87 protein-coding genes and 2 pseudogenes (2 of these 89 cut by a window edge) are annotated in these 115,343 nt (G+C 66.2%); 31 read left to right on the plus strand and 58 right to left on the minus strand.

The features are described from left to right. The 6 genes from BWQ92_RS21925 to sbnA all read right to left on the minus strand — a co-directional run. Positions 1–934, minus strand: partial view of a LuxE/PaaK family acyltransferase gene (locus tag BWQ92_RS21925; protein ID WP_236783027.1) — the 5' portion only. Its footprint begins 176 nt before the window's first position; only the first 934 of its 1,110 coding nucleotides appear in the window; the start codon lies at positions 932–934; the stop codon falls past the left edge of the window. Positions 935–1,014: 80 nt separating this feature from the next. Further along, positions 1,015–2,082: a 2,3-diaminopropionate biosynthesis protein SbnB gene (gene sbnB, locus BWQ92_RS21930; RefSeq protein ID WP_076803230.1), complete on the minus strand. Its 1,068-nt coding sequence runs from the start codon at positions 2,080–2,082 to the stop codon at positions 1,015–1,017. Then, a complete protein-coding gene (locus BWQ92_RS21935) occupies positions 2,079–3,086 on the minus strand; it encodes a TauD/TfdA family dioxygenase (protein WP_076803232.1) in 1,008 nt (335 codons plus the stop codon). Before BWQ92_RS21935 ends, sbnB begins: the two co-directional genes overlap by 4 nt. Before the next feature lie 16 nt (positions 3,087–3,102). Beyond that, positions 3,103–5,730, minus strand: coding sequence for a non-ribosomal peptide synthetase (locus tag BWQ92_RS21940; protein ID WP_236783028.1), 2,628 nt, complete (start codon positions 5,728–5,730; stop codon positions 3,103–3,105). Beyond that, on the minus strand, positions 5,727–8,693 hold the full coding sequence (locus BWQ92_RS21945) for a Pls/PosA family non-ribosomal peptide synthetase (RefSeq protein ID WP_236783029.1): 2,967 nt from the start codon (positions 8,691–8,693) through the stop codon (positions 5,727–5,729). The genes BWQ92_RS21940 and BWQ92_RS21945 overlap by 4 nt, the downstream gene beginning before the upstream one ends. 152 nt (positions 8,694–8,845) lie before the next feature. Further along, positions 8,846–9,913 (minus strand): 2,3-diaminopropionate biosynthesis protein SbnA, encoded by a 1,068-nt coding sequence (gene sbnA, locus BWQ92_RS21950; protein WP_076803236.1) that lies wholly within the window; start codon positions 9,911–9,913, stop codon positions 8,846–8,848. A 433-nt stretch (positions 9,914–10,346) separates the two neighbouring features. Between sbnA and BWQ92_RS21955 the strand changes: the two genes are divergently transcribed. Further along, the gene (locus BWQ92_RS21955) at positions 10,347–11,456 is read left to right on the plus strand and encodes a M20/M25/M40 family metallo-hydrolase (protein ID WP_236783030.1); all 1,110 of its coding nucleotides are present in this window, start codon (positions 10,347–10,349) and stop codon (positions 11,454–11,456) included. A 15-nt stretch (positions 11,457–11,471) separates the two neighbouring features. Here BWQ92_RS21955 and BWQ92_RS21960 read toward each other — a convergent pair whose 3' ends face one another. Next, entirely contained in the window at positions 11,472–12,176 is a 705-nt protein-coding gene (locus BWQ92_RS21960) for a 4'-phosphopantetheinyl transferase family protein (protein WP_157365238.1), read from the minus strand. A 136-nt stretch (positions 12,177–12,312) separates the two neighbouring features. Here BWQ92_RS21960 and BWQ92_RS21965 point away from each other — a divergent pair, with 136 nt between their 5' ends. Together BWQ92_RS21965 and BWQ92_RS21970 are read left to right on the plus strand one after the other, a co-directional pair. Then, positions 12,313–12,813 (plus strand): GNAT family N-acetyltransferase, encoded by a 501-nt coding sequence (locus BWQ92_RS21965; protein WP_076803239.1) that lies wholly within the window; start codon positions 12,313–12,315, stop codon positions 12,811–12,813. Between the two features lie 124 nt (positions 12,814–12,937). Next, entirely contained in the window at positions 12,938–14,215 is a 1,278-nt protein-coding gene (locus BWQ92_RS21970; protein WP_076803891.1) for an alpha/beta fold hydrolase, read from the plus strand. A gap of 95 nt (positions 14,216–14,310) precedes the next feature. Here BWQ92_RS21970 and BWQ92_RS21975 read toward each other — a convergent pair whose 3' ends face one another. The 3 genes from BWQ92_RS21975 to coaE all read right to left on the minus strand — a co-directional run bounded on the left by BWQ92_RS21975 (position 14,311) and on the right by coaE (position 18,978). Then, positions 14,311–15,336, minus strand: coding sequence for a TerC family protein (locus BWQ92_RS21975; RefSeq protein ID WP_076803240.1), 1,026 nt, complete (start codon positions 15,334–15,336; stop codon positions 14,311–14,313). Between the two features lie 227 nt (positions 15,337–15,563). Continuing rightward, positions 15,564–17,696, minus strand: coding sequence for an excinuclease ABC subunit UvrB (gene uvrB / locus BWQ92_RS21980; protein ID WP_076803241.1), 2,133 nt, complete (start codon positions 17,694–17,696; stop codon positions 15,564–15,566). Between the two features lie 40 nt (positions 17,697–17,736). After that, on the minus strand, positions 17,737–18,978 hold the full coding sequence (gene coaE / locus BWQ92_RS21985) for a dephospho-CoA kinase (protein ID WP_076803242.1): 1,242 nt from the start codon (positions 18,976–18,978) through the stop codon (positions 17,737–17,739). 259 nt (positions 18,979–19,237) lie between these two features. Here coaE and BWQ92_RS21990 point away from each other — a divergent pair, with 259 nt between their 5' ends. Both BWQ92_RS21990 and BWQ92_RS21995 read left to right on the plus strand, forming a co-directional pair. Then, positions 19,238–19,924: an IMPACT family protein gene (locus tag BWQ92_RS21990; protein ID WP_076803243.1), complete on the plus strand. Its 687-nt coding sequence runs from the start codon at positions 19,238–19,240 to the stop codon at positions 19,922–19,924. A 97-nt stretch (positions 19,925–20,021) separates the two neighbouring features. Beyond that, positions 20,022–20,588, plus strand: a complete 567-nt coding sequence (locus BWQ92_RS21995; RefSeq protein WP_076803244.1) for a type 1 glutamine amidotransferase domain-containing protein — start codon at positions 20,022–20,024, stop codon at positions 20,586–20,588. Between the two features lie 136 nt (positions 20,589–20,724). Here BWQ92_RS21995 and rpsA read toward each other — a convergent pair whose 3' ends face one another. The 3 genes from rpsA to polA form a co-directional block, all read right to left on the minus strand. Next, entirely contained in the window at positions 20,725–22,200 is a 1,476-nt protein-coding gene (rpsA, locus tag BWQ92_RS22000) for a 30S ribosomal protein S1 (RefSeq protein ID WP_076803245.1), read from the minus strand. A 191-nt stretch (positions 22,201–22,391) separates the two neighbouring features. Further along, a complete protein-coding gene (locus BWQ92_RS22005) occupies positions 22,392–23,681 on the minus strand; it encodes a GNAT family N-acetyltransferase (RefSeq protein WP_076803246.1) in 1,290 nt (429 codons plus the stop codon). Continuing rightward, a complete protein-coding gene (gene polA / locus BWQ92_RS22010) occupies positions 23,681–26,479 on the minus strand; it encodes a DNA polymerase I (RefSeq protein WP_076803247.1) in 2,799 nt (932 codons plus the stop codon). Before polA ends, BWQ92_RS22005 begins: the two co-directional genes overlap by 1 nt. Positions 26,480–26,498: 19 nt before the next feature. Between polA and BWQ92_RS22015 the strand changes: the two genes are divergently transcribed. Continuing rightward, the gene (locus tag BWQ92_RS22015) at positions 26,499–27,002 is read left to right on the plus strand and encodes a hotdog fold thioesterase (RefSeq protein WP_076803248.1); all 504 of its coding nucleotides are present in this window, start codon (positions 26,499–26,501) and stop codon (positions 27,000–27,002) included. 40 nt (positions 27,003–27,042) lie between these two features. On the opposite strand, the gene BWQ92_RS22020 is transcribed toward BWQ92_RS22015, so the two are convergent. The 6 genes from BWQ92_RS22020 to BWQ92_RS22045 form a co-directional block, all read right to left on the minus strand. Next, positions 27,043–27,591, minus strand: a complete 549-nt coding sequence (locus BWQ92_RS22020) for a dihydrofolate reductase family protein (RefSeq protein ID WP_076803249.1) — start codon at positions 27,589–27,591, stop codon at positions 27,043–27,045. Positions 27,592–27,636: 45 nt separating this feature from the next. Then, a complete protein-coding gene (locus BWQ92_RS22025) occupies positions 27,637–27,858 on the minus strand; it encodes a hypothetical protein (RefSeq protein ID WP_076803250.1) in 222 nt (73 codons plus the stop codon). Next, positions 27,855–29,084, minus strand: a complete 1,230-nt coding sequence (locus BWQ92_RS22030) for an inorganic phosphate transporter (protein WP_076803251.1) — start codon at positions 29,082–29,084, stop codon at positions 27,855–27,857. The genes BWQ92_RS22025 and BWQ92_RS22030 overlap by 4 nt, the downstream gene beginning before the upstream one ends. 188 nt (positions 29,085–29,272) lie before the next feature. Beyond that, a complete protein-coding gene (locus BWQ92_RS22035; protein WP_076803252.1) occupies positions 29,273–29,791 on the minus strand; it encodes an HAD domain-containing protein in 519 nt (172 codons plus the stop codon). A 57-nt stretch (positions 29,792–29,848) separates the two neighbouring features. Next, on the minus strand, positions 29,849–31,099 hold the full coding sequence (locus BWQ92_RS22040; protein WP_076803253.1) for an FAD-dependent oxidoreductase: 1,251 nt from the start codon (positions 31,097–31,099) through the stop codon (positions 29,849–29,851). After that, complete coding sequence (locus BWQ92_RS22045; protein ID WP_076803254.1) at positions 31,092–32,399, minus strand: MFS transporter; 1,308 nt, start codon at positions 32,397–32,399, stop codon at positions 31,092–31,094. Before BWQ92_RS22045 ends, BWQ92_RS22040 begins: the two co-directional genes overlap by 8 nt. Before the next feature lie 49 nt (positions 32,400–32,448). Here BWQ92_RS22045 and BWQ92_RS22050 point away from each other — a divergent pair, with 49 nt between their 5' ends. The 5 genes from BWQ92_RS22050 to BWQ92_RS22070 all read left to right on the plus strand — a co-directional run bounded on the left by BWQ92_RS22050 (position 32,449) and on the right by BWQ92_RS22070 (position 38,653). After that, a complete protein-coding gene (locus BWQ92_RS22050) occupies positions 32,449–33,276 on the plus strand; it encodes an IclR family transcriptional regulator (RefSeq protein WP_076803255.1) in 828 nt (275 codons plus the stop codon). Between the two features lie 142 nt (positions 33,277–33,418). Further along, positions 33,419–34,564, plus strand: a complete 1,146-nt coding sequence (locus BWQ92_RS22055; RefSeq protein WP_076803256.1) for a cupin domain-containing protein — start codon at positions 33,419–33,421, stop codon at positions 34,562–34,564. Beyond that, positions 34,561–35,397 carry a fumarylacetoacetate hydrolase family protein gene (locus BWQ92_RS22060; protein ID WP_076803257.1) on the plus strand — a complete coding sequence of 279 codons (837 nt, stop codon included), beginning with the start codon at positions 34,561–34,563 and terminating at the stop codon, positions 35,395–35,397. The genes BWQ92_RS22055 and BWQ92_RS22060 overlap by 4 nt, the downstream gene beginning before the upstream one ends. After that, complete coding sequence (locus BWQ92_RS22065; RefSeq protein WP_076803258.1) at positions 35,397–36,146, plus strand: maleylpyruvate isomerase family mycothiol-dependent enzyme; 750 nt, start codon at positions 35,397–35,399, stop codon at positions 36,144–36,146. The genes BWQ92_RS22060 and BWQ92_RS22065 overlap by 1 nt, the downstream gene beginning before the upstream one ends. A 74-nt stretch (positions 36,147–36,220) precedes the next feature. Beyond that, a complete protein-coding gene (locus BWQ92_RS22070; protein ID WP_442856738.1) occupies positions 36,221–38,653 on the plus strand; it encodes a phosphoketolase family protein in 2,433 nt (810 codons plus the stop codon). Between the two features lie 11 nt (positions 38,654–38,664). On the opposite strand, the gene BWQ92_RS22075 is transcribed toward BWQ92_RS22070, so the two are convergent. From BWQ92_RS22075 to BWQ92_RS22085, 3 genes are all read right to left on the minus strand, one after another. Then, on the minus strand, positions 38,665–39,096 hold the full coding sequence (locus BWQ92_RS22075) for a VOC family protein (protein ID WP_076803260.1): 432 nt from the start codon (positions 39,094–39,096) through the stop codon (positions 38,665–38,667). A 146-nt stretch (positions 39,097–39,242) separates the two neighbouring features. Then, positions 39,243–39,917, minus strand: coding sequence for a response regulator (locus tag BWQ92_RS22080; RefSeq protein ID WP_076803261.1), 675 nt, complete (start codon positions 39,915–39,917; stop codon positions 39,243–39,245). Further along, on the minus strand, positions 39,914–41,911 hold the full coding sequence (locus BWQ92_RS22085; protein WP_076803262.1) for a DUF4118 domain-containing protein: 1,998 nt from the start codon (positions 41,909–41,911) through the stop codon (positions 39,914–39,916). Before BWQ92_RS22085 ends, BWQ92_RS22080 begins: the two co-directional genes overlap by 4 nt. A gap of 113 nt (positions 41,912–42,024) precedes the next feature. Between BWQ92_RS22085 and BWQ92_RS22090 the strand changes: the two genes are divergently transcribed. Further along, on the plus strand, positions 42,025–42,645 hold the full coding sequence (locus tag BWQ92_RS22090; RefSeq protein ID WP_076803263.1) for an L-threonylcarbamoyladenylate synthase: 621 nt from the start codon (positions 42,025–42,027) through the stop codon (positions 42,643–42,645). 1,066 nt (positions 42,646–43,711) lie between these two features. Here BWQ92_RS22090 and BWQ92_RS23905 read toward each other — a convergent pair. Next, positions 43,712–43,870, minus strand: a complete 159-nt coding sequence (locus BWQ92_RS23905) for a hypothetical protein (RefSeq protein WP_172804326.1) — start codon at positions 43,868–43,870, stop codon at positions 43,712–43,714. 612 nt (positions 43,871–44,482) lie between these two features. On the opposite strand from BWQ92_RS23905, the gene BWQ92_RS23910 reads away from it, so the two are divergent. After that, the gene (locus BWQ92_RS23910) at positions 44,483–45,730 is read left to right on the plus strand and encodes an AfsR/SARP family transcriptional regulator (RefSeq protein WP_172804327.1); all 1,248 of its coding nucleotides are present in this window, start codon (positions 44,483–44,485) and stop codon (positions 45,728–45,730) included. Between the two features lie 5 nt (positions 45,731–45,735). Here BWQ92_RS23910 and BWQ92_RS23715 read toward each other — a convergent pair whose 3' ends face one another. From BWQ92_RS23715 to BWQ92_RS22175, 18 genes and pseudogenes are all read right to left on the minus strand, one after another. Next, a complete protein-coding gene (locus tag BWQ92_RS23715) occupies positions 45,736–46,311 on the minus strand; it encodes a hypothetical protein (protein ID WP_157365239.1) in 576 nt (191 codons plus the stop codon). A 111-nt stretch (positions 46,312–46,422) separates the two neighbouring features. After that, a pseudogene (locus BWQ92_RS24775) lies at positions 46,423–46,698 on the minus strand (hypothetical protein); the annotation flags it as partial. A gap of 251 nt (positions 46,699–46,949) precedes the next feature. Further along, the gene (locus BWQ92_RS22105; protein ID WP_076803266.1) at positions 46,950–47,516 is read right to left on the minus strand and encodes a phage tail protein I; all 567 of its coding nucleotides are present in this window, start codon (positions 47,514–47,516) and stop codon (positions 46,950–46,952) included. A 1-nt stretch (position 47,517) separates the two neighbouring features. Next, positions 47,518–49,467 carry a putative baseplate assembly protein gene (locus BWQ92_RS22110; RefSeq protein WP_076803267.1) on the minus strand — a complete coding sequence of 650 codons (1,950 nt, stop codon included), beginning with the start codon at positions 49,465–49,467 and terminating at the stop codon, positions 47,518–47,520. After that, a complete protein-coding gene (locus tag BWQ92_RS22115; protein WP_076803268.1) occupies positions 49,467–49,880 on the minus strand; it encodes a GPW/gp25 family protein in 414 nt (137 codons plus the stop codon). Before BWQ92_RS22115 ends, BWQ92_RS22110 begins: the two co-directional genes overlap by 1 nt. A gap of 45 nt (positions 49,881–49,925) precedes the next feature. Continuing rightward, positions 49,926–51,746 carry a VgrG-related protein gene (locus tag BWQ92_RS22120; RefSeq protein ID WP_083706399.1) on the minus strand — a complete coding sequence of 607 codons (1,821 nt, stop codon included), beginning with the start codon at positions 51,744–51,746 and terminating at the stop codon, positions 49,926–49,928. Further along, entirely contained in the window at positions 51,736–52,578 is an 843-nt protein-coding gene (locus BWQ92_RS22125) for a CIS tube protein (RefSeq protein WP_076803269.1), read from the minus strand. Before BWQ92_RS22125 ends, BWQ92_RS22120 begins: the two co-directional genes overlap by 11 nt. 15 nt (positions 52,579–52,593) lie before the next feature. After that, a complete protein-coding gene (locus tag BWQ92_RS22130; RefSeq protein ID WP_076803270.1) occupies positions 52,594–53,028 on the minus strand; it encodes a phage tail protein in 435 nt (144 codons plus the stop codon). A gap of 7 nt (positions 53,029–53,035) precedes the next feature. Continuing rightward, positions 53,036–53,791: a hypothetical protein gene (locus tag BWQ92_RS22135; protein WP_076803271.1), complete on the minus strand. Its 756-nt coding sequence runs from the start codon at positions 53,789–53,791 to the stop codon at positions 53,036–53,038. Positions 53,792–56,086: 2,295 nt separating this feature from the next. Next, positions 56,087–56,245 (minus strand): DUF6760 family protein, encoded by a 159-nt coding sequence (locus BWQ92_RS23720; protein ID WP_157365240.1) that lies wholly within the window; start codon positions 56,243–56,245, stop codon positions 56,087–56,089. Next, on the minus strand, positions 56,242–56,709 hold the full coding sequence (locus BWQ92_RS22140; protein WP_216639956.1) for a hypothetical protein: 468 nt from the start codon (positions 56,707–56,709) through the stop codon (positions 56,242–56,244). The genes BWQ92_RS23720 and BWQ92_RS22140 overlap by 4 nt, the downstream gene beginning before the upstream one ends. Further along, positions 56,706–57,149, minus strand: a complete 444-nt coding sequence (locus tag BWQ92_RS22145; RefSeq protein ID WP_076803272.1) for a phage tail protein — start codon at positions 57,147–57,149, stop codon at positions 56,706–56,708. Before BWQ92_RS22145 ends, BWQ92_RS22140 begins: the two co-directional genes overlap by 4 nt. 24 nt (positions 57,150–57,173) lie before the next feature. Then, positions 57,174–58,730 (minus strand): phage tail sheath family protein, encoded by a 1,557-nt coding sequence (locus tag BWQ92_RS22150; RefSeq protein WP_076803273.1) that lies wholly within the window; start codon positions 58,728–58,730, stop codon positions 57,174–57,176. Between the two features lie 237 nt (positions 58,731–58,967). Further along, positions 58,968–63,095 (minus strand): hypothetical protein, encoded by a 4,128-nt coding sequence (locus tag BWQ92_RS22155; protein ID WP_216639957.1) that lies wholly within the window; start codon positions 63,093–63,095, stop codon positions 58,968–58,970. 170 nt (positions 63,096–63,265) lie between these two features. After that, complete coding sequence (locus tag BWQ92_RS22160; protein ID WP_076803274.1) at positions 63,266–64,015, minus strand: eCIS core domain-containing protein; 750 nt, start codon at positions 64,013–64,015, stop codon at positions 63,266–63,268. Between the two features lie 118 nt (positions 64,016–64,133). Then, the gene (locus tag BWQ92_RS22165) at positions 64,134–66,212 is read right to left on the minus strand and encodes an ATP-binding protein (RefSeq protein ID WP_076803275.1); all 2,079 of its coding nucleotides are present in this window, start codon (positions 66,210–66,212) and stop codon (positions 64,134–64,136) included. A 7-nt stretch (positions 66,213–66,219) separates the two neighbouring features. Then, positions 66,220–66,987: a DUF4255 domain-containing protein gene (locus BWQ92_RS22170; protein WP_236783031.1), complete on the minus strand. Its 768-nt coding sequence runs from the start codon at positions 66,985–66,987 to the stop codon at positions 66,220–66,222. 177 nt (positions 66,988–67,164) lie between these two features. Beyond that, entirely contained in the window at positions 67,165–67,785 is a 621-nt protein-coding gene (locus BWQ92_RS22175; RefSeq protein WP_076803277.1) for a response regulator transcription factor, read from the minus strand. Between the two features lie 257 nt (positions 67,786–68,042). Here BWQ92_RS22175 and BWQ92_RS22180 point away from each other — a divergent pair, with 257 nt between their 5' ends. Both BWQ92_RS22180 and BWQ92_RS22185 read left to right on the plus strand, forming a co-directional pair. Further along, complete coding sequence (locus BWQ92_RS22180) at positions 68,043–68,855, plus strand: COG1470 family protein (RefSeq protein WP_076803278.1); 813 nt, start codon at positions 68,043–68,045, stop codon at positions 68,853–68,855. Next, on the plus strand, positions 68,855–69,172 hold the full coding sequence (locus BWQ92_RS22185; RefSeq protein WP_076803279.1) for a PAAR domain-containing protein: 318 nt from the start codon (positions 68,855–68,857) through the stop codon (positions 69,170–69,172). The genes BWQ92_RS22180 and BWQ92_RS22185 overlap by 1 nt, the downstream gene beginning before the upstream one ends. Before the next feature lie 40 nt (positions 69,173–69,212). Here BWQ92_RS22185 and BWQ92_RS22190 read toward each other — a convergent pair whose 3' ends face one another. Together BWQ92_RS22190 and ligD are read right to left on the minus strand one after the other, a co-directional pair. Continuing rightward, positions 69,213–69,755, minus strand: a complete 543-nt coding sequence (locus tag BWQ92_RS22190; protein WP_076803280.1) for a CARDB domain-containing protein — start codon at positions 69,753–69,755, stop codon at positions 69,213–69,215. A gap of 593 nt (positions 69,756–70,348) precedes the next feature. Beyond that, complete coding sequence (gene ligD / locus BWQ92_RS22195; RefSeq protein WP_076803281.1) at positions 70,349–71,371, minus strand: non-homologous end-joining DNA ligase; 1,023 nt, start codon at positions 71,369–71,371, stop codon at positions 70,349–70,351. A 202-nt stretch (positions 71,372–71,573) separates the two neighbouring features. Here ligD and BWQ92_RS22200 point away from each other — a divergent pair, with 202 nt between their 5' ends. The 3 genes from BWQ92_RS22200 (at position 71,574) to BWQ92_RS23725 (ending at position 76,668) form a co-directional block, all read left to right on the plus strand. After that, a complete protein-coding gene (locus tag BWQ92_RS22200) occupies positions 71,574–73,514 on the plus strand; it encodes an alpha-amylase family protein (RefSeq protein WP_076803282.1) in 1,941 nt (646 codons plus the stop codon). A gap of 22 nt (positions 73,515–73,536) precedes the next feature. Next, the gene (locus BWQ92_RS22205; protein ID WP_076803283.1) at positions 73,537–74,220 is read left to right on the plus strand and encodes an alpha/beta hydrolase family protein; all 684 of its coding nucleotides are present in this window, start codon (positions 73,537–73,539) and stop codon (positions 74,218–74,220) included. A gap of 588 nt (positions 74,221–74,808) precedes the next feature. After that, on the plus strand, positions 74,809–76,668 hold the full coding sequence (locus BWQ92_RS23725; protein ID WP_076803284.1) for a M23 family metallopeptidase: 1,860 nt from the start codon (positions 74,809–74,811) through the stop codon (positions 76,666–76,668). Between the two features lie 34 nt (positions 76,669–76,702). Here the strand turns inward: BWQ92_RS23725 and BWQ92_RS22215 are convergent, their stop codons facing one another. After that, positions 76,703–78,883 (minus strand): elongation factor G-like protein EF-G2, encoded by a 2,181-nt coding sequence (locus tag BWQ92_RS22215; protein WP_083706488.1) that lies wholly within the window; start codon positions 78,881–78,883, stop codon positions 76,703–76,705. A 249-nt stretch (positions 78,884–79,132) separates the two neighbouring features. Here BWQ92_RS22215 and BWQ92_RS22220 point away from each other — a divergent pair, with 249 nt between their 5' ends. Both BWQ92_RS22220 and BWQ92_RS22225 read left to right on the plus strand, forming a co-directional pair. Next, positions 79,133–81,262, plus strand: coding sequence for an amylo-alpha-1,6-glucosidase (locus BWQ92_RS22220; RefSeq protein ID WP_076803286.1), 2,130 nt, complete (start codon positions 79,133–79,135; stop codon positions 81,260–81,262). 83 nt (positions 81,263–81,345) lie between these two features. Next, positions 81,346–82,377, plus strand: a complete 1,032-nt coding sequence (locus tag BWQ92_RS22225; protein WP_076803287.1) for a glycosyltransferase family 4 protein — start codon at positions 81,346–81,348, stop codon at positions 82,375–82,377. 17 nt (positions 82,378–82,394) lie between these two features. Here the strand turns inward: BWQ92_RS22225 and BWQ92_RS22230 are convergent, their stop codons facing one another. Both BWQ92_RS22230 and BWQ92_RS22235 read right to left on the minus strand, forming a co-directional pair. Continuing rightward, positions 82,395–85,142: an ATP-dependent RNA helicase gene (locus BWQ92_RS22230; RefSeq protein ID WP_076803288.1), complete on the minus strand. Its 2,748-nt coding sequence runs from the start codon at positions 85,140–85,142 to the stop codon at positions 82,395–82,397. Between the two features lie 102 nt (positions 85,143–85,244). Continuing rightward, positions 85,245–86,984, minus strand: coding sequence for an HNH endonuclease signature motif containing protein (locus BWQ92_RS22235; RefSeq protein WP_076803289.1), 1,740 nt, complete (start codon positions 86,982–86,984; stop codon positions 85,245–85,247). Between the two features lie 155 nt (positions 86,985–87,139). Between BWQ92_RS22235 and BWQ92_RS22240 the strand changes: the two genes are divergently transcribed. Further along, a complete protein-coding gene (locus BWQ92_RS22240) occupies positions 87,140–87,781 on the plus strand; it encodes a hypothetical protein (protein ID WP_076803290.1) in 642 nt (213 codons plus the stop codon). Positions 87,782–87,790: 9 nt separating this feature from the next. On the opposite strand, the gene BWQ92_RS22245 is transcribed toward BWQ92_RS22240, so the two are convergent. Next, a complete protein-coding gene (locus tag BWQ92_RS22245; RefSeq protein ID WP_076803291.1) occupies positions 87,791–88,495 on the minus strand; it encodes an AfsR/SARP family transcriptional regulator in 705 nt (234 codons plus the stop codon). Positions 88,496–88,830: 335 nt separating this feature from the next. Between BWQ92_RS22245 and BWQ92_RS22255 the strand changes: the two genes are divergently transcribed. After that, positions 88,831–92,604 carry a DUF3376 domain-containing protein gene (locus BWQ92_RS22255; RefSeq protein ID WP_157365242.1) on the plus strand — a complete coding sequence of 1,258 codons (3,774 nt, stop codon included), beginning with the start codon at positions 88,831–88,833 and terminating at the stop codon, positions 92,602–92,604. Here the strand turns inward: BWQ92_RS22255 and BWQ92_RS22260 are convergent. After that, positions 92,554–94,410 carry a DNA/RNA non-specific endonuclease gene (locus tag BWQ92_RS22260; RefSeq protein ID WP_076803294.1) on the minus strand — a complete coding sequence of 619 codons (1,857 nt, stop codon included), beginning with the start codon at positions 94,408–94,410 and terminating at the stop codon, positions 92,554–92,556. The genes BWQ92_RS22255 and BWQ92_RS22260 overlap by 51 nt on opposite strands. Next, positions 94,407–95,441, minus strand: a complete 1,035-nt coding sequence (locus tag BWQ92_RS22265; RefSeq protein ID WP_076803295.1) for a hypothetical protein — start codon at positions 95,439–95,441, stop codon at positions 94,407–94,409. The genes BWQ92_RS22260 and BWQ92_RS22265 overlap by 4 nt, the downstream gene beginning before the upstream one ends. Positions 95,442–95,679: 238 nt before the next feature. Here BWQ92_RS22265 and BWQ92_RS22270 point away from each other — a divergent pair, with 238 nt between their 5' ends. Beyond that, positions 95,680–96,312, plus strand: coding sequence for a hypothetical protein (locus tag BWQ92_RS22270; protein WP_076803296.1), 633 nt, complete (start codon positions 95,680–95,682; stop codon positions 96,310–96,312). A gap of 11 nt (positions 96,313–96,323) precedes the next feature. Here BWQ92_RS22270 and ggt read toward each other — a convergent pair whose 3' ends face one another. Next, the gene (ggt, locus tag BWQ92_RS22275) at positions 96,324–98,150 is read right to left on the minus strand and encodes a gamma-glutamyltransferase (protein ID WP_076803297.1); all 1,827 of its coding nucleotides are present in this window, start codon (positions 98,148–98,150) and stop codon (positions 96,324–96,326) included. Between the two features lie 98 nt (positions 98,151–98,248). Beyond that, positions 98,249–99,490, minus strand: coding sequence for an MFS transporter (locus tag BWQ92_RS22280; RefSeq protein WP_076803298.1), 1,242 nt, complete (start codon positions 99,488–99,490; stop codon positions 98,249–98,251). Between the two features lie 195 nt (positions 99,491–99,685). Between BWQ92_RS22280 and BWQ92_RS22285 the strand changes: the two genes are divergently transcribed. After that, positions 99,686–101,839, plus strand: a complete 2,154-nt coding sequence (locus BWQ92_RS22285; protein WP_076803299.1) for an amylo-alpha-1,6-glucosidase — start codon at positions 99,686–99,688, stop codon at positions 101,837–101,839. Positions 101,840–101,897: 58 nt separating this feature from the next. On the opposite strand, the gene BWQ92_RS22290 is transcribed toward BWQ92_RS22285, so the two are convergent. Further along, positions 101,898–102,836 carry a 5'-3' exonuclease gene (locus tag BWQ92_RS22290; RefSeq protein ID WP_172804328.1) on the minus strand — a complete coding sequence of 313 codons (939 nt, stop codon included), beginning with the start codon at positions 102,834–102,836 and terminating at the stop codon, positions 101,898–101,900. 67 nt (positions 102,837–102,903) lie between these two features. Here BWQ92_RS22290 and BWQ92_RS22295 point away from each other — a divergent pair, with 67 nt between their 5' ends. Continuing rightward, positions 102,904–103,491, plus strand: a complete 588-nt coding sequence (locus tag BWQ92_RS22295) for an HhH-GPD-type base excision DNA repair protein (protein ID WP_076803301.1) — start codon at positions 102,904–102,906, stop codon at positions 103,489–103,491. A gap of 84 nt (positions 103,492–103,575) precedes the next feature. Here BWQ92_RS22295 and BWQ92_RS22300 read toward each other — a convergent pair whose 3' ends face one another. The 5 genes from BWQ92_RS22300 to BWQ92_RS22320 form a co-directional block, all read right to left on the minus strand. After that, positions 103,576–104,040, minus strand: coding sequence for a phage tail protein (locus BWQ92_RS22300; protein WP_076803302.1), 465 nt, complete (start codon positions 104,038–104,040; stop codon positions 103,576–103,578). A gap of 115 nt (positions 104,041–104,155) precedes the next feature. Continuing rightward, positions 104,156–105,502 carry a glutamine synthetase gene (locus BWQ92_RS22305; protein ID WP_172804329.1) on the minus strand — a complete coding sequence of 449 codons (1,347 nt, stop codon included), beginning with the start codon at positions 105,500–105,502 and terminating at the stop codon, positions 104,156–104,158. A 53-nt stretch (positions 105,503–105,555) separates the two neighbouring features. Further along, positions 105,556–106,710, minus strand: coding sequence for an amidohydrolase family protein (locus BWQ92_RS22310; RefSeq protein ID WP_076803304.1), 1,155 nt, complete (start codon positions 106,708–106,710; stop codon positions 105,556–105,558). Positions 106,711–106,782: 72 nt separating this feature from the next. Beyond that, the gene (locus tag BWQ92_RS22315; RefSeq protein WP_076803305.1) at positions 106,783–107,358 is read right to left on the minus strand and encodes a dihydrofolate reductase family protein; all 576 of its coding nucleotides are present in this window, start codon (positions 107,356–107,358) and stop codon (positions 106,783–106,785) included. A gap of 18 nt (positions 107,359–107,376) precedes the next feature. Next, on the minus strand, positions 107,377–107,961 hold the full coding sequence (locus BWQ92_RS22320; RefSeq protein ID WP_076803306.1) for a TetR/AcrR family transcriptional regulator: 585 nt from the start codon (positions 107,959–107,961) through the stop codon (positions 107,377–107,379). 115 nt (positions 107,962–108,076) lie between these two features. Between BWQ92_RS22320 and BWQ92_RS22325 the strand changes: the two genes are divergently transcribed. Together BWQ92_RS22325 and BWQ92_RS22330 are read left to right on the plus strand one after the other, a co-directional pair. Then, a complete protein-coding gene (locus tag BWQ92_RS22325) occupies positions 108,077–108,430 on the plus strand; it encodes a cupin domain-containing protein (RefSeq protein ID WP_076803307.1) in 354 nt (117 codons plus the stop codon). A 33-nt stretch (positions 108,431–108,463) separates the two neighbouring features. Further along, a complete protein-coding gene (locus tag BWQ92_RS22330; protein ID WP_076803308.1) occupies positions 108,464–109,768 on the plus strand; it encodes a flavin monoamine oxidase family protein in 1,305 nt (434 codons plus the stop codon). A gap of 19 nt (positions 109,769–109,787) precedes the next feature. Here BWQ92_RS22330 and BWQ92_RS22335 read toward each other — a convergent pair whose 3' ends face one another. After that, entirely contained in the window at positions 109,788–110,381 is a 594-nt protein-coding gene (locus BWQ92_RS22335; protein WP_076803309.1) for a TetR/AcrR family transcriptional regulator, read from the minus strand. 214 nt (positions 110,382–110,595) lie between these two features. Between BWQ92_RS22335 and BWQ92_RS22340 the strand changes: the two genes are divergently transcribed. The 4 genes and pseudogenes from BWQ92_RS22340 to bioB all read left to right on the plus strand — a co-directional run. Then, positions 110,596–112,035: an APC family permease gene (locus tag BWQ92_RS22340; protein WP_076803310.1), complete on the plus strand. Its 1,440-nt coding sequence runs from the start codon at positions 110,596–110,598 to the stop codon at positions 112,033–112,035. Between the two features lie 65 nt (positions 112,036–112,100). Then, entirely contained in the window at positions 112,101–112,904 is an 804-nt protein-coding gene (locus BWQ92_RS22345) for a MoaF C-terminal domain-containing protein (protein ID WP_076803311.1), read from the plus strand. A gap of 10 nt (positions 112,905–112,914) precedes the next feature. After that, positions 112,915–114,316, plus strand: a pseudogene (locus tag BWQ92_RS22350) (aldehyde dehydrogenase family protein). A gap of 193 nt (positions 114,317–114,509) precedes the next feature. Continuing rightward, a protein-coding gene (bioB, locus tag BWQ92_RS22355) for a biotin synthase BioB (protein WP_076803312.1) crosses the window boundary here: on the plus strand, positions 114,510–115,343 show its 5' portion. The gene runs 216 nt beyond the window's last position; the window shows 834 of its 1,050 coding nt (coding positions 1–834); it begins with the start codon at positions 114,510–114,512; its stop codon lies off the right edge, out of view.

Genomic DNA, 115,343 nt, shown 5'->3' on the forward strand with positions numbered 1-115,343 from the left:
TGAGGAGGAAGCCGGGGTAGCTGGTGCTGAGGGCGTCCAGGACGGCGATGGTGCCGGTCTCCCCCGGGGCGAGCTCCTTGCCGTCCTGGCCAGGGCCCCGGATGGAGATGTAGCACCAGGGCGGAACGTGCTTGCGATGCAGGTGGCATTCGACAGCGAGCATGTTCGACTCGATCAGCCCGTACATGTCGCGCACGTTCTCCGCGCGCACGCCGAGCAAGTCGTGGCACCGCTCCCGAAAGCGTTCGTCAGAGATGGCCTCGTCGGTGTGCCGCTTCCAGCCGCCGAGGGTGATGATCATGCTGTACGGGTCCAGGCGCAGATTGATCTCCTCCCGCTCGATGAACCGGAGCAGTTGGCCGATGAGGAACGGCGGACCGACGATGTGGCGTGTCATATGGCTCTTCCACCGGCGTAGTTCCTCCAGGGCCACCCCGGCGTCGAACGCCTCGTCGGCAACGAGATACGTGTGGTGGTCGAAGACGCTGTTCAGGATGTTCAGGTCCTTGAGCAGTCCCATCTCCGAAGCTTCGGGGTCCGACGGATTCAGGAAAAGTCCCGCGCCCCCGGACAGGCTGAAGAACTCCCGGTAGATCCCGATCAGGCCGACCAGCGCCAGGGTCAATGTCTCGCTGTTGCGGGGGGCGACAGACAGGACACCACGGGTTCCACTGGAGCGGGTTTCGGTCTCGACGTCGGCCAGGGAGCAGGTGAGCAGCGCCCTGGCGTCGGGACGTTTGAACAAGCCAACCGGCAACAGTGGCAGGGCTTGCAGGTCGTTGATGTCGTTGATGGCGGCAGGATCGACTCCCAACGCGTCACACTGGGCGCGGTAGTAGCCGTTTCCGGCCTGGTGGTAGATCGCGGCGTCGCGCAGGACGTCGGTGACTGACCGTGCCCAGTCATCAGGCGACTGGGCGTAGGCCTTGGACACATTCCCTAGCATTTGTGGTAACGAGAGCATTGTGTCACTCCTCGGTGGGTGTGTACCGATGGATGGGTTGCGTCGCAGGGTTAGCCATACCGGCGCAACTCGGAAAAGAAGTCCTCGACCGTCCGGAGCTGGCCGCTGCGGGCAAGTTCGTCGTAGACGTACTTGCCCACTGCCAGGTCGAGCACGCCAAGGCCGAAGGGTGAAAACACGATGGGCCGGTCGTCCGGCGGCGAGACCTTGCCGTCCATGACGTCGGCCAGGGTGCCGTCCACGAAGTCCCTCTTGCCGACCATCTGCTCCGCGAGATGGGCCGATGTCCCGGCTTTCAGGCAGTGGTCGACGTCGTCGAGGATGTTGGTCGAGGCCAACAGGATCTCAGGGGCCAGATCGCGCAGGGACACGTGCAGCACCAACGGGTTGTGTGCGAACCACGTCGTATCGTGCACGTGCGGCTGGCCCGCCACCGTGGCGAACACGACCAGGTCGCTGCTCCTGATCAGCTGCTCGGGGCCGTTGTGCACGGTCACCCGTGCTCCGGTCCCGCTGCGCTCGAGGTAGCCCTTGAAACCCTCGGCGCTCTCAGCCGAGAGGTCGAACACCCCGATCTCGTCGAAGGACCAGTCGGTGGCCTTCAGGAAGGTGTGGATGTAGCGGGCAATGAGGCCAACGCCGAAGAACCCGATACGCCGGGGACGCCCGCGTCCCCGGCTGAGCCAGTCCGCAGCCGCGGCGGCCGATGCAGCCGTCCTGGAGGCGCTGATGATGGAGCCCTCCATGCAGGCGAAGGGGTAGCCCGTTTCCCGGTTGTTGAGGATCAACACCGCTGAGGCGCGCGGAATCCCGGACGACACGTTGTCCGGGAAGCTGGAGACCCACTTAATGCCGTCAACCTCCACCTGTCCGCCGATCGAGGCCGGCAGGGCGATGATGCGCGAGGTGGGCCGGTCCGGGAAGCGCAGGAAATAGGACGGCGGGTTCACCGAGTCTCCGGCTGCATGCACCCGGTACGTCTGCTCGACAAGTTCGACGATCTGCTTCTCCCGGCCCTGGAGCACGTGCTGCACTTGGGTCCCTGCAATGACCGCGAAGGGCGGAACCGTCTTTGGTTCTGCGGCCGCTGCGACTGGGGTAGTGGCAAGCTCTGTCATAGTGCACCATCCTCGTTGTGGTTATCGAGATCGAAAATGTTCTGCGGCTCGGCCATGCCGACAAGAATCTCCCGGGGCCCCTCATAGGCCTCGCGGCTGTGGGCCATGCCGATGTTGTCGACCAGCATGAGGTCCCCCGTCTCCCAGGGGGTGCGGAGGGTGTGGGCCTCGTAGACCTCGTTCAGGAGGGCAATGATTTCCTCGCCGATCGGCTCGCCATTGCCGAAGCGGGTGTTGAATGGCAGCCCATCTGGACCGTAGACGTCCACCAGGTACTCCCGCACCTCGGGTGCGATCGTCCATTCGCTCAGGAACGCAACCTGGTTGAACCAACAGCGTTGGCCGGTCGCCGGGTGCCGGACCACGGCAGGGCGCCGTTGCCGGGTGCGCAGCTCCCCGTCGGGCTGCCACTCGAACTCGATCCCGTGCGCCCGGCAGTAGCTCTCGACGTCCGCGCGGTCCGAGACCCCGAACGCCTCCTCATAGGAGGCACCGATGTCCTCGTTGTAGCTTCGGGCGAGCAGCCACCCCTCGCTTTCAAACCGGCGGATGATGTCCGGCGGTATGGCATCGAGCACGGTGCGGGCGTCCGCCACACCGGTCACCCCGCCGGCGCTCGGTGCCTGAAGACAGGCGAAGAGCATCAGGCCGGGGAACTCAAGCGCGTAGCTGAGCTCGTGGTGCATGCACATAGGCTGGTTCACGGGCCACGTCAGGGATGAGTACACGCCGTCCAGGTAGGGCTGCCTGGCGGCGAAAGCCTCCCGGTCCGGCATGAGGCCGCCTGAAATCAGCCGTTGGAAGGTATCGGCCACTTCGGCTGGATCACCGAGGCCCAGGCCGCGGACCAGGACGGCGCCGTGCTCATCAACCGCCGCACGCAGCGCCTCACGGTTCTCTTCGGCCCACTGCACAGGGTCGTGGCCGTGCTCGACGATGAGCAGCGGCGCCCGGCCGGCTTGGCGTTCCACGTCGAACTGGATCCTGGGTGTAGGAGACGACATCAGAGGTCCTTCCGTTTCATGGGTAGCGGGTGGGATTGGCCACCGGTCCTCCAGCCGGGACCATGGAATCGGGTTCCGTGACGGCTCCCGCCATCCGCGGGGCGGGCGGAACGGCTGTGCCCGCGAGGGACGAGGCCTCAAGCAGGGCCGCCAGGTCTGCCAGGATGGGCGTCTGCATGATGTCCTTGATCGACACTGCACGCTTGAGCAGGACCGCGAGCTTCACGGCGGACAGCGAGGTCCCGCCCAGTGCAAAGAACGAGTCCTGCCCGCCGATCCGGCCCACCGGCAGCCCGAGCACCGTCGCCCATGCCTCGGCGAGCCGCTGCTCAGCGGCTGAAAGCGCTTCCGTGGCGGCTCCGGCTTCGGGAACCACCTCGCGCGCCATGCGCGTCAAGGCCTTCCGGTCGATCTTCCCGTTGCCGGTCAGGGGCAGGCTCTCCTGCCACCTGTACGCCGACGGAACCATGTAGCCCGGTACCCGGGCAGCCAGCTCGCTGCGGATATCGTCGACCTCCAGCGGCCGGCTGCCGGAGTAGAACGCCACCAGGAACTTGGACTGACCGGCGCCCTCACCAACGACAGCGCCCTCACCGACGACGACGGCGCCGTCCCGGACGCCGGGAACCCGCAGCAGCGCGTTTTCGATGTCGCCGATTTCGATCCGGAACCCGGAGATCTTGACTTGGTTGTCCCGCCGGCCCAGGTACTCCAGCTTGCCGTCCGGGGACCAGCGGCCGTAGTCGCCGGCCCGGTAGAGCCGCGCGCCGTCCACATAGGGATCGGTGGAGTAGGCCTGTGCAGTGCGCTCCGGGTCGTTGATGTAGCCGCGGCCCACGCACACCCCGGAGAAGGCGATCTCACCCGGAGCTCCAAGCGGAACAAGCCGCTGCCGCTCGTCGAGGATGTGGATCCGGACGTTCGGGATTGGCGGGCCCAGTGGTACGGTGCCGCCGGCGGGCGCTGCACTCATCACTTCGTGGTTCGTGTCATCGGAGGTCTCCGTCAGCCCGTAGGCGTTGACAAGCTTGACGTCCGGCATCACCTCGAACCAGCGGCGGACCAGCTCACGCTTCAGGGCCTCCCCTGTCGCCGAGACGCAGCGAAGGTGCGGTAAGGCATGGGGCTTGCCGCCCAGGTACGCCACCACGGCGTCCAGATACGACGGGACGACCTGGAAAACCGCCACCGCGCCCCGTTCTACCGTGTCGATGAAGCGCTCGACGTCGAGGATGCGGTCCTGGCCGACGATGAGTGTGCGGCCGCCGACGAGCAGCGCCGAAACCAGCTGCCACAGCGAGATGTCGAAGCACTGGGGTGCGCTCTGGGCGACGACGTCCCCGGGGCCAATCCCCAGGTCCTCGATCTTGGCGTACAGGTGGTTCACCATGCCTGCGTGCTCGCACATCGCGCCTTTCGGCTCGCCAGTGGACCCGGAGGTGAAATAGACGTAAGCGAGCTGATCGGGACGAACCTGTATGCCGAGGTCGCCGCCGGGGTGCCCCTCGGCCTCGATGTCCTCGAACAGAAGCTTCGTCACTGCAGGCATTCCCTCCAGTGCCTCATCGAGGGTGGTGGTGCTGCCGCCTTCGGTGACCACTACCCGGGCCCCGGCCCGCGTGAGCGTTCTGGCGATCCGGTCGGCCGGGAAGTGCGGCTCGATCGGCAGGTACGCGCCTCCGGCCTTGAGGATGCCGATCACCGCGGCCATCCACTCCAGGTCCCTTTCGGCGACGACGGCCACGATGTCCTCCGCCCCCAGCCCCCGCATGAGCAGGGCGCGGGCCAGCCGGTTGGCGCGGGCATTCAGCTCCGCGTACGACCACTCCCGCGAGTCCTGGACCGCCGCAATACGATCGGGATGCTGCCGGACACGCTCCTCGAACAACTCGTGGAAGCGCCGCTGGGGCCGGGGCCGCCCCGGCCCGGCCAGCTGCTCAAGCTGGAAGCACCGCTCCTCGGGGCCGACGAGGTCGACGTCGTCGGGGTCCGACCCGGGGTCGGCGACCAGATGCCGGACTGCGCTCAGGTGATAGCCGGCGATCCGGAGGGCTGCGTCCTCGTCGAGGACGTCGCGGCGGTAGTTCAGACGAAGCACCTCGCCGGTGGCTGCGTTCCCGACCGACATCCCGAGCACGATGCCCTCCGGCAGCCCGGTATCGTCATCCCGAAGGCTGCCGAACACCACCTCGTAGCCCGGGGCGGCCGCCTTGTGATTAGCCTGCCTGAAGCTAGCCTGCATGGGCCCGGACTGCTCCGTACGGGCCCGAATTTGGCGGTCGTTCGCATCAGAGACGAGGGCTCGCCAGGACCGGTGGGTCAGATCCAGGTTGCACTGCCAGGTCCCGAACGAATCCAGGCAGCCGGTGGTGATCTCCGTCTCACCGGACAGGGCCTGGAGCACTCTGGCGTGCGCCGCCAGCCAGATCGAGCCGGGAGCCACTTGCAGGCTCTGGGCCAGCGTCCGCACGGCCGTGCCCAGGTCCCCGGGAACCGGCAGTTCGACCTGCTCTTGGCCCGGTTGGGGATCCTGCGTCCACCTGGGGATCGTCGTCGGTGCGGCAGCGGGGAGGGAGTTCCCGCCGCCGGCCGAATCGAGCGATTCGCCGGCCGTGCGGCAGCTGAGCGCGGGGCTGGAGGTCATGACAGTGGCCTTTCCAGGACGTCGGGCAATGTGATGTCGGCTCCGGCCTCTTCGGCCGGGTTGCCACCCCACACGGTTCCCCGGGGGAGCGTCGTCCCCTTCATGACGAAGGAGTCGGTGGTGACGACGGCACCGTCTTCTGCGCTCACGCCGTAGTGGACAACGCAGCCGATGCCAAGCGTGACGCCGTCCCCAAGGATGCTGTGGTCGGTCTTGAACATTCCGTCCTCCTGGGAATGGCACTGCAATGCGGAGCCGGCGTTCAGGGTGCAGCGGGAGCCGATCGTCACCAGGACCCGGTCGGGGAACGCGCAGCCGTCATCGAAGACCCGGGACCCGATCTTCACACCGATCAGACGCCAGAGCAGCGGCTTGAACGGCGTCCCGTCGAGCATGTTCACGTACCGGCTCTGGATCTGCAGCTTCCAGTACCGCTCGTGCCACCAGAAGTAGGGGTTGTAGATCGAGCAGAGCTGGGGCGTAAGTCCCCGCCGCGCCACGATGCGCTCGATGCCAGCGGGAACGAGCAAGCCAACCACGAGCATTACGGCAAACGACGCACTCACGGCAAGGAAACCGAATTGGTCGGACAGCTCGAGGGCGGCGAACATGATGATCATGGCCAGCGAGATGTTCAGCCACCGCACCAGCATCAAGAGGGCCATTGTGCGCAGGTTGTGCCTGTTCTTGGCGGCCAGGTCCCGACGGAAGTGCGCACGGCTCCTGTGTTCCTCAGGGAGGGCGTCCCGGAAGACCGAGCGGGGGATCTCGAACGGCGGCGACCCGAGCAGGCCCACGTCATGGCGCACCGGTCCGTCGATGGGGACCGCCACCATGGTCGCGAGCAGGCAGTTGTCCCCGGTTCTTGCCCCGGCCGGGTAGAAAACGCCGTTGCCAAGGAAGTTGTGCTTGCCGATCGCCGCCCGGCTGACCTTGAACGACGTCGGCGAGTAGTCGGCGTTCATAAACGACACTGCGTCGGCGATCATCGTGCCGGTGCCGATCGAGGATAAGAAAGGATTGTCGTGCTTGAACACCGAACCCATGTTCGAGCCGGTCTGCTGGACTTTCCCGAGGTCGTACCCGATGGCCTGCAGGTAGTTCACAATGTACGAACTGTCGCCGAACAACCCGCCAAGCATGGCATTGTTGGTCAACCTCGTCACCGCCCGCGATGCCGCGTCACGCAGTCCGAACAGCGGATACACCGTGTCAGGCTTTAACGCGAGGTTGAGCAGCCGCGGCACGGTCGTTACCATGACCAACGCCGCGACCGTTCCACCGAAGACGGTCAGGCCGGCGAGGCCAACAGCGTGGGCGTAGAAGGACCAGTCAGTGAACGCCAGCGGCTGCGCCTCCAACAGCGCCGCCACGCGCGGAAACGCCAGCACGGCCAGGGCGATGGTTATGGTCAGCATGACCCGGCCCACCCCGACCGCACTCAAGAACTGGGTGAAGGCAAACCATCCCCGGCGCCAGGGCCGGTAGGGCGTGGCCTCAACCGTGCGGAAGTCCGCATCCGTGCGCCGGCCCGGCGTACCGTGCCAGCGCTCGTCCGCGGGCACAGCCTGGCCAGCGTACAAACTGGCCCGGTGGCCCAACTGCGACCCGTCTCCCATGGACGTGTTAATGTCCAGGATGCTGCCCTCGCCGACGAGCACGTCACGGCCCAGCGTCACCGCGCCGAACTGGATAACGCCGCCGTGGGCCCGGTAGCCGGTTGCGATCACGTCCTTGCGGATCACCGTCCCCTCCCCGATCGTGAGCAGGTCGGTGCAGACCGGCAGGCGCTTGGTCATGATCGTCACGTTGCGGCCCACTTTGGCACCCATGGCCCGCAGGTAGAAAGTTGTCAGCGGGGAACCGACCATCAGCGACAGCGGTGAAGTTCGCATCAGGGTCTTGACCAGCCAGAACCGGAAGTACTGCAGGCTCCAGATACGGATCTCCTGGGGCCGGAAGCGCCCGATAATAATCCACTTCGCGGCCACCGGCAGGATACTCAGCAGCACGAACGTCGCCCCGGCGTACGCGACCGACCGCAGGTAGATCTCCAACAGGCTCGTCTCGTGGCTCAACCAATGGTGGTTACCCGCCCCCGCTTCCGGGAATATGAACAGGTAACCCACCACCGCGAGCCAGCCAGCGAGGAGGCAGTAGCCAAGGTAGACGAGCACCTGCAGGGCGCCACAGGCGACGTACTCCCAGGTCCGCGCGTCCATCGGCGCCGGAACCTCCGGCACCGAAGCCGCGACCGGCGAGGGCTCCTGCAGCCGGTCGTGCTGCAGGGGGACCTGCAGAGCCGCGGCCAGGGCCGAGACGCTCGGATTGCCATAGACATCCTTCATCGACACCGCCGGCAGGTCCGGCTCCTTCCGCATCCGGGCGCAGAACCGCGCCATAACCAGCGAGTCCGCGCCCAGGTCCTGGAAGAAGTCAGCGTCCATCGGGACTTGCTGGATGCCGAGAACTCCGGACAGCACCCCGGCCAGCCGCTCCCGCACCTGCACCGAGGCCGGCGCCGTTTCCGCCGGTGCCAGGGCCGCGGCCAGCCCCGAGATCGTCGGGTTCTGATAGATGTCCTTGATCGACACCGCCGGCAAATCCGGCTGCTTACGCACCCGGGCGCAGAACCGCGCCATGACCAGCGAGTCCGCACCCAAGTCCTGGAAGAAATCAGCCTCCACCGGCACATGCTCAAGGTCCAGCACGCCGGACAGCACCTCCGCCAACCGTTCCTGCACCTGAACCGTCGCCGGCGCCTCTTCCGCCGGTGCCAGGGCAGCGGCCAGCGCCGAGATGGTGGGATTCTGGTAGATGTCCTTGATCGACACGGCGGGCACATCCGGCTGCTTGCGCACGCGGGCGCAAAACTGCGCCATCACCAGTGAGTCCGCGCCTAATTCATAGAAGAAGTTGGCGTCCACGGGGACGTCGTCCTTCTTCACCACTGATGCGAGCACACCCGCCAGCCGGCGCTCCAAGGCAACCGCGGTACCCGTGGCCGGCGTGGCTGGAGAGCCATTCCCGGCCGGAGCCGCGGTTGTCTCAGGAATGGGGGGAATGACGGGAGATGCGGAACGCGGAGCGCCCTGTAGATTGTCGAGTCGCATTTTCACTGCAGGAAATTTCCGAGGGCGGCGACGTAATCGGCCACGGAGATGGGGCCTGAGCGCTGTGGCTCCGGCACCGGGCCGGAGAGCCGCCCATGGGTCCCTGCCAAATCGGCGGTTGCCAGCGCTTCGGCGCCGAAGTGCTCGTGCACCCAGTCAGGGTTGTAGATGGTGTCCAGGTAGGGACGGCCCATGTCCGGGGAGATGGCCACCGCCGTCAGGTCCTGGGCGTCGTGGTCGGCGAGCCAAGACATGGCGCCGTGGACCACGGTCCCGGTGGAACCACCGAGCGTGAAACCGGCAGCCGCGAGGCGGTGGCAGGCGCGCACCGTGTCCAGTTCTTCGACCATCACCACGTCATCGATGAAGGATTCGTCGAGCTGCGGCGGCCGCACGCCCATGCCGAGTCCCGGGATCAGGCGGGTGGCCGGCGGGCCGCCGAACGAGACCGATCCTGCGGCGTCGACGGCGACAATCCGGACGTCGGGCCGGTGTTCACGGAAGTACCGCGCGCAACCCATCAAGGTCCCCGTTGTCCCGGCTCCCACGAACAGCACGTCCAGTTCAGGGAACTGACTGGAGATCTCGGGGGCAGTCCAGCGGTAGTGCGCTCCCCAGTTGCCGGGATTGGTGTACTGGTTGAGCCAGATGTACCGCTCGTCGGACGCGCACAGGTCCTGCACGTGGTTGAGCCGCGCGCCGAGGAAGCCCCCGGTGGGATCCGGTTCGGTGACCAGGTCCACCTGCGCCCCGAGCGACTCCATGAATTGCCGGGTTGCCGGGTTGCAGCGCGGATCGATCACACACACGAAGCGGTATCCCTTGCTGGCGGCGATCATGCTGAGCGCGACGCCGAGGTTGCCCGATGAGGATTCCACGAGGATGGATCCGGGGACGATCAGACCCTCCCGCTCGGCGCGCTCGACCATCTCCCGTGCGGGCTTGAGCTTGATTGAGCCGGCGAAATTGAAGCCCTCGATCTTCAGATAGAGGCGGCAGCCCAGCACCCCTTCCAGGTCGACGAACAGGCTCTGCTCGTTAAACAGGTGCGGGTCCATGATAATCGGCATGTTCTCCCTCGTTCCCTGCCATGCGCTTGGTCAGGGTTGGGGGACTGTTCCTGCCAGCTTGTGCGTGAAGGGTGGCGGACATCTGCGTCCTGACCAGTTCACTTTTCAAGAAGAGCCGCACAGGGCGGCACGAACGGAACACTGCGGTCACCGCTATCTTCCCCAGCAGCGAATACCGGCTTCCCCACCGCAAATACTCCGAGATGCAGTTGAGGCTTCAAACCTGTGGTTCGACAGTAGGCAGGTTCCGTAGCCCGCCGCAACCATTTCGAGTACCTGTATCCAATCCCTTGTGAGTACCTACTTACTCGTACTCGCACCCCCCGCGCGAAGCCATACTCGACTCTTGTCAAAGACCTTCCAAACCCCTCTGAGCAAGCAGTAGCGTTCTCTCATGAACGCGTTCCGATCGACGCGCAGATATCGAATACCCATGGCAGGAACCATCATCGCTGCTGCCGCATTGCTGATGGCGGCATGTTCCTCGCCGGCCGGGAGGGTGCCGCTCGAGGCACCGCCGGCCGTGACAATCCCGGCACAGGAATCCCCGCCGCAACGGCAACCGGCCACCCCGCCGGTGCCCACGGCGGCGCCGGAAACCGTCAAGCCTGGTGCGGAAGCAAAGGCCACCCAGGTCCACGCAGCCTTTGCCAAGCGAAACCTGATGAAGCACCTCCAGGCACTGCAAAAAATTGCCGATGAGGCCGGCGGAAACCGTGCCTCGGGGACCCGCGGGTACGAAGCGTCCGCCCGTTATGTTGAGGAACAGCTGCGTGCGGCCGGGTACAAGCCGGTACGGCAGGTCTTCACCTATTGGGATGAGGACCGCGAGGCGGACACAGAGACCTTCAACATCCTCGCGGACACTGCAGGCAGCGCCGAACACACCATCGTGGTGGGCGGCCATCTCGACTCGGTGCGCCGCGGTCCAGGGATCAACGACAACGGCAGCGGCGTGGCCGCCATGATCGAGACCGCCCGCTGGATGGCCGAGACGGGCGTCCAGCCGAAGAACCGGGTGCGTTTTGCTTTCTGGGGCGCCGAAGAGGTGGACCTGCTGGGCTCCCAATACTACGTAGACTCGCTCAGCAACAAGGAAAACACTGAGACCATGCTGAACCTGAACCTGGATATGGTCGCATCGCCCAACGGCGGACGGTTCGTCCACGACGGTGACGGCTCAAGCTTCGGCGACGCCGCTCCGGCCGGCTCGGACGTAATCGAGCGCACCTTCCTGGACTATTTCGCGGAGAACGGATTGGCGACCGCGCCCGCGGAATTTGAAGAGGGCGACTCCGACTACGACGCATTTATGAAAGCCGGCATCCCCACGGGCGGCCTGTTCACCGGAGACGAAGACGAGAAGACGGCCCAACAGGTCGAGGAGTTCGGCGGCACTGAGAACGGCGAGCACGATCCGTGCTATCACAGGGCCTGCGACGACACTTCAAACATCGACCGGCAGTTGCTGCACGACATGGCGGGTGCCCTGGGCTACGTGACGGTTGCCTTCGCGATGCTGCCGCGCGCTGACTCAGAGTGATGGCCGGGGCTGCAGCTAACTACGAGGCGCCACGACAAGTGCCACTGCTGCAGTGAATGAAAGCGGCAGCCCCACCGAACCCGGATCCACAGCGTCCACCACCCAGCCAGGACGGCCGCCCGTTCCCGCCACGTGATCCGGCAGCAGGGGAACGGAACCGGCAACATCCACCAGGGCCGGGTCGACGACGGCCAGCCCCCTGCCGATCGCCTTCAGTACTGCCTCCTTGCGGGTCCACAGGCGTGTCTGGAAACCCGCCCTCAGCGCCGGCTCTACCTTCTGCAGTTCTTCCTGTTCCCGCGCCGAAAGTGCAACCTGTCCAAATCCCTCAAAACCTGCGGCCCCGCCGCTCTCCAGGTCGACGCCGATCCCCAGCAGCCGCCCGTCCGTGGACGCTGCCAGCAGGCACCAGTCTTCCGCCCTGCTCAGGCTGGCCAGGAGGGTCACCTTCCGTGAGCCAGCCTGATACCGCGGCATCCCGTGCACGTGGTCGTCCCTGGTGCACTCCCGGCAGACGTAATCGGCCTGCAGGTCCGTGGGATCCACTCCGGCGATCTCGGCGGCATGGCGCCGCAACGCGATGCGCCCGGCCAGGAACCTCTCCCGCCGCACCTGCGAAGTGAACGTCCCTGCCAGCCGCCGCTCGCCATCGTCCAGGAATTCGGTCTGGCGAAGGTCGACGCTGGACAGCCGGACGGCTGCCAGACGGATCGGCTGCACGGCTGGCTGGGCCGGCCTATTCACACCGGCCCCGGAAGGGTTGCTGATTCTTGACGCGTCATTGGACTCAACAGCCTATACGCCAGCGGCATCCTGCGGGCGTGCAGCCTCCCCGGTACGCAGTAAGCTCGGATCCATGAGTGTAATCCGTCCCGCCACACCCGCCGATGTTCCCATAATCCTGCAGATGATCCACGAGCTGGCCGTATACGAAAAGGAGCCGGACGCGGTCCGGAACACGCCCGAGCTGCTCACCGAGGTCCTCTTCGGGAACAACCCGCGCGTTTACGCCCATATTGCCGAGAACGAGGACGGGCAGGTGCGCGGCTTCGCACTCTGGTTCCTCAACTACTCAACGTGGGAAGGCGTGCACGGGATCTACCTGGAGGACCTCTACGTCACCCCGGAAGCACGGGGCGAGGGCCACGGGAAGGCCTTGCTGCAGCACTTGGCCGCGACCGCCTTCGAACGCGGCTATGCGCGGGTCGAGTGGAGCGTACTGGACTGGAACGAACCGTCCATCAACTTCTACCGGAAGCTGGGAGCGTTCCCGATGGAGGAATGGTCCACGTTCCGGCTGACGGGAGCCGCGCTGGCCGAGTTCGGGAGCCGCACCGAAGTTGGTGTCCATGGCTGAGGCAGCGCTGGACGCCAGCGTGCAGAAGGGCGCCAGCTCGCAGAAGGGCCACAGCTCACAGAGGGCCGCCAGCTCGCAGAAGGACCCTGTCCATACTGTCCGGGCCCGGCACACGTTCCGTGGCATGCGCACGGTGGAGCACTGCTTCAGGGTGCCGCTGGACCATTTTGCGGACCAGGCCGCCGATGCCGCGGCTGAGACCATCACCGTCTTCGCCCGCGAGTACGTTTCCGCCGAGCACACCGAGGCTGAGGCCGCCGAGCTGCCGTGGCTCCTGTACCTGCAGGGTGGTCCGGGAGGCCGCGGCAACCGCTTCGCGTCGCTCGGGGGCTGGAGCAAGGCGGCCGCGAAGGATTTCCGTATCCTGATGCTGGACCAGCGCGGCACCGGCCTCTCCTCCCCCATTGACCGCAACACGCTGCCGCTGCGGGGAGACGCCCCCGCGCAGGCCAGCTACCTCAAGCACTTCCGGGCTGACTCGATCGTTGCCGACGCCGAACTCATCCGCCAGGCCCTCGGCGCGGAGCCATGGACCGTCTACGGGCAAAGCTACGGCGGCTTCTGCGCCCTGACCTACCTGTCATTCGCGCCCACCGGCCTGCGCGAAGTCCTGATCACCGGCGGGCTGGCCCCGTTGAAAGGTTCCCCGGACCGGGTCTACCGGGAGACATTCAGGCGCGTGGCTGCCCGCAACGCGGAGTACTTCGGCTGGTATCCCGAGGACCGCGAGGCCGTGAACCGCATCGTGGACCACCTCCGCAGCACCCCGGAGTACCTCCCGGACGGCTCCCCGCTGACGGTGGAGAGGTTCCAGATGGTGGGATCCTTCCTCGGCGGGAACACGCGGGTGGACAGCCTGCATAACCTGCTGGAGGACGCCTTTGTGGAGACGCCCTGCGGTGCGCGGCTCTCGGATCCGTTCCTGGAGCAGGTGCGCGCACACGTCTCGCGTGCATCAAACCCCCTGTATGCGCTGATGCACGAGTCCATCTACGCCCAAGGCGCGGCCACCGGCTGGGCGGCCTGGCGTGTCCTTGAGGAGTTCCCGGAATTCGGCCCGGACGCTGCCGAGGTACTCCTGACCGGCGAAATGGTCTACCCCTGGTACTTCGACCAGGATCCGGCCCTCCGCCCGCTGGGAGAAGTGGCGGAACTGCTGGCGGCCGAGACCGGCTGGAAGCCGCTGTACGACACGGCGCAGCTGGCCGCCAATATCGTCCCGGCCGCGGCTGCCGTCTACCGCGACGACATCTATGTGGACCACGGGCTCTCCATGGAGACCGCCGCCGCCGTCCGCAAACTGAAGACGTGGGAAACCGGGGAGTTCCACCACGACGGGATCGCCGACGACGGCGAAGCCATTTTCAGCCGCCTCCTCGGCATGGTGCGCTCGGTCCGGTAGCCAGGCAACCAACAGACCCGGCAACGGACAAAGCAACCCCGGCCACGTGGGGCGGCCGGGGTTGCTTTTCTTTGTGCTGTGGGGGCAGAGGACGCCTAGTCGACGTCGCTCATGCTCTTCCGCGCGTCCTCCTCGAGGCGGGCGTCCAGCTTGGCCTTCTGCGCGCCGGTGCTGACGAGGCTGGCGATCACGGCAATGATGATGGTGCCGATGATAACGGCGAGGGACACGAAGGTGGGGATCTCCGGGGCCCATTCAATGTGGTGCCCGCCGTTGATGAACGGCAGTTCGTTGACGTGCATGGCGTGCAGGATCAGCTTCACGCCGATGAAGGCCAGGATGATGGACAGTGCGTGCTTCAGGTAGACGAGGCGGTTCATCAGGCCGCCGAGCAGGAAGTACAGCTGCCGCAGGCCCATCAGGGCGAAGATGTTCGCCGTGAAGACAATGAAGGCGCTTTGCGTCAGGCCGAAGATGGCGGGGATGGAGTCGACGGCGAACAGCAGGTCGGTCATGCCGATGGTGATGAAGACGATGAGCATCGGGGTGAAGACCTTCTTGCCGTCCACCGTGGTGCGCAGCTTGCCGCCGTCGAACTTCTCGGACATCGGGATCACCTTGCGGAGCTTGGCGATGATGGCGTTCTCCGTGTCCTCTTCGTCTTCGCCTTCGTCCTGCGCCTGCTTCCACGCGGTCCAGAGGAGGAACGCACCGAAGATGTAGAAGACCCAGCTGAACTGTTCAATGACGATGGCGCCGAGCATGATGAAGATGCCGCGCAGGATCAGCGCGATGATGATGCCCACCATCAGCACTTCCTGCTGGTACTTACGGGGCACCGAGAAGCGCGCCATGATGATGATGAAAACGAACAGGTTGTCGATGCTAAGGCTGTACTCTGTCACCCAGCCGGCCACGAACTGGCCACCGTACTCGGGTCCCGTAAACGCGAACATGGCACCGGCAAACACCAGGGCCAGCGCCACATAAAAGGCCACCCAGAGGCCGGCTTCCTTCATGGAGGGCTCGTGCGGGCGGCGCACCACCAGAAGCAGGTCCATAAGGAGGATGATGCCGAGGACGACGAATGAGCCGACCTCGAACCAGACGGGAAGTTCCACAAAAACGCCTTTCGCAGGGTACAAAAAACCGGTGTAAGTCTCTCCGGCGAACCTGTGCACTTGGTGCTGATGTGGCTGCCCGCTACGCCCGGCAAGGCATCTGTGCCTTGCGTGTTGACGTCCGTAGCGCTTGGGATACTCCCCTACGTGACCACAACTTTACCCTAGAGCCGCGGCCGGCCGCGCCACGTGACGCGCCGGGCCCCCTGCGGCCACCCCGGCAGCCGTCAGGCGTGCCCGGCCGACTGCATCTGGCGCAGTTCCTTCTTCAGCTCGGCAACCTCGTCACGGATCCGGGCGGCCACTTCGAACTGCAGTTCGGCGGCCGCGCCGTGCATCTGCTCCGTGAGCTGTTCGATCAGGCCCACCAGGTCCTCGGCGGGCGCCGCAGCGAGACCGTCGGCGCGTACGATGGCCGCACCCTTCTTGGCCCCCTTGCCGGACTTCGCGCCGGGCTTGGCCGCCGAGGTTATGCCGCGCTTGCCCTTGCCGTAGTCGAAGCTGCCCAACAGCGCATCGGTGTCTGCGTCCTCCCGGGCCAGCTGGTCCGTGATGTCGGCGATCTTCTTGCGCAGCGGCTGCGGGTCCACGCCGTTTTCGGTGTTGAAGGCCACCTGGATGGCGCGGCGGCGGTTGGTTTCCTCGATGGCCTGCGCCATGGAGTCAGTGATCTTGTCCGCGTACATGTGCACCTGCCCGGAGACGTTCCTGGCAGCACGGCCGATGGTCTGGATCAGCGACGTGGAGGAGCGCAGGAAGCCTTCCTTGTCGGCATCGAGGATGCTCACCAGCGACACCTCGGGCAGGTCTAGGCCCTCGCGGAGGAGGTTGATGCCCACCAGCACGTCGAAGGTGCCCAGCCGGAGTTCGCGGAGCAGTTCCACGCGCCGCAGGGTGTCCACGTCCGAGTGCAGGTACTCCACCTTGACGCCGTGACCTACGAGGTAATCCGTGAGGTCCTCGGCCATGCGCTTGGTCAGGGTGGTCACCAGGACGCGCTCGTCCCTTTCCACCCGCGTCCGGATCTCGCCCAGGAGGTCGTCGATCTGGCCCTTCGTGGGTTTGACGATGACCTCGGGATCGACGAGGCCGGTGGGGCGGATGATCTGCTGGACGTAGCCGTCCGCCTTGCCGAGCTCGTACTTGCCCGGCGTTGCCGAGAGGTACACGGTCTGGCCGACGCGCTCCAGGAACTCGTCCCATTTGAGCGGCCGGTTGTCCATGGCGGAGGGCAGGCGGAAGCCGTGGTCCACCAGCGTGCGCTTGCGCGACATGTCGCCCTCGTACATCGCCCCGATCTGGGGCACGGTGACGTGGGATTCGTCGATGACCAGCAGGAAGTCGTCCGGGAAGTAGTCAAGGAGGCAGTGCGGCGCGCTGCCCCCGGCGCGCCCGTCGATGTGCCGGGAGTAGTTCTCGATGCCGTTGCAGAAGCCCATCTGCTGCATCATTTCGAGGTCGTACGTGGTCCGCATCTTCAGCCGCTGGGCCTCCACGAGCTTGTTCTGCCCCTCGAGGACGCTGAGCCGTTCAGCGAGCTCGTCCTCGATGGCGGTGATGGCCCGGGACATGCGCTCCGGCCCGGCAACGTAGTGCGACGCCGGGAACACGTACATCTCGGTTTCCTCGCGGAGGACGTCCCCGGTGACCGGGTGCAGCGTGTAGATATTTTCGACCTCGTCGCCAAAGAACTCGATCCGGAGGGCAAGTTCCTCGTACATGGGGATGATCTCCACGGTGTCGCCGCGGACCCGGAACGTTCCGCGGTGGAAGTCCATGTCGTTGCGGACGTACTGCATGGCGACGAACCTCCGCAGGAGATCGTCGCGGTTCATCTGCTGGCCCTGGCGCAGGGTGACCATGCCGGCGATGTACTCCTCGGGCGTGCCCAGGCCGTAGATGCAGGAGACGGTGGCCACCACGATCACGTCGCGCCTGGTCAGGAGGGCGTTGGTGGCGGAGTGCCGGAGGCGTTCCACTTCCTCGTTGATCGAGGAGTCCTTCTCGATGAAGGTGTCCGTCTGCGGGACGTACGCTTCGGGCTGGTAGTAGTCGTAGTAGGAGACGAAGTATTCCACCGCGTTGTTGGGCAGCAGCTCGCGGAACTCGTTGGCCAGCTGCGCGGCGAGGGTCTTGTTCTGGACCATCACCAGCGTGGGCCGCTGCACCTGTTCCACCAGCCAGGCCGTGGTGGCGCTCTTGCCGGTGCCGGTGGCGCCGAGCAGGACCACGTCCTTTTCTCCGTTTTTGATGCGTTCGGTGAGTTCGGCGATGGCCGTCGGCTGGTCACCGGCCGGCTTGAATTCGCTGATGACCTCGAACGGGGCAACGACGCGGTTGATCTCCTGCGCAAGACTCATGCATCTAATCTACCGCCGGGCACTGACAGGAACGCCTGATTCAGCTTTGGGCTGTACGGGCAACACCGGTGGAAACGTACGACGGCGGCTGCCAGCCGCTGCTTTCGGCCCACCGCTGCGCTCCGGGAGCGGCCACCTCGCGGAACCAGTCCTCTTTACCTTCCGCGTAGCCGGCGGTGGTGGCGTCGGAGGCATGCAGCGCGGCCACGCGGCGTTTCTCGGCGCCATACTCCCTGCGGGCGGCAGGGTCGGCGCGCAGCCAGTCGCGGAAGCACAGGGCAAACCACCAGCCCGGCGAGCCTGCCACCCGGACATGGAGGTTCACCGGACGTGCAGGATCGGCGTTGCCGTGCAGGCGCTTGGACCAGGCGGCGGGGTCGGGACGTCCGGGCAGCGGGCTGTCCATGAGGATGCCCGGCCAGCGGGGAAACCCCGCGGCACCAAGCAGGGGCGCAATGCGGTCTGCCGTGGCAAGATCAGCCACTGAGAGCTGCAGGTCGATGACGTCCTTGGCTTCGAGGCCGGGAACCGCCGTTGACCCGATGTGGTCCACGGCCAGGACGTCCTCCGGTGCGGCGGCCTTCAGCCGCTCAGCCAGGTTGGAAGCCTGGCGCGGCCAGTCGGAGTCAGGGGCGGCCAGGACGGCGGCACCGCTGCGGGCCGCCACCGTGCCCTGGCTAATGTTCCGCGCGAATGGCAGCAGCCGTTCGTTCCACAGCCGGTCCACCGAGGCCAGCAGCTCCGCGCGGGTGCCCGAGTTGGTAAGAACCGCGTCCGCTGCGGCGAGCCGGTCCTGCCGCGATGCCTGGGCTGCGATCCGCGAACGGGCATCCGCTTCGGTCATGCCGCGGTGCTCGGTCATGCGCCGCAGCCGGACATCCTCCGGAGCGTCCACCACCAGCACAAGGTGGAAGTTCTTCTGCTGTCCGGTTTCCACCAGGAGGGGGATGTCCTGCACCACCACCGTGTCGGCCGGGGCAGCCGCAATCACCGCCGCGGCGCGTTCGCGCACCAGCGGATGGATGATGCCATTGAGCTCCGCGCGCCGTTCCGGCTCCTGGAACACGATCGCCCCGAGGCGCGGCCGGTCGAGCCGCCCCGCAGCATCCAGAATCTCCGGGCCGAATGCGGCCACGACGGCGGCAAGGCCGGGAGTGCCTGGTTCCACGACTTCACGGGCGATCGCGTCGGCGTCGACGAGCACGGCCCCCAGCTCCTCCAGGCGTGTTGCCACCAGTGACTTCCCCGAGGCGATCCCGCCCGTCAACCCAATCTTCAGCACCCCCCAAGACTAATCCCCGCTGCCTCCCCAATCTCGCAAGCTCGATTGGGGCCCCTCGGCAGCGTGGGCCCATCCACCGCCCCCTAACCTCGCTCCGCTCGGCCAGGGAACCCGGCCGGCGTGGGCCCATCCGCCGCATCCCCACTCCGGCAAGCTCGATTGGGGCCCCTCGGCAGCGTGGGCCCATCCACCGCCCGTAACCTCGCTCCGCTCGGCCAGGGAACCCGGCCGGCGTGGGCCCATGTCCTAGACTTGGGCGGTGCAACAGCAAGAGAGCAGGTCATCCGCGTACACCACGCTGGCTGCCGGTGACGGCTTCCGTCACGAGATCGAGATTAAGCGGTCCCGGTTCATCGCCGTGCTGCGGCGGGCGGACAGCGAAGAGGATGCCCGTGCCCTGGTGTCCGAGCTCCGACGCGAGTTTCACGACGCCCGGCACCACTGCTCTGCGTTCGTGCTCGGGCCGGACCGGGACGTCCAGCGTTCCAGCGACGACGGCGAACCCTCTGGCACCGCCGGAATCCCGATGCTGGAGGCCCTCCTGCGGAGGGAGACCGCGCCCGGGGTGACAGACCTCAGCGACGTAAGTGCCGTCGTCGTACGTTATTTCGGCGGGATCCTGCTCGGTGCCGGCGGGCTGGTGCGCGCCTACTCCGATTCTGTCTCGACGGCTCTGGAACTGGCTCCGCTGGTGCAGCGCCGGCGGCTGCGCATCTGCGCCGTGCGAGTACCGCACGCCGCGGCCGGGCGCCTGGAAAATGACCTGCGCAGCGCAGGCTATGCGATGGCCGGGACCGGCTACGAGGCCCAGTCCACGGTCCTGCGGCTCGCCCTGCCGGATGCGCCGGATGACCTGGCTGCGGCAGCCGACCGGCTGGCCGCAATGACCGCCGGAAGCGCCGCCCTCCATCCCGAGGGCACGGAGTGGATCGACATCGCCCGCTGACCGGCAAGGTGGCAGGCCGAAGAAAATCATCAGCTTGCTTATGAGTTTCCGCTTTTCTAGGGTGGACCTGTAAGGCATCACAGGAAAAGGAGGACTCATGTCAGAGCACAACATCAACGGCAAGAGGGTCGCATTTCTGCTGACGGACGGCGTGGAGCAGGTGGAACTGACCAGCCCCTGGGACGCCGTCAAGAACGCCGGCGGTGAACCCGTCCTGGTGGCCCCGAAGAGCGGCAAGCTGCAAGGCTTTAAGGGCGTTGAGAAGGGCGACACCTTCGACGTGGACCTGGTCCTGAAGGACGCCAACGCCTCGGACTTCCATGCCCTGGTGATTCCGGGCGGCGTGGTGAACGCCGACCACCTTCGAGTCGACAAGGATGCGCAGGCGTTTGCGCGGAGCTTCTTCGAACAGCACAAGCCGGTGGCCGCCATCTGCCATGGCCCGTGGCTGCTCATTGACGCGGACGTCGTCAAGGGCCGGAACCTCACGTCGTACCACACGCTGGCCACGGACCTGCGGAACGCCGGCGCCAACTGGAGCGACCAGGAAGTGGTGGTGGACCAGGGCTTCGTGACCAGCCGGAAGCCCGACGACCTCCCCGCGTTTAACGACAAGGTGCTGGAGGAAATCGCCGAGGGCGAGCACGCCGGGCAGACTGCCTGACGCTACCCATCGCCAGCCGGCACCGCAGATTGCCGGATACCAAAAAGGTGGCCGCCCCCTTTCGGGGACGGCCACCTTTTTACTGGCGTTCAGCCCTGCCGGTGTTCAGCCGGCGCGGACCAAAAGCACCTGGCAATTAGTTGCCGGTCAGCTTCTCGCGCAGGGCGGCAAGAGCCTCGTCCGAAGCAAGCGTGCCTGCACCGGAGTCGGTGGCAGCCGGCTCGGAGGAGTAGCTGGTGGCGCCGGAGTCGCTGTCGCCGGACGTTGCAGCTGCAGCGTCGTCGGCAGCGTGCTGGGCAACCTGCTTCTTGTGTGCTTCCCAGCGGGTCTGGGCGTCAGCGTACTGCTGCTCCCAGGCGGCGCGCTGTGCCTCGTAGCCCTCGAGCCATTCGTTGGACTCGGGGTCGAAGCCCTCGGGGTACTTGTAGTTGCCCTCTTCGTCGTACTCAGCGGCCATGCCGTACAGAGCGGGATCGAATTCGGTGCTGTCGGCGTCAACGCCCTCGTTAGCCTGCTTGAGGGAGAGGGAGATGCGGCGGCGCTCGAGGTCGATGTCGATGACCTTGACGAACAGTTCGTCGCCAACAGAGACAACCTGCTCAGCCAGCTCAACGTGGCGGACGGCCAGTTCGGAGATGTGAACGAGGCCTTCGATGCCGTCTTCGACGCGGACGAACGCACCGAACGGAACGAGCTTGGTGACCTTACCCGGAACAACCTGGCCGAGGGCGTGGGTGCGGGCGAAGGTCTGCCACGGGTCCTCCTGCGTAGCCTTGAGGGACAGGGAGACACGCTCGCGGTCCAGATCCACTTCGAGGACCTCGACGGTGACTTCCTGACCAACCTCGACAACCTCGGACGGGTGGTCGATGTGCTTCCAGGACAGCTCGGAAACGTGAACCAGGCCGTCTACGCCGCCCAGGTCCACGAAGGCACCGAAGTTGACGATGGAGGAAACGACGCCGGGACGGACCTGGCCCTTTTCCAGCTTGTTGAGGAAGGTGGAGCGGACCTCGGACTGGGTCTGCTCGAGCCAGGCACGGCGGGACAGCACAACGTTGTTGCGGTTCTTGTCCAGTTCGATGATCTTGGCTTCGATCTGCTGACCGATGTACGGAGCCAGGTCGCGCACGCGGCGCATCTCGACGAGGGATGCGGGCAGGAAGCCGCGCAGACCGATGTCGAGGATAAGACCACCCTTGACAACCTCGATGACGGTACCGGTAACAACACCGTCTTCTTCCTTGACCTTCTCGATGTCGCCCCAGGCGCGCTCGTACTGAGCACGCTTCTTGGAGAGGATCAGGCGGCCTTCTTTGTCTTCCTTGGTGAGCACCAGGGCCTCGACCTGATCGCCGACGGAGACAACTTCTCCGGGATCAACGTCGTGCTTGATGGAAAGCTCGCGGGAGGGGATGACACCTTCGGTCTTGTAACCGATGTCGAGCAGAACTTCGTCGCGGTCGACCTTGACGACGGTACCTTCGACGAGGTCCCCGTCGTTGAAGTACTTGATGGTGGCGTCGACTGCTGCGAGGAAGTCCTCAGCGGTACCGATGTCGTTAATGGCGACCTGCGGGGTACCGGGCTTCTCGGTGGAGGTGATGGTCATGTAGTAGGGGCTCCGTTGTGGATAGTTAGTCGGTCAGGCAAACCGCCGCGCCCGCGTTATGGAACGCAGGCGCAGTGCGGGCACTCCGCAAGGAAGTGCCTGGTCATCCTGATTTTGTGGATTGAAGAAAATGCGGGCACGTAGTATCCGCCCGTTTATTCTAGCGGTCAGCGCCAACCAGGGTCAAAGCGCTAGAAATGCGTCAGGCAGTGCGGCGGGCGTTCGACGGCGAACATCCGGCGCGCCGTCAGCGCGGCCCCGGGAGTGTGCTCGGTGATCCGGCCGGCCGCTGCCAGCGTGACGGGGCAGACGGCGCCCAGGTAGATGGATCCGAGTTCGGCAACGTCCAGCGACAGGTCAGGCATGGTGCCCGGCGGCGCCTCCGTGACCCGGGCATCTCCCCCCCTGACGTTCAGGACGTACGTGCCGCCCGCGAACTCCAGGCTGTCAGCCACGTCCAGCACCAGAGTGCCGTCGGCGGAGAAACGCCGCGCGGCCAGGGCCCGGCCGGTGTCCAGGATCCGCAGCCAGAGCATGTCCCGCTGGTCTGCCGACTCAATGCACCGGGGATCCTCGAGCGCCCACGCCAGGGGGTCATCCACCGGAGCCGACTCCCAGCTCACGCGCTCGGAGAGGTCGATGGCACCCAGGAACTGCCACAGCTCCAGGTATGCCGGGCCCGTGGCCGCCACGAGATCGACGAGTTCGATGGTGTACGGCCTGGCGTCCCAGCCGGCGAACTTGTAGGAGGCGTACCCGTCCACCCGGCCGGATGCGTCGTAGTGCAGGGCGCACCTGATGGCTTCATCCTCCTTACCGTCACGGCTGAAGGCCCCTGACACGGTGTGCCGGTAGGCCTCCTGCCGCACGATGGATCCCGGGGTAAGCCGGTGGACCTGGTCGAAGATGCCGGGCGCCAGGTCAAGGAGCCCCTTGCGGTCGGCCATTTCCACGGTGCCGGTGGGCGCGTGGCGGATCCTGAACCTCGGCCCGGTGTCCACCTTGATGCTCCGCTCGAACGTGGCAACACCGAAGCCGAAGCGCCCGTAGATGGAACCTTCAGAGGCGTTGAGGGCGGCCAGCGCGAGGCCGGCGGCCTTGGCGGCGCCCAGGTCTTCGGTCATCATCCGGCGAAGGAGCCCCTGCCGCCGGTGCGTTCCGCGGACCGTCACCGAGGTGACGAGCTGCGCTTCCAGCTGCCGCCCGTACCCGATGTTCAGGTCCTTGCGGAGCGTGGCGAAGGTGGCCACCGGCACGTCCGGCCCCAGGGAGTGGGGAGCCACCGGTGCCGCCTGGTAGACCCCGGTAAGTTCCCTGTTGTCTGTCCGGTACATGGCCAGGACCTTGTCCACGAACGTGTCGTTCCGGTTGCTGTCGTGGAAGCCGAAGCCCACCGCCTTGACCCAGGTGCGGGCCAGGTCGGTGTCGGGGGAACCGTTGGCAGCCGTGCGGAAGCGCCTGGTCTCGTACCGGTCGGGCATCAGTGGCCTGCGTCGTACCAGCTGGTGCCGACGCCGATCTGGACTTCCAGCGGAACGCTGAGTTCCGCGGCGGCAGCCATCTGTTCCGTGACGAGCTTCTCGACGGCCTCCCGCTCGCCCTTGGCCACTTCCAGGACCAGTTCGTCGTGGACCTGCAGCAGCATGCGTGACTTGAGCCCCTGCGCGGCCAGCTCGGAATGCACGCCCAGCATGGCCCGCTTGATGATGTCGGCCGCCGATCCCTGGATGGGCGAGTTCAGGGCGATGCGTTCGGCGTTTTCCCGCAGCTGCCGGTTGGTGCTGGTGAGGTCCGGCAGGTAGCGGCGCCGGCCTTCGATCGTGGCGGTGTAGCCGTCAACGCGGGCCTGGTCCACCACGCCACGGAGGTAGTCGCGCACGGCACCGAAGCGGTCGAAGTAGTTCTTCATCAGCGTCCTGGCCTCATCGACCGAAATTTCCAGCTGCTTGGACAGCCCGAAGGACGTGAGCCCGTAGGCGAGGCCGTAGGACATGGCCTTGACCTTGGAGCGCATGGCGCTGGTCACCTCAGCCGGCGGCACATGGAAGATGGACGAACCCACGAAGCGGTGCAGGTCCTCGCCCTGCCGGTAGGCCTCGATCAGGCCGGCGTCGCCGGACAGGTGGGCCATAATGCGCATTTCGATCTGTGAGTAGTCGGCGGACAGCAGGCACTCGTAGCCGTCGCTGACCACGAAGATGCCACGGACCCGGCGGCCTTCCTCGCTGCGGATGGGGATGTTCTGCAGGTTGGGGTTGTTCGACGAGATGCGTCCTGTCGCCGCCACGTTCTGCGCATATGTGGTGTGGATGCGCCCGTCCTCGGCCACGGACTTCTTAAGCGTTTCCACCATCTGCCGCAGCTTGGCCGATTCGCGGTGCGCCATGAGCTGGACCAGGAATTCATGCCCGGTCTTCTCCAGCAGGTTCTTCAGGGAGGCCGCGTCCGTGGTGTAACCGGACTTGATCTTCTTGGTCTTGGGCAGCTGGAGTTCCTCGAACAGGACGGTCTGCAGCTGCTTGGGCGAGCCCAGGTTCACCTCGTGGCCGATCGCGGCAAACGCGCGTTCCTGGGCGTCGTCGATCACCCGGGCGAGGTCCGCGAGCTGCTCGTCCATCAGCTCCATGGAGACGGCGATGCCGGCCTGTTCCATGTCGGCCAGGACGCGGCTTACGGGCAGTTCCAGCGTGGCCAGCAGCTCCTCGGCCTTGCGTTCCTGCAGTTCCGCTTCGAAGAACCGGCTCAGTTTATGGACGACGGCGGCCACCTGCACCAGGGCGCCGGACGCCGCGGCAGCGTCGTCGTCGAACTCCAGCTCCAGCTGGCCCGCCTTCGCGGCCTCCGCGGAGACATGGATGTTCAGGTGGTGCTGGGCCAGCTCCCCGAGTTCGTAGGTGCGGCGGTCAGGCTCAATGAGGTACGCGGAAATGGAGGTGTCGTCCACGACCCCTTCCAGGCCGAGGCCGCGGTTGGCCAGGGCCTTCAGGGCCGCTTTGTAGCCGTGCACGACCTTCGGGGACTCCCCGTCCCGGAGCCACTGCGCCAGCACGTTCTCGGCGTCGGCGTCCAGCCCCGTGAGGTTCACGTAGGCGGCAGCGTCGTCGCGGACGATGGCGACGGCTTCAGCATCTTCGCCGATCCGGCCGGCCAGCACGTCCACGGCGAGGGCCGACCGCTGCCCGGCACCTGCCTCGAGGAAGGCCCGCAGCGCGTCCGCATCCTGCAGCGTTGCGAAGTCCCGGCTTTCCAGGGTCTCGCGTTCGGCTTCGGGGACCTCACCGGCATACAGCTCGAAGAGCCGGGTGCGGATGGTCTTGAATTCGAGCTCATCGAAGAGCTCCTCGAGCGCCTGCTGGTCCGGCCGCGGATCGGCCAGCTGGTCGAGGGTCACCGGGAGGTCGAGGTCGGTGTGGAGCTGGTTCAGCTTGCGGTTGCGCTTGACGGCGTCCACGTTGGCGCGGAGCGCGTCGCCCACCTTCCCGCCGATGGCGTCGAGGTGTTCCAGCACGCCCTCGAGGCCGCCGTAGAGATTGATCCACTTGGCTGCCGTCTTGGGCCCGACGCCGGGAACGCCCGGCAGGTTGTCCGCAGTTTCACCCACCAGGGCGGCGAGGTCCGAGTACCGGGAGGGGCTGACGAAGTACTTTTCCTCGACGGCGGCGGCGTCCATGCGCGGGATGTCGCTGACGCCCTTCCGCGGGTACAGCACGAAAACGTTGTCGGTGATGAGCTGGAAGGCGTCGCGGTCGCCCGAGACGAGCAGGACCTCGTAGCCGGCCTTTTCACCCATGGCCGCGAGGGTGGCCAGGATGTCGTCCGCCTCGTAGCCGGGCATCTTGATGGTCTTGATGCCCCAGGCGCCCATGACTTTGTCGATGAGGTCGATCTGGCCGCTCATTTCCCGGGGCGTTTCGTTGCGGCCGCCCTTGTACTCGCTGTATTCGGCTTTGCGGTGAGTGGTGTCATCCGAGACGTCGAAAGCGACCGCGACGTGGGTGGGCTTCTGTTCCTTGATCAGGTTGATGAGCATGGAGGCGAAGCCGTGGATCGCGTTGGTGTGCTGGCCCCGGGCGGTGGAGAACTTGTCCGCCGGGAGTGCGAAGAAGGCCCGGAAGGCCATGGAGTGCCCGTCCAGCACCAGAAGCCGGGGCTGCTCCGTCAGGGGAATGACGGGGGCATCGGTGGCCGACACCGAAGTGACGGCAGGATCGGTCACTGTGGTGTCCTGAAGGGTCTGGGTTGCGGACGGGATTGGGGCCGGTTTGGTTGTTTCACTCACAGGTGCCAGCCTAGTTGCCATGATGGACAATTTCACGCCCGGCCCGGCCGGTGAGGCCAGCCCCACACAGGCTGTTGAAGCACAGTTCAGGGAAGAATTGTTTGCCGCGGGCGTTCCCGAGCACCTCCACGACTGGCTTGCCGGGTACGGCATCGGTGCCCTGGTGGTGAAGATGGGAATCCGGTTCCTGGAGATGAGCCCGGAGCGGTGCGTGGCCACGATGCCGGTGGAGGGGAACACCCAGGTGGCGGGGATCCTGCACGGCGGGGCGCATGTGGTGCTGGCCGAAACGCTGGGATCGTTTGCCGCCGGGATGCATGCCGGCCCGGACCGCCAGGCGCTGGGCATCGAGGTCGGCGCCACGCACCACCGGGCCGTTGCCGCCGGCACGGTGACCGGAACCTGCACGGCCATCCACCTGGGCCGAACGCTGACCACTCACGAGATCGTGATGACCGACGAACAGGGACGGCGGCTGTCCACGGCGCGCATCACCAACCTCATCCGGGACATCGGCCGCTAGCGGCCGTCCGCGGGAAACCTAACGGCCGCCGCCCTGAACCCTAACGGCGGGGCCAGCGGTAGCGCAGCTCCACGATCCCCCGCCCCTGGGTACGTGCCTCCTGCAACTCGAGCGGCGGCGTCGGACCTTCTTCAAGGGGAAGCAGCCGCTTTCCGCCGCCAAGCACCACGGGGATGACGGAGACGATCAGCTCGTCGAGCAGGCCGGCAGCGGCGAACTCGGCGGCCAGCTCTCCGCCGCCCACCACCCAGATGTTCCTGCCGGCGGCGTCACGCCAGAGGTCGTCGATGAATTCGGTCACCTCGCCGCGCACAAAAGCGACGTCTGCCCCCGGCGGGGCGCTGAACTCGTGGTGGGTGAAGACCCAGCAGGGCGTCCCGGGGTAGGGCCAGTTTCCTGGCTCGTGGTCCATCAGCCACTGGTAGGTGGTCCCGCCCATGACGATGCAGCCGATGCCGGAGATGAAGGCGTCGTAGCTTTCCTTGCCGCCTTCGAAACCGTCGAACTGCAGCAGCCAGGCAAGGTCGTCGTCCGCGGTGGCGATGAAGCCGTCGAGGGAGGATGCAACGTAATACTGGACACTCGGCATGCGCCCAGCCTAGCCACTCCCGTTCCCTCTTCCCAGAGGGGAAGGCTAGCCGCTGAAGTACGGAATGATCAGGTAGAGACCGAACAGCACGGCGACGCCGCAGAGCCCGAAACAGGCATAGGAGAGGTACTTCAGCCACGCCGGCGCGGCGGGCTGGCGGTCACCGGCAATGGCAGTCAACCGGACGCCCAGGGAATAGAGGACCACGACGGTCACGGCGGCAACCAGCGTGGCGCCGCCTACGGTGAGGAGTTCCAGCCACTTCATCGCTGCGTGCCCTTCGGGTTGTTGTTCTTTGCGCGCTCGGCGGCGCGTGCCCTGGCGAGGGCCTTCTTCTTGGCGAAGCGGACAGCCTGCCCGGCCTCTTCGACTTCCACGGCGTTGTGGTGGCCCACCTGGGACTTGCGGGACACCAGGAACATGTACAGCACTGCCCCGGTTCCGGCCACGGCCGCGATGACCACGCCGACGGTGCCGGTCTTGACCAGCAGTGCCGTCAGGGCGCCAACGATGCCCGCCGCCGGGAGGGTGAAGAGCCAGCCGACGATGATGCGGCCCACCATGGCCCAGCGGACGCTGGTGCCCCGGCGGCCCATTCCCGAACCGATGACGGAACCGGAGGCCACCTGCGTGGTGGAAAGGGCGAAGCCCAGGTGCGAGGAGGCCAGGATGGCGGAGGCGGTGCTCGACTCGGCCGCGAAGCCCTGCGCGGGCTTGACCTCGGTAAGGCCGGCGCCCATGGTCCTGATGATGCGCCAGCCGCCGGCGTAGGTGCCGATCGCGATGGCGAACGCGCAGGCCGCGATGACCCAGAACACCGGGCCTGATCCTGGCTCCTGCGTTCCGGCGGCGATCAGCACCAGGGTGATGATGCCCATGGTCTTCTGGGCGTCGTTGGTGCCGTGCGCCAGCGCCACGAGGCTGGAGGTGAAGATCTGGCCGGTCCGGAAGCCGCCGCGTTTCTGCGTCAGCTTGCTGCCCGTCTCCGGATCGTGCCGGGCGGTGAGGGCGTAGGCGATGCGGGTGCAGACGTAGGCAACGATGCCGGCAATGAGGGGCGCGAAGATGGCCGGCAGGATGACCTTCTGCAGCAGCGTCTCAAGGTTGATGGTGTGGAACCCGATGCCCGCGATCGCCGCTCCGATGAGTCCGCCGAAGAGTGCATGCGACGAACTGGACGGCAGGCCCTTGAGCCAGGTGATCATGTTCCACAGGATGGCGCCCATGAGGCCGGCGAAAATAATGTCCGGGGTGATTTGTACCCCGCCGTCCCCCTCGCGGATGATGCCGCCCGAGACCGTCTTGGCCACTTCCGTGGACAGGAATGCGCCTATCAGGTTCAGGACTGCCGCGAGTGCAACCGCAGTCTTGGGCTTGATGGCACCGGTGGCAATGGGCGTGGCCATCGCATTCGCGGTGTCATGGAAACCGTTCGTGAAGTCGAAAAATAATGCCAGCGCAATGACCAGCGCCACCATGAAGGTGATGTCCACCTGTTGCCCAATCTGCAGAGTCTACGTTCAGCAGTTCCACTTCCCCTGCCCGCACTGCACAGCATAGTTCACCCAGTGTTAAAGAAGAGTTCAGCGGGCGGGAGTTGCAAAGCTGCGGAGCGGGCTTGAAACCCTATAGATCGTACGCGCCCTGCAGGTGAGGTCAAACCTGCGGACCGAGGCGGCGGTCACACCTGCCGTTCCGCGTGTCCGGCGAATGCGCGGATGGTCTCCATCTCGCCCGGCGACACTCCGGTCCGGGGGTCCGGCGAGACCAGCAGGGCACGGCGGCCAAGAATCCGTGCCCAGGCCTGCGCCCGTCCCTCGAAGGCCAGCTGGTCGTCCACCCAGATGATGCGCTCCGGCGTGTTGCTGCCCACATCCGCCTGGATGGCCTCCAGCTTCCACCAGTCGGCGCCGCCTCCTGCCCCCTCGGCGGTCAGCACGGACCACGACCCGCCCTCCAGTCCCGTGACCGGGCAGAGGACCGCGGGAGCCAGCTCCTCCCAGCTGGTGAGCCAGACGCAGCGGAGCCCGGGCTGCAGCGAGAGCCGGTTGAGCGCCGTCACCAGCTCCGCCGCGTAGGCCACTTCCAGCATCCCGGCATAGGCGTAGTGCCACGGCGAGCCCCACGGGCTGGTGCCCGTGGGGCCAAACGGGCATACCACCCCGTCGACGTCGAGGTACAGGGTGACTGTATGTTCCACAGCGTTCCTCCAGCGTCAACGCTACGGACAGCGTGCCTGAGGGGGCAAGGGATCCCGCTAGGCAGGGACCCCCACCCGGGCCGGGGGCAGCGACGCGGAAGGAACGCCGTCGCCGTCCTGGCCGTACAGCCAGTCGTTGTACTGGTAGTCGCCGTCCTTCCGGCTCCTGAAGAGCAGGTTCCGCAGGGTGCGGGCCAGCCCCGAGACGTGCCAGGATTCGCCCCAGACGCGCGCTGTCCGCTGCACGCGGGCAGTGCGCGCGGCGCGTGCGGAGTTGAAGTTCCTGATGGCGGCGTCCCAGGCGGCGGGATCGGCGCCCTCCTCCGTGAAGACGGTCCCGAGGCTGGCCTCCTGCAGCACCGCAGCGTCCTCGAGTGCCTGGCAGGCGCCCTGCGCGAGGTACTGGAGCATCGGGTGCGCGGCGTCGCCCATCAGGACCATCCTGCCGGCCACCCAGTTTTCGATGGGGTCGCGGTCGTACATGGGCCAGCGGATGCCCGTGGCGAGGTTTTTCAGGGCCTCCCTGACGGCGGGCACACAATCCCTGCACGCTGCCTCGAGCTCGTCCACTCCCCCGTACTGCTCCTCGCCGCGCTCGAAGGAGGCGGACTTGAAGACTGCAACGGTGTTGAGCAGCTCCCCCTTCCGCAGCGGGTACTGCACGAGGTGGCAGTCCGGGCCCAGGTAGACAATCACGTCCTCGAGGTCACCCTGGGGCGTGGCCGCCGTGATGGGAACAGTTCCGCGGTAGGCAACGTACGACGACGACACCGGGCCGTCCTGCGCCACCTCGCTCCGGAGGACCGACTTGAGTCCGTCAGCTCCGAGGACGACATCGGCCTCGTAGGTGGACCCGTCCGATGCCCGCGCGGTTGCCCGGCCGTCCACGGTCCTGACAGCCTCGACCGTGACGTCGTTGACAAGCCGGACGCCGGCATCCCGGCAGGCGTCGAGCAGGATGCGGTGCAGGTCGCTGCGGTGAATGACCACATAGGGGGCGCCGTACCGTTCCTCGAAGCTGCCGCCCAGGGACTGCCGGGTGAGCTCCTCGCCCGTCACGGCGTCCCGGAAGACAAGGTGCCTGGGCCGGACTCCGATCTCAAGCGCCTTCTCGAGCAGGCCCCAGCGCTTGAGCACGCGGGAGGCATTGGGTGCCATCTGCAGCCCAGCCCCAACTTCGCCGAACTCCGGCGCCCGCTCCAGCAGCGTGACCTCGGCACCGTTCTCGCGGAGGGCAAGGGCGCCGGCCAGGCCGGCCATGCCGCCGCCGATCACCAGGACATCGGTGGACGGTTTCGGGTTAGACATTATTAACTCCTACAGGGGTTGTAGTTGTGCGGATGGTTTTTGCGCCGACGGCCAGGAGCAGGAGGGCTGCAGCCGCGGCGGCCCCGGCGAATGCCAGGAAGTTGGAGTTGACGCCCAGCCCGGCTGCCAGCAGCAGGCCGCCGGCCTGGGGTGCGGCCACCGCGCCGATCCGGCCCACGCCGAGGGCCCAGCCAAGGGCGGTCCCCCGCAGGTGGGCAGGGTAGTGGCTGGCGACGGCGGCGATCACCAGGCACTGCGTCCCGTGCGTTCCGACGCCGGCCAGCACCAGCATCAGGTACACCACGGTGACCGGGGGTCCGGTTACGAGCACCAGGAGCGCGAGGGCGGCGACGGTGGCCGCGGCAACCGCCGTCGGGACAGGGCCGAAGCGGGTCCCGGCCCAGGCCGTGGCCACGGACCCGACGACGGCCCCAAGATTCAGTGCCAGTGCGAACGTCAGCGCCGAACCGAGGTTGTAGCCGGCCAGCTGCATCAGGTTGGGCAGCCAGGTGCCCAGCCCGTACCAGGCAAAGAGGGTCACGAGGGTGGCCACCGCATAAAGCACGCTCACGCCCAGGTAGGGTGCCCGGAGCAGCGAACCGAAACCTGCGCGCCCGCTTTCCGGCGCTGTGGGTCCGGTGCGTGTACCGGCGGCCGGCGGCAGGGTCTCCGGCAGGTAGCGCAGCCCCAGCGGAATCACCACTGCCAACGCCAGCACCGCGACGAGGAACATGACGGGCCAGCCGAAGGCCGGGATCAGCGGTATGCCAACCAGTGCGGCCAGTGATCCGCCAATCGGCACGCCGGACATCATCAGGGTGGCGATGGTGGACCGCCACTTGGCGGGCACGAGTTCGGCCACGAGGGCGTTGGCCGAGGGCACCAGCCCACCGAGGCCGATGCCGGCCAGCAGCCGCAGGGCACCGAAGACGTAGGCATTCGGGGCAAAGGCGCACAGGATGGTGAAGACCGAAAACAGCACGGAGCAGCCGAGGATGGTCCGGCGGCGGCCCCAGGTGTCGGCCATCCGGCCCGCGAAGACGGCGCCGATCATCATGCCGGCGAAGGCCATGGATCCGACCGTTCCGGCGGTGGCCTTCGTCAGGCCCCAGCCGGTCTCGCTGATAAGGGCGGACTGGACGGTCCCGTAGACGATGAGGTCGTAGCCGTCGAAGACCACCAGCAGCCAGCAGACGAGCACGGCCATGGCGGACTTCCTGGAAAACTTGGGCGGCGGTGGCACGGACGCTGCTCCGGGCGTGGACCGCTCCGGCGCTGCAGCGGAAGGTGTGTGATTCATGCCACCAACTTTCACTGGCGACGCGTCTGCCTTCCAATAGAATTCTGTCATGCAGAACTTGCCGCTCCGGAAGAAGCCCACGTACTCCATCGAGGCGGTGGACAATGCGCTGCAGCTGCTGCAGCTGTTGCGGGACGGCGGCAGCCTGCGGCTCAAGGACGCGGCGGACGAGCTGGGGGTCGCCCCGTCCACCGCCCACCGGCTGCTGGCCATGCTGGTGTATCGGGGCTTCGCGGTGCAGGACGAAACCCGCCGCTACGTTCCGGGGCCGGCGATGGGGGCGGGTCCGGCCGGCGTTCCGTGGACCCGCCTGCTGCGGAATGTGGCCCGGCCGCACATGGAACTGCTGAGTTCGCGCCTCAATGAGACCGTGAACCTCATGATCCGGGTGGGCACCAAGGTCCGGTTCCTGGAGACTGTGGAGGGCACCAGCACCCTGCGCGTCGGCGACAGGCAGGGCACCGTGCTGCCGGCGAACAAGGCGTCGGGCGGCAAGGCGATGCTGGCCGAGCTGGAGCCTGCGATGGTTGAGCAGCTGTTCCGGAGCCAGAACGCGGAGATCGGCGGCGACAGCATTCCCGACGCCGAGTACCCGGCCTTCCTGCGGGAACTGGAATCGGTCCGCAGCAATGGCTTCGCCGCCAACTTCGAGGGAACAGAGGAAGGCATCAGCGCGCTGGGCATGGCCCTGCACAACGGGAAGGGTGAGGTGGTGGGTGCCATCAGCGTGGCCACGCCGGTCACCAGGTTCCGTGCGGTGTTCGACGCCGGACTGGTGCAGGCAATGGTCGAAATGCGCCGGCAGCTGGAGATCGACATCGCCGCCAACCCCGCGGAGCCAACTGGCGCAGATCACGCAAGTAGCTCGCAGTTGTAGTCGTTTTGGGCCCTCATAACGACTACAACTGCGAGTCAGTTGGGCCAAAACGTTCTGGAGAGCAGAATAGTCTGGGGGTGGAAGCGGCGCTATCCCTAATCTCGGTTCTACGCCAGACGCACCAGAACCCGAGGAGGCCGCCGTGTCCATCAGCGCCGAGACCACGACCCACGCATCAGTTGCCGCCGCCCATGCGGCCCCGGAGCCCACGCCCGAGGAAGCCGCGCAGCTGGAGCAGCTGTACCGGGACTTCAACAGGGAGAACCTGATCCCGCTCTGGACGGAGATCGGTGACCTCATGCCGATGGTTCCCTCGCCGAAGGCGGTGCCGCATGTGTGGCGCTGGAACGACCTCTACCCCCTGGCTGCCCGCGCCGGGGACCTGGTCCCCGTGGGGCGGGGCGGCGAGCGGCGGGCCATCGCCCTCGCCAACCCGGGGCTGGGTGGCACGCCCTATGCGACGCCGACGCTGTGGGCCGCCATCCAGTACCTGGGCGCCCGCGAGACCGCGCCCGAGCACCGGCACTCGCAGAACGCGTTCCGGTTCGTCGTCGAGGGTGAAGGGGTCTGGACCGTGGTGAACGGCGACCCGGTGGCCATGCGCCGGGGAGATTTCCTGTTGACGCCGGGCTGGAATTTCCACGGCCACCACAACGACACCGACCAGCCGATGGCCTGGATCGACGGCCTGGACATCCCCTTCGTGCACTACGCCGACGCCGGGTTCTTCGAGTTCGGCACGGAGCGCGTCACCGACGAGGCCACCCCGGATATCTCCCGCTCCGAACGGCTCTGGGCCCACCCCGGCCTCCGCCCCCTCTCCGGCCTGGACAACACCACCAACTCCCCCATTGCCGCGTACCGCTGGGAGCACACCGACCGGGCGCTGCGCGAGCAGCTGCTGCTGGAGGACGAGGGCCACCCGGCCACGGTCAGCCAGGGCCATGCCGCGATCCGCTACTCCAACCCGACGACCGGCGGGGATGTCATGCCCACCATCCGCGCCGAGTTCCACCGGCTCCGCGCCGGCGCCGCGACCCAGGGCCTCCGGGAGGTGGGTTCCAGCGTATGGCAGGTCTTCGAGGGCACCGGCAGCGTGGTGCTCAACGGCGAACACAGGGAGCTCGCCAAGGGCGACCTGTTCGTCGTCCCGTCGTGGCAGGAATGGTCCCTGCAGGCAGACGCCGATTCCCAAACTTCGTTTGACCTGTTCCGATTCAGCGACGCCCCGATCTTTGAACGGCTGAACTTCAACCGCACCTACACCGAAGGACGCAAGAACGCATGAGACTCCTCACCCTCCGAATTCCCGCTGGCGGGAAGACAGTACATAAGGCCGTCCGCCAGGACGGCGATACCCTCACCGAGATTCCCGGCTTCGCCGACGTCGGCGAACTGCTCCGCAGCGAAAACTGGGAAGCCACAGCTAAAGCGGCCAACGGCGCAACGCACGCGCTCGACGGCGCCGACCTTGCCGCCGTCGTACCCGCCCCCGGCAAGATCATCTGCGTGGGCCACAACTACCGGAACCACATCAGGGAGATGGGCCGGGACATCCCGGACCACCCCACCCTGTTCGCCAAGTACCAGGAATCCCTGATCGGACCCAACGACGACCTGGCGCTGCCGCAGGAATCGGACACCGTGGACTGGGAGGCCGAACTCGCCGTCGTCATCGGTAAAAAGGGCCGCCGGATCAGCGAGGCGGACGCCGCGGACCACATCGCCGGGTATTCCGTGCTCAACGACATCAGCATGCGCGACTACCAGTTCCGCACGGTGCAGTGGCTGCAGGGCAAGACGTGGGAAAACTCCACCCCCTTCGGCCCCGCCCTGGTGACCAAGGACGAGTTCACCGTTGGGCCGCTGATGACCTCGGCCGTGGACGGCGAAATCCAGCAGCAGACCCCCACCGGCGACCTGGTGTTCACACCCGAATACCTGGTCTCCTACATCTCCACCACCATCACGCTGAACCCCGGCGACGTGATCGCCACCGGCACCCCCGGCGGGGTGGGCCACGCCCAGGACCCCAAGCGGTACCTGCAGGAAGGCCAGGTCCTGGTGACCACCATCGAGGGCCTGGGCCAGCTGACCAACCGCGTGGTCAAGGAAGCCTGATGGTCGCCCGGCACGACCTCGCCACCGACCCGGGCCTGCAGGAGGAGCTCCTGCAGGCCCGGCGGGGCACCGCGTTCTTCGCCCGCAAGCTCAACGAACTCACCGATGACGAGCTCGACGGCGGCTCCCTCCTTCCGGGCTGGACGCGCCGCCACGTTGTGGCGCACGTCGGCTACAACGCCAGGGCCATCGCGCGGCTGGTCGAGTGGGCTGCCACCGGTGTGGAAACGCCCATGTACCCGTCCGTCGAGGTGCGGAACCACGAGATCTCGTTCGGGGCGACGCTGTCACCGACCGCGCTGCGGAACCTCTTTGACCACTCCGCCGTGCACCTCAGCGTCGAATGGCGCGATCTGCCGGACCGGGGCTGGTCCAACGAGGTGAAGACTGTCCAGGGCCGGACCGTGCCGGCGTCCGAAACCGTGTGGATGCGCACCCGTGAAGTCTGGATCCACGCCGTCGACCTCGGAAACGGGGCAACCTTCGCCGACATCCCGGAGCCCGTCCTGGCACGGCTGCTCCGCGACATCACCGGCGCCTGGCACGCCCGCGGCACCGATGCCGGGCTGGTTGTCCGGGTGACGGGCATGGACGGGGCGTTCGGCGACATCGATGCCCCTAATCCGACGATCATCTCCGGCCCCCTGCCCGCCGTCGTCGAATGGGCGGCAGGCCGTGGCACCGACGGCGTCACCGCGAGCGAACGGGGCGCCACGGGCGAGGTTCCCGCCGCCCCGAAGTGGATCTGAGGGCACCCAAATGCCCGGGGTAGACTGTGCCCGTCAGCGCGGGAACCGAACCGACGGAAGGCACACGAATGGGCATGGCCGAGACAAGCGGGACGATATCGGATGACGAGCTGGATCTCTTCCAGCGCTATTGGAGCGCAGCGAACTACCTGACGGTGGCGCAGATCTACCTCCAGGAAAATCCGCTGCTCAGGGAGCCGCTGAAGCCGGAGCACATCAAACCGAGGCTGCTGGGGCACTGGGGCACCGGCCCCGGGCTGTCCCTGATCTACGCCCACCTGAACCGGCTGATCAGGAATACGTCCGCCGAGGTCCTGTTCATCGCCGGACCCGGCCACGGCGGACCGTCCGTGGTGGCGAACGTCTATCTCGAAGGCACCTACTCGGAGATCTATCCGGACATCAGCCGCGACGCCGAAGGTCTGCGGAAGCTGGCGCGGCAGTTCTCGACGCCGGGCGGCGTGGGCAGCCATGTTGGCCCCGCCACCCCCGGTTCCATCCACGAGGGCGGCGAGCTGGGCTATTCGCTGATGCACGCCACCGGAGCCGTGATGGACAACCCGGACCTCATCGCCGCCTGCGTGGTGGGCGACGGCGAAGCCGAGACCGGGCCCCTCGCAGCCTCCTGGGCTGCGCCGTTCTTCCTCAACCCGGCACGGGACGGCGCCGTCCTGCCCATCCTGCACCTCAACGGGGCAAAGATTTCCGGGCCTACCGTCCTGGGACGCCGGCAGGACGAGGACGTCGAGGCACTGCTGCATGCCAACGGCTGGGACCCTGTAACCGTCTCCGGCGACCAGCCCGAGAAGGTCCACCACGCCCTGGCCGCCGCCCTCGACGATGCGTATGCCAGCATCCGGAACATACAGCAGGGTGCCCGGGGTGCCGGTTCCAGTGCCGACGCTGGCTCTGGCGCTGGCGCTGGCTCTGGCGGTAAACGGACGACGGCGGCCCGCTGGCCGGCGATCATCCTCCGTACACCGAAGGGCTGGACCGGCCCGGAAAGCGTGGACGGCAGCCCGGTGGAGGGAACGTTCCGTTCGCACCAGGTTCCGCTGTCCGGGGTCCGGGACAACCCGGAGCACCTGGCGCTGCTGGAGCAGTGGATGCGCTCCTACCAGCCTGAAACACTGTTCGACGGCGACGGCCGGCTGCTGCCCGAACTTGCGGCACTGGCGCCGGAAGGCAAGCTCCGGATGGGGGCGGCGCCCTGGGCCAACGGCCAGCCGTCTGTCCCATTGGAGATTCCCGACCTCGCGCAGTACGCGGTGGACCCCGGCCAGCCTGGCTCCACCAGCATCGAAACCACGAAGCCCCTGGGCGAGCTGTTCCGCGACCTCTACAACGGCACGGAGGACAATCCCCGGTTCAGGCTTTTCTGCCCGGACGAGACCAACAGCAACAGGCTGGGCGCCGTGTTCGAGGCCACCGACCGTTGCCTCCTGCTGCCGGGACGCGACGGCGACGACCACATTTCGGCGGACGGCCGCGTCATGGAAGTGCTCTCCGAGCATCTGTGCCAGGGCTGGCTGGAAGGCTACCTGCTCACCGGCCGGCACGGGTTTTTCGCCAGCTATGAAGCGTTCGCCATGGTCAGCGCCTCGATGACCGTCCAGCACGCCAAGTGGCTGCAGCATGCCCGTGAACTGGAATGGCGGTCGCCCGTACCAAGCCTGAACATCCTGCTCACCTCCACGTGCTGGCGCAACGACCACAACGGCTTCAGCCACCAGGGCCCGGGCCTAATCGACACCGTGCTGTCCCTGTCCGGTGAGGTGACCCGGATCTACCTGCCGCCGGACACTAACACGCTCCTGGCCGCCGCAGCACACACCCTCCAGAGCACCGACTACGTGAACCTCGTCGTCGTCGACAAGCAGTCCCACCCGCAGTACCTCACGCTCGAGGAGGCCCGCGCGCACGCCGAGGCCGGGGCCTCCCGCTGGGAGTGGGCCGGCAACGAGGACGGCAACAGCAGTACCGAGCCGGACGTCGTGATCGCCTGCGCCGGGGACATTCCCACCGAGGAGGCACTGGCAGCCGCCTGGCTGCTGCAGCGCCACGTCCCCGACGCCACAGTGCGCGTGGTGAACGTCATGGATGCCATGGTGCTCCCGCCGCAGGACGTGCACCCGCACGGGCTCGACGACAGGACGTTCAGTTCGCTGTTCACGGACACGTGTGAAGTGGTGGTGGCATGGCACGGCTACGCCCGCTCCTTCCACCAGCTCCTGCACGGCCGGCCCAACCCGGAACGGTTCCACGTCCGCGGCTACAGCCAGCAGGGAACCACCACCACGCCGTTCGACATGGTGGTGGTCAACCGCATGAGCCGCTACCACCTCGCGCTGGAGGCGCTCCGCCGGATGCCGCGGCAGTTTGACGGCGCGGAGGCGCTGGCCGAGCACTGCCACCGGCAACTGGACGCCCACGCCGGGTACATCCGGGAGCATTTCGAGGACCTGCCCGAAATCCGAGAGTGGGTCTGGTCCCCACCACGTCCCTAAACCCGGGACGGTTAGGGAGCAGTAGCTGCCGAGGCTCCGTTGACGTTGACGAGCCAGGCGATGCCGAACTTGTCGGTGCACATGCCGAAGATGTCGCCCCACGGTGCCTTGTCCATCGGGACGGTGACGGTGCCGCCGTCGCCGGACAGTTTGTCGTAGTAGCCGCGCAGTTCGGCCTCGTCGTCGCCGCTGAGCGACACGGAGATGTTGTTTCCCGGCGAGTAGTCCATGGAGTTGGGGGTGTCGGCCCCCATGAGCACGAGCCCCTTCTCCGTGGTCAGCATCCCGTGCATGATCTTGTCGGTTTCGGCCGGATCGTCACTGGCGTGGAAATCTCCGAACGTGCTGAGCGCCAGGTCGCCGCCGAAGACGGACTGGTAGAAGGTCAGGGCGTCGCGGGCGTTGTCACGGAAGCTGATGTACGGGTTGAGCAGGGTGGACACGGTAGGTTCTCCTTCGGCTGTACGTGTGGCGCCCGGTGTGCGGCGCCCGGCATTAGACATGTTGCCCGAATCCGGCTGCCCTTCATAGGGGTTCACGGAAGTTCACACGACGTTCATAACCGCAGGTCAGGGCTCATAAGAGTAGGTCAGGGCCGGAACCGGTATCCGATTCCGGCCTCGGTCAGCAGATGGCGCGGATTGCCCGTGTCCGCTTCCAGTTTGCGCCGGAGCTGGGCCATGTACACGCGCAGGTAGTTGGCTTCCTTCTCGTAGGCCGGCCCCCACACACTGGCCAGGATCTCCTGCTGCGTGATCAGCTTCCCCGGATTCCGCACCAGCAGCTCCAGGATGCTCCACTCGGTGGGCGTGAGCCTGACCGGCTCCCCGTTCCGGGTGACCATCCGCCGGCCCAGGTCCACGCTGAACTCCGGGGTGTCCACCGTGGACTGGTCGGGACCTTCCGGTGCGCGGCGCAGGAGTGCGCGCAGCCGGGCCAGGAGTTCTTCCAGCCCGAACGGCTTGGTGATGTAGTCGTCGGCTCCGGCGTCGAGGGCGTCCACCTTGTCCGATGAGCCATGCCGGGCTGAGAGGACCAGGACCGGGGCTGCGCTCCAGCGGCGGAGCTCGCGGAGGACCGCGGCGCCGTCCATGTCCGGCAGTCCAAGGTCCAGGACAACGAGCTGGGGCGGGTTGCGGGAGGCGGCGAGCAGCGCTTCCTCACCGTCCGCGGCGGTCTCCACCGTGTAGCCGTGCGCCTGCAGCGTGATCCGCAGGGCCTTCAGCAGGTGCTGGTCGTCGTCGACTACGAGGACGCTGCTCACTGGGCCGCCTTCTGTTGGGAAGCGGCTGGTGAAGCGCCGCGCCGCAATGAATCGGGTCCCATAGAGTCAGGCCCCGTGGAAAGGGGAAGCCGGATCACCATGGTCAGTCCCCCGCCCGGCGTTTCCTCGGCCGCCAGGCTTCCGCCCATGGCCGAGACGAACCCCCGGGCGACGGCTAGGCCCAAACCCACACCGGTTGACTGGGAAAGGTCGTCGAGGCGCTGGAAGGGACGGAACATCGCCGGCACGTTCCGGTCCGGCACGCCGCGTCCGTGGTCGATGATGCGCAGTTCACCGGCCGGGTGGCCATTGAGGACGGCGCTGCTGAGACCGCCCGCCGCGGAGGTCACGATGATGTCGGAAGCGGGGGCGTACTTGACCGCGTTTTCCGCGATGTTGGCGATGACCCGTTCCAGCAGGACCGCGTCGGCATCGACGGCGGGAAGGTTCGGCGGCAGGACCACCCGCACCCTGCCCGGGGGAAGTCCGTTCAGCGCCGGCGGCACAACATCGAGCCACCGGACGGGCTTCAGGAGGGGGCGTACCGAGTCGGCAGTGATCCTGGACATGTCGAGGAGGTTCCCCACCAGGCCGTCCAGGCGGTCCGAACATTCGTCGATGGTTTCCAACAGCTCCTGTTTCTCCTTGGGGGTGTACCTGACGGCGGTCTGCAGCAGACCGCCGACGGCGAGCTTAATGCCGGCCAGCGGCGTGCGGAGATCGTGCGAGACGGCCCGCAGAATGGCGGTCCGCATGGTGTTCCCTTCGGCAAGCCGCAGCACCTCCAGGCGGCTCGCGGCGAGCTGCCCGCGCTCCAGCTGGGCGAGCACGTGGGCGGCGAAGGCGCCGAGCAGGCTGCTGTCGGCTGCCGGCACAGCCTTGCCGAACAGCACCAGCCAGGTGCCGTCGTCGAGCGGTTCCACGGTGTGTTCACCAAACTCCGTGCCGCCCCGTTCAGATTCGGTCAGCTCACCGGCGCTGGCCAGCAGCCTCCGCCCGGTTTCACCGTCCGCCTTCCGGGGCGCCTGCCGCTCCCCCGAAGCAGGCCGGTCACCCGGAGCAGGCCAGTCACCTGAAGCAGCGCCGTTCCGAATTGCCGGTCCGCTGAAGACAGCCGCACCGCGGACACCGAAGACGTCCAGTGCCTGTTCCAGGAGGCTGCCCACCGTGTCCTCCGCGCGGGTGGCTGCGCGGGCGAGTTCTCCGAGTGTGGCTGCCTCGGCGCGGGCCCGGGCGGCTTCCTTGGAGCGCCGGGCGGACCTGTCCACCACACCGGCCACAGCCACCGAGACGCCCACGAACACCGCCAGCGAAAAGAGGTCCTGCGGGTCGTGGATGGCCAGGTCACCAACGGGCGGCGTCGAGAAGTAGTTGACCAGCAGGCTGCTCCAGAGGGCACCCACGACGGCCGGCCACAGACCGCCAACGAGCGCCACGGCCACCGCCCCGGCGAGCTGGACCAGGACTGCGGTGGCCACGCTGTGCTCGGTGACGGCGAGCGCCAGCTGCAGCAGGACGGGAACGGCGGCTGCCAGCACGAACCCGACGGCGACGCGCACGCGGCCAAGGTTCCGCTGCCGGCGGCGGCCTGTGCCCCGTCCGGCGAGGGGATGCGGCACCACCTGTACGTCGAGGTCGCCGGCACCGCGGATGATCCTCGCTTCTGTGCCACCGGTAAGGATCCTGGCCAGTGGGCGGGCACGTGACTGGCCGATGACCAGGCGGGTGGCGCCAACATGGCCCGCGAACTCCAGGAGCGCTTCGACTGTGTCATGGGCAGCCACGGTGTGGTAGCTCCCGCCGAGCTCCACTACGAGCCTTCGCTGGGATTCGAGGGCGCTGGTTGATTCAACTGAGGCGCCCTCCGCTGAACGGATGTGGACGGCGAGCAGTTCGCCGCCGCCGGCACCGTCCAGTGCCTTCATGGCGCGGCGGATCAGGGTCTCCCCCTCAAGGCCTCCCGACAGGCCAATGACGATCCGTTCCCCTGCCATGACGCCATTCTTTCACCTGGGCACCACCTTTCCATGGCACATGCTGCCCTGCAGAGGCGGCTCGCATGGGGCTGGTGCGTGCACTGAACGCCGGCCCGCCGTAGGCTCAACGCATGGCGAAATTCTTTGATGTGCACCCCGAGGACCCCCAGCCGCGCGCGATCTCACAGATCGTGGAGCTCCTTCATTCAGGCGGGCTGATTGCCTACCCGACGGACTCCTGCTACGCCCTCGGTGCCCAGCTGGGCAACAAGGAGGCGCTGGACAGGATCCGGTCCATCCGCCAGCTGGACGACAAGCACCATTTCACGCTCGTGTGCCGGGACTTCGCCCAGCTGGGCCAGTTCGTGAACATCGGCAACGACGTGTTCCGCAGCATCAAGTCCGTCACTCCGGGCAGCTACACGTTCATCCTGCCGGCCACCAAGGAGGTTCCGCGCCGGCTGCTGCACCCGAAGAAGAAGACCGTGGGCGTGCGCATTCCCCGGCACAACTTCGTCCAGGCGCTGCTGGCCGAGCTCGGCGAACCGCTGCTGTCCAGCACCCTGCTGCTGCCGGACGAGGAGGAGCCGCTGACCCAGGGCTGGGAAATCAAGGAGCGGCTGGACCATGCGGTGGACGCCGTCATCGACTCCGGCGACACGGGCTCAGAGCCAACCACCGTCGTCGACTTCTCCAGCGGCACCGCTGAGGTGGTGCGCCGCGGAACCGGCGACCCGTCCCGGTTTGAGTAGCGCCGGCGCCTCTTTGTAGTGGCGGCGTCACGAATTCATTAGCGCGTAATACTGGTTCCCCTTGAAGAGGGACGCTCTACACTGAAGTCCACGCTGGGGGTGTGACCTTCTGGGGAAGCAGGACAGCATGGCAATGACGCCACTGGGGCTCTTCGCCCCCGCACCGCCCGTGACGGGGCTCATGCGTCCACGACTGATCCATGCGCTGCACGGGTCGGCAGAAGCCCGCCTCGGGCTCGTCGTCGCTCCGCCCGGCGCGGGAAAAACTACACTGCTCTCGCAGTGGGCGGCGCGGAATTTCGAATCAGTGGCCTGGCACAGGGCGCGCCCGGCTGACGCTCAACCCGGGCGGATGCTGGCAAAGTTTGCCGCAGCTGTGGCAGCCGCCGTTGGCAAGGAAGGTCCCCGTTCCCTTCCCGAACTCGGGGCTATGGCCCAGGCGCTTACGACCACGTTCTGCTTTGTTGTGGACGATTTCCATCTGGTGACCGGCACCTGTGCTGAGGAGGAACTTGAGCATTTACTTTCGTTGAACTGCCAACAAGTTCATTTCCTCGTAGGAAGCAGACGACCGCTATCCCTCAATCTTGCCCGCTCCGAACTACCGTCATTCGTAAAAGTGGACTCGAACGATCTGCGTTTCAGGGAACCGGAAGTGGAACAGCTCTTCCGGACCACCTACAAGCAGCCCTTGAGCGCAAGCGGCGTCTACAACCTGACGCAAAGAACCGACGGGTGGGCGGCCGCGCTACATCTTTTCCATCTCGCAACTACGACCCGCTCGGCAGTTGAGCGTCGGCGCGCAGCGGAGTCACTTGATTCCGTCCCCCGCTATGCACACGACTATCTGCGGAACCACTACTTCGCGGATGTCCCGCATAGATTGGTACGGTTGCTGAGGCATACGTGTCTGTTAGACAAGCTAACGCCTTCGCGGTGCAACACTCTGCTCGGCGCCCTCGACAGCGCCTCCCTTCTCCACGAGGCTGCACATCTTGGGATTGTCACGAGCGAGGATGGTGGGGCCGCGTTCAGACTGCCGGAAGCAGTAAGAAGATACTTGGTATCAACCCTTGGCGATGAGGGCACCGACGCACCAAAAGATATCGCTCACCGCACAGCCCTGCTCCTTGAGCAGGAGCGTGATTACCGCGGAGCCCTTCAGATACTGGCGGATGCCGGGGACTGGGACCTTGTTCGGGCAGCGATGGAACGTGCTGGCCATCAGGCATTCCGGGCCGGCACCTGTGGGTGGGTGAGGGGCGCCCCTGCGGCGTTGCTCCGGAAAGACCCCCTCCTAAATTTGGCGGAGGCGCGGCGGCTCTTGGATGACGGCTACCCAAGGAAAGCGTGGATGGCTGTGGCAGAATTCCCGCAAACTTCAGCAGGGGAGATCTGGTACGAGGCGGCCGCAGACCTTCAACGAGCCGCTGCGGACTGGACGGGAGATCAGCGCGGCTCATCAGGTGGGCCATTCAGCACTCTTCGTGCAGCTCTGCGTGGCAGTCCTGCGTTGGCAGCGCGGTCGTCGAACGGGCGCGACAGCGCGGAGGACACGTTGGCGTGCGGCATAGCGCTGCTTATTGCCGGGGACCAGCGGAGCGCTTTGCCACTACTCCGGCGTTTTGCCGAGCAACAGGGCGAAGATTCGCTGGCCGGCTTGGGCGCACAACTAGCCCTGGCCGTTTTTGCGCAAGTACCCGCAGCCCCCGGGCTCGACGTGCTGTCTGAAGAGATAGATGCGGTTCAGCGCCGTGCGGAGCGTTTGGGGTTTAGCTGGCTGGCCCGCGTTGCGCGGGGAGTTCTGTCTGCGCAGTCGGGGAAGGCAGGCTGCCAATTGGCTGTTCGGTCAGCGATCCAGGACTGCGAGCAGAAGGGGGACGACTGGGGTGCTGCGCTAATCGCGGCCGCCGCCGCTCTCGGGCGCCTTCGCACCGGAAGGTCCGACTACGCGGCCCTTGAAGCCCTCACGGACGGATTCCGCAAGCTTGAAGCTAGCAGCCTTGAGGCATGGGCTCTGTCTGCGCGGGCCCTTGTGGCTGCCGCGCAGGATCTGCCTGATGCCCTTGAGGAGGCAAGCGCGGCCGAGGCCTTTGCACGCACCGCAGACGTGCCCGGTGCCCGAGCCGTTGCCTACGCTGCCATCGCCCGGCTGAAGCCCGATCAGTTTGGGGAACTGATGGAGACCGCTGCCGAAACGGCCACTTCTGCGGGTTTCGTGTGCCGCCCGTGGACGTGGGCAGCTTTGGGACCGGGGATGGAAGCCGCCCCAGCCACACCGGCGCAGCAGGCAGCCCCGATACTTAGCCAGTCGACTGCCCCGAGTGCCGGCTCTGCCCCTCGACCGGCGTTGGACGTCCGATGTTTTGGGGAATTCTCCCTCCGTGCCGACGGCGTCGACATCGACTTGTCACGCGTACGCCCACGGGCCCGCACTGTCCTGAGGATTCTTTCGCTCAATGCCGGACGCCCCGTCCATCGCGACCGCTTGGCCGCGACGCTCTGGCCAGACCTGGATGCTCCATCCGCACTGCACAACCTGCAGGTGAGCGTATCGAGTCTTCGCCGCGCTCTGCAGCCGGCCGGGATGGCAGGCGATTGTCAGCTTCTCGCACGCCGCGGTGAGGCTTACGTGCTGGTTCTGGATGTCAGGTCCAGGGTTGATCTCCTGGAGTTTGACCAGGCTGTACGCCAAGCCGCACTTGCCAGGTCGGCGCGTGACTTGGAGACTGCGGCCGCGATTCTGCACCGCGCCGTCGGCTTGTACGCCGGGGAAGTCCTGCCGGAGGATGGCCCGGCAGAGTGGCTGGCTGACACGCGCGAAAGGTACCGGCTGCACGCGGCCGAGGCGGCTACCGCGCTCGCGGTCCTCGAACTCGCCCTCGGCAACCCGGCCAATGCCGCTGCCGCCGCAGCGCGAAGTGTCGAGATCGACCCTTGGCGGGACGAGTCCTGGCGGACACTCATCAATGTGTACCGGTCCTCCGGCGACGTGGCTGCAGCCGAGCGGGCTGAGCGCCGCTACCAGGGCATGCTGAATGCGTTGGGTGTGCCTTCCGACCTTCGGCGTGAATCGGGCGGGTAAGAGTGCTACCGGCCGGTGAACTGTAAACCTGCGATGAATACCGCTTTGGCGGTGGTACTCGTAGGCTCCAGGATCGTAAGCCGAACAGTTTCAACGTGGTCGGCGCCCACATAAAAGCCATGCCTTTTCCCGTTATTCGGCAATTCGATTGCGGGGTAAATCTCTTGATACAACCCGGCCTTGGCCCCCTTATGATGCACGGAAATCAGAATCTTCGACGGCTGCTGTTCCCCGGCTGGGGGGACGTACGTGGACGGTTGGCCCGTGATGAAGACGTAAACCAGGCGAATGTCCTCCCTAAACTTGGCCTCGAGGAAGTTCGCGTTCTTTCCTCTCTTAAGCTGTGCTGCCCAGTAGGTGTCCACAAAGGAGTCGGTCGCGAGTTCAGGCCTTCGGCTGTCATCAATTCTCCCTGACGCTACCGTAGATAGGGGTTTCTTGTGATCATTGAGAATTTCATCAAGGATCCTCTGCGGCGCACCGCTAATCGCCTCCCTATTGGCACTCGCCGCGCCGCCTGTAAGCCCGAGTACCGCCAGGAAGACTACGAATCGGACTGGGAATCGCCGGGACTTCGACAAGGGCCGGGTGCCCGCTGGCAACACCTTTTGGCTTTGCCGTCCAAACAGTAGGGTCCACCACGACTGACTCGGGTCGGCTTCGACAACGGGTTCGGGTGGCACCAGGCTGGCAACACACCGCCGGCAGAAGTTTTGATCGGCCTTATTTCGTGTACCGCATGTCGGGCAAACCAGCGGACCAGCGTCAGGGGAAGGCCCGTGGTTTCCGCGACGCCTTGGCGGGCCATTCGCGATCCGCTCGCCTGGCTGTACTGGGGCTGGCTCCTCGCCGACGGTTGATACGGGCTCCGTAGGTGCAGCTCCGGCGGGAGCCCTACGTTGCCCGATGACGACGTCTTTGTCGCCGCTCTGATGGGCAACTCCCCCGCCGGACTTACCACTGCCCATGACCCACCTTGGTCCACTTTCCGGTCCGCCTGGATGGTCATTCTTACCGCCACCTGAAGGGACAGGAATCTGCGGAAGCCTCTCAGTCTGCGGAGAAGTTGGGGACCCACGATGAGGTTCGATGGTCGACGGCTTGTTCCCGGGGCCTTCCTGCTTTGCCTGCCAGCCGAGATAGGCGCCGCAGGAACCGCAAAAGCTTTCATCGTCAGCATTGCGCGCGCTGCATTCGCCACAGATCAGCACTGCATCTCCTAGTCTTCCTTGGAGGAACTGGCCGATGAAAGCACTTCAACGGTGTGGGGAACGTGGGCTGGCTTCACAGAACTGATGATGCGCTCGAGCCGGGGCACGCTGACGTCCTTGGCGGCGTCGGCGTAAACCTTTACGTGCAGCTTCGCTGTGGCCTGGCCCGGGAGGTCTGCGCCGGGCGTCTGGGACCAGGCCGCACCGCCGCTGTCCTCGATGACGACGTCCCGGACTCCGCCGACGGCGAGCCGGACGGCATCGGCCAGGCCCGGGACCGTTCCGCGGCGCCGATGGATTTCTGCTGCATGGGCGACGACGTCCCGCCGTTGGTCCGTGGACCAGGAATCATGAACCCTGACCCCCACCCAGTCGGCCAGCCAGTCCAGGAAGTCCTCGGGCGCCAGTCGTGGATCCAGATAACATGCCAGCCCGTCCAGCGTGGTGAAGACCGGGGCGAGCGCATCGTCGAAAGCCAGCAGAAACCGCTGCAGGAAGGCGTCCTCCTGCAGTACCGCCGGAAGGCGGGAGGCCAGCGGTACTGCGCTGCCCAAGCCGGGCACCATGCCACGCATCTCAGGTTCCTTCCGAAACGCGGACCCTGTGATCAAACGAAAAGACCAGGGCATTGCGGTTGACTTCAATGCGCTGCTGCGGCTCTCCCCGCTTCCCCGTCAGGGGATCGGCGGCAAAGACGTAGACCTCGTCGACGATCTCCGTACCTGCAAGGCTCTGGAGGACAGCATGCACTTCGCCCGCATGGACGGGCCGGCCGAACGGCCAGCCTTCTCCGTCAGGCCCTCCACGGATCGGGTCGAAATAGCTGTAAAGGGCCCGCAGGGCGTCCACGCGCAGGCGTTCTGCGGAAACCCGGGGACGGGCGGTCAACTGCGCAACCACGGTCACACCGCGGTAAAACGGCGGTTCGACTAGCAGCCGGGCACCAACGGGACGGCGCTCATCCAAGTACCCGGCAACTTCGGCCAGCAACCCGGAATCAGGAACGAGGTCACGGAAGGTGAGCCGTCCATCCTTGTCCGGAACGGCCCCCGGCACCACGAGGATCCTCACCCCACCTGCCTCGTCAGCGCCGTCGGCTGGTATGCACCGCACCCTGGCAATGTCCGGGGCGGCACGCTTGGCGAGCTGTTCGTAGTCCTCTGCGGTAATGGCGCGGTCCCGGGTTCGCAGTGCGAGAGGGCCGCGTTCCTTTGCCTGCTCGATCGTTTCCCCCGCGACGCCGCCGTGAGCGCCGCGGCGGTTTTCCACGCTGTTGACAAAGGGGATGGAGGAACGCAGCACGGAGAGCGCCCGCGCGGCAACGTTCCCCCGTGGACCGCCTCCGGTGCTGTAGCACGGAATGCGAATAGGGCTGCCCGCCGGCGGCACGGCGCCATAGCTGCGGAGGGATCCATCAGGCTCCCGGACGGCCGGTGGAAAATGCACTACGCCCGTTGTCCGGTCGAGCACCATCACGCGGTCACCGGGTTCCGATCCGGCAAAGGAGTCGACTTCAGTCCACGTCTCCCAGCCGGAGCCGGCGGCGACTTCAACTACGAAGCCGTCACCGCCAGGCAGCACAGGGTGCCGGCCCAGTTCGAAGGACTGCCCGGGCACGCCTTCAGACATCCCGATCACCTCGTCGTAGATCGCCTCGGCGTGGACGGCGGGAACGGAACCGCCAATTGTAAACGCGGCGGCGGAATGCACAGTAGGGGAAGCGCTGTAGGACGGATAGCCGGCAAGAGGTTCCACCACACGGCACCTCAGCCATCCCGCCCGGGTGCCTCCCTGCACAGAGGCCGCATGTCGGTGTGGCAAATGGACCACCACGTCACCGGGACGGTTCAGCCCGCCCGTTCCGTCGCTGTCCAGGTCACACGGCACCCATGAGTCGCCGTCCCAGGCCTCCCAGACCAGTGGCGGATTGTTTGGGTTAACACCCACGCCCCTGACCTCGCACTCAAACCGCAGCACAACCGCACAGGAGGGTGCAGCGTCGTTCAATCCGAGCAGCAAGGCGTCGCCGGGCACCGGCGGCGAGCCGAAGCACGGGAAGCTGCTGTCTCCATGCAAGGCCTCAGTCCGGGCCACCGTTACTGCGCCGTCCGTCTGGGTCAGGACGTGTGCCAGCCGGCGCGGCGGTACGGTAAGCTCGCGGGTCGTGGCAAAAACGACTGCTTCCTCTTCCTCGGTGCGCCGTGTGGAAGCCTCAGTCCCCTTGGGTATGACGACGGCGTCGGGCTGCGGCGCCGATAGCCTCATCAGGAGCTCAACTGATGCAGCGGTGGGCGGATGGAGTGTGACGCCGAGCAATTCCAGGAACGCGATGTACAGGCGGTCGGGCACCCGGTTTAGCCGGTAAAAGAGCTCGTCCACCATGAAGGCGAACGTTTCGATAAGGGTTACGCCGGGGTCCGAGACGTTGTGGTCCGTCCATTCAGGGCAATAGTGCGCCACCATGCGCTTGGCATCATCCACCAGGTCCTGGAAACGGCGGTCATCAAGATTGGGTGAAGGGAGCATTAGGAAGCGGCCTCCTCGCCGTTGCGCGGAATGACATAGAAGGGGAAGACCAGGTTGCGTGGATCATTGGTGCCCCTGATGGTGTACTGCACGTCGATGAGGAGCAGGCCGGCGTCCACGCCCTCGAAGTTGACGGCTACATTCTCCAGGGTGATCCGCGGCTCCCAGCGGTCCAGGGCCACCCGCACGGCATAGGCGATGTCCCCGGCGGTTGCAGCGTTCGCGGGCGCGAAGACGTAGTCGTGGACGGAGCAGCCAAACTCCGGCCGCATGGGCCGCTCGCCGGGAGATGTCGCCAGGATGAGGTGGATGCTCTCCTCGATTTCACGCTGATCACGGACCAGCGCAATGCTGCCGGTGCGGTCCGTACGCAGCGGAAATGCCCATCCGGCACCGATGAACTCCTGCCCCACCTTGTTGCCCTCCTGCCGTTTTCCTGGCGCAGCTGGCGGCCAGACTCAGTTGATGCGGACCAAGCCGCCCTTGACGGTGGTGGTTGCGCCTCCGGAAAGTTCCGCCGTCGCATCCCCCGCCACCTTTACGCCCGGGGCTTTCAGCTCGGCCGTTGCGGTGCCCGAGATCTTCACCGCCGCGCCCTTCAGCTCAAGATCTGATAGGGCTTCCACGATGACCTTCTTGCCCTTAATCGTCACCTGGCCCGTCGTCGTCGTTACGGCAACGTCCTTCCTGGCTGTGACGTTGACCGGTCCTTCAGAGACGATCTCGATGGCCGCATCCGGTTTCTGGACGAGTGCAATCTTCTGTTTGCCGCCGCTGGTGCTCACCAGAACCTGTTCGCCGTCCGGAGATTCGAGGAACTCCACTAGCATCCCGGTGCGCGAGACGAAGGCCCGGCGGGTAACAGAGCCGTCGGTTGAGCCCACGTGGTCTGCCCACGGTTTGTCCGGCTGATCCTTGCCGTTGTACAGGCCGCCGAGCACGAACGGCTGTTGAAAACTGCCGTGGCCAAAGGCCACCAGGACCTCATCCCCCACTTCAGGGAGGACGACGGCGCCCCGCGAGGTCCCGGCCCCGGCCTGGATGGTGCGGGCCCACCAGCTCTCATAGTTGTCAGACAGGACGGGGAATTTCACCTTGACCCTGCCTTGGTTTTCCGGGTCCTTGGCCGCTGTGACGACCGCATTGACCACAGTCGGCACGGCGTCGCGGCCGTTGCCGCCAGCGGCTACCCCGTAGAGGGAACGCTCTGATTCGTGGCTGACGGTGAAGGTTGTGAGGTAGCCGGTATCAGGGCTGAATTCGTGGCGGGATGAGCTGAGTGTGTACTGGCCGTCGAAGGGCTTACCGGCGCCCTTGAGCACAACGGCAGTGCCGGCCCGTAGCTTGGGGTTGCCCCTGGCCAGGCCCTCGACTTCCGCGAAGGCTCCGCCGAGCCGGGAAGCGATGGAGGCTGCGGCAGCGTCGCATTGTGCGGCCTGGTCAAAAGCGGTCGGAGGCGCAACGTACCTGGGGCTTCCGAATTTCTTGGCGAGGGCGGCCGGGTCCACTTCAGGGAGCCTGGCACTGCGGGTCTGCGCCTGCGCGACGGCCACAATGGCCTTCTTTGCGGCGACATCCCAGCCCCGGACCTCCACGTCGGGGACCTGGTCGGCGGAGGTGACAGTGCCGCGCAGCGCTACAAGGTTCACCCCGCGCTCCAGGACCAAGGGGTCCTCCTTGGCCCCGCCGGTTCCTGCCGGGGCAGTGGCTGAGTCTGTCGACGGCGTGAAGTGCAGCTCACCGCCGGACACGGAAAGGACCACGCCGGATTCGACGGCGAGCCGGTGCAGGAAGTCCCAATCGCTGATGCCGTCCTGCGCCACATGCTGCAGGACAGGCCCCTTCGCAGCGATGGTTCCCGCCTTGATTCCGGCACGCTGGGCCACCTTCCGGACAATGTCCGCCGCCGTACTCTGCAAGTACGCCTCAACGCGCCGTCCGCGGAACAGTCTGTGCGAGTGGTCCAGGCCACGGACGATTGTGTATAGGCCCTCGTGGTCCATTTCTGTTTCCAGCGCGGTCACCTCGCCGGAAAGCAGCGGGACCGGACCGCCGGGCCCGCTCTGCTGCACGGACAGTTTCACGGGTGCACCGATAGCGAAGCCGGCCTTTTCCAGGACGAGGGAGAATTCATCGGTGAACCGGAGCAGGAACAGGTCCGGGACGTTGCTGCTGTCGTCGACATAGCCGGCAACGAGCCGTGCGGCCACATCGGGCGGGAGCGGCCGGCCGGCCACCTCCACCAGCAGCATGTTGCTGAACTCCTCGTTATGCGCCACGGACCACCTCCGGCATCCGGCTGCCGTTCGCCGGTGTCCCGGACGCGAGCTCGTCGACGGCGGGCAGCAACAGGGAACTGCCGGGACGGAGCCGCATGGGGTCATCGATCCCGTTCGCAGCTGCCACCGCCCGCCACAGGGATGGATCGCCGTATTCGCGGTAAGCAATTCCTGCCAGGGTGTCCCCTTCCACCAGCGTGTGGACCCGCCGCGGCACGAGTCCGCCGGAACTGGGGTTCTGCTTGGGCGGGTCTCCCGATATTTCCTCCAGCGTGACGGTGCAGATGGCCCGGACCGGCAGTCCAGCGGCCGTGAAGAGCGTGTACTTGGCCTGCACGCTGGATACGTACGCATGGAATTCCGTGAGCTTGCCCCATCGGAACATTACCCATGGCGGGGAAGCTTTTTTCTGCTTCAGTGAAGCTTCGGTGGGTGTGCAGCACGCAAACAGCGCCTTGACCCGCTGGACCACGGCGTCATCCTGCTTCCCGGAGGCGTCAAAGAACATCTCCAAGGACAGTTTGGAGGGCATGGGTCCCGTGTACTGCGGCGGACCCGCCTTGCCGTTGCCCTTGGCCTTTTCCCGGGCCCAGGAAGCTGACTTGCCCATGGTGAGTTCCTTAGGGTTGAACTGGAAATCAATCTGTCCGAGCCGCGGGCCCGGTTTGTCCAGTGATCCGTCTAGGGACGGTTCAAAGAGCTCCAGGTATGCGTGCGAAAGCTCGAGCGCCTTTTCCCCGCCGCGTCCGCCTGAGCCCCCGGCAGCGGTGGCAGCCGGATTGGTGGACCCAACCGCGCCCTTGGCCGGTGCCGGGGCTGCAACTGTGGCCACGTCTTCCTCCTCTCGTTAGCCGAGTTTGGCGACAAAGCCGTGGTGGGCGATTTCCAGGGTTTCCATGATCACTTTCGGCTGGTCGGGGTTGAAGGAGGGCCCTTTCCAACGGACGGGAACGACGTCGTAAAGTTCCCATCCGGCAATCTTGGTGCCGTTGGCGGTCATTGCTTCGATGGTGCCGGTGCAGCGGGTGTAGCCGGAGGCCATGCCTGCGAACCACTTGGCAATCTTCTCCGTGTCCTTCCCCAGAGGCCGGGTCAGGGTGATGTTCGGGTACTTGAGGCGGGTGGGCAGCTGCCAGATGAAGGCGTTGTTGCCGCCCTCTTCCCGCGTTTCAAGGACCACTTCGCAGCCGAGGCCCTCGCACGTGGAAAAGGTGCCCAAGTCCGCGTTGTCCAGCGCTACCGTGTAGCGGACACTGACGGCGGTGGCGACGTCCTCCAGCATGGCTTCCTCAATTCGAATCGGTACGCAGTCCGCGGCGCTCGCGGTCCAGCAGCATTTCGGCTTTGATACGACGGATGAGGGGCCCGGCCAGCCGTTTGGCCAGTTCCTCCAGCTGATCCGGGGTGACGGCTAGCGCCGACCCTGGCTTACCCGCCGTCGAGTGTTCCGTTGCCGGAGAGGCTGTGCCCACCTGGGGCGCCTGGCTGGCCTCTTCGGGTAACGAGGCAGCGGAGATCCCGGGCTCCGTGCTGCCCTGCCCGGTTGCTGCCCGGGCTGCATGGTCAGGGCCTTCCGGCAGGCTGAGCCGCTGGATGGTGCCGCTCGAGTCCTCTGCAGGACCGGTCGCTTCACCAGCCCGCGGTTCCGCTGCAGGTGCGGCCAGCGTCAGGGCAACTGGGTTCGGGGCGATTGGGTTCGGGGCGGGAGCATAAACGACGCCGTCGCCGTTGGTTTCGCGGGAATTAGAACGCGAGGGTGAATGGCCTGCGCCGGCCGGAACGGCTCCGCCGAAGTCCACCGTGCGTTGCAGGGACTGCACGGCCAGAGGCCGGATGCTCTGAAAAACACTTCCGACTGCGGCACTTGGCTTGGGCTCATCGGTCACCTCACCCAACGGCATCAATTCGTTGTAGCCGGGGGCGGCAGGACCACTTTCCCCTTGCTGGTAGCCGCTGTCTGAGTCGGCGCGGTAGGCAGCGGGCATCCGTTCGGGCCCGCTCATGCCCTTCGCCATGACACCGGCAGCACTTGAGCCGGGTGCCACGTCCCCGCCTTGGCCCGCAAAAGCACCCTGAATTGTGTGCGCGGAAGGGGTCAGCGGAACAGTCGATGCCGCAGGCTGCCGGACAGTCGGAGGGTTTGCCGCCATGCGCTGCCAGACCTCGGCCGTTGAACCACTGAGCGCTGGGCGGGAGGCACGTGGGATTGGCGCAGCACTTGGGATTGGCATAGCGCGTGGGATTGGCAGAGAAGGGGCAGGGCCAGAGGCCTGCGCTACGCGCTGCACCGTCCCGGCCGACGCCACCGCAGGCGCCGCCGATACCCAGGAGGCAGGAGATTGTGAAGCTCCGGCCGGCGCTCGCTGGCTGCCGTAAACGGCCACCGGCCCCGGCAGGTATGTCCTTGCCCCCCAATCGGGTGAATTCACCTGCCCGTACTCCGCCCGTTGAACAGGGTCCCCCTTTTGAACTGAGATCCCGTTTTGAACAGGGATCCCGTTGCCGGAGGGAATGCTGCCGTACTGAGGCTGCTCAGGTGGCCCGGTTTCACTGAGGAGATGACCGCTGCCGCCGAGGAGCTGACCGCTGACCACGGACGAAGCGGTTTCACCCGTTGAGATGAGGCTCGGCGCTGGCTCCGGGGCGTCGGGCACGTCGCCGAGATGGTCATCGGGCTGGAGCATCGAGGCAGCAACTTCCCTTGCCTCAGGTCCGCTCGTCTCCGGGCCGCCGTTCAGGCTGAGGTGCTGTGCCGGTTCGGCGGGAGTCAGCCGGGCGATGACAGGAAGGTCAGCAGTACGTTCTCCGGGAGACCGCTGGACGGGATGCCCCTGCAGGCCCGTTCCTTCTGCCGACGCAGTTGACGGCGCGGGCGTGGCTTCCGAAATCAGCGGCGCTGACGGCTCTTCTGCGGTCACCGGCTGCGAAGGTTGCAGGAGCCCGGTGGCCCCAGTCCCAGTGCCCTCGCCAGACCGGGAGACTCCGTCGCCAATCTGGTCCATGGCCTGAGCCGGGGCCGCGGCAGCTGCATCCGCCGGCGTGGCGGCAACGGCAACGTCGCCTGACTCCGCACCGTCATCCACGCTCCCGACGCCAGACGCCGATGACCGGCTGTCAGGGGCATTCCATGATTCAGAAACACTGACGCCAGGCGCGGCGGTTGCCCCCACCGCTGAAGCGGCGCCCGGCCTTGAGCGGGACTCCCCCGGATCCATCCGCTGTACGGGCGCCGCCTCAGGCGACACGTGCGTCCGCTGCACCGGCGAGACGTCGTCGTGCCCGTGCCGGGTGGGGGTGGTGGACAGGTCACGGGATTCGCACTGCGAGAACGACAGGGGGCGCCCGAGCCCTAACCGGCTGGGATACGGGGATATTGACACGGGCGGCAGGGCCGCCGGAGCCTGGACCCTGTCAGTGGTCCTGTCTTCAGCTGCGCGTTGAACGGCAGCAGGACCCGGCAGCGACACGTACGTGGCACTTCCGTCCGAGGCGCCGTCGGTCAAGTTCAGCCGGGATGCAAGCGCGATGTCCCAGCCGGTAGTGGCAGCTGATGGCGTGTCTGGTTCAGTGATTCGTTGTTCGGCGCTAAGTTCCGAACCGGGTTTGATCGCCTCCGGCGCCGCGAGGGGAAACGCGGGGGCTATGGAACCGGCCACTCGAGTTTGCGCGGCCCGGAGAGGCTGAGCCTGGCTAGGGGCTGCGGTTCTCTGTACGGCTGCCGCCGGTTGAACGGGGGCCGGCAGTTCCCCAGCCAGCTTTCCGCCGTCGTCAACCGCCGTTTCCGGTGCTGGACTGGCACCGGCCTCCGGCATCGTCGTGGGACGCTCTTCTGCGTCCCACACCCCCAACTCGCCCACGTCAGCTTCTTCCGGTGCCGGGGTCGGCGGCGAAGCCGGCGCGGCCCCCGGTGGGGCGTCCGCCGTGACTGTGCTGCGCTGCACCGCCGTCGGACGTTCCGTCTCGGCCGCAAATCCGCCCGTCCGGTGTGAGCGGGAGGGGGGAACGCGCAGCGTCATCTCGGGCGGCTCCGAACTGTGCGCTTCCCCGGTAACCGTGCCGCCGCCGTCGACGTCTATCACCCCCGGCGGCGCGTCATCGGACACAAAATGGCTCATGGCTGAGGTGAAGGACGGGTTGGTCCATGCGGCAAGGGAGGCGGCAAAGCGGCCCGGGCCGTGCGTCAGTTCCATAGGGCCGATGGTGCGCTGGAGCGGTGGCAGGAAGGCCCAGCCGGCGGGCGGTACCGGCAGCGGCTGCGCTACCGGTGGTGCCACCGCGTCGGGCGCAGATGTGGGGGCCCCGGGTTTGGGGCGCTCGCGTTGCCAGGGCCACCGCACGGTTCAGCGCTCCTGTGAAAGCCGCGTGTTGATCCCCGCGATCTCCCGGACATAGCGGAGCCGCTGGCCGTGTTCGAGGTCGAGGATGTCGTCGAGGGGCCAGTGGAAGTGATATGCCACGTACGCGACCTCCTCGTAGATCCTGTCGGCCGCGTACGTCATGATTCCCCCAGGCGACCACCGGCAAGATCCGCTGTGAAGCGGTGTGAGCACTCCGGGCAGGTAACGGCGATGCGGGTGTGGCCTTCGGCGTTGATCCTCCGGTAGAAATCCTGGAGGAAGGCGACGTCGGAGGCGAACATGTTTTCGACGACGGCGGAGGTCACGGCTGCCAGCGTGCCGAGTGAGGTGATGACCCTGCCCAGGAGCACTACCGTTGTGTAGGCCGCATTTTCTTGGACGCGGGCGTCGTAGAGCGGCAGCAGTTCGTCCCTGGCAGTGGCCAGTCGCATCACACCCGTCTTGTGGACGGTGCCGTCCTGGTCAACGTAGCCTCTGGGAAGCTCAAAGCTAAATTCGGTGCGAAGCGGCTGTCTTTCTGCCGCGCCGGTGGCCGCCCTTGGCGCGCCGGGACTGTCAGCCTCCAGGTCCGGCAGCACAGCGGCTCCGTGTGTGCGTTGCATCATGAGATGGTGGATTCGTCGTAGCAGATGACGAACTTCTCGGTGGCCTGCTCGGTGGCCCCCGCCTTGAGCGAATTCAACTCAACGCTTTTCACCCAGCAGTTGACGAAGTTGTACGTCTTCAGGGTTTCGCCTTTGTAATCGAGCAGGGCGACGGCGGCTGTCTTGCGGGCGCCGGCGACGTCGCCTTCCATGACTGTCTTGAGCCAGTCGGTGATGGTCTTGCTTTGCGTCAGACCACGCGTGACGGTCAACTCCCCTGCCTTGGGCCGGCCGATCAGCTGGCGGACAACATACTTGCCGTCCTTCGTCTGCTGCTTCAGCTCGATCTTGTCGACCTCGGTCTTGAGGCCGCTCACCTCGATCACCCTTGGCACTTCGATTCCGTCAATGGTGACCGTGAATCCATTTGCTGCTGAGTTGTCAAAATCGCCGAGGGCCATGGTCTTGCTCCTTTTGAACTGGAATTACTCGCTCACGAGGCTGGTGCCGCCGGAGAACTGGGAAAGCTGGAAAATAACAAACTCCGCCGGTTTCACCGGAGCAACACCGATCTGGCAGACCACCTGGCCGGCGTCGATGCCCTCCGCCGGGTTAGTTTCGGCGTCACACTTGACGAAGAATGCCTGCTCAGGGGTGACACCGAAGAGAGCGCCCTTGCGCCATTCGTTGGTCAGGAAAGCGCTGATGGTCCTCCGGATCCGTGCCCAGAGGGCGGGATCGTTGGGTTCGAAGACGGCCCACTGCGTGCCCTGCAGGATGGACTCTTCAAGGTAGTTGAAGAGCCGCCGGACGTTCAGGTAGCGCCATTCGGCGTCGCTGGAGAGGGTACGTGCGCCCCAGACGCGGATGCCGCGGCCCGGGAACGTGCGGATGCAGTTGACGCCGATGGGGTTGAGCAGTTCCTGCTCCGTCTTGGTGATCTGCGTCTGCAGGCTGGTGACGCCGCGGACCACCTCATTTGCGGGCGCCTTGTGCACGCCGCGGGTGTCGTCGTTGCGGGCCCAGACCCCTGCCATGTGGCCCGACGGAGGGACGAACCTGTTGGTACCGGTGGCGGGATCGAACACCTTGACCCATGGCCAGTAGAGCGCCGCGAACTTGGAGTCGAAGCCTCCGCCGTCCATCCGCCAGTCCTTGATCTGCTGCGCGTTGAGGTTGGGCGGCGGGTCGATGATCGCGACGCGGTCCCCCATCAGCTCGCAGTGGGCGATCGCCGCGAGCTGGACGGCCTTGAGGGTTTCCGCATCAATGGAGCCCTGCTCATAGGCGGCCATCAGGTCCGGAACAGCGACCATGGTCACCTCGTCCACCGCCTCCAGGCCGCTGAATCCGGTGCGGTCGGCGGCGTCGCCGACGTAGTCGTCGGCGTTCAGTTCGTCAGCGGTCGGGGGCTCTGGTTCGGGCTCGGGCTGGACCAGCTGGATGGTGCCCTTGTCCGGCTTGACCAAGGCGCCGCCGGTGGCGATTTCCTCGAGGGTGACGATCTTCGATTCCGCGCTGACCTTCGTGGCTGCGTTGTTTGGGCCCCGCTTGGTGGTGACGTTGTCCCAGACCTCGGGTGGCTTGCCCTCGACCGTGATGACGATCTTGAACTGGTCCTCTGACGGGTTCTCGCCGCCGGCGTCGGCTATCTCCACGGAGACGGGCTTCGGGTTGGCCGCGTTGGATTTGGCGGTCAGCCGGTAGCCGCCTATTTCGGCGGTCGGCGCGGCTGTCACGGCCTTGGGCGCCTGCTTCGGTTTTTCGTCACGTGCTCCGTCGGCCCCGATGCGCACGACGTAGCAGTTTCCTCCCCCGTTGAGGAAGTAACCGTAGACAGCGTGGGCAAGATACGAGCCGGGGATGAAGTCCCCAAAGGTTTCGGCGAACTGCGTCCAGTTGGATACCAGGGTTGGTTGGTTGTCGGGCCCTTTCGAGGCGAGCCCGACGAACGCGGCGACCGCGGTGCCTACCCCTTCGATCGGCCGAGTGCCTGCCTCAACCTCGTTCACGTACACACCGGGCGAAAGATAGTTCGGCATTTTGTCTCCTCGTTGAACCCAAAACGTGGTTCAAGGGTCACGCCGAGACGGGGTGCGGCGGTACGGCTATGCGGATGCGCTCACGGGAAGGATGGGGTGCACGAAGGGGCAGAGAGCATTCGGATTCGAGGGCGCGTTCACAGTGAATTAGCAGCAGCTGCAGGTGAAGAGGGCACACCTTCCGATCAGAGCTTTCGCTCTGCGACGGTTCCACGGCAGGGACGCTTGAGGTGGATTCTAAATCCCTCTGCGTGCTTCACCATAAAAGTCTCGTAGCAGCTTGAGCATCGACTCTTTGGTGGGAACTAGGTGTGGAGTTGCCATGCCGTGCGCCCGCAACTCCTGCGCTATGTGTGTCTGTGTTTGGAGGACCCAGGCAGACCAACGTTGCCTCACTTGGTCAACGAGCATGGTGACCCTCACCTGACTGCGGGCGATCGACTCTGACTTCAGTCGCCCGGAGTCTCCAAGGGGCAGATGGGTAGCTGGTCCGAGCGCTGACCCACTCGCCATCACCTCGCCGAGATTTGCGGCACCGGATTGAACCAGCGCATGAGACATTGCTGTTGTCGTCGCGATCGGTTGCTGTACAAGTCCAAACCCTCTGTCTAGGAATCGAAGGGGCTCGATCACGTGCGTCAATTGCGTCACTGCTCGCAGCGCGGCACCAGGTGGCAGAGAACTTCGACCCGTTCGCATAGGCGCGTTCGGATCGCCATGGAACCCATGGGCCACCAGCAACTCGGGCGTAGGAGTGCGACCTTCTCGGGAAATCAACTGCATTAAGCGACTGATCTGCGCATCTGTCATCCCGTTGTCCCGGAGGTTTCGGACCACCCCCATGACCTTGCCTGTCTCAGCGGTCGCCGACGTCGATCCGTAGGCGCCAACTTCGTTCAGCTTGACGTTATGTGGCTGGCTACGGTTCGGGTTCAGCATCTCGGTCAACTGGCCGCCTGCCGAGGAGGACGTGGCAATGGCGAAACGTGGAACGTCGCTCGAACCTGACTGACGGTGGGCCTCCAAGGCGCCACGTCTCGCCACAATCTGTTCAGCGCTTGAAAGGCCTTCGACCGAAGCTGGGACGTGGGTGGTCGCTCCCATGGCCGGGACCCCACGCCTGGCCACGGAACCCGCATACGCTTGCTCGTGCGGCCCCCGCACCACCAGTGCCGACGATCCCTCAAGCCCCGTTGCGAAAAACTGACGCTCCACCTCCGCCGCAGTTCGGGCAAATTCCACCGCAGCAATCGACTCGTCTTCGTACGCAATCACGTCTGTCAGCCGGACTGCAGTTGGGTTGATAGCACCAGATATAGCCCAATGCGTTCCCTGCTTGATGGGTTTGAGCTCGGTTAGACCGTACCTGAGCTTGACTACAGACAAGAGAGGCGCCAGTAGGCGGTTGGCAACCTTTCGCCCAGCGAATCGACGGACCGCCGACTCCGCGGCGGCCATGCCCATATCCAGACGCTTCTGCTTGCCCTCAGGCGAGTCGTCCCCGCCGCGGATCTTCGCCAGCGCCTTCTGCCCGAGCTTCTTCCCACCGGCCTTCACCTTGCCGGCAATCCCCTTAAGCCCCCGAATGATCGGGCCGGCCAGCTTCAGGCCGGAACTGATCACGAAGTCGAGGGCCTGGTTGACCGGCTTCTGGAGCTTCTGGATGATCTCGCGGATCTTCTGGCCGATGCCGCCCAGGCCGATAGCGCTGGCCAGGAAGCCGATGAGGATCGGAACCATCTGGCCCAGGACGTCCTCGATCTTGTTCACCACGGCGCTGACGTTGCCGCGCACGACGTCGGCGACCGAGTCGATGACGGTGTTGACGAACTTCATGATCCGCTCGGCGTTGTTGACGAAGAACATCACGACGTCGTAGATCAGCTTGCAGGCCTTGATGAATGCCGCGGCCGGGTTGAGCAGGCCGATCAGCCACGTGATGCCCGCGGTGATGATCTTGGTGATGACGAAGTCCTTGACCTGCTCCAGGATCATGTTCTTGACGTTGCCGAGCTTTTCTAGGAGCATCTGCCACAGTCCCGCCAGGCCCTGGCTCGCGATGACCTGGAAGATCTCCACGCCCTTCTCCACGGCGGCCATGGCCGGCTCACCGATCTGCTTGACGAGCCGGTTGCGGATGTTGGTCCACGTGAGTCCGAAGATGGAGGCCAGCAGCTTGATGATGCCCTTGACGTCGAACGTGTCCGGAAGCTCGATCCCGCCCTCGGCCAGCGCGCCGAACAGCCAGCCCATGAGGCCCTTCTTCAGGTGGCTCAGGATGTTGTCCTTGAACCTGAGGATGCCGCCCTTGACGCCCTCGATCAGATGGCCCAGGAAGGCAACCGGGTTCTTGATGATGTCCCCGACCACTCCTGCCGCGCGGGATAGGACGTTCCGAAGCATCGAAGCCAGTTCGCGGATGGTGTTGACGATGGCCTTGATCGCTCCGATGGCCTTGTCGACGAGGCCCTTGTTCTCCGCCTGCAGCGCCTCGATGCGCTCGTCCAGGCCCTTGCGTGCCTCGACGTACTTCGTCGCCAGGGCGTCCACCACGGACTCCTGCTTCGCATTGACATCGGATTCGAGCTGCGAAAACTTGTCGCCGATCTCCTTGGTCGCCTCGGCACCGACTTTCTGCAGGCCAGCGGGCAGGCTCTTGACGTAGGCAGCAATCTCGGCCCGGCCCTTGGCAATGCGCTGCTTGGCCGCGGCGAGGTCACCACCGACGATGTCCGCAACGTGTGAAATCACGGTGTCCATCTGCTGCAGGTAAAGCTCCCGGCCGGCCTCGTAGAATTCGTTGACCTTGGCGGGCATGCCGGCGATCTTGTCCTTAAGCCACCGGTACCCGCCCAGCCAGCCTCCATACCGGTCCTTCTTATAGGCAGACATCTTGGCGTCGACATAGGCCTCGAAGGAGGCCCGCGCGCCGGCCTCGCCTTTCTCAAAGGCGGCCTCCACCTTGGGGTCAATCCCGTCCAGGATCTTCTTCACATCGGCTTCAGTGGCGGCAAAGATCCCCTGGACTCTCGCCGTGACCTCCGCGCGCCTGGCCTCATCCTTCGATTTGGTCTTCCCCTTGTCCGCCACGAGGTTGGCCAGCGCTGCCGCGCGGGCCCCCTGCATTCCCGTGACGCCTGCCGCCGTCTCCGCCGATGCCTCCGCCTTGCCCTGCTGCAGCACCTGCTGCTCCTGCTGGCGGAACTCGGCGGGGGCAGTTTGGGCATGCTCCGCGGCCGCCTGCTTGTCGGCCAGGCCCTGCTGGAACTCCGGTTCATTGGACTGGGCCAGCTGCTGGTCACTGACGCCGGCGTCGGCCATCTCCTGGTTGGCCTGGTGGGTGCCGGCGGCGAGGTTGAGCTGTTCCGGCGGCGCCGGCTTGGGGACAGCACCGGCTGCGGGGACGGGGGCGGCCTGGCCGGGCTGTTCCTGGGCCATCGGTGTGACTGGTTTCGGGACGGCCTTGGACTGGTCGGGCGGGGCTGCCGTGGCGGCCTCGATATCCTTGGCCTGGCCCTCCTCGCCCTGTGTGACGAGGCCCTTGACCTGTCCTTTTGCTTCCCCCGCCTTGCCAGACTTCTTGTACTCGTCGGCCTCCTGGAGCGTCTTCGGCGACTTCGCCTCAATGGCGGCTTTGACCGCGGCAATGAACGCTTTCTTGTCGAAGGACCCCGCCTGCTGGGCGTCCATCTGGTCGACTTTGGCCGCCTTGGCCTGGCCGGCCACGTCGTCGGATGGGGGAAGCGCGGCAGCCTGGGCCTCCTTGGCCTTGGAAGCGGCAGGAGGATGCGCCCTTCGCGACTGCGCCACTCCCTTGATAGTGCCGGTGACCTGGCTGAAGGCAGGATCCTCCTCGGGCCTGACCTGGGCCGGTGCCACGGGCGGCTGCAGGAGCTTGTCGGCGGACAGTGCGGCCGGGGCAACCGGCGCGACGCCCCCGCCGCCGGACACGGCCGCGGCCGGCGCCGGCGCAGGACTCTTCCCTCCTGCCGGTACCTTGCCCGGGCCGCCCGTTTTGGCCCGTGCGGCTTTTCCAAGCGGGCTGACCGCAGGCACCGGCTTCGGCGGCGGCACCGGCTTCTTCCCTGCGACCTGCCCTGGATCGAATCCAGTCCGAGTCACCGCCAGGGCCGCGGCAGGCGGCTTGGGTCCTTCCAGGTCCACAGGGATGCCGGCGGTGCTGGCGGCCTTAAGGCCCTTCTCGACCGTGGGGACGGCGGGCTCGCTTTTTCGGATCTCCGTCAGCGCTGCGTCGATCTCGGCGACAGCCTGCTCCCCCGGCGATTTCTGCTTCGCTGCCATGAGTGCGCCCACAGCCGCATTCCCGGCCTGACGTTGCAGCGCCAGCACGCCACGGGGATCCATGCCAGCCGCCGTCGGGCCGCCTGCCCGCCGCCTGCCCAAACTCAGGGCGCTACTAATTTCGCTTCTTGCGGCGCCGCTGGCAGGGCGCGAGGCGGCAGGTCCGGCGCGCTGCGCCGAAACCTTCCCCGCCTGGCTCTGGAACCCAGTCGACATGGCCTTCCCCGGCCGAACTAACCGGATTCTTCCTCTTCAGCCTCGTCGCGCTGGACTGCCGCGCCGGCCATGAAGGAACCTTGCGCCGTCTCTTTCTCCTCGTCCTCGTCCTCGCGCTGGACCGCCGCATCCTCCGCCTGGCGCTGTACGACGGCGGAACCCCCCTCGACGCGCTGGGCCGCCGGAGCGGCAGGCGCCGACATGGCCCGCTCCGCGGTTGCTGCCGCCTCCCGTTCGAACCGGTCCGACGGATCGCTGACCCGGACACCCGTGCCTGTGGCGGTCCCGTCCACCGGGCCGCTCCGCTGCTGGACCACGTGGGTAAGTTCATGGGCGAGCATCGTCCGGCCGGTGTCCGAGCCCGGATCGTATTTGTCCCGCTGGAAGACGATGTTGGATCCGACGGTGTAGGCGTGCGCGTTCACGGACGCCGCCGAATCGTGTGCCGCATCTCCGGTATGGACACGGACGTCCGAGAAACTGTGGCCCAGCCGGCCCTCCATGTCCGCCCGCACCGGCTCTTCCAGGGGCTGCCCGCCCCCGGAGGAAACGACGTCGAGCACGGGCGAGCGTTCCTCCTCCGCCACCCCGCGGACGCCGCTGTTGCCGACGGCGCGCTGAAGCGCCAGAATGCCCCGGGACCCGACGACGTCGGTCCGGCCGGCGGCCGCCGCCTTGTACAGCAGCGCCGGATCCGGCGCCTCGGCCCGTGGTGATTTGGCCCGTAAGCTGTCCGCGTCGGGCTGGTCGTAGTCGTGGCTGTGCATCGTGCGCCCCTTTCGTCGGACCTACACCGACGATCCCCCCTCCAGTCCGGCCCTACAAGCGCCGCCACGGCGCCGGAAGAGGCAGCCGTTTCTGCCCCTACGGGCAAGGCCGCGTGTCTCAGCCCATGGAGTTCTTCGCCGTCGACAGCATTCCCCAGTACGGGCCGAATTCGCTCTCCAGCATCAGCCGTCCCAGTTTGCGGTACTCCCGCTGCACGGCGGTGACGAGGTGCCTCATGGTGACGGTCCCGCCGTCGTCGGCTGCCAGGTAGGCGGCCGTAATGGCGGAAGAGCGGATGGAGCCGCCCGCCAGCTCAAACGCCTTCCCCAGGAAGGCGAGGTCGAGGTCCGCGGAACGGTCCAGCGTCCGAAGGCACCGGTCCCACAGCACAGTGCGGTGGGCGGCGTCCGGCAGCGGGAAGTCCACCAGGACATCCAGCCTGCGGGTGAACGCCTCGTCAATGTTGGCGCGCAGGTTCGTTGCCAGGATGGCCAGTCCGTCGAAGGTCTCCATGCGCTGGAGCAGGTAGGCGCTTTCAATGTTGGCGTACCGGTCGTGGGCGTCCTTTACCTCGGAGCGGCGGCCAAAGACGGCATCTGCCTCGTCAAACAGCAGCACGCCGTTGACTCCCGCCGCGGCAGCAAAGATCCGCTCCAGGTTCTTCTCTGTCTCTCCCACATATTTGTCGACGACGGTGGCCAGGTCCACCACGTAAAGGTCCAGTCCCAGCTCCCCGGCCACCACTTCGGCGGACATAGTCTTGCCGGTTCCCGAATCTCCCGCGAACAGTGCCGCTACCCCGTGCCCGCGGCCGGCTCCAGGACGCATGGACCAGTCGCCCAGCACCCTTTCACGGTGCCTGGCCCGCAGCGCGACCTCCTGAAGTGCCTGAAGTACCGCATCCGGCAGAACCAGGTCACCCCAGCCGACCGCCGGCTCGATCCGCCGGGCCAGCCGGTCCAGGGCCGAACCGTTCTCTCCCCGTGCCCCGGCCCGCAGCTGCGCCGCAGTGGCCCGCCCGTCCTCTGCTAAAGCCGCCTGCACAAGCGCCGATCCGGCCGCACGGACAACCTGCTCCGGCCGCAACCTGAAAGCCGATGTTGCAGCCTCCACGTCAAGCCCGTCATGTGACCCAAGGGCCGCCCGCCACAACTCCAGCCGCTCGTTCGAAGAACTTGCGGCAACGTCGACCAGCAGCGGCGGCCGGCTGGTCCACGCTGGATCCCATACCGCGTCACCGACGAACAGCACCGGCTGCGGTTCGGCGTGGAGCACTTCCAGTACCTGGGGGTGATCAGATATTGCGGCAAGGGGAGCTGCGACCAGGCCGGCGCCCCTGAGCCTTGCCTCCCGCACTGCGGCGTCCACCAGCGCAAGGGGTTCCCGCTCATTCGCCAGCCGTCCCAGGTCCAAGTGGATCGCCGGGTAACCGCTGGAACTGAGTGCCTCCGCCGCGAGAATCCGCCCGGATCCTGTTGCGGGTTCCCGCAGATAAGCCAACCGGATACCCGCGTCGAGCGCCCTTGCCAGGGGGCCCGGATCACCCCACGTGACCTCGGGGGGTGACGCCAGGACTGCGGCGAGCGCAGGATCGGGGGCATCATCTCCCAGCAGATGCCCGACGACGCGGTCCGGCACCCGCAGCGCCCTTCCAGGCAGAGGGCGGTCCGGATCCTCAACGGCCAGCAGGCCGCCCCAAATGAGTGGCCCGGACAGCAGGCGTGCGCGGGCGCCGGCGGCATAGAGCGGTTCGCCACACAGGGCCAATGCAACAGCCACTGACGGGCGGCGGCGCGTGACGTCATCGTTCAAGTACCCGAAGAACTGTTCGAAACGTGGATCCAGGTCGGCGGCGAGCGCCACCAGCAAGAGGTCTACGTCGAGACCTGACAGTCCGAATTTATCTGCGAGGTTCCGCAGCCTCAGCGGGTGACCCGCCGCCTGGGCCGTTTCAGCCAGTTCCTCGCATTCGCGGTACCGTGCTGACGCCGCACCCAGCCCGCCATTGCTGTTCCGCAGAGCGGGCTGTTCTCCCTCAAGCAGCCGGTCCACTGCCTCGTCACTGAGATACAGCCCCCGGAACGGGTCGTCAGGCTGCGGGTCCTCGGCGCGGCGCATCGCAACGAGGAGACGGATGCGCTCCTCGACTACGCTGATTCTTCCCAGCAGGTGCGCCAGGCTCGGATTCTGCCCCATACGGGAATCACCGGGCCTGCCGCTTGCCGTTGTCCCGGGCTGGTGCTGGCGGGGCAACGTGCTGGTGACGGCCGACGTCGGCTCCGCCATCCAGGAGGTCCGACATGTCAAGGTGCGTTCCCTGCGAGGCCGGCGGTCCGGCCTGGTAAACGATGCCCGTGTCGACGGGCGCGATAACCACGATGTCGAGCGACGGCTTCAGCTCGCCGCCCAGAGCGGACCAGACGTCAGCAAAAGCCCGGTCCTCCGGCGGGGGAAGCCCCACGGTCAGCGGCACCACGAGCCCGGTTTCCGCCAACTGGCCGACCACGAGCTCGTCAGGCAGGGCCTCGTACTTGAGGAAGCAGCGAAGCAGCTGGTCAAGGAGGCGGTGCTCGTCCTCCGGCCGTTGGGTCCACGCTGTCACGAGGTAGGACAGCTTGTAATGACGGGGGGCCGGACGCCGGGTCCGGACATGGCCGTCATCGCCGCGCTGCTCCGACAGGCCCCGTTCCCGGCGCCGGACGTCCTCGCGGATGTCGTACAAGTAGAGGTTAACCGTCGGTGCATTGCGGCGTGCAGCCCAGTCCTTCGTCGGAGCGTCAAAGACGACGTCGACTTCCGACCCGTTCAGCGCGTCAGTCCGGATGAGCGTGCGCAGCGCCTCGTCCACCTGGGCAATCACATGACCACCGCCGTCGGGCTGGCGTGCGGCAGCTGCGACCGCGCCGCCAAGGCACGGCCCGCCGTCGGGCAGGTGTGCGGCAGCTGTGATCGCACCGCCAAGGTACGGCACGCCGTCGGAATCGCAACTGCCAATCCTGGTGTGGACAACTCGTAACTCTCCCGCTTGCCGGAACTTACGGTCCGCCGCCGGACGGACCGTAAGTCCACGGTGCTCGACACGGTCAACCGCCGGAACCCCGAGGGGGGCAGGCGGCCGGGAAGCGCCTCATACCCCTTCGGGCAATCCCTAAATCAGCCCCTCGCGCAAGGCGTAAGCCACGGCATGGGACCGGTTGCGCAGCTGGAGCTTGGTGGTCACGTCGTGCACAACGTTCTTGACGGTGCGTTCCGAATACGCGAGCTTCCGGGCAATCTCACACGTATCCAGTCCGTCTGCCAGCAGTCGCAGGACCTCCACCTCGCGTGGGGCTAGGCCGGTAAACATGATCCCGCGGGGACCAAGGACGTGGCGCTGCAGCTTCCCGACCTGGTCCAGCAGGCGGCCCAGCAGATCGGGCGGCACGCTTCCTTCACCTGCAGCAGCGGCCAGGATGACAGAGATGAGGCGGTCCGGTGTCGCTTCGCTGCGGCGCACTATCCCCACTACCCCCGTTTCCACTGCTTTGACGAGGTCGCCGTCGTCCAGGCGGCCTGCCACGAGGACTGCCCGGGCGGCGCCTTTACGCTGCACGATGCGGAGCAGAGTCAGGGCGTCTTCGTCGACTGAATCTGCAACCACGACGACGACCCTCGCCTCCGCGTTCGGCGCCCGCACCACGCGGACTTCGGGACGGGCCCGCAACTCGCTGGCGACCCCGGCTTCGGAAATCGGATCGCGTGCGTGGACTTTCACTGTTATTGGTTCCATGAATCCTCCCCTGCTACCTGTAACGGCCGCGGATAAGACCGGTAGCCCCCACCAGCTTCACGTACCCGAATGTGGCAATCCGCTGCCCTGAATTTAGCGGATGCTTCTCTTCGTGCAGTCAACAAGGGCTCAACGGGCAACCGTAGTGCCCCGAAGTCCGGCCCGGTGTCATGCTGCGCGCATCCCCCAGCGCCCTAGCCTCTGAGTACCTGCGAGCGTCTCTGCCCAGGCGCTTGCTGGCCTTCGAAGGAGAGGGTATGACCACCACCGCATCGTTTGACACGCCTCGCCTCAGCATAGAGGGGGGTGCAGAAGGGACGACCGGTATAACCTTCCGCAATGACAGCGAAGTCGTGGAGGAATACTCGCTTCGGGTTGTTGGCCCGGCAGAGTCCTGGGCTGAAGTGGCACCGGCCCGCGTTTCGCTCTATCCAGGACATGACACCACGGCTGACGTCACATTCAGGCCTCCCCGGTCTGCTTCCGTGCACGCTGGCGAGTACCTGTTCGGGGTTCAGGTATTACCCACCGAGCACCCGGAGGACGCCGCTCTGCCGGAAGGGGTTGTAGAGGTGCGCCCCTTCCTTGAGACGACGGGTGAGCTCATGCCAAGAATGTCCCAGGGCAAGCGCGGGGCCAAGCACAATGTTGCCTTGGATAACTGGGGTAATGTCCCCATCACAGTGGAACTGGCTGGATCCGACCCCGGCGACCTGCTGGAATTCGAACTGCAGCCTCCGGAACTGACAATAGGACCTGGCGAAGTTCAGTTCACGGCTGTCCATGTTCGACCCGCAGAGAAGATTTGGAGCGGCACGCCTACCACTCGCGTTTTCGTGGTAACCGCGACACCGGAGGACGGGGTTCCCGTTCTACTCGACGGGAGCCATGTTCAGTACCCAATACTGCCGTGGAGGACCATCAAAACCGTATTTTGTCTCCTGCTTCTGGCGGCGGCACTGACGGTGGCGTGGCACTTCTCGGTCGAGTCAGTCAGGGTGAGCGAACCCACGAGCACGAACACGTCGCAGGGGGTCGCCCCGAACGGCGTGCCGAACGGGACTCAGTGATGCCTACTGGTCCCGCACTCCGGGTCGGGGATACGGCTTTATGCTCCTTGTCCGACGGCCCCAAGCCGCATGTGGGAGGGCCTGTCACCCCGGCCGCCGGCGTGCCAACCGTGTTGATTGGCGGGATGCCTGCTGCAGTAGCGAACGCCCTTCCCGGCGGGATTGTGTGTGTTTCTCCGGCGCCAAACGGGATCGCAGCGGGCAGCCTGACGGTGCTCATAGGCGGCTTTCCTGCCGCCCGGGTGGGTGACCTGAGCCTTCACGGCACTCCCGTGGGCCCAGGCCCCGGCTGTCCCACCGTCATTATCGGGGGGTAGAGCGGGGACGTAATACGTGGCTGGCGGCTCTGCTTGGGCTTCACTGTCCCTCGGCCGCGGGAACCGTTTCCGTCGAGCCCGCCGGCGAGGAAGAACCGTCGGAACCGCCTCCCTCCGGAAGCTGGCCTCCCTCCGGAAGCTGGCCTCCCTCCGCAGCAGGCGAGGAGGGACCGTCTGTGCTGTCCATTGTTTCTGGGGGGCAGACGGCCGTAGCGGGCAGGGTGTCTGCGGTGGGCAGGGTGATCTTCACGGTGATTAGGTTGTTGTCCTCGTCGGCTTCTTCAATGGTTTTCAGCGGGTCGGCCATGAAGGTCACTTCGTGCGTTTGCCCAAGGTCATCGGGCTGGATGTTGACGCGTACCTCCGTAAGCTTCGGTTCCTCCCCCGCCTCCAATGTTTTCTTCTCACTCAGCCCCACTTTTGCCGCTAACGACTTACTTTCGATTCCCAACTCAACCGCGTGGACCCCCTGCCCCTGGTTGCGCAAATCCACGGTGACGAACAGGCAGGCAGGCGTGTCGGGCGGGTCACCCCGGGCCACGGTGCATGCTTCTGGAGGAACCACGATGAAGTCCGGCTTCACCTGCGCGGCGTCAGTCTGCGACGGCGGTGCAGTGGTCGCTTGGGGCCGGGCCGTGGGAGGAGCATACGGCTCGCACACGATCGGGTCCGCCTCTTTGCCGCCGGCACGCCCACCACCAGTGCCACCTCCAGAAACTCCGCCACCGGAACCCCCACCACCAGTTTCACCGCCGCCTGAGCCTCCACCATCAGTGCCACCCCCACCGGTTTCACCGCCACTACCAGTGGACGGCGTCGTCGACTCTGTGGACGGAGCAGTCGTTTGATTGGGCGCAACCGTTCCGCTTCCCGTAGCGCCACCCGCGGTCCCAACTGGGGTTGGGCGGGTAGTCAAGTCCGGTACGTGAGGACCACAAGCAGTCAGGGCAAACGCGATGAGCAGAACTAACGCAAATGGCCTACGCATTCCGTAAACTCTCATGTGCTCACAATCCGCTCCGACCGAAGCCCAGTCGTCTGGGGGTCTACTGGGGCGGTCCTTTCGTCAGACCGCAGCCAGTTGGCATCCATCGTGCGTCGCTTGTCCCATGCATCCGTGCCCAAAGAGGCAATAAATCGGGCAGCTTTACCGCCTCGTATACGATGGGGCGGCGCCTACTCAGGCTTCTTCGCCCGGCTGGGCTGAACGCGGGGCGGCTCGCCCGGCATCTTTGGGTAGTCGGGCGGGAACGGCAGCTCCCCCAGCCCGTTGCCGATGTCGCGCTCCCACCACTCCAGGAGTGTATCGATCGTGCCCGGCTTCGCGTGCATGTCCGCCCACGGGTCCCCGATGGTTTTCAGCCGGTCCGGCACGGTGAGGATGGTAAAGTCCTTCGGCCTGACATCCGCCAGCTCATCCCAGGTGATGGGGCAGGACACGGACGCATGCGGAAGGGCCCGCGGGCTATAGGCGCCGGCGATGGTGCGGTCCCGGTTGGCCTGATTGAAGTCGACGAAGATACGTTCACCGCGTTCCTCCTTCCACCAGTTCGTGGTGACCCTGTCGGGCATGCGGCGCTCAAGCTCCCTGGCGGCAGCGATCACGGCGTGGCGGACGTCGAGGAATTCGCGGGTCGGTTCAATGGGGGCGTAGACGTGCAGGCCCCGGTTGCCCGAGGTCTTCAGGAAGGCGTCCAGCCCTGCCTCTGCGAGCACCTTCCGCAGTTCCAGGGCCGCGGGGATGGCGTCGTCGTAGTCGGTGCCGGGCTGGGGGTCCAGGTCGATGCGCAGCTGGTCGGGGTTGTCCGAGTTGACTGCATGGGACGGCCAGGGGTGAAAAACCACCGTGTTCATTTGCGCTGCCCACACCACGGCGGCCGGCTCGTCGAAGACCAGCATCGGGTGCGAGCGCGCGCTGGGAAAGACCACCTTCACCGTGCGGATAAAGTCGGGAGCGCCTTTGGGCGGGTTCTTCGAGAAAAACATCTCGCCGTCCACGTCGCCCGAAAAGCGCTGCAAAGCCACCGGCCGGTCGCCGTTTGCCCGGATGAAGGCCTCCCCGACATCCACGAAGTAGCGCGCCAGGTCCAGCTTGGTCAGCCCGAGCTCGGGCCACAGCACCCGACTGGGACTTGAGATGCGCATTTCCCTTGGGCCGTTGGGCCCGTCGACACTGAGGGTGGTCTGTTCACTGGCCATGGGGACAACCTACCCCGCCCGGCGGGCGGCGTCAGCAGTTTCCCATTCACGGCTCCTGCTGAGCAGCCCCTGCCAAGACGGGTTCCGCCGTCGGACATCGCCAAAACATCCAGCCGCTCTATGGGCAGCAGCGGGACCATCTGTAAGGATGAAAGCCACGGGCGCCGCCAGGCGCAGAGCATCCTCGAAGGAGACCCATTCCATGGTTGAATCCGCCAGTCTGGACGCTACCCAAGGACCTTCCGACGCCCGGGAACCGGGTGAACAGCAGCTGTTCCGGACGACGGCCGCGGAGGCCGGCCTGGTTCCCGGCAGCAGGGACTGGAACGCGCTTGAGGAACGCTACGACCGGCACTTTCCCGACCTGTCCAGGCTGTTCCGTTCGCTGTACGGATCGCGTCCGGACGTTGAGGAACAGCTGGCCGCCCTGGTGGCGGAGATGGCCCGCTCCTGGCAGGACCGGCCCGCCGACCTGAAACAGCTCGACGACGGCCGGGAAGACAACAGCGACTGGTTCCAGTCCAACCGCATGCTCGGCGGCGTCTGCTATGTGGACCGCTACGCAGCCGACCTGGAAGGTGTGCGTGCCCGCATCCCCTATTTCAAGGAACTCGGCCTCACCTACCTCCACCTGATGCCGCTGTTCCTTGCCCCGGAACCGCTGTCCGACGGCGGCTATGCGGTCTCCAGCTACCGGAAGGTCAATCCGAAGCTTGGCACGATGGACCAGTTGCGCGCCCTCGCCGCGGAATTGCGCGCCAACGGGATCAGCCTGGTGGTCGACTTCATCTTCAACCACACCTCGAACGAGCACGAGTGGGCGCAGCGGGCCGCCGCGGGCGAGCCCCGCTACAGCGACTACTACTGGATCTTCCCGGACCGCACTATGCCTGACGCGTTCGAACAGAACGTCCGCGAAATCTTCCCCGAAGACCACCCCGGCTCCTTCGTGCAGCTGCCGGACGGCCGGTGGGTGTGGGCCACGTTCCACACTTTCCAGTGGGACCTGAACTACTCCAACCCGGAGGTGTTCCGGGCCATGGCCGGCGAGATGCTGTTCCTGGCCAACCTCGGCGTGGACATCCTTCGCATGGACGCGGTGGCCTTCATCTGGAAGCAGCTGGGCACGCCGTGCGAGAGCCTGCCCGAGGCGCACACTCTGCTGCAGGCCTTCAACGCCGTCTGCCGGCTTGCGGCGCCGTCGCTGCTATTCAAGTCCGAGGCGATCGTGCACCCGGACGAGGTGGCCCTGTACATTGACCCGGCTGAGTGCCAGCTTTCCTACAACCCGCTGCAGATGGCGCTGACCTGGGAGGCGCTGGCCACGCGGAACGTGTCGCTGCTGGCCCAGGCCCTCGAACGGCGGCACAACATTGCTCCCGGGACTTCCTGGGTGAACTACGTGCGGAGCCACGACGACATCGGCTGGACGTTTGCGGACGAGGACGCCGCCGAGTTCGGCATCAACGGCTTCGACCACCGCCGGTTCCTGAACTCGTTCTACGTCAACCGGTTCCCCGGCAGCTTCGCCCATGGCGTGCCGTTTCAGGACAACCCGCGCACCGGTGACTGCCGCATCTCCGGCACCACGGGGTCGCTGTGCGGCCTGGAGGAGGGTTCGGCGGAGGCGATCCGCCGCGTACTGCTGACACACTCGGTGGCCTTCAGCACCGGCGGCATCCCGCTGCTCTATCTCGGTGACGAGGTGGGTCAGCTCAATGACTACGGCTATGCCCAGGAGGACGGCCACGAGGCGGACAGCCGGTGGGTGCACCGACCGCAGTTCCCCGCGGAAAAGTACGCCAAACGCCTGGATCCCGCTACTCCTGAGGGGGCTGTGTATGCGGGGCTGCGTCGGCTGATTGAGGTCCGTGCCGCGACTCCAGAACTGGGCGGCACACGCCTCGTTCCCTTCACCACGAACAATCACGCCGTCCTGGGCTACCAGCGCCCCGGCGTGGGAACCGCAGTACTGGCCCTGGCCAACTTCAGCGATGGCCCGCAGGTGGTGTCGGCCGAGACGCTATCCGGGTTCGCGGCCGAAGCGCTGGACCTGTTTTCCGATGTGCCGGTCCGGATCGACGAGGGGCTCGTGCTGCGGCCGCAGGACTACGCCTGGCTCCGGGTGGTCCCGGCCGACTGAAGCGATCGGGCATGATGAACTCATGCCCACAGCTGATACTCCCGTCACCATTGCCGTCGGTGACGGCCACGTGTCCGGTGCCTACGCACGGCCGGCCAATCCGTTCGCAACCCTGGTGCTTGCCCACGGGGCCGGGGCGGGCATGGAACATCCGTTCATGCGCGGCTTCACTGGCGCCTTGAACGACGACGGCGTGGCCACCTTGCGCTTCAACTTCCCCTACCGCGAGGCGGGCCGGAAGTTCCCCGACCGTCCGCCGGCAGCCATTGCCACCTGGCGGGCGGCGATGGCTGACGCTGCAGCCCGGTCCGCAGGGAAAAGCGAGCCGGTGTGGGCTGCCGGGAAGTCGTTCGGCGGCCGCATGGCCTCCATGGCGGTGGCCGAGGGCATGCCTGCCGCAGGCCTCGTCTACCTCGGCTACCCGCTGCACCCGCCGGGCAAGCCGGAAAAGCTCCGCGACGAGCATCTCTATGGGCTAACAACGCCCATGCTCTTCCTCCAGGGGACACGCGACACTTTCGCCACCCGGGAACTGCTGGAAGGCGTGGTTTCACGGATCGGACCTACCGCCACGCTGCAGTGGTGCGAGGGCGGCGACCATTCATTCGCTGTTGCCGGCAACAAGCGAAGCGCCGAAGAGATCGGCGCCTCGCTCGCGGCGCCGGTCGCCGCATATATTCGGGCCAACAACCCTGCCGGCCACTAAGTCGCACGGTCTGGGCACAATTGAATGCCCAATAGGGCAGCCCATCGGAGCCCCGCGACTCCCATGCTTCAATTCTTCCCCGCTCACTAGGGAAATTGCTGCTGTTCCAGCACTCAACGTGGATCTAAAGGGCAAAGCTCGGACACAGGAGCAGTGACTGCGGGTTTCCCTGTCAACGAGGTGAAGCCACAATGAGGTCCATGCCTGCCGCGTGCCCAGTTCGGCGGGTCAAACTCGGGAGCATTTGTGGCAGCTCGAAGTACGCGACATACAAACAAGGAACGGCCCTCCGCCAAGAGGAATATCGTTGGCAGCCTGACATTGCGAACTCTTGCGGCAGCACTGATCCTAGGTTTTGCCGTCTTCGCCTTCAGCCAAGGCCCAATCAGGAACAATCGCCATTCTGCTGGCGAGGTCGAATTGCCAATGGCTCCGACCGGCAGCGAAGACGCACCACTCCTGGACCCCAACAACACCCCGCGAGTGAAAGTGCCTTTTCGCCCGGTAATCTCCAATGCTGCCCTCAAGGGAGCCTCGACGCCGGGCGTTGCATCAGCACTACTAAAAAGACCCCCGCGCGGCTCCCTTATGGCTCCTCTTGAATTCTTGGTCAAAACTTCTCAGTTCGGGTCGCGTAGAAATCCAATCACGGGGCAATTGGGTGAGTTCCACTATGGGCAGGATTTCGGTGCAGCCTGTGGAACGCGGGTATACGCTGCCGACGCAGGCGTGGTCCGCGCAGCGGGTTGGCACCCTTGGGGAGGGGGCAACAGATTAGAGATTGACCATGGCAACGGCCTGATTACGACCTATAACCATCTGCTGAAGTTAGGTGCCGAAAAGGGCAGCAAGATCAGAGTCGGCGAGGTTGTTGCCAAAGTGGGCACTTCAGGATCATCGACCGGCTGCCACCTGCACTTTGAAGTCATCGAAAACGGACAGCATAAGGACCCTAATCGGTGGACGTTACTGGGCATCCGTCAGATTGACCGCTTAGCCCTGGACGATAGGATGATCAGCTTTGATCCGAGTTCAGTAAAGACGCTGACCTGGACGATTCCCACCATAGCTGGAAAGACCTTCAGTACGAAGGAGCCTGCTCCACCACCTCAACCGCCGCATTGCAGCACCAAACCGCTGCCTTCGGACTGCCCTGCGCCAGACAAGTGCAGGTTCGACCCGCAGGCACCCGGCTGCACACCCACAGACAAGTGCAAGACCAACCCACAAGCACCCGGCTGCACACCCACAGACAAGTGCAAGACCAACCCACAAGCACCCGGCTGCACACCCACAGACAAGTGCAAGACCAACCCACAAGCACCCGGCTGCACACCCACAGACACGTGCAAGACCAACCCACAAGCACCCGGCTGCACACCATCGCCAGAGTGCACGGTCACGGCCGGCATTCCGATGGCGCCGGGATGCGCCCTCCCACCGGGCTGCGCGGTCCAAGCCGACGGAACCATGCCGGCTAACTGCCCGCTCCCGGCAGGCTGTGGTGTCAAAGCCGGGGTTGCCATGTCTGCAAACTGCCCTCTCCCGGCAGGATGTGTCGTCCAAGCCGACGGGACTATGCCCGCCAACTGCCCCCTTCCCGCGGGCTGCGTCGTCCAGGCCGACGGGACTATGCCCGCCAATTGCCCCCTCCCGGCAGGCTGCGTCGTCCAGGCCGACGGGACTATGCCCGCCAACTGCCCCCTCCCGGCAGGCTGCGTCGTCCAGGCCGACGGGACTATGCCCGCCAACTGCCCCCTTCCCGCGGGCTGCGTAGTCCAGGCCGACGGGACTATGCCCGCCAATTGCCCCCTCCCGGCAGGCTGCGTCGTCCAGGCCGACGGGACTATGCCCGCCAATTGCCCCCTCCCGGCAGGCTGCACCGCCCAGGCAGGGGTCGCCATGCCGAACGGATGCCCACTCCCGGCAGGCTGCGTCGTCCAGGCAGACGGGACCATGCCCGCCAACTGCCCCCTCCCGGCAGGCTGCACCGTCCAGGCAGGGGTCGCCATGCCGAACGGATGCCCACTCCCAGCAGGCTGCGTCATTCAAGCAGACGGCACCATGCCTCCCAACTGCCCCCTCCCCGCAGGCTGCGCCTACCAGTCCAACCAGCCTGTCACGCCGAACTGCCCCCTCCCGGCAGCCTGTGCCACTCAGGCGAACACGCCAGTCCCCGACGGATGCCCCCTTCCGGCCAATTGCGCCTACCAAGCCGGAGTAGCCATGCCGGCCAACTGTCCCCTCCCCACAGGATGCGGGGTTCAGCCACAATTGCCAGCCACGTGTCCGCTGCCGCTTGAGTGCCAACTACCGCCGGAGCAGTTGCCGGCCTGGTGTTCTCAGCCACCTGCGCCGGGCCAAGAGCTTGAGCCTTCGGCATCTCACCCGTCCTGGACGAAATCAGCCGCCGGCGAGTCACCAAAGTTCCAGGAGCTGCTGAACTAAGGCTGGTTCTGCACCATGGGCGTCTGCCCTGCAATCAGGCGTTCGCCGCCGCAGGCGCCACGTTGCCCGGGACGGGTTCGTGCCGCAGGTAACTGCGGCGGAAGCGGCCGGTGCCGGCAGTCAGCGCCCGCAGCTGGACCGCGTACCGCAGGAGCTCCCCGTCCGGGACCTCGGCGGTGACTTCCGTGACGTCGCCGCCGGACGACGTCGTACCCGTGAGCCGGCCACGGCGGGCCGACAGGTCGCTCATGACAGACCCCACGTACTCGTCGGGGATGCTGATGGTGACAGAAGAGACTGGCTCCAGCAGCTGGATCCGCCCGGCGGCCGCGGCCTCCCGCAGCGCGAGTGCACCGGCGGACTGGAACGCCGCGTCGGAGGAGTCGACGCTGTGCGCCTTGCCGCCCACCAGGGTCACCCGGATGTCCACCACCGGAAAGCCCGCCGACACGCCCTTCTGCATCTGGGCCCGCACGCCCTTCTCGACCGAGCCGATGAACTGGTTCGGCACCACCCCGCCCACGGTCTTGTCCACGAACTCGAAGCCGGCCCCGCGTTCCAACGCCTCCACCTCGATGTCGCAGATCGCGTACTGGCCGTGGCCGCCCGACTGCTTGACGTAGCGCCCGTGTCCGGCCGCGGGGGCGGCGAACGTTTCCCGCAGCGGCGTCACCACCGGCACGGTCTGCAGCTTCACGCCCTGGTCACGCAGCCGGTCCAGGACCACCTCGCCGTGGGCCTCACCCATGCACCACAGGATCAGCTGGTGGGTTTCCGAATTGCGCTCCACCCTTAGGGTCGGGTCTCCGGCGGCCACCTTGCCCAGGCTCTTGGCGAGGGCATCCTCATCACTGCGGGTGGCGGCCTCGACGGCGAGCGGCATCAGCGGCTCGGGCATGTCCCACGCGGTGATCAGCAGCGGGGCATCCTTCGCTGACACGGTATCGCCGGTCTCCGCGCTGCCAATCTTGGTGATGGCGCAGATGTCCCCTGCCACGCAGTACGGGATGGGCCGCAGGTTCGCCCCCAGCGGCGAATACAGGTGGGCCAGCCGCTCGTCACTGTCGTGGTCCTCATGGCCGCGTTCGGCCAGCCCGCGGCCGCTCACGTGCACTGCCGAATCCTCGCGCAGCGTGCCGGAGAAGACGCGCACCAGGCACACCCGTCCCAGGAACGGGTCGATGGTGGTGCGCACCACCTCACCCGCCAGAGGTCCGTCCGGGTCGCACGTCAGCGGCCCCGCAGGCTCGCCGGCAAGATCGGTCACGTCCGGCACGGCACGCTCCAGAGGCGTGGGAAATGCCCGGGTCAGCATCTCCAGCAGTTCCGTCATGCCGAGGCCGGTCTCGGCCGATGCCGCCAGAACAGGGAAGAACGATCCCCGTGCCACAGCTTTTTCGAGGTCCCCCACCAGGACATCGGCGTCGATATCCTCACCGCCGAGGTAGCGATCCATCAGGGACTCATCCTCGCTCTCGGAGATGATCCCCTCGATCAGCGTGCCGCGTTCGGACTCGGCAGCGGCACGCTCATCGGCACTGGCGTCCCGGACGGCGGGCTCCGGGGATTCGCCGTCGTACTCCGACACCTGGCCGGACAGCAGGCCGAGCAGCCCCGTGACACTCCCGTCCGTTCGCACCGGGAGGTAGGCAGGCACCACGGACTGCCCGAACGCGCGCTGGCAGGCGGCCAGGGCGGCCTCGAAATTTGCCCGTGGATGATCAAGCCGCGTGATCACCACGGCCCGCGGTGTGTCCAGCTGGGCGCACTCCGCCCAGAGCGCGGTGGTGGCGGCATCGACGCCGTCCACGGCCGACACCACGAACAGCGCCGCGTCCGCAGCGCGCAGCCCGGCCCGCAGCTCGCCGGTGAAGTCCCCATAACCGGGCGTGTCCAGCAGGTTCACCTTCACGCCGTCGTAAACCAGCGGCGCCACGGAAAGCACCACGGAGCGCTGCTGGTGGATCTCCGACGGCTCCGCATCGCTGACCGTGTTGCCGTCAACGATCGAGCCCATCCGTGGAATTGTCCCGGCGGCGGCGAGCAGGGCCTCGAGCAGCATGGTTTTGCCGGCTCCGGAGTGTCCCACCAGTGCGACATTGCGGATGCCCTCCGGCTTGTCCACCGGCGCTCCGGCGGACGCGTCCGCCCGCCGGAGATCGGAGCTGCCGCGGCCCGGACCCTTGCCCCGGCCGTTAGTGCCTTTTACCGACATGACCATCTCCCGGCGTGCTAGTCGTGAGCCGCCAAGCGGCCTTAGTAAGACGATTCGACACCTAAAGCTGCTGTTCAGCAAGGGGTCAGGGCCCCTCAGCAGGAGTCCGACGGCGCGGCGGCGCGGCTCTCCGCGCCAGCCCACCGAAAGCGAATAACCCGTTGCGGTGCCATCCCGGTAGGGGCACGATGGATAACGTGGCCGCACGGGCCGGCCCATGCCAACCGACCAGTCGCCAGGGAGCAGTCGATGAGTGCGTGGAATGAAAATATCGGTGCAGGATCAGCCGGACTGACAGCGGTGACCGTGGTGGAGGGCTCCTCCTTCTGCATCTCCGCCGAGAGTGGGGACGTGTTTCCCGGCCAGCCGCAGGGTGCGTTTTACCAGGACACCCGGATTCTGTCCCGCTGGCAGCTGACGGTCGACGGCGTTCCGCTGGAGCCGCTGTCCGGCCAGACCCGCGAACCGTACCGGGCTGTGTTCATCGGCAGGCCGCGCGGAGCCAGCGGCGCTGTGGAGAGCCCGCTGGTGGTGGAGCACAACCGGACGGTCGGGCCCGGGCTTCGGGACGACATCAAGGTCCACAACTACTCCGAAAAGCCGCTGACCTGCCGGATCCAAATCAGGGTGGATGCGGACCTGAGCGACCTGTTCGACGTCAAGGGCGGAAAGGTCGTCCCGTCCGCCGAGCACAGCCGGAAGGTCCGGGCCGAGGCCCTGCAGATTGACGCCATACGCAACGGAATCCACCGCGGCGTGGTGATCAGCGCCCAGGGTGCCATGGTCACCGAGGATGCCCTGACGTTCGACGCCGACCTGGCCGCCCGGGGCACCTGGACCGCCAGCGTGTTCACCACTCCCCTGGTGGACGGCGCCTTCCCTGAGCAGCCATTCACCCACGAGACTGCCCCGCACGTGGGCGCGCAACGCTACGCCGCCTGGGAGGAGCATGTTCCCCGGCTCACCGTAACTGACAAGAACGTGGAAAAAGTCCTCACCCGGAGCCAGGAGGACCTGGGTGCCCTCCGGATCTTCGACCCGGAGCATCCCGAGCGGGCCGCCGTCGCCGCCGGTGCCCCGTGGTTCATGGCGCTGTTCGGCAGGGACTCGATCCTGTCCTCCTACATGGCCCTGGCGGTGGATCCGAAGCTGGCCACAGGAACCCTGCAGACCCTGGCAGCATTGCAGGGCAAAAAAGTGGATCCGGACACCGAGGAGGAACCGGGCAGGATCCTGCACGAGGTGCGGCTGGGCGTCACCGCCGGGCTGGCCCTCGGCGGCAGCCAGGCGTACTACGGCACAGCCGATGCAACTCCGCTGTTCGTGGCACTGCTGGCGGAGCTGGGACGCTGGGGCCTGGCGGGCGACCTGCTGGACTCGCTGCTGCCGCACGCCGACCGGGCCCTGGACTGGATAGAGAACTACGGCGACCGGGACGGCGACGGCTTCGTGGAGTACCAGCGCGCCAACGAACACGGACTGCTGAACCAGGGCTGGAAAGACTCCTGGGACGGCATCAACTTCGCCGACGGAAGCATGGCGGAGGCCCCAATAGCGCTGTGCGAGGTGCAGGGCTACGTCTACGGCGCCTACCTCGGACGGGCACTGCTCGCCCAGCAGCTGGGCGATACGGACATGGCGTCAAAGTGGAACCGCAAGGCCGCTGACATCAAGGCCGAGTTCAACGACAGATTCTGGCTCCCCAAAAAGGGGTACTTTGCCGTGGCCCTGGACAAGGACAAGCGTCCGGTGGATGCCTGCGCGTCCAACATGGGCCACTGCCTGTGGTCAGCCATCGTCGACGCGGACAAGGCGCCCCTCGTGGCGGAGCGGCTCATGTCGCCGGAGATGTTCACCGGCTGGGGTATCCGTACTCTCGCCTCCGACATGGGCGCCTACAACCCCGTCAGCTACCACAACGGTTCGGTGTGGCCGCACGACACAGCCCTCATAGCCGGCGGACTGATGCGGTACGGGTTTGTCGAGGAGGCCACGCGCATTGCCATGGGCCTGTTTGATGCGGCGGAAAAGTTCGACGGGCGGCTGCCGGAACTTTTCTGCGGGTTCTCGCGGGACGATTTCCCCGACCCCGTCCCCTTCCCCACGTCCTGCTCGCCGCAGGCCTGGGCCTCGGCCGCGCCGGTGCACCTGATGCGGATCCTGCTGCGCTTCGATCCGCTGCTTCCCCGCGAGGAGGTCTGCCTGGCCCCCGTGCTTCCGGCTGCGTTCGGCAGCTTCCGGGCGGACCACGTACAGATGGACTCGGCCCGTATCACCGTCCAAGCCACCGGCACCGAAGGGTCAATCGATGGCCTGCGCCAGGGCCTGACCTTGCTGCACGAGCCCCGTCCGCCGCTGGCACGGCTGATGAGGCACTAGCCAGGGCACCGGTCCCACCCATAACTGAATGGTCTCAGTAGTTAAAACGGTCTCAGAACATCCGGACAACAAGGGAGCTGCGGATGCGTATCGTTTTAATTGCGGGGCCTTGGTATCCGATTCCCCCCACCGGGTACGGAGGCATCGAACTGGTGGTCGACGCCCTTGCCAGGGGATTTTCCAGGGCCGGCCATGAGGTTCTGCTCGCATGCGCGGCGGACAGCACCTGCCCTGTGCCGCAGCTCCCCGGCATGCGCCCCTCCGAACCTGACTTCGTGGGGTTCACCTCCTCCGAACTCAGCCACGTCGTCAACGCGTATGCCGGGATGGACGGCATGGTTGACCTGGTCCACGACCACACCCTCGCCGGCCCGCTCTACCGCGGGCGTCCCGAGGGGCTGCCGGTGGTGACCACGCTCCACAGCGACCTGAACCCCTCCTTTACCGCCGTTTATGGCGCAGCCGCCCGGGACACAACCCTGATCGCCATTTCCAGGAGCCAGGTCAGCAGCGCGCTGGCCGACCGGGTCGCGGCAATCATCCCGCACGGCATGGAACTGTCAGCCGTTCCGGTGGGTCAGGGGCAGGGCGGCTATGCGTGTTTCCTCGGGCGGATGTGCCCGGACAAGGGCGTGGTGGAGGCCATCGAAGTGGCCCGGCTGGCAGGGATTCCGCTTCGCATCGCGGCGAAGATGCGGGAACCGGCTGAGGTGCAGTACTTCCACGACGTCGTGGAGCCGATGCTGCGGCCGGACGTGGAATTCCTCGGCGAAGTGGGCGGCGCGGACAAGTACAAGCTGCTGGGTGAAGCCGTCGCCCTGCTCAACCCGATCCAATGGATGGAGCCGTTCGGCCTGGTGATGATTGAGGCGATGGCCACCGGCACTCCGGTCGTCGCCACCCCAATAGGGTCAGCCCCCGAGGTCATAGACGACGGCGTCACCGGTTATCTGGCCTCGGCCCCAGAGGAACTGGCGCGTCTCCTGCTGCGCGCGCCGGACCTGGACCGGGCGACAGTCCGGGCTCAGGCCGAGGACCGCTTCAGCACCGAGCGCATGGTCGAGGACCATTTGGCCCTCTACACCCGGCTGATCGGGGTCACTTCAGCACGGTAACCATTTCCGGGAGCTAATTACTTTCGGGCGTTGGTCCGTGCGGTAGCCGTCGCGGTCCAGGGGTCCTCTGGCCACGGGTGTTTGGGATAACGGCCACGCATCTCGGCGCGGACCTGTGCATACGGCCCTGACCAGAACGAGGCGAGGTCGTCCGTGACGGCCAGCGGCCGCCTGGCCGGTGACAGCAGGTGAAACTGCACCGCCACCTTTCCATCCGCCAGCCGCGGTGTCCTGTCCCAGCCGAAGCATTCCTGGAGTTTGACTGCGACCACCGGCCTGCCGCCGTCGTCCTCTGCCTGCGGGTAATCAATCCTGACGCGGGAACCGCTGGGCACCTCCAGGAACTCCGGGGCGAGCTCACCCAACCGGGCGGCGTCGGGCCAGGGAAGCAGTCGTCGAATCGGGTCCGCCAGGTCGATGCCGGAGGTTGACACCCCTCCGGCCAGCGCCTCGAGCTCGGGACCAAGCCAATCGTCGAGCCGTGCCAGCAACGCCTGCTCGGACATGTCAGGCCACGGATCACCCAGCTCCCGGTGCAGCAGAGCGAGACGGCGTCGCAGTCCATCGGCCGACGTCGACCATCCGATAACTCCGAGTCCCTGCTCCTCCACTGCCCGGGCGACGGCGGCGTGGCCATCCGCCGCGGATGCCGGCACCGGCGTGGAGGACAGGACGATGGCGCCCAGCCGACGCTCCCTGCGGGCCGTCACCTTCCCTTGACTGAAGGCCGCCTCCACCGAGTCGCGCAGCAGGTGCGCTGCGGCGGCCTCGGCCGCGTCCGCCGTGAGCGGTGCGGCGGAGCGGATGACCGCGCCGGTCCCGGCGGCGTCCCGCCCGTCCGCCCGGGCAACTTCGGCGACGGCCAGCCATTCGTGTCCGGCCAGAGGGCTGCCGGCGGGCAGCCCGGCCCGGGTACCGGAGGTCAGCAGGTAGCGTTCCGGCCCATCTCCGGGCACGCGGCGTGCCACCCGGCCCGGGAAGGCGAGAGCCACAACCATGCCGACCTGTTCGGCACTTCCTGCCGGCAGTTCCACGGAGGGAACCTCCACCAAAGGAAGCCCGACGCCGGTCGCTGCCTGGCGTGCAAGCGTGTCCAGCCGCCGGGCCTCCTCAGCCCAGCGCCTGGCGGCGGGATCCTTGCCGGAGCGTAGCGTCGACACCAGGCGGGGAAGGTCGGCTCCGTTGGCGCGCTGGTCACCTGCCACGGCGGCAACCACCTCGGCTGCCGTTCCAAAACCAGCATGTGCGGGGGACGCCGAACCGCTGCCAGCCTGCCGTTCCTCGAGCAGCGCCGACCCCACCAGCAGGGCGCGTCCCAACCGGGGATCGGCGGGTATGCGTGCCAGTGCCTTGCCCAGCTCCATGGCGTGGCCGTCGTCCCCCACCGCGCCAAGCTCGCGCAGCACTTCAGTGGCGTCCGCCATCGCCAGCGGGGGCGGCGTGTCCGGCAGGGCAAGCCCGCGTCCGCCCGGTGCGCCCCAGCATGCCAGGATCAGGGCCGCTCCGGTGAGGTCGGACACTGCGATCTCGGGAGTCTGGTGTGCAGGTGCCGCCCCGAGTGTCTTCTGGTCGTAGCAGCGGACCACCTTCCCCGGACCCTGCCGTGCCGCCCGTCCGGCTCGCTGTTCCGCGGAGGCCCGGGAACAGGAGACGGTGACGAGGCCCGTCATGCCCCTGCCGGCATCGCGGCGCGGTTCGCGGGACAGCCCGGAGTCGACCACCAGCCGGACCCCGGGCACGGTCAGGGACGATTCGGCCAGCGCTGTGGATACGATGATCCGTGACGGCTCCCCCGGTTGGCGGCCGGACACGGCACGGTCCTGGGCGGCTGGGCTGGCTTGTCCATGGAGTTCCAGGATTTCAACGCCGGGACCCACCCGGGTGCGCAGCTGACCAGCCACGTGTGACACTTCCCAAACACCCGGCAGGAACACCAGGGCGTCAGTGCCGGGATCGGCGGCGAGAGCTTCGGCGTGCGACGCCGCGGCGGTGTCCGCCACGTGGTCAAGGAAGGCGCGCGTCACGCCGCGCCCGTCCAGGCGCGCCGCGGGAGCGGGCGCCCACGCCGTCTCCAGCGGGTGAAGCGCAGAAGGGCAGTCGACGACGGGAGCCGGCCCGCCGCCGTCGGCCTCCCCGCCGTGCTCTCCGCCCATGTTCCCGTCCTCGTTCCCTTCCTCGTTCCCACCGAGCAGGGCGGCGAACCGCGGCGCGTCCAGGGTCGCCGACATGGCGACGACCATGAGGTCACCACGCAGCTGGCGCACCTCGGCGAGCAGGCCCACCAGCAGGTCGGTTTCCAGGCCGCGTTCGTGCACTTCATCGAGGATTACGGCAGCGGTACCCTCCAGGCCAGGGTCGGCCAGCAGGCGCCGCAGCAGAATTCCCGGCGTCACAAATTCGATGAGGGTGGCGGGGCCGGCCTGCCGTTCGCCGCGGACGGTGTAGCCCACCCTGTCCCCCAGCTTCGTTCCGTCCAGGGCCGCCAGCCGCCGCGCAGCCGAACGCGCCGCAACGCGGCGCGGCTGGGTGACCACGATGCGCGGTTGCCCCTCCGCTGTGGAACCCTGCGCAAGGTTGGCAACCAGCGGAGGCACCAAAGTTGTTTTTCCGGTGCCCGGCGGTGCCTGGACCACAGCTGCTCCGCCGGCGCCCTGCTTTTGGAGCACGCCGGCCAGCTCTCCCAGCGACTCCGCAAAGACCAGCCCGGAGCCGATGGAGTCCAGGTTGAAGGGGGCGGAGGATGCCAGAGGGAGCGCGGAAGTCACCCTTCCATTGTGCCGGTCGGCAGCGGTGGGACCTGACGAAGACAGGCATGGACAGGAGCAGGCAGTCTAATGGCGGCCGCACTTCCGCCGGCAGTGACTTCTCTACGCAGCTGTGACTGATGACCAGTTGGGCCAAGGGTCCAAGGGCAGGGGTGGCTCAGGGTCGTCCCGCTCATCGATCTCGTCGAAATCCTGGGGATCGTGTGGCTGGTCCGGAGGATCAGGCCAGTCGGACGGTTCCGGCTCGGCGTGGCCGGATGGCGCGCCGAACCAGTCGGGTGGTTCCGGCAAGGCGCGGCCTGGTGGCAGTTCCGGGCAGTCTTGGCTGGGGGACGCGTCGGACCAGCCCGGCTGAAAGTTGTCCGGCGCAAAGTTGTCCGGCGCAAAGTTGCCTGGCGCAAAGTTGTCTGGCCAGGTGGGTGGTTCCCAGTCCTGGTGTTCGGCGGGGTAATGGCGCCCGGATGGTGAGATCCAGCCGGGCGGGCTTTCCAGGGTGGCGCCGACCGGTCTCCACGCCGTGGCGTGTTTCAGTCTGTGGTGTTTGGGGCAGGGCTGGCCGAGATTGGTCACGCCGGTGCCGCCGCCGTCGGCCCAGGCGAGGATGTGGTCGGCGTCGTTGTCCAGGGAGTGGTTGGTGCAGTTGGGGAAGGTGCATTTGGCGTCGCGGAGGCGCAGCCATTGCCGCATCGGTTTGGTGAGCCGGTAGCTGGTGCGCCCGATCTCCAGCGGCGCCCCGTCGCGGGGGTCGGTCAGGACCCGGAAGAACGACGTTGCGCCGTTGGCGACAAGCCGGCGGGCCATGGAGGCCGGGATCGGCCCGTACCCGTCGAGCGTGGCGGGCTCGTCGGTATGGCCGAGCAGCGAGAACACCGGAACCGTGACCAGCACCTGCGCCTGCGGGGACGGCACCTCACCGGCCGTCATCTCACCGGCAGGGGCGGAGCCTCCGGGGAAGGAGCCTCCTTGGCCGGCACCAGCTGCCCCACCGGTAATCCCCGGGGCTGGACGGAGCAGCGAGGTGGAAAAGACGTCGGCCCGGAGCTGGGTGAGGGTGCGGATTTCGGTCGGCCCTTGAAGACCACGCGCTATGGCGGTGGTGCGGTTCCAGATCCCGGCGGCCTGGTCCGCGGGCAGGAACGCCGAGATCCAGGCCATGCCGTCCCGGTCCGGGGAGTACTCCAGCCGCCGGTCCTTCACGCTCCTGGAATGCCGGGTTTCAATACTGTCCGGGTGGTGCCGTTCCCGCCAATACCGGGCCTTCGCCCGGAACCTGCCCGGTGCCAGCTCCCCGGCAAAGCAGCCCCGCGCCGCGTTCGGAGCATCAGGATCCAGGAAGTGGGCCTCGAACGCTGCGGCCGCTTCAGGTGACAGCCCTTCGGTCTCATCGCACATGATCCGCGCGTGCTGCCACGAAATACGGCCCAGCTGCAGCGCGGCAAGTGTCATCGGCCGTTCCCTGGTCAGCATGTCCGATTCAACCAGCAGCCGTTCGGCAGCGCCTTCGCTAATGGTCAGCGCGCCGGCCACCTCCGCCCTCACGGCCATCTGCCGAACGGCCGCGTCCTGCGGGCTGCCAACCGGGACTGCCATCGCCGCGTCCGCCGTGACGTACCCGGCAGCAAGCTCCACCTTCACAGCCGCAAGCCGCGCCTCCATCCCGCCCACCACCCTCAGGCCGTCCAGGCATGCAGTCGCCTGCTCCCCAAGAGGATCAACCGGATCCGGCTGGAAATCCCCGCCGGCCGCACCCGGATCAGCAGCCCCCCTCAGCTCGGCCGCCAGCGCCAAAGCAGAGGCACCAAGAGCCTCCAACACCTCCGCAGCAGCCACGCTGTTATCCATACCCCCAGTATGAGAAGGGGCACTGACAAAAACGCCCGGCCGGAGGATCGGGCGGCCCCGGAAGCGCATAATGGCATGATCTACAGGCGACAATTGCGACGGCAGCCCACGCCAGCGGATCAAAGGGCAAGGCTGCCCAGGACAAGGAGGTCCGGATGCTGAGGCTTCCGCGCATCACGGTTGAGGTTCCCGTGCTTGGCGTCGGTGACCGGCCCGCGGACTATGAACAGCTGGCAGCGTACGCCGACGGGCTGCGCAAGCCGGAGGGCCTCCACATGACACTGCTTCACATCGGCATTCTCGACGACTTTGCCGCCGATGTTGTGGCCTGGACCAAGGGGGCCACAGATCCCGCCGCGGCCGCCGTCAAAACCGCCGACTGGCTCCGTGCGCTGCCCGTGCTGGAGGGGTTCACCGGAACGGCGGAGAGGCTTGTTCTGTTCGGCGGCGGCAGGGTATCCGGCCTCGATGTGGAGGTGCCACAGCACGTACGCGATTTTCAGGTCTCTCTCGTCGCAGCCCTCCGGGAACTGCTGGAGGACCTGCTGGTGGACAACCCCGACGACTTCATCCTCAGCTCCCCGGCTCTGGGTTACAGGTACCCGCGGTGGCACCCCCACGTGGCCATAGGCAAGCCGAAGTCGCGTGACCATTCTGGAGAGGGCCGGTCCGGAGAAGGCCGATCGCGGGAGCGGAGCGGCTCGTGGGAAATCCGTCCGCTGAAGGTGGAGTTCGGACCGTCGCAGATCAGGAACCGGCAGCTGCTGCCGGGCCCCGGCGACGGCGGCCATCAATAGCCGTTGCTCTCACCCCTCGGCGACCATCTTCTGAAGCGCCTCCGAAGGAACGAGGCCCATTTCCGCCATCAGGCGCGCTTTGTAGTTTTCGAAGGCACGAAGCGCCGCCACCCTGTTCCCCTGCAGCTGTTCGACTTCAACGACGACTCGTACAGCCTGCTCGTACAGCGGCTCCAGGTCCAGAGCCGCCTCAGATGCCTCCAGCGCCAGCCGGTACTCCGCACGCCCGAACAGCTCACCTGCCAGGCCGACCAGGGCGTGCAGGCGCGCACGACGAAACTCTGCCTGCTCGGCCATGACCCAGTCTTCGTACCACCCGGGCAGCAGATCAGCACGGCGCAGGTCGGAAAGGAATGCGGCGGCGTGGCCATCCCCGCACCCCAGGCCCGGCTGCAAAATCTCTTGGTGGAGGCGGTGAAGATCAACCTCCACTGTGTCGTTCAATGACAGCACTGCACCACCGTTGGCCAGCAAGCCCGGCACCTGCCGGGCGATGAGATGGACGCTCACCCGGAGGCTGTCCAGGGCTTTGGGCTCCGAGTGCGCCGGCCACAGAAGACCGACCAGATAGCTCCGGGACCGCGGTCCCTTCAGAGCCAAAGCCGTGATCAGCCGTTGCTGGCGCAGGGGGACGTGCAAGGCCTCGCCGCCCTGCCGAAGTTGCCACGATTGAAACAGGCTAAGTTGAAAACCACCAGCATCATCACCGGACATGCCCGCCCCCAAATCCTGCAGATTAGAGATCCGGGATAGATCTAGGAACGAGAATGCGCAGTCGCGCGGCCTCTGTCAATCATCATCAGGGGCCGCAGCAAGCATGACTGCCAGCTATTACTTTTCACGCCGTTCCGCCAGCTATAGGTACTTGGACGGGCGCGGCGCCATACTGGGACGACAATCGTTCAGTTGCAGGGGTTTCCTTGGCTTACTCAACATTGGGACAAGCGGCTGCATCACATCTGGGGCAAGCTGCCGGGAGAACGCGGGACCAGTCCGCCGCTGCGTCACGGCCCGGTCCGTTCGGTCCGGACCTGCCCCAGTCCGTGGCCGTGGCGCTCGCCCGCATGCGCCAGAACCCCGCTGATCCGGAGCTCCTCCACGACGTCGCGGCAGCCATCGATGCCGCTGCCGGCAAAGATCCGGATTTCCGTCAGGCCGTGGAGGAATTCGTCAGGGGGAGGCAACGCCCGCCACGAGTACAACTGCGGGTCCTCGGCCCGGACCAGACACCGGAGGCCTCGGGGCTCCAACCGGCGTTCGGGCGGACGCTGAGAATTGCGCTTGCGATGCGCGGAGGGGTCAGCCTCGCAGTCTGGATCGGCGGTTGCGTGGCCGAACTGGACATTCTCCGGCGCCTGCGGATCTGCATTCCGGATCGCGCCGACGCGCGGGACAGGCCGGATCTCACCGCGTTCTACTTCAGTGGCACCGAGGGACTCGCAGAAAATCCCGCAGCCGCCCACATTCTCCGTCGGGCCACGGCCTATTCGACGCTGCTCGCGGAGACCCGCTACGACAGGGTGGAAATCGACATCCTGGCAGGCGCCAGCGCCGGCGGGCTGAACTGCATCCTCTATTCGGTGGCACAGATGGTCGGGGCTGCACCCGACGAAGACATATTGGAGACCTGGCAACGTGACGGCGGACTCCAGGAGCTCATGCGGCCGCCCGGTCTCCGAAAGGTCAACTCCATCCTGCAAGGCGACGAGTACTTTTTCCCGGGAATCCTGCGCGCGCTGGAACGGATCCATGCCACCGACCGCCGTCACCAGGCCCTGATTCCAGAGCACCTCACGATTGACCTGTCGGCCACTATTCTGGACAGCGAGGTCTCACGAAACCCTGACGTGCAGGAGGGGCGGGGAAGCTTCCACTTTGAAGGTCGCCATGCGGCGTCGGCCGCATCCGGCAACGGCCCGGTCCTCGAAAACAGGATCCCGGTACGGAACGACTTCGCCGGTGGCAGCGGACCGGGCGCCGCGGGCACGGGCCGTGCGGCCGCGCTGCCTCCCGAAGTCTCCGCGGACCTGGCGCGGCTCGCCTATGCCGCGCGGTCGACGTCGTCGTTTCCCGGCGCCTTTGAACCGGCAACGATCTTTTCCATGGAAGGCCCTCAAACCCTGCAGCCTTCGCGGGGGAAACCCAACATGCGGCATGCCTTCGGATCACACCGGTCATCGTCCGACCTCCCTGGGGAAGCCGTCTTCCATGTGGTGGACGGCGGCGTGTTTGACAACATTCCCATAGGCAGGGCGCTGACCGCAGCAAGGGGCCGGGTGTCCCAGCGCCCGGCGCACAGGGCGCTTCTGTATCTTGACCCTGACAGCGTCGGAGATTCCTTGCCCACAAGCCGCAGCGAGAACCTGTCACGCTTCCTCAACGCCGTCGGGGCGTCCGCCCTGCGGCTAAAGCGCAGGGAGTCCCTTGACTCCGAGGTCAAGGAATACGTCGACTACGTGAACGCCTTATCTTTGAACCTCGGCCGGTCGGAAGCCCTGGCCGCCGTGCTGTCCGACCGGTGGTCCACGGAGATCGCCGTGGACAGGCGCCGGGCCTACGTCCGCTACCGTGCCTCGGCGGACGTGGATCTGCTCACCCAGGTGCTGACCAGGCCTGACGAGTGGCAGGTTGCCTCCACGGTCACCGACCGGCGCAACTTCCGTGCACTCGGCAGCGACGAGCTCAGCGGGCTGGATTCGAGGATCATCCAAAAGTACCGGGATATTTCCAGGCAGGACGAGGAGGGGACAGCATTCCGACTGCTCACAAGTGACGCCCAGGCGTTGCTCGATGCCGCACAATGCTCCTTCTCGTGGCTCCGGCGCATGGAATCGGAATCATTTCCGAAGGAGTTGACGGACAGCATCGCATCCTTCGATGCACTTCGCACCGGCATATACGGAGTGATCAACAGTGCCGTGATCTTGCGGGACCAAGCCATCTGGGCAGTCCTCGAAAAATCAACGGACTGCGCCGAAAGTGTTCGTCATGAAAACATCATGGCGGCATGGTTGTCTGCGGCGGAAACGAACCAGCCGAGCCGCATGCAATGTTGGGCTGCGTTGCAGTCGCATTTCGAAGTGCTGGTCCGCTACAGCGCAGACCTCACCGACAGGGCCGCGGACGCCGGCAGCCATCCGGAGCTGCGCGAATGGACGGAATCGCCCTGGCCCGACCTGACCCGGATCGCCCTCTTAAGTGCACCCGATTGCGGGTTCACAATCCACGACCTGGCCCCTTGCCTCGCCGCCGCCGGCATCCCGCCGGTGGTTGCGAGGATACGGTACTGGCGGATAGGGAGCGACGAACGGCCCGCCCATGCCTGCGATTACTCGTTGCTGAAAGACGGCGAGCGCCGAGGCGCGGTGGCATTCGCCCTCAAGAACCCAAGCCTGTCACCCTGTGACCTGAAGGACTTGCTAAACCCGGATGCCGCCAGCCTTTCCTCCCGTTTCAAGCTTGCTGGCAACACGATGGCCAATTTCAGCGGGTTCCTGTCCAGGGACTGGCGCGAAAACGACTGGTGGTGGGGACGCTTGGACGCAGCCGCCGGCATTTCGCGTTTTCTGGAAACGGTGGCCGTGGACCAGAACCCACGAATCCCGGAACTGGACGGGGACCAGGAATTATTCGACGAGTCCACGGCAGAAGCGCCCAGAGGTTCCCGGAACCGCGTCACCTGGCTCCAGGACCAGCTCACGGACCAATGGTTTGGCCTGCAGGCCGCAGCTCCCGAAGATCGGCGGAAGGCGCGGCAGTCCATCCGCGCCGGCGCCGATAGCCCGTCAGACCTTGGCGCCGCCTACCGGATGATGCTCATGTCGCGGGGGCTGCGCGTACTCTGGCGGGCGCGCCCGGACGGCAACCTTCCCACCGCCTTGGGCAGCTGGCTGCTCCATGTCCTGCTGGTTCCCTTGTTCGCGGTCCTGCCGGCGATCGTCCACCCGGCCCGGCTGGCGTTCATTCTGGGTTTTGGTGATGCTTCCCTCTGGGTTCTGGCACGTCCGGAGAACGCGGTCTTTGGCGCACAGCCGTTCCTTCTCTATCTGGGGCTGGTCCTGCCTGGCCTGATTTTCCTGGCACTCGCTTTCGTGGCGCTCGCCGATGGGCACCGCCGCTGGCGTCCCGTCCTTGAGGTCCTCTCCGGTGACCGGCTTTTAGCCACGGAGTACCGCAGTCACCAGCGTTCCGCGGCTCGAAAAGCCATGGCGGGTCCGGTGGCCGTCATCCTGCTGCTGGTGCCCCTGGGGCTGGCGGCCAGCCAGGCGAGGCAATTGATGGTGGTTGTCTGCCTGGTCTTCATGGGCATACTCACGGTCGCGACGCGGAAGTGGGCCATGTCGGTGCCGGCACCCGTGCACGGAAAGCATCCCGCACTGGACTGGGGACTGGCGTGCACCGGTCTCCTGCTGGCCGTTGCCGTGCCGCTCGTCACGGAACTGCTGCATTGGTCCGCGGCACGGAACTGGCAGTCCCTGGCGGTCCTGGCTTGCAGCCTGCTGGTTCTGGCCCTGGTGCTCACCTGTGACTGGCTGACTGCAGTGGGCACCCTGCTGACCGGCCTCGCCGCCTCGGCCGGCGGAATTCTTGCCGCTTGGGGCGTCTGGGTTCTGCTCGCTACCCTCCGCCAGTCCGAACGCACCATCCTCTGCCTTTTCGCCGCATTCGTGGCCTGGGGACTGGCGGTCTGGTGGATGCCCGAGATCACGCGGATGCTCAGGCACCGGTCGGATGCCGTGGTTACGGTCCCCCGACGCAAAGGCGCCGAGGTGTCACCACCGGATGTCCCCGGGCCGGTCCAGCGGGTCCCTGGCCTGCAGTGACTCCGGTGCCGTGAATGTGTCGGCGTTGCGCAGGTTTTCCGGGAATACCAACCGCGTACGCTCCTGAATTTCCCTGACAGCGACCTGAAATACCCGGAATTCATCAAGCTCCAGTGCTTCGAGCTGATTGAGGTTCTGGGTCAGCAGGAAGGCGCGTCCCTGCAACTGGCCATCCTCTACGAAGGCGACGATCTTCCAGTACTCCCTCGGCAAGGGGACACCCCGGTATATGCGGTCATTCGCCTGGAACACCGGACCGCCAAAGACGCTGACCCTCAGATCCTGGACGTCGACGTCGGCGAATACGGCGTCTTCAATGCGCCCCCACACCCCTTTTCTGGCGCTCTGGTTGAAGTCCTCCAATTGCGGCGTGATGTTGGTGAAGAAGAACGAGTCCTTGTTGGCCTGTTCTGCCTCCGTGAGATCGCCCCACAGCAGGTCTGCACGGCGCGCCAGGTGGCCCCGGTCCAGGCGGTTGTCGCTGTAAAGTTCATCCCCGCACTGGAACCTGCCCGGGATCCTCGGGTCCTTCGTGAAACTAAGCGACTTTCGTGGGATCCTCTTCAATGCCCCGCCGTCTATGTTCCAGCCGACCCACCGGGCGAACCGGCGGCCCGCACTCATGACAAGCGAGAAGTGGGTGTAGGGAATTATGTCCGAGCCGTCCAGCGGCACCGCGTCCCCCTGAAGCGAGGCATCGAGGGTTGGCGGGTCGAGCCGGACGCCCAGGAAGGAGGGGTCATAACCCACGGCCACCGCGTCGGCGATTGCCCCGGAATCCGGCCGCACCAGCGTAATTCCGAGTTTCTCGAAGACGGATTGCGGCAGGCAGGCAAGGGCGTGCTCGTCCACGCTGGTCCCGGTTTCTCCCGCGAAGTGCAGCCCCGCAAGGACATTTCCGGGGGTTCCGTCGGCGTTCTTGAAGAGCCAGGCCGCACCGGAGTCACCGCCCCGGCTGATCTCCCCGTCCTCCGGCAGGTTCTGCTCATCCAGGCCAATCTCAAAGCCGCCTATCGCCTGCTCACCCGCGGCCCCATAGTGCAGTTTCGCGATCACGTCGACACGGCGGACCACGCCATGCGTCAGGCCGGTGGTGCGGCCGCTCTTCAAGACCTTGTCGCCGATTTCCGGTTCTCCCAGTTCCCGCGGTGTGGCGCCGACACCGAGGATTTCCGGATTGACGGTACGGCCCTCGATCGTGGCTACCGCGCAATCCCCCGCCACACCGAGGTGCGAGCGCTTGAGAACCCCGAGCCGGTTCCGGTCGACTCTGTTGTCATCGTATGGTCCGGGCTGCACCACCACGTCCCCCAATGCCCCACAGGTCCCGTGCAGCACATGCCAGTTGCTCAGCACGAGCGGTTCACCGTCAGTCTTGTCGTAGACAATGCAACCGATCGTTCCTGCTGTGCCCTGATAATGGGCGACGCTGACCCCGGGCAGCACGGGGTCAACCCGCACCTTCGCGGCAGGCGGCTCGGCTTCGGCCACAATGCGGAAACCCGGCCGGTAGCTGCGCTCGATCACATCGGTGGGAACGGCTACCCCGTCGATGATGATCTCACCGGGAATCGGCACCGTACCGAGTGCCTCAAGCTCATCAGGTGCCGCTTTCCGGTCGACAGTGAACTGCAAGGCGAGCTCACCGGTTGGACTGCCCTCACTCATCTTGTACCCGACCCCGATGGAAGAGATATTGGGGTCTTTGAGATACTCCGCTCCCCGGGTCCTGATGAACTGCCGCAGCGACTTCCTGGTCTCTTCCTCCGCCCCGCTTTTCCTGCTGGCAGACTCCTGGCCGGTCATCGCCCCACTCCCTCACCTTTTCCCGAAAGGGCGTGCAGCAGTTCCAGCGCGCGGTCCCGGTACTCCCCGCCGGCCGCTTCTACTGTCTCCGGAGAACTTCCTGTACCATCCATGGCCGCCAGGGCTGCTTCGGCACGCTCCTGAAGGTCTCCCAGCCGTTCGGCAGCGTGCGGGTACAGCAGCGCCAGGCCCCGGCGGTCCCCGGCCGAGAGATCCTTGCCGTTCCCGGTGGGCGCGCAACTGCTCGGACTGGACTTGTAGAAAAAGTCAGGAAAGCTGTACAGCATCACCGAATCGGAGTCGAACGGCCCTGCAACCACAGCGGGATCCTCCACGGTTCGCAGATTGTGGTCCACCTTCGCCCGGGGCCAGTTGTTTGGCGGGCCTGCAAGGTAGGTGTAAATGCCGGGGCGGCGTCCGGCCGCGTCCGGAATGAAAACCCCTTTGGCGTTCGTGGTGGGCGCGTAGTCCTGATCGTCATCCCACCTGAACTCCGCCTCGCAGGAGCCCCGCATGTTCTGGTGGGAGTGGTGGAACGCCAGCGCATGCAGGAATTCGTGCCTGACGGTGCCTTCCCACCTTTCGGGCCGCTCCGTCGTGAATCCGCCAAGATTCAGGCTGCGCTGGTTCGGCCGTCCGCCCACCGGCCCTGCCGGAGGGCCGATGGTGCTGTCGGTGCTGTCGGTGCCGACCAGGGAAAAGTAGCCGCCCATGTTGAACCCGACCCGGATCTCCGCCGCATGGAAAGTGTCGTTCTCGTGCCAGCGCCGGTAGTTTCCGGCGGCGTCCACGCCGAAGTCCAGTTCCAGGTTGCAGGCGTCACTAATCTGCCTGGTGGCCCCTGCCACATCTGCATGGAGTGCGGTGTCTCCGTCAAGGAAAGCTACCCGCACGGCGGAGCCTGGTTGCCAGCGGGCCAGGTCGGAGACGAGAAATTCCAGGGCAGTGTCGCTGCCCGCCATCTGGCTCCGCCATGCGTTCCGGTCCGCGATGGAGGCAAGTACCTCGTCGGGAAGTGATTCAAGTTCCATGGCCAACCTTCCACTGCACTGCTTCCAGCCGCTCCCGGGGACGTGACGGGTGGGCACGCACAGGAGCAGGACAATAACTTAGGCCCGCAACCATTACTGCAGCGTTACAGTCCTGCCGGCGGCAGCCGCAGACACCCCGGACCGGCGAGCGTCGTTGATCTGGCGCGGGTGGCTTTTTGGCTGGAGTATTGGGATTAATCACCTTCGTGCCTGGTGCTGGATTCGAGGGGAGACCGACATGAGCGAGGAAAAACCCAACAGCTGGTGGGGCACGCTGCCGGGGCTGATGACTGCCGCCGCTGCTGTGATCACCGCGCTGACCGGACTTCTTATCGGGCTGGGCCAGCTAGGCGTGTTCGACGCCGGGAGGTCTGGCAGCGTGTCGGGTCCGCCGACCGCCGTCGGGCCTTCACAGCCAGGGGCTGCAACCCAAACCGGCAATTCGCCCCGGAACGGCAATTCACAACAGAGCGGCAGCCCGGCTGCAGACCCCGGCATTTCACCCGACGGAAGCCCCGGATGGACAGTTACCCTGCCGGACCAGCGCAAATACCGCTCTGGCGACGTAGAGTATGAGCTGCTTCGGGCGCAGGCCCGGCCTGATGCCGACGGGAAGATCACCCTGACGTTCTCCGTGCGGTGCACCAATTACGGCCGGTATGACCTCAACTTCTGGGATTCCACGTTCCGCCTCAACGTGGCAGGGATCAGCACCGCCCCCGACTCCGGACTGAACGAACTGGTCGCGGGCGACGCAAGCAAGGCGGGTGATGTCACCTTCACGGTTCCGGCCTCCACGCGTGAAGCGGCACTGCGCATCAAGTTCCTGGGGGGCGAGAGCACAGTCAAGGTGCTTGTGGCCTCGCCCTGACAGGAACGGCCTTACCTTGAGGGTGTCACCACCATGGCGGAGCCTCCGCCGCGCCTGACCGGCTCGGCTGCGGCGACCATGCGTCCGTCGGACTTGAACTCGATGGCCGTGGCTGCGCCGATCTCGGCTGCCGAGGTGAACGCATCTCCGGACGGTGTGAACACGTGGCCGAACGGCATCAGCCGCTTCTCGTACTTCGCGATGAAGCCAGGCTCCGCGGTGACCTTGGCCGAGTTCCGCTGCGCCGCCCGCGGAGCCGCAATGGCATCGGGGATGCTCATGCCCAGGTCCACCCTGTTCAGGATCGTCTGGAGAACGGTGGTGATAATCGTCGAACCGCCGGGGGAACCGAGTGCCAGGAACGGCTCGCCGTCTTCGAGGACAATCGTCGGCGACATCGAGGACCGCGGGCGCTTGTTGGGCTCAATCCGGTTCGGGTCCTTGGGGTCGTACACCGTGGAGAAGTCCGTCAGCTCGTTGTTGAGCAGGAACCCGCGGTCGGGGACTACAATGCCTGAGCCGCCGGTCTGCTCGATCGTGAGGGTGTACTCGACGACGTTGCCCCACTTGTCCGCGACCGTCAGGTTGGTAGTGGAGATGTTCTCGGTGTCCTTCTCACTGGCGGGGGCCGCCGCAATGGCCGGGCACGCGCCGTCGTAATTGGCCACGTCGCCGGGAGCCACCGGCTTCACGGCTGCAACCTTCGGGTTGATCTCGCACGAGCGTTCCTTGCCGAACAGCGGGTCGGTCAGGGCATCGGTGGGAACATCGACGAACGCCGGATCGCCGACGTACTTGCCGCGGTCCGCAAAGGCGAGCGCGCTCGCCTCAAGGTAATGGTGCAGCGCGCTCGGCGTGGACATCCCGGAAAGGTCGAACGGCTCAAGAATGTTCAGCGCCTCGCCCACCGTGGTGCCGCCGCTGCTCGACGGCGCCATGCCGTAGACGTCCAGGCCGCGGTATTCCACATGGGTGGGCGCCTGGTCCAGGGCGACGTATTTGGCGAGGTCAGCCGTGGTCAGGTGCCCCGCCGGGACGGGCAGCTTGGTGGTTGCGGTCTTCGGCGGAGCCTGGACAGTATCTGCCATCTCCTTCGCGAGGTCCCCGTGATAGAAGGCGCGGGTTCCCTTCTCAGCGAGCAGCCGGTAGGTGGCCGCAAGGTCCGGGTTCCGGAAGATGCTGTCGACGGCGGGTGCGTCACCACCGGGGAGGAATAGCTCGCTGGTGGAGGTGAACGCCTCGAAGCGGAGCTTGTTGTCGAGGGTCTGCTGGCGGAACGTCTCGTCCACTACAAAACCGCGGTCCGCCACTTCGATGGCAGGCTCGAGGACGTCATCGAGGTCCTTGGTTCCCCAGCGGTCCAGCGCGCGCTCCCAGGTGGCCGGTGTGCCGGGCACGCCCACGGAGACGCCGCTGGTGACGAGCTCCGGGGTGAAGTTGTAGGGCTTGCCGGTCTTCGGATCGATGAAGGCGTCGCGCGGCATGGCGGCGGGCGCTGTCTCGCGGCCGTCGATGGTGCTCACGTGGCCGGTGTGTGCGCTGTAGAACAGGAAGTAGCCTCCGCCGCCGATGCCGGCGCTGTACGGCTCGGTCACGCCGAGGGTGGCTGCAGCGGCCACGGCTGCGTCTGCAGCGTTGCCTCCGCTGCGGAGGATGTCGATGGCCGCGGCGGATGCCTCCGGGTCAACGGTGCTCACTGCCCCGCCGTACCCGGTGGCGGTCGCGGTCTTTTCTGTGACCCGCTCATCAGCGAACGCGGGAGTGGCGGCGGCCCCCGCCGTCACACTCAACGCCAGTGCAGTGGTGACGGCAGCTGTTCGGCTTCTCAGGTATGACATGGTCGCTCCCGGGTTCGTGTAATGCGGGTGGACGGTAATGTCACGCTACTCCGCCGCGGAAGGACACTCAACGGCGAAAACATTCGCCGGAAGCGGACTCAGCGGGCGTGCGATTCATCCGCGGCGGCACCCTGCCGGCGGCTGGCATACAGGAACGGCACGGCGAGTATCTGGAGCACGCCGCTGACCGCCAGCGACGCCGGGTAGCCGGACACGTCGGCGGTCCGCCCCAGCAGCGGCTGCACCACCACGCCGCCGCTCGACCCCATGAGGGACGCGAAACTGAGCACCGTCGCCCGCTGCCTGGACTCGATCATGTCATTGAGGTAAGCCTGCCCCACGGGAGTCCCCACCTCGGCCACGAGGGCCCACAGAGCCAGCAGCACCAGGGCCACCCAGAACTCCCGGGTGAAGCCGAGCGCCACCAGGATCACCGCGCTCCCCGCTCCGCTGAGGATCAGTACCGTGGTGCGCTTGCGGACCAGGCGCCGGACGCGCGGTGCCAGCCAGCCGCCAAGAATCTCCGCCCCGGCAACGATGGCCGCCGCAAGGCCCGCGATGGCGTACGCGCCGCGGTCGCCGAACAGCTCAAGCAGGAACGGCTGCAGGGCATAGAAAACATAAATCCCGACTCCGGCCGTAAACGGCGCGGACAGCATCACGTAGCGCACGGGCGGATTTTTCAGGCCCTTCTCAATGGAGGCCGCCAGCACGGCCCGCGTCGCCCGAAGGGGATGTGCTGAGCGTTCGGGGGTGAAGCCGACGTCGTGCATCAGCCACAGGGCCACCGTGAACATCGCCATCAGCACGCCTACCCGCAGCAGGAAAGGCACACCCAGGTCCGTGGCCTGGGCGATCACGCCGCCGGCGACAGACCCGATGAGCATGGCGGTGCCGGACACCATCTGGCCGCGCCCGAGCACCGTCTCCAGCGCGCCGTCGTACCCGGAGAAGTGCAGCGCATCCACCAGCCAGGCCTCCACCGCGCCGGAGAAGAAAGTGAAGCCCAGGCCCAGCAGCACGGACACCACCGCCCACGACCAGAACGGCGCGGAGAGTTGCCACAGAAAATAGTAGAGGAGCGTCGAGACGGACAGCGTGGCGGTGCCGAGCAGGAAGGAAACCCGGCGGCCCCAGCCGTCGGCCACCACTCCGGTGGGCACCTCGAAAATGACCATCCCGGCGGTGAAGAACGCGTTCGCGGCAAAGGCTTCGAGGTTGGAGAGCCCGGCATCGAGCAGGAAGAGCGTGTTGATGCCCCAGATGAAGGAGGCCGCAAGGGTATTTCCCAGCGTCAACGTCAGGTAGATGCGCTGCACCTTGCGGGCTGCCGGGTTCATCGCCCCGCTGTCCGTCCCGGCGCGAAGTTGGGGCACGCACCCATTCTCTCCGTGTTTACGGAGGGCCGCCAGAGACCCTTTTATCGCCGCCCGTTCGGGCGTAGCGTCGTGCCCAAGGGAGTTGGCGGCAGCCTGGTAGTGCGGCTCCGGTCCGCACGGCGCCGCTTTCTTCTTGAGCCGTCGAAGGAGGCGGGAATGGCTGCTGGCTGGAATGCTGATACGGCTGCCGGCCCTGTAGGAACGGGCACGGTCACCCTGGTGGAAGGCTCGTCCTTCTGCATTTCCTTGGCGAACGGGGATATCCATCCGGAGCATCCGCACGGGGTCTTTCATGAGGACACCCGGATCCTGTCCCGCTGGAACCTGTCCGTGAACGGCCAGCCCCTGGAGCCGCTGACGGCGGAGACCAAGGAGCCTTACCGGGCACTGTTCATCGGCCGTGTCCCCCGCTCCGATGGGTACGCGGACAGCCCCCTGATCGTCGAACGGCTGCGGGAGGTGGGCGCCGGCATCCTCGAGGAGATCACCATCCGGAACTACTCCGCGGAGGCCACCGAATGCGTCGTTTCCCTCACCGTTGAATCTGATTTCGCGGACCTTTTCGAGGTGAAGGAAGCACGTGTCCAGCGGCGCTGGGAGGAGTCCCGCCAGCCCGAGGGCGACTCCCTGGTGATCAGGGCCAGTTGGCAGAATCTGGTGAAGGGCGTCGTCGTTGATGCCCGCGGCGCCGAGGTCACCTCAGATTCCGTCACTTACCGGACAGTGGTCCCTGCCCGCGGCGAATGGAGCTCGCGGGTAAGCGTGGCGCCTGCCGCCGACGGCGGCGGGGTCCCGCCGTCGTCCTTGGTCCGCCCGGTCGGCGAGGTGTCATCGAGCGACCGCCGCCGGCAGGAATGGGTGGCCAAAATTCCCAAGCTGCACATGGGCAACCGCTCCATAGAAAGGACCTTGCGCCGCAGCTATGATGACCTGGGCGCGCTCCGGATCGAGGACCCGGCGCATCCCGAGCGGATTGTCGTGGCTGCGGGGGCGCCCTGGTTCATGACGCTGTTTGGCCGGGACTCGTTGTGGGCGTCGGAAATGGCGCTGCCGGTGGATCCCTCCCTGGCGCTGGGCACCCTGCAGACGCTGGCCGACCGGCAGGGCAAAGTGGTGGACCCCATGAGCGAGGAGGAGCCCGGGAAGATCCTGCACGAGGTCAGGCTGGGTGTCTCCAGCGGGCTGGCGCTGGGCGGCAAGTCCGCGTACTACGGGAGCGTCGACGCCACCCCGCAGTTCGTCATGGCGCTCGGTTCGGTCAGCCGCTGGGGATTCGGCCGGGACACCATCGCCGCGCTGCTGCCCCACGCAGACCGGGCGCTGGACTGGGTGCGGAACTACGGCGACAAGGACGGCGACGGATTCGTCGAGTATGAGCGACTCAACGACCAGGGCCTGATCAACCAGGGCTGGAAGGACTCGTGGGACGGCATCAACTTTGCCGACGGGACGCTGGCGAAGCCGCCGATCGCGCTCTGCGAAGTCCAGGCCCTGGTGTACTCGGCGTTTATGTCCCGGGCGTGGATGGCGTACGACGCCGGCGACGCAGCTTTGGCGGCAAAGCTTACGGAGGAAGCGGCGCAGCTGAAGAAGAAATTCAACGAACAGTTCTGGCTGCCCGACCGCGGCTACTACGCTGTGGCGCTCGACCGGGACAAGCGGCCCGTTGACGCGTGCACGTCCAACATGGGGCAGTGCCTGTGGCACGGCATTGTGGATGACGACAAGCTGCCGCTGGTGGCCGAGCGCCTGATGTCGCCGGAGATGTTCAGCGGCTGGGGCGTCCGGACGCTGGGCACCGACATGGGCGCCTATAATCCCGCCAGCTACCACAACGGCTCGGTCTGGCCGCACGACAATGCCATCATCGCCGTTGGCCTGCTGCGCTACGGCTTCGTGGAGGAGGCGCAGCGGATCTCCACCGCCCTGCTGGAGGCAGCCGATTACACGGACGGCCGGCTCCCGGAACTGTTCTGCGGCTTCAGCCGGGACCAGGTCACGGAGCCGGTGCCGTATCCGACGGCGTGCTCCCCGCAGGCGTGGGCGGCCACCACACCGATCATGCTGGTGACCAGCCTCATGCGGTACGACGCGCACGTGTCCCGAGGCGGCGTGTGGATGGACCCGGTCCTGCCGGAATCCTACGGAGACCTGCATATTACGAACGCCCCCATGGGCGGCGGCCGGATCACCATCAAGGTCACGGATTCCGAACCCTCCGTGCTGGGACTCCCGGAAGGACTGACCTTCCACCGCGAGCACCGGCCCTGGCTGACGGAGCTGATGGCGGAGGCCGGGCTGGGAAAGTAGGGGCCGCCGTCGTTCCTTGGGAGCCGTTCTTCGGGAGCTGTTCTTCGGGTGCGGCGGGCTAGGGGCGGCGGTCCAGCGCCTCCAGGAGCCGCCGGACCGAACCGCCAAGGTTCCAATCAGCGGTGAGCTGCTCGAGTTCCGCACGTGCCTCGCCGGCTACCGGCTGCAGTTCGGCGCCCGCCTCCTCAAGGGAGGGCAGTTCCAGGTTGCGCACAACATTGACGACGTCGGGAGCCACCTTGAGGTAGCCGGCGGCGGCCGCAAGCTTGGACCGCACCGAGGCAGACACGCCGCCTGCCGGATCCGCCGCCGCCGCGAGCAGCCCCTCGAGGGTGCCGTGTTCCAGGAGCAGGGCGGCGGCGGTCTTCTCGCCGATGCCGGCGACGCCCGGCAGCCCGTCCGAGGCGTCACCGCGGAGGGTTGCGTAGTCGGCATACTGCTGGGGCAGCACCCGGTACTTCCCGACGACCGCGGCGTCAGTCATGATCTCAAGGTTCTTCATGCCGCGGGCGGTGTAGATCACGCGGACCTGCCGGGCGTCGTCGACCAGCTGGAAGAGGTCCCGATCCCCCGTCACCACGTCCACGGGAAGGTCCGCGTGGCTGGCGTAGGTGCCCACGACGTCGTCGGCCTCATGTTCGGGTGCGCCCACAACGGCAATGCCGGCGAGATCCAGGACGTGGCGGATCAGCGGGAGCTGCGCCTCCAGCCCGTCCGGCACCACCTCCACATCAGCCGCGCCGGCCACTGCTTCCGCCACCCGGTGCGACTTGTAGGTCGGAATGAGGTCCACCCGCCACTGCGGACGCCAGTCGTCGTCCCAGCACGCCACCAGATGCGTGGCGCCGTAGTCGGTGGTGAGCCGCGCGATCATGTCGAGCAGGCCGCGCACGGCATTGACCGGGGTGCCGTCAGCGCGGCGGATGGTGTCCGGCAGCCCGTAGAAGGCACGGAAGTACAGGGAGGCGGTGTCGAGCAGCATCAGGCGGTTGACCATGACTGATCCTGACACGGATTCACCGCACCGTGCCCGTAACACGGGGCGAAAGTGGGAGGATGGGCCCATGGAATTGCACATCACCGGCGACGACGCCGCCGACAAACTGCTCAGCGATGACGCCTTCGCCCTGCTCACCGGCATGCTGCTGGACCAGCAGGTGACCATGGAGTCCGCGTTTGCCGGCCCCGAGAAAATCCGTACGCGCATCGGCTCCATCAGTCCGGCCGCCGTCGCCGAATATGACCCGGCAGGCTTCGTTGAAGTCTTCAAGGAACGCCCGGCAGTGCACCGCTTCCCCGGCTCCATGGCCGCCCGCGTCCAGGCGCTCGCCGAGGCTGTGCAGAGCGACTGGGATGGCGAAACGACCGCCATCTGGACCCGGGATGAGCCGGATGGCAAGGAAGTGCTCCGCCGGCTGAAGGCCCTGCCGGGGTTCGGTGATCAGAAGGCCAGGATTTTCCTGGCGCTGCTCGGCAAGCAGTGCGGGCTCCAGGCGCCGGGCTGGCGCGAGGCCGCCGGCCATTACGGCGAGGAGGGTTCGTACCTCTCTGTTGCGGACATCGTGGACCCCGAGTCGCTGACCAAGGTGCGCGCCAGCAAGCAGGCTGCCAAGGCCGCCGCTAAGGCCGCCAAGGCGCCCGCCGCGGGTTAGTGATTCGAAGTACGACGGCGGGCGGTTGCCTTGGACTGCCGGGTGCTTGGCTGCCTGACACTCGCCTATTAAGTACTCGCCACCTCAGTACTCGCCCTTGATCACGAAGTAGGAGCCGCGGATCACCCCGGCCAGCTTCGACTTCTGGCGCGCGAACTTGAAGTTTGATGCCAGTTCCTCGGGGACTTCCATGCCCTCTGAGAGCTTGAATCCCACTGCCCGCTTGCTTCCCTCCTCAAGGCCGTACATCACGTTGATGGAAAGCCCGGATTCGTAGAACACGTAGGCCATCCGGAACCCGTCCACCTCGAAGGACGTCACCTCCAGCGGACGGGATGAGATGACGATGTTGCGCTCCTCGGCGAGGATGCGGTTCACCCACTCAAGGGTGTCCGGTGCGTCGCCTGCCGGCTGGACGGTGAAGACGTGGCCGTACTTGTTCATGTAGTAGCGCGCCTCGTTGGCGCGCAGTCCGGCCAGGGTTTCCGCCACCGGGGACGGCTCCAGACCCACGGTGGATACGTTCTGGAAGTCTACGGTGTATGGCATGCGCCCTCCTGGTGCCTGGTTCTTCACATGATGACTGATCGCACTCCAAACCCTACGTGCAGGGTGGCGGACGGGCTTCTCGATTCCTGATTGATCACCACAAATACAACCAGCGCTAATACCGCCAGCGCAGCGCGTCGATCACGGCGTCACGGTCAAGCTTGGCGAACCTCTCGGCTTCGCCGCGCCGCACTGCCACATAAGCCTCCAGAAGTTCATGCCCCAATGCTGTGCGGAGGAGACTGCTGCCCTCCAGATCATCCAAGGCCGTGAACATGTCCGGAGCAAACGCCCGGATGTCCAGGCGCTCCCGCTCGGCCTCGTTCAAGGTTCCGGGGTCCACGGTGACCTCGGCCGGCAGTTTGAGCTGTCGTTTGAACCCGTCCAATGCCGCCGCCAGAATCGCTGCCACTGCAAGGTACTGGTTGGCGGAACCGTCACAGCATTTCACTTCAACGTTCGATTGCTGGTCCTCGTAGCCCTTCAGTCCCGGCACGAAACGGATGGCAGCCTCCCGGTTGCCCGTACCCCAGCAGATGAAACTGCCCGCCCATTGTTGCGGCCGAAGCCGGGCCAAGCTCAGCGCGCTTCCGCCCAGCAATGCCACGCTTTCGGCCAGCTTCCCGAGGACGCCCGCGATCATGCTCCCGCCTGCAGGGCCCATCCGCGTGGCGGCCGCAGCATCGCTGAAGAGGTTGCCGTCCGTGTTCCGGGCGGAGAAATGTATGTGGCATCCGTTGGTGGCCGTTCGGGAATCCGCAATGGGCGAGTAGGAAACCTGCAGTCCGTGCCGGCGGGAAACCCGGGAGACGATGAATCGGGCCAGAAGGTAGTCATCCACGGCCTGGACCGGGTTTCGCGCGGCCAGGGCGATTTCGATCTGGCCCTGGCCATACTCGGGGTGAATCTGTTCAACCGGAACGCCGGCGTCCACCAGCGCCGTGAGCACCTCCAGGTTCCATGCTTCCAGCTGAAGGAATGCGGCCGCTCCATAGCCGGGGCCGCCGTGCGCCAGAACCGGTGCTTCCGGGCTGCCGCTGAATACCGTGAATTCCAGCTCGAAGCCGACCGAAGCCTCCAGTCCGGCTGCTGCCCATTCTGCAGCAACACGCTTGAGTGCTGTGCGCGGGCAGGTCGGATAAGGGACACCGTGCAGGTCCACCAGGTCGGCGGGCGCCCAGGCAAGGCCGCTTGCCTTGTCGACGACGGCAACGGCTGAGCGGTCCGGCATGCCGCGCAGGTCGCCGACGATCGGATCGATCTGCGATGACCGGGTGACGTGGTCGTCAGCAGCCAGCAGGACTCCGACACTGACCGAGACGCCGCAGCCATTGGTGAAGGCGCCCTCTACTTTGGGGCCCGGGAGAACTTTGACCCGTGAAACGCCCGCATTGTCCAGACAGGAAATGACAAGTGCTCTTACATGCTGCAGATCCATGTCCGCCTTTGGATTCGAAGTCACAGCATTTCCTTTCGTTTGTTCACGCCCGGCATTGGTCACGCACTCGGCACTGTTTATGCGATCGGCATTGGGCCTTCGGGGTTCAGCTTGTAGACACGCCTGGCATTTTCCGAGGCAAGCATGCTGGCGATGTTGTCGGCGTCGTTCGCTGTTGCCCACCCGGATGCAACCCATTCGTCCATCACGGACGCCACGGCGGTTCGCCAGTTGGCGGCACTCACGGCGTAGTGCTCGCCAAGGCCGTACGCATCTGATGAGTAAAGGATCTTGCTGAAGGGTGCGATTTCCATCGCCTGGCGGATGGCCCTGCCGGCACTGGGACCGAGGTAATGCGAGACCAGGCCCACATCGAGGTAGACGTGCGGGAAGACCTGGGCCAAGATCCCGGCTTCCCTGATGAAGGGATAGCAGTGCAGGAGCATGAAGTCGATGCCCAACGTCCTGGTGGCGCGGAAGAGCGGAGTGAGCCGGGACGGATCAGCCCGGAAGAGCTCAACATCCCCGTCGCCGTAGCCCGTGTGGAGCTGGATGGGAAGGCCCGTCCCGATCCCGGCCCAGAGCCCGAACCGCAGCAGGACGGGGTCAGTGACCCTGAAGGTTCCGGTCTTCTCCGCGTTGAAGAACCACGTATCAGCGGCTTGAAGCACCTCACGGCCGGAGGGCGGTTCCGCGGGGATGTCGAAGCCATGACGGTAGGCAAGAATGGATTTCAGCCCCGCTGCCTCCCTGGCTCGGGCAGCCAGCGCCTCCGGGAACTTCGCAACGAAGCCCGCTGCCGTGGATTCGGCCGCCAGGAGTTCGGCTACGCGCTCGATCCGGACGATCTCGTGAACCCCGGCACCGGCACAGGCAGCCATGGCGGCGGGGTCCAGCAGCCGGGCATCCGGTATGCCTGTCTCGAGGAGATAGTCCGATGTCCCCGTACTGCCGAGCAGCAGCCGGTTTGCTTCCGCGGCCCCGATGTTCCTGCGTTGGGCGAGATATTCGTCCATCGGTGCCAGCGGCTCGAGCCCGAGGACCGGTGCGCAGCAACGGCGCACCGCCAGCCCGAAGGGTGATTCGAGGCTGTCCGTGCCCTCCGGCGCCGGCCAGTCGGATTCTGTGGCCAGGCTCCTGAACTCGTCGTCGTTCAGTTCGGCGTCAACCACACCGTGGCTGTGGTGATCGATCAGGGGCAGGTCAACCCTGCGGCTGCTCGTGTCGGTCATGATCCTGCCAGCTGTTCGTGTCGGGCCACCCTTAGATCGAGTATGGGACCGATGCCACGGGGAGGAAAGCCGTCAGGCCGGCCGGTATGTCACCATCAGCACCCCGGTCGCGGTGGGGATGGACTCAACCAGCCGCAGCCGGTGCAGTTCATCCTCAGGCCCGAACAACCGGCGGCCCGAGCCGAGCAGCACCGGGTGGATCATCAGGAACAGTTCGTCGACGAGGCCGTGCGGGAGCAAAGAGCGGACCAGCTGGCCGCTGCCCATGACCACGAGGTTGCCCCCGGGCTGTTCGCGCAGCGCAGCGACCCGGGCCGGGACGTCCCCGCTCAGGAGCGTGGAGTTTGGCCATGGCAGGTCGGTCTCGGGGTTGGAGGACGCGACGTACTTCCGTGTCCCGTTGAGGCCGTCCTTGAACGGGCCGCCGGCGTGGTTCCAGTACGTGAGCATGTCGTCGTAGCTGCGGCGGCCGAACAGCCAGGAGAAGTCCTTGCCCATCCGCTCGCCCATGGCCGGCATCATTGCCGGGTCGTTGGCTTCCAGGGCCCAGCCGCCATGCCGGAAGCCATCACGGGTGTCTTCATCGGGGCGGCCCGGCCCCTGCAGGACGCCGTCGAGGCTGACGTGGTTCACGACCAGAACGCGCATGCGGTACTCCGTCCGATATCAGCCGGCGTTGACCGCCGGGTTGTTGACGCGTCCCCCCAAAGCGGCCCAAAGGTAGCGGATGGCTGCCTCCACGCCTTTGGTGTTGGCCCCGGCCAGGAGCTGCAGGACCAGGCCGTCCAACGCGGCGAAGGCAGCCTGGGCAGCACCCTCCTGCCCGCCGAAGCCGATCCGCTCCAGGCCGTCGGAGAGCGCCTGGATGTAGCTGTCGTAGAGATGCTGTACCGGTCCTGCCAGTTCGGGGCGCCGCCGCGATTCCAGGATCATTTCGTACTGGAAGATCTGGATGTCGGGATTGTCCTCGATCAGCGACAGGATGCTCCGGCAGAACTCGTCCTCGGTTGCAGGCAGCGCTTCCAGCCGTGACAGCCCGATCGACTGCTGCACGGACCATTCGAGTGCGGCCTCAATGAGGGCATCCCGCTTGCCGAAGTGGTGCACCACCAGCGTGTTGTTGACGCCGGCCTGTTCAGCAACTGCGCGGAACGTCAGGCCACGCAGCCCCTTTCGCGCCACCACATGCACGGTCGCAGCCAGCAAGGCTTCCCGCCCTGTGCCGTATCCGCTGCGTCTCTGCCCGCTCATGCCACCGATTGTAGCCGCCGGGGACGCGGTATTGACTTCAAACCTCAGCAGATGCTTAGCTGTGAGGCATCACACAACTAAGCATATGCATAGTTGCCCCAGCCGAGGAGGATCCATGCCCACGTCCACGAACGCCGTCGAATTCACCGTCCACGACGCCCATGACCCGCAGAAATACGAGCCGTTCGCCCTGGGCCAGGTCCAGTGGGTGCGGCGGCCCGGAGAGGGAGGCCGTCCCGCACTGTCCGCCGGCTTCTGGCACGTCACCACGGAAGAAGCCCCGGAACCGTTCGACCTGCTCATCGAGGCCGACGAAACCATCCACATCATCGAAGGGCACCTGCACATCGAGGTCGAGGGCGGTGACAGCTTCGACCTCACACCAGGTTCGGCCGCTTCCTTCAACAGGGGTGCGCAGACACGCTGGACCGTCGTCGAGGACACCACCGAGTTCTTCGTCTATTCCTGACACGCCGAAAACCTGAACGCAGAAGGATGCATCGTGAGTGACACCACCCCCAACGCCGGGCAGACCGACGTCGTCATTATTGGCGCCGGATTCGCCGGCCTGACCGCGGCCCGTGAATTGCGGCAGACTGGTTTGTCCGTAATCGTTCTTGAGGCCCGGGACCGGATCGGCGGCCGGACCTGGCTTGATGACAGGCTTGGCCGTCCGCTGGAAATGGGCGGCACGTGGGTCCACTGGACCCAGCCCTACGTCTGGGCGGAAATGAAGCGCTACGGGATCGGCACCGTTCAAAGTCCGATCCCGGAAATGGCCTACTGGTGGGCGGACGGCGCCCGGCACACGGGCACACCCGACCAGCTGCTGAACGAAATCGACGGGCCAAACCGCCAGCTCGTGGAACAATCCCGTGAATACTTCCCCGAACCGTTCGCGCCGCTGGCCAGCCCCCGGATCCAGGAGATCGACGGCGTCTCCCTGCCCAAGAAAATCGCAGGCCTGCAGATCACGGATTACTCCAGGGACATCCTGGAATCCTTCTGGTCCCTGAACTTCAATGGCCCCATCGACGACGCCGCCTTCACCCAGGCCCTGCGCTGGGTGGCACTCACCAACGGCGACTGGATGGTCAACTTCGAAGCCTGCGCCACTTTCAAGATCGAAGGAGGCACCAGGAAGCTGATCAACGCCATCGCGGCCGGAACAGACGTTCGCCTCGGGAAGACTGTCTCGACCGTCAAGTCCACCGAGGGGACCACCGCCGTCATCTCCAGCGACGGCGAGGAATTCCACGCCGGCCATGTCATCTGCACGCTTCCCCTCGGAGCGATGGGCGCCACCGCATTCGACCCTCCCCTGCCCGCCGCCGCACAGAGGGGTATCGGCGAGGGCCAGGTCTCCAAGGGCATCAAGGTCTGGATCACCGTCAAGGGGGAGGTCAAACCGTTCGTTGCCCTCGGCGCCGCGGAGTGGCCGCTGAACTTCGCCCAGGCTGAGTACGGCCAGGACGGCAGCACCATCCTCGTCGCCTTCGGACCCGACACCTCCCGCCTTGACGCCACCGATCTTCGGCAGGTCCAGGCCGCCCTCGACCTGCTCGCGCCGGACCTCGAAGTCCTGGACACCGCGAGCCACGACTGGACCAGTGACCCGCTCTCAGGCGAGACGTGGCCGATGCACCGGCCGGGTTTCCTGACGGAGTCCCTGGGCAGCTTCCAGCAGCCGCGCGGCAGCCTCCTGTTCGCAGGTTCGGACTACGCCAACGGCTGGGGCGGCTTCATCGACGGCGCCATTGAAAGCGGGCTGGAAGCAGCCCGGAGCATCGTGAACGCGCGCAGTTAGCCGCCGCCTTAAGCAGCCACTAAGGGCCGGCGGCGTTCGCGCCGCTGGCCGTGGCCGAGCGTTCAAGGAGCCTTCCGACCTGAATGACGGCGGCCCGGATCTTTGCAGGATTCCCGAAGGTGAGGAATTGCAGCATCAGTCCGTCGAGCGCGGCAAAAATAGCTCGGGAAAGTTCCTCATCCATATCGAGCGAACGGGCGCGGAGGGCCGCTTCAACAGTGGAGATGTAGTTGTCGTAAAGACGGTCCAGAAGTGCCCTGAGCTCCGGCTTCCGCCGCGCCTCAAGAAGCATCTCGAACTGGAATAGCTGCAGCTCCGGCTCGGCGGACACCGTGTCCAGGAGGGCGTCAGCGAACCGCTCATCGAAATCGGCCACTCGCGCAAGCCCGGTCTCATCAATGGACCGCTGCACGGCCCACTCAAGTGTGGCTGCCAGCAAACCTTCGATCGAACCGAAGTGGTGCGTGATCAGCGTGTGGTTCACCCCCGCCCGCCCGGCAACAGAACGGTAGGTAACGCCCCGCAGGCCCTTCTCCGCAACAACGTCGACGACGGCGGCCAGCAGGGCGTCGCGGCCATCACCGTAAGGCAACCGTTGGGACTCCAGGCTCATAACCCGATTCTAGCCCCGGCAGAAGGCCGTTCCGGGAGCCTTGACGCTCCAAACTAAACACTTGTATAGTTTTCTTCGTGATACGGCTCACGTGCCGCTCATCACCATCACTTCCACCGGGAGACGCGCACGAGGGGGTGCGCGCCAACCGGAACACATACGTATTCACGAGGCATGACTTTCTGTGTCCCTGCCCTGGCGAAAGAGCCACATCATGAATCAACAAACCGGACAGATCCCCGCCAACGAGGAAACCACTGTCAGCACTGCCCGCCTCCGGCCGAACAAGCTGGGTGTCATGGCGGTGGCCTTCTTTGCCATCGCTGCTGCCGCCCCGATGGCGGCCGTCGTCGGGGCCAGCCCGGTCCTTTTCGCGGCCAGCGGACCGGGAACCCCTGTCATCTACGTCATCGCGGCACTGCTCGTTGCCCTGTTTTCCGTGGGGTATCTCAGGATGAGCCACAGCATCACCAACGCCGGCGGATTCGTCGCCTACATTGCCAGGGGGCTTGGCACGAAGTGGGCCACCGGTGGCGCGGGAATCGCCATCCTGACCTACGTCAGCCTGCAGGTGGGGCTCTGGTCGCAGTTCGGCGTGTTCGCCCAGCAACTCGTTGAGAATTTGACGGGGCTGGGCCTGCAAGCATTCTTCTGGATCGTCGTCGTGCTGTCGCTGGCCACTGCCCTGACCATGAAGGGGGTGGATGCCAGCCTGAAAGTGCTGGGCGTACTGATCATGGGCGAAACCCTTGTGGTGGCCGCACTTGTCGTCTCCCTTGTCGCCCAGAACGGCTTCGGAATCTTCACTTTCGACGGGTTCACGAGCGAAAGCATCGTGGGGCCAGGGCTCGGCATCTCGCTGCTGTTTGCCTTTGCCTGCTTCACAAGCTTCGAAGCCACAGTGGTTTTCGCCGAGGAGGCCGTGAACCCGCGAAAGACGATTCCGCGCGCGGCCTATCTGGTCATCGCCTTCGTCGGCTTCTTCTACCTGGTCTCAACGTGGGCCATCAGCGGAGCGATCGGCATCGACCGGGTCCAGAACGAAGCCGCGGCTGACCCGGCGGGCATGATCTTCGACCTCGCCCAAACCAGTGCCGGTTCCTGGCTCAGCCTCGCGATGCAGATCCTCGTCGTCACCAGCTTCATCGCCATGATGCTGGGGCTGGCCAACATGTTTGCCCGGTACCTCTTCGCCCTCGGACGCGCCGGAACGCTGCCGGCAAAACTGGCATCAGTCTCCAGGACCGGGGCACCGACCTTCGCAGGGTTCATCAACGGCATCGTGGTCCTGGCCATCATCAGCGCTTTCCTGATCACGGGGGCCGACCCCATCACCACCGTCTTCGCTTGGTTCGTCGCCCTCGGGACCGCCGGTTTCATCAGCATCCTCCTGCTGACATCTGCCGCGATCATCGTCTTCTTCGCCAAGCAGAAGATGCGCGACAACCTGTGGGTGACCGTCATTGCGCCCGTTCTGTCCTTCGTTTCATTCATCGTCATCGGGTACCTGACCCTGGACAACTACGATGCCCTCCTCGGCGGCGCCGGCGGTGTTGCCCGCTGGCTCCTCCTGGGCATCCCACTCGTCCTCATTGCAGGAATAGCCCGCGGCGCCCGGAAACCGTCAATCGACTATGCCTCCGAGATCGTCTGACGCCAGTAATCCCGCCGCATTAACCAGCCAATTCAGCCAGAATCGCCATCAGCCAAAGGAATACCATGACCACAACCGACATTCAGGATTTTGTACCCGAAAACGAGTGGCCCTCCGTGTCCACCATGCTCGACGGATTCGGAGACCAAACCCTGCCCGCATCCGCGGCCCTGACCGGAAAGGTACTGCGCCTGCCCGCTGACGGAGCCCAGACAACCGTATACAGCTTCCATGATGCACATTCCCTGACGTGGACCGCTGCAGGCCGCGAGGGGGAAGAGGCCGGCGCAGCCAGGTACAAGGCCATTGAGGCACGTCCCGGGATCTTCATCATCGACTTCGTCGCGGGTGAAGGGCACCGGGCCGAAAATGTCACCATCGTCCTCGACAGCAACACCGGCGCCGTCACAACAGCCGTCAGTTCCTTCATCGGGGAAGGGGGCAAGATCCGCAGCACCACCAGATTCAGCCACGGAAACGCGGAGGGCTCAACGGCACTTCACGCGCGTTCCACGGGGCTGGTGGGCAAGCGTATCTACTACCGCTACAGCGACGTTGAAACGTACGAACACATTTACCTGAACGCGGGCACCTTCACGTGGCACTGCCTGCGCGGGGGTGAGGCCGGCCTCGCCGACACGGACCGCTGCATGACGTTCGACGTCGGCGACGACCTCTACCTGTTCTTCTGGACCGAAAAGGTCATGACAGTTGAGGCGGTCCTGCTCATCGACCTAAGGGAGCAACGCTCAATTGGACGGATGTTCGGCTGGGACGAACCAGCGGCCGAGCCCGTTGTGCTGCCCTTCAATTCCCGGCTCACGGTCCTTAACAGCACCGAGTACCCGCGCGACAACCACAAGCACTAAGGAGTACCTCTTGGAAACCTACGATGCCCTCCTCGCGTCCGTCACCGCCGGTCCCGGCCAGGAGAGCCGGACCATCTTCGACCCCGCTACCGGCGGCGTGGTCGGCGAGGCACCGGTCCACACCATCGAAGACCTCGAAACCGCGGTAGCGGCAGCGGCCGCCGCCCAGCCCGCACTGGGCCACGACGCCCGCTCCGCCGCGCTGCTCAAGGCAGCCGACGCCGTCGAACGCTCCGCCGAGGAACTCGCCCAGCTCCTCTCCCGCGAGCAGGGCAAACCCCTCAACGGCCCCAACGCCCGCTTCGAAGTCGGCGCCTGCGCCGCCTGGCTCCGCGCCACCGCCGCCACCGATCTCACCCCCGAAGTCGTCGTCGACGACGGCGAAACCTACGCCGAACTCCACTACAAGCCCATCGGCGTCGTCGGCGCGATCGGCCCGTGGAACTGGCCCATGATGATCACCATCTGGCAGATCGCCCCCGCCCTGCGGATGGGCAACACCGCCGTCGTCAAACCCTCCAAAATGACCCCGCTCTCCGTCCTGGCCCTGATCAAGGTCCTCAACGAAGAACTCCCCGACGGCGTCCTGCACGTCATCTCCGGAGACCGCGAAGTCGGCGCCCGCCTCGCCGAACACCCCGCCGTCGGCAAAATCATGTTCACCGGCTCCACCGCCGGCGGCAAAGCGATCATCCGCTCCTCCGCCGATACCGTCAAACGCCTCACCCTGGAACTGGGCGGCAACGACGCCGGCATCGTCCTGCCCGACGCCGACCCCAAAACCATCGCCACCGACCTGTTCTGGGGCGCCTTCCTCAACACCGGCCAGACCTGCGCCGCACTCAAGCGCCTCTACGTCCACGACACCATCTACGACGCCGTCTGCGAAGAACTCACCCACGTCGCCAACCATGCCCATGGGTGTGGGCCTGGACGAGAACAACGTCCTCGGCCCCCTGCAGAACAAGGCCCAGTACGACATCGTCGCCAACCTCGTCCAAGCCGCCAAGGACTCCGGCGCCCGGATCCTGACCGGCGGCAACCCCGACCCGGGCCAGCCCGGCTACTTCTACCCCACCACCCTCGTGACCGACATCGACAACACCAACCCCCTCGTCACCGAAGAACAGTTCGGCCCGGCCCTGCCCATCATCCGCTACAGCACCATTGACGAAGCGGTGGAGATGGCCAACGCCCTCGACGTCGGACTCGGCGCCTCCGTCTGGTCCCCCAACCTCCCCGCCGCCCGCGAAGTCGCCGCCCGCATCCAGGCCGGCACCGTCTGGATCAACAAACACGGCGCCGTCGACCCCCGCGTCCCCTTCGGCGGAGCCAAACAATCCGGCTACGGCCTCGAATTCGGCGTCGAAGGCCTCAAACACCTCGGCATCCCCCAGGTCATCAACGGCTGACCCCACAGCGCAACACAGGAGCCGCCCTCGCCACCCGCGACGGCGGCTCCCCCCGTTCGGTGCCCCCTATGTAGGGACCCGGCCAATGTCCCGCCGGCCCCCTTGTTGGGACCCCACAAAATCTTGCCCCCGGTAGGGAATTAGCGTCGGTTCGGAGGAATATCCGCAGCCATCACACGCAAAGGACCCATCAATGACGATTCAGGCAAACGCGGGCGAGACCACAAGCCACGCGACCATCCCGGGCACCTTCCCCATCCTGGAAACCGCCCGGCAGCAGGTCCTCGAGGAGGGCATCGGGCTCACCCAATCACAGCTCGAGGAGGTGCTGCGCCTTCCGGATGAGGCCCTTCCCGCGGCCCTGCAACTGGCCCACGAGGTACGGCTCAGGCACTGCGGGGAGGACGTCGAGGTGGAGGGCATCATCTCCATCAAGACCGGCGGCTGCCCGGAGGACTGCCACTTCTGCAGCCAGTCCGGACTGTTCGACTCCCCCGTCCGTGGCGTCTGGCTGGACATCCCCGAACTGGTCAAGGCCGCGAAGGAAACCGCCGCCACCGGCGCCACCGAGTTCTGCATCGTCGCCGCCGTCCGCGGCCCCGACATCAAGCTCATGAACCAGATCAAGTTCGCGATCGACCGCATCAACGAAGAGGTCGAGATCAACATTGCCTGCTCGCTGGGGATGCTGACCCAGCGCCAGGTGGACCAGCTGGCCGAATGGGGCGTGCACCGCTACAACCACAACCTGGAGACGGCCCGCAGCTACTTCCCGGAAGTCGTCACGACCCACACCTATGAAGAGCGGCTGGACACCTGCAACATGGTCAAGGCAGCCGGCATGGAACTGTGCTGCGGCGCGCTGATCGGCATGGGCGAAAGCCTTGAACAGCGCGCCGAACTCGCCGCCCAGCTCGCAGCCCTGGAACCGCACGAGGTTCCGCTGAACTTCCTCAACCCCCGGCCCGGCACGCCGCTGGAAAACCAGGGCATCATGGACGGCAAGGATGCCCTGCGCGCCATCGCC

Source organism: Arthrobacter sp. QXT-31 (genome assembly GCF_001969265.1).
Classification (GTDB): Bacteria; Actinomycetota; Actinomycetes; order Actinomycetales; family Micrococcaceae; genus Arthrobacter.

Coding starts and splice junctions, on each gene's coding strand:
- sbnA (WP_076803236.1), bottom strand. CDS start 9,913: ATGCCGATTATCATGGACCCGCACCTGTTTAACGAGCAGAGCCTGTTC.
- BWQ92_RS22085 (WP_076803262.1), bottom strand. CDS start 41,911: ATGGCAGGGGAACGGATCGTCATTGGCCTGTCGGGAGGCCTTGAGGGG.
- BWQ92_RS22060 (WP_076803257.1), top strand. CDS start 34,561: ATGAGACTCCTCACCCTCCGAATTCCCGCTGGCGGGAAGACAGTACAT.
- BWQ92_RS22270 (WP_076803296.1), top strand. CDS start 95,680: ATGAGCGAGGAAAAACCCAACAGCTGGTGGGGCACGCTGCCGGGGCTG.
- BWQ92_RS23905 (WP_172804326.1), bottom strand. CDS start 43,870: ATGGCCAGCACGTTCCATCGCTGCCCGAACAAGGTCCCAGTCCCCGGC.
- BWQ92_RS22295 (WP_076803301.1), top strand. CDS start 102,904: ATGGAATTGCACATCACCGGCGACGACGCCGCCGACAAACTGCTCAGC.
- BWQ92_RS22240 (WP_076803290.1), top strand. CDS start 87,140: ATGCTGAGGCTTCCGCGCATCACGGTTGAGGTTCCCGTGCTTGGCGTC.
- BWQ92_RS22340 (WP_076803310.1), top strand. CDS start 110,596: ATGAATCAACAAACCGGACAGATCCCCGCCAACGAGGAAACCACTGTC.
- BWQ92_RS22320 (WP_076803306.1), bottom strand. CDS start 107,961: ATGAGCGGGCAGAGACGCAGCGGATACGGCACAGGGCGGGAAGCCTTG.
- BWQ92_RS22015 (WP_076803248.1), top strand. CDS start 26,499: ATGATGGACAATTTCACGCCCGGCCCGGCCGGTGAGGCCAGCCCCACA.
- BWQ92_RS22280 (WP_076803298.1), bottom strand. CDS start 99,490: ATGAACCCGGCAGCCCGCAAGGTGCAGCGCATCTACCTGACGTTGACG.
- BWQ92_RS22165 (WP_076803275.1), bottom strand. CDS start 66,212: ATGGGGCAGAATCCGAGCCTGGCGCACCTGCTGGGAAGAATCAGCGTA.
- BWQ92_RS22265 (WP_076803295.1), bottom strand. CDS start 95,441: ATGGAACTTGAATCACTTCCCGACGAGGTACTTGCCTCCATCGCGGAC.
- BWQ92_RS21965 (WP_076803239.1), top strand. CDS start 12,313: ATGAGTGTAATCCGTCCCGCCACACCCGCCGATGTTCCCATAATCCTG.
- BWQ92_RS21935 (WP_076803232.1), bottom strand. CDS start 3,086: ATGTCGTCTCCTACACCCAGGATCCAGTTCGACGTGGAACGCCAAGCC.
- BWQ92_RS22130 (WP_076803270.1), bottom strand. CDS start 53,028: ATGCTGGAGGACGTCGCCACCGCCGTCAGTGTCCGCTACACGGTAGCG.
- BWQ92_RS22205 (WP_076803283.1), top strand. CDS start 73,537: ATGCCCACAGCTGATACTCCCGTCACCATTGCCGTCGGTGACGGCCAC.
- BWQ92_RS21970 (WP_076803891.1), top strand. CDS start 12,938: ATGCGCACGGTGGAGCACTGCTTCAGGGTGCCGCTGGACCATTTTGCG.
- BWQ92_RS22160 (WP_076803274.1), bottom strand. CDS start 64,015: ATGCACAGCCACGACTACGACCAGCCCGACGCGGACAGCTTACGGGCC.
- BWQ92_RS22235 (WP_076803289.1), bottom strand. CDS start 86,984: ATGGATAACAGCGTGGCTGCTGCGGAGGTGTTGGAGGCTCTTGGTGCC.
- BWQ92_RS22215 (WP_083706488.1), bottom strand. CDS start 78,883: ATGTCGGTAAAAGGCACTAACGGCCGGGGCAAGGGTCCGGGCCGCGGC.
- BWQ92_RS22185 (WP_076803279.1), top strand. CDS start 68,855: ATGCCTACTGGTCCCGCACTCCGGGTCGGGGATACGGCTTTATGCTCC.
- BWQ92_RS22345 (WP_076803311.1), top strand. CDS start 112,101: ATGACCACAACCGACATTCAGGATTTTGTACCCGAAAACGAGTGGCCC.
- BWQ92_RS22175 (WP_076803277.1), bottom strand. CDS start 67,785: ATGGAACCAATAACAGTGAAAGTCCACGCACGCGATCCGATTTCCGAA.
- BWQ92_RS22110 (WP_076803267.1), bottom strand. CDS start 49,467: ATGCTCCCTTCACCCAATCTTGATGACCGCCGTTTCCAGGACCTGGTG.
- BWQ92_RS22325 (WP_076803307.1), top strand. CDS start 108,077: ATGCCCACGTCCACGAACGCCGTCGAATTCACCGTCCACGACGCCCAT.
- BWQ92_RS22025 (WP_076803250.1), bottom strand. CDS start 27,858: ATGAAGTGGCTGGAACTCCTCACCGTAGGCGGCGCCACGCTGGTTGCC.
- BWQ92_RS22225 (WP_076803287.1), top strand. CDS start 81,346: ATGCGTATCGTTTTAATTGCGGGGCCTTGGTATCCGATTCCCCCCACC.
- ligD (WP_076803281.1), bottom strand. CDS start 71,371: ATGGCCAGTGAACAGACCACCCTCAGTGTCGACGGGCCCAACGGCCCA.
- BWQ92_RS22050 (WP_076803255.1), top strand. CDS start 32,449: ATGCAGAACTTGCCGCTCCGGAAGAAGCCCACGTACTCCATCGAGGCG.
- BWQ92_RS22315 (WP_076803305.1), bottom strand. CDS start 107,358: ATGCGCGTTCTGGTCGTGAACCACGTCAGCCTCGACGGCGTCCTGCAG.
- BWQ92_RS22300 (WP_076803302.1), bottom strand. CDS start 104,040: ATGCCATACACCGTAGACTTCCAGAACGTATCCACCGTGGGTCTGGAG.
- BWQ92_RS21995 (WP_076803244.1), top strand. CDS start 20,022: ATGTCAGAGCACAACATCAACGGCAAGAGGGTCGCATTTCTGCTGACG.
- BWQ92_RS22220 (WP_076803286.1), top strand. CDS start 79,133: ATGAGTGCGTGGAATGAAAATATCGGTGCAGGATCAGCCGGACTGACA.
- BWQ92_RS22065 (WP_076803258.1), top strand. CDS start 35,397: ATGGTCGCCCGGCACGACCTCGCCACCGACCCGGGCCTGCAGGAGGAG.
- BWQ92_RS22285 (WP_076803299.1), top strand. CDS start 99,686: ATGGCTGCTGGCTGGAATGCTGATACGGCTGCCGGCCCTGTAGGAACG.
- BWQ92_RS22020 (WP_076803249.1), bottom strand. CDS start 27,591: ATGCCGAGTGTCCAGTATTACGTTGCATCCTCCCTCGACGGCTTCATC.
- BWQ92_RS22105 (WP_076803266.1), bottom strand. CDS start 47,516: ATGCGTGGCATGGTGCCCGGCTTGGGCAGCGCAGTACCGCTGGCCTCC.
- BWQ92_RS22005 (WP_076803246.1), bottom strand. CDS start 23,681: ATGCCCGACCGGTACGAGACCAGGCGCTTCCGCACGGCTGCCAACGGT.
- BWQ92_RS22335 (WP_076803309.1), bottom strand. CDS start 110,381: ATGAGCCTGGAGTCCCAACGGTTGCCTTACGGTGATGGCCGCGACGCC.
- BWQ92_RS22150 (WP_076803273.1), bottom strand. CDS start 58,730: ATGCCGAACTATCTTTCGCCCGGTGTGTACGTGAACGAGGTTGAGGCA.
- BWQ92_RS22260 (WP_076803294.1), bottom strand. CDS start 94,410: ATGACCGGCCAGGAGTCTGCCAGCAGGAAAAGCGGGGCGGAGGAAGAG.
- BWQ92_RS21940 (WP_236783028.1), bottom strand. CDS start 5,730: ATGACCTCCAGCCCCGCGCTCAGCTGCCGCACGGCCGGCGAATCGCTC.
- BWQ92_RS22090 (WP_076803263.1), top strand. CDS start 42,025: ATGGCGAAATTCTTTGATGTGCACCCCGAGGACCCCCAGCCGCGCGCG.
- BWQ92_RS22145 (WP_076803272.1), bottom strand. CDS start 57,149: ATGGCCCTCGGCGATTTTGACAACTCAGCAGCAAATGGATTCACGGTC.
- BWQ92_RS23720 (WP_157365240.1), bottom strand. CDS start 56,245: ATGACGTACGCGGCCGACAGGATCTACGAGGAGGTCGCGTACGTGGCA.
- BWQ92_RS22290 (WP_172804328.1), bottom strand. CDS start 102,836: ATGGTCAACCGCCTGATGCTGCTCGACACCGCCTCCCTGTACTTCCGT.
- BWQ92_RS22245 (WP_076803291.1), bottom strand. CDS start 88,495: ATGTCCGGTGATGATGCTGGTGGTTTTCAACTTAGCCTGTTTCAATCG.
- ggt (WP_076803297.1), bottom strand. CDS start 98,150: ATGTCATACCTGAGAAGCCGAACAGCTGCCGTCACCACTGCACTGGCG.
- BWQ92_RS22070 (WP_442856738.1), top strand. CDS start 36,221: ATGGCCGAGACAAGCGGGACGATATCGGATGACGAGCTGGATCTCTTC.
- BWQ92_RS21955 (WP_236783030.1), top strand. CDS start 10,347: ATGGCAGGAACCATCATCGCTGCTGCCGCATTGCTGATGGCGGCATGT.
- BWQ92_RS22200 (WP_076803282.1), top strand. CDS start 71,574: ATGGTTGAATCCGCCAGTCTGGACGCTACCCAAGGACCTTCCGACGCC.
- rpsA (WP_076803245.1), bottom strand. CDS start 22,200: ATGACCATCACCTCCACCGAGAAGCCCGGTACCCCGCAGGTCGCCATT.
- BWQ92_RS22180 (WP_076803278.1), top strand. CDS start 68,043: ATGACCACCACCGCATCGTTTGACACGCCTCGCCTCAGCATAGAGGGG.
- BWQ92_RS22045 (WP_076803254.1), bottom strand. CDS start 32,399: ATGAATCACACACCTTCCGCTGCAGCGCCGGAGCGGTCCACGCCCGGA.
- sbnB (WP_076803230.1), bottom strand. CDS start 2,082: ATGACAGAGCTTGCCACTACCCCAGTCGCAGCGGCCGCAGAACCAAAG.
- BWQ92_RS22310 (WP_076803304.1), bottom strand. CDS start 106,710: ATGACCGACACGAGCAGCCGCAGGGTTGACCTGCCCCTGATCGATCAC.
- BWQ92_RS22040 (WP_076803253.1), bottom strand. CDS start 31,099: ATGTCTAACCCGAAACCGTCCACCGATGTCCTGGTGATCGGCGGCGGC.
- BWQ92_RS22140 (WP_216639956.1), bottom strand. CDS start 56,709: ATGATGCAACGCACACACGGAGCCGCTGTGCTGCCGGACCTGGAGGCT.
- uvrB (WP_076803241.1), bottom strand. CDS start 17,696: ATGAGTCTTGCGCAGGAGATCAACCGCGTCGTTGCCCCGTTCGAGGTC.
- BWQ92_RS23725 (WP_076803284.1), top strand. CDS start 74,809: ATGGCTCCTCTTGAATTCTTGGTCAAAACTTCTCAGTTCGGGTCGCGT.
- BWQ92_RS22155 (WP_216639957.1), bottom strand. CDS start 63,095: ATGGATCCCCGTGGCGTGCTGGCGCTGCAACGTCAGGCCGGGAATGCG.